Here is a 95,243-nt window from a genome sequence, read left to right as displayed (position 1 = left end):
TCAATCATAGCCAGTATGCGACTGCTGCTGCGAGCATGACAGCGGAGAGGTAGTTCCGGGCGAGTTTGTCGTATCGTGTCGCTACACGGCGGAAATCCTTGAGGCGGCAGAAGGTAGCTTCGACGCGCCAGCGGTCCTTGTAGCGCTTCTCATCGTAACGGATGATGCGCTTGCGGTTTTTGCGTCCAGGGATCACGGGGATGGTGCTCTGGCTGCGCAAAGTGGATCGCAGTCGATTGGCATCATAGCCCCGGTCAGCAATGAGCCGCTTCATGCCTGTGGTTTCCCCGATCAGCAGGTCAGTCCCCTTCATGTCCGAGGCGTTGCCGGGTGTCAGGATGAGGCGGAGCGGCCTTCCAATAACGTCGACGAGCGCATGGACCTTGGTGGTCCGGCCACCACGCGAGATGCCAATGGCGTTGGCTTTCGCCCCCCTTTTGCCCCACCTGCGCCGCGATGGGCCTTGATATAGCTGCTGTCGATCTGGGCCGTTTCCGCAATCCAGCCCTTGTCGGTCAAAGCCATCAGGATGCGGGCCCAGACCCCGCGACGGCTCCAACGGTTCCAGCGATTGTAGACGGTTGTCGCAGGGCCATATTCGACAGGGCAATCAACCCAGCGCCCACCGCACTTGAGCATATGAATGATCCCCGAAATCACCCGTCGGTCGTCGACCCGGCGTGCTCCGGGCTGGTTTTGAGGGAGGTGCGGCTCAATGGCCGCCCAAGCTTCGTCGCTCAACCAAAACAGTCTGCTCATCAACACCTCCAGCTCCATTTGACGCCAAAAAATCTGATTTGCAGCATCTATTCAATATGCTGATTGGGTTTGGACCCTAGTGTGCGAGGCAGGAGCGAGCGCCCCCCTGTTCTGGGGAACCGGACCGAAGCAAAGGGTCAGCGCTTGCTATTAGGGCCGGGAAGGCCCATATAGACGTTACGTTTTCAGCCGTCATAGGCTACCTGATCACCGGCTTTGCCGGATTGCTTGGCTATCCCTCGATTTTTGCGAACGTGCCGACCCTGCGAGCCCGCAGGGCGTATACATGCTCGTACGTATCGTTCCGAGCCAACCACCAAGGTATCTCCCATGATCAATGGCACCGTTAAGTTCTTCAATTCCACCAAAGGCTTCGGCTTCATCACGCCGGCCGATGGATCCAAGGACGCATTCGTGCACATCTCGGCTGTCGAGCAAGCGGGCCTGTCTGGCCTCGCCGAAGGCCAGAAGGTCTCCTACGACCTCGAAAAGGGCCGCGACGGCAAGGTTTCTGCAGCCAATCTGCAGCTCGCCGACTAAAGCTCAGTGGGCCGCCCTCAGGGGCGGCCCTACTCCAACAGGAAATGCCATGACCAGCACACTTCGTGCGATTGCGGAAACCCGCTTTGCCGCACTCGTGCGGCGCGAGGAAAACGTCATGAACTCGGTTCACGACGAACACTCAGAAGTTCGCGAAAAGACGGCCCGGTTGCGCGCCCTGCGCCTTGCAACAGAGGCCCAGACGATCGCCGACCGCACCAGCAAGCTCGAGCACAAGCGTCGGGCAAAGCCAGCCGGCTGAGGCCCGCTCTGCGGGCTGCTCTCTGCGGCCCGGTAGCGACCAGATTCAATGGACTGCCCCCTTATGCCGCCGGCATAGCGGAACCCGCCGACCCTTGAGGTCGGACCAATCCCGAGGAGCGAGCACCATGACTGACGTCAACGCTGCCGAATCGTCCAAGATCATCGTTCTCAGGCCCGCACGCCCGGCCAAAAGCCTGGACTTTGACCGCCTGCTCTATCCGGTCTTTGCCAAGGCCTTTGGGGAGCGCGTCGAAACCGTGCCTGTCCCAACTCCCGTTGCTCCTGCCATGGCTGCCCTTTGAGCCGGCGCTCAGGCACCGCACTCTGGCCCATGGGCGCCCAGAAGGCGCTCAACTGGAGCGTTCTGGCCGGGGCACTAAGCCTCGTTGTCTATGTCACGACCGTCGCTGGACTTTGACCAAGGCGAAGGCCGTTCCTCTCCGGTCTACCCATATCGGATGCGCCAGATGACAAACACCGTTACACGATACGCCCTCGTCGCGATCATTGCGGTGTTTGCGGCACTCGTCTGGTTTGGGGCATCGGACCGCGACAGCATCGGCCCTCCGGTTCCGGTGGATCAGTACCGCAACCTCTGAACATGCCGACCGCGCCCGCCATGGCTGGTTGGCAGTCATCTGCCGGCCCCGCCTTCAACCCCGCTGGAAATCGAACGCGATGCCGAACCGGTTCTCGGGGTGGAAGGTCTCTGTCATCAGGAATGTTTCGCCGTCATCGCCTCGATAGCGGCGCCGTATGACGAGCGCCGGGCTGCCCGGATCCGCTTCAACGTGCTCGGCCATGCGCTTGGGCATACGGCGCGCGAAGATGTCCACATGGGCGTGGGACGCGCGGTAGCCATGCCGATCCTCGATCTGCCTCAGCGTGGCGTGGTAAGCTGCGTTGGGTGCCGTCAGAACGCCCTTGAACCGTGGGGCAATCCACGCATCGATCCAGGCAATTACCATCCCGTCGGGAAGCGAGCGCAGCGCCTCGAGCGTATACCAGGTCGTGCCTTCAGCGGCATGGAGCGTTGCTGCCAGCGTATCATCGGCCACCACCTTGCCCGTCGCCAGAACCCGGCGGTGGGTTTCGGGCGGATATTGCAGCATTTCGTCAAGCGAGCCCAGCGACTGCACGAAACCTGCCTTCGGCCGGTCGGCAATGACCATGGTGCCGATACCAGGCCGCGGGGCGACAAATCCTGCCTCCTTGAGATCGGATATGGCGCGACGGATGGTAAACCGGCTGGCTCCGAACCTGTGGGTCAGTTCGTGCTCTGTGGGCAGGCAGGTGCCTATCGGACACTGGCCGGACTCGATCTCGCGGCGCAGCGTGGCCTCGATCTCGGCGTAGCGGGTCAGAATTTTCCTGTCCGGTTTGGCCATGGGGACTCTCCGATGGATTCGCGAACCGAACGCCAATCCAGATTGTGCAAGGGACCGAAACGGGCCCCCGAGTCAAGACCGGGGCACGATCGCGCCCCGGTCCATGTCCCCTTTCCGATGGAGATCACTCCACCATCATGTCGCCTGTCTGGGCTGTACCGGCAGCCCTTGCGGCCATTCTCCGCCGCATCTGGCGACGCTTGAGCGCACCCCAGATCAGCAAACCGATAGCAACGGCAACGATGGATGCAGCGATCGGACGTGTGATGAACTGGATGAAGTTGTTGTCGTTCATGTTCAGACCGATCCGCAGCGAGCGCTCGAACTCGGACCCCAGGAACACACCCAGCGCCGCAGCGGCGGTCGAATAGCCGTAACGCAGCATGAAGTAGCCCACCACACCTGCACCAAGCGCGATTCCCACGTCGAGGATACGGGTGTTGAGCGCGTAGGTGCCCATGCAGACCATTGCGAGCGCGAGGACGATCACAACCTGACGGTTCATGGTCACGGCCTTGAGCATCAGGCGAGCCATGCCCCAGCCGGTGAAGGCCAGGAGGAAGGTCGAGGCCAGAAGGCCGGCGATCGCGGCATAAAGCAGATGGGGAGCATTCACCACCATCAGCGGGCCGGGGACGAATCCCTGAACCGTCAGGGCAGCCAACAACAGCACCATCGAGCCGGACACCGGAATACCAAGGCCAAGCGTCGGGATCAGTTCACCTGAGTTCGAGGCGTTCTGCGCGGCTTCGTTGGCGCCGATGCCTTCGATCGAGCCTTTGCCGAACTCCTCGGGCGTCTTGGAGAACATCTGGGCCGTCTGGTATGAGATCATCGCCGCGGGCGTTGCACCGGCGCCGGGGATCGACCCGACAAACGTGCCTACGATCGTGCCGCTGAACATCGCCGGCACGGCAGGCTTGATCGCCTTGAACCCTGGCCATTTGGTGTTGTTGAGCCCGCCCGAGAGGTCTTTCCACTGGAAAGACTGACGCGCCGAGCGGAACAATTCGCTGACCGCCAGCAGACCGATCACCAGCGCAACCGGCTCGAGCCCGGAGCGCAACTCGCGCAGGCCGAAATCCATGCGCGTGACCATGTTGATCGGATCGAGCCCGATCAGGCCGACACCGATACCGAAGGTCGCCGCCATCATGCCCTTGATCATGTTGTCGCCAGCAAGGCTGATCAGCGCGACAAAGCCCAGGCAATAGAGTCCGAAAATCTCGGGGAAGCTGAAGTAGTAGGCCATGCCCATGAGCGGCACGACGAGCAGGATGAACATCAGGACCGAAAGGGCCTGACCACTCAGCGCGGCCACGAGCGAGACCGCCAGGGCCAGAGCACTTTTACCACGCTTGTGCAGAGTATGGCCGTCGATGACCGTCAGGATGGCAGCCGGATTGCCCGGGATACCCATGAGAATGGCAGGTATTGAGTTGCCGTAACCCACACCCACGCTGATCGAAAGCAGGAAGGCCACGCCAATGACCGGCGACATGACGAAGGTAAAGGGCAGAACGAGCCCGTAGGCGAGCGTCGTGCCGATTCCCGGCATCGCTCCCGATACCACGCCGAACAATGTACCGGCGACCACGGCAACCCATATCCAGGGATCGCCCATGAGCGCGAGACCGCCCAGAAGAGGTTGGAGAAAATCCATCGCACTTTGTCCTTTAGAGAATGATCCAACCGAGGTCGCGGAACAACCCGGTCAACGGCCCTACAGGGACCCGGACGCTCAACGCCTGCGCAAAGACCAAATAGGAGGCGGTAGAGAACACAATGGCGATGGTCACCATTACCTGCCACTTGCGCTCGCCGAGCACGAACAGTCCGGCGAGTATGAACAACGGCGTAGCGAAAAGATAACCCAGAGGCTGGAACGCTATGGCGTAGGCCAGGCATACGCCCACCAGAAGGAAGGCCTGCAGAGCCGAGGCCGGACTTTCAGGCTCATCGGGTGATCCTTCCGAGACCATCACGTGTCCCGCTCCTTGGCGCCAGGCCACGACGTGGCGAAACGCCAGGAACGCACCACCCACGGCCAGCATGCCACCGACGGCATAAAACGCCATGCGCGGACCGATGGGGTCGCGCATCATGCCCTGGGTGATGTCTGTTGCCTGGAAGATGACAAATAGGCCGAGCAGCGCGAATGCGAGCGCGACCAAGAGATCAATGCGGCGGTCCATGCCGTCCTCCGCTCGAATACAGGGAAATATGGCCGCGGCGCCCGAAGCGCCGCGGCCACAGATATTACTGGTCGCCCCAGTACATACCGAGGTCACGGAAGATCTGGATCGAGACTTCGAGACCTTCGTCAGCCAATGCGGTGGCTTCTTCAGGATCGAGGTCGATCAGCTCGAGGGCGGCAACCTGCTCGCGCTGAGCGATGTAGTCTTCGTCCTGAGCGGCAGCAGAGAAAAGCTCATAGAGCCACTGACGGTGCTCGTCGCTCACTTCCGGCGCCGTGGCGATCGTCCGCGTCTGCGAGAACGGATCGTCTTCGATGCCCATGCTTGCAGCCGAAGGAACATCTTCCCAGGGCGCACCGAAGGGCCCTTCGCCTGCCCCCATGAGCAGTTCCATGCGGCCCGCATCAAAGTGCGGACGCAGGACGTCGGGCGGAAGCGCCGTAATGTCGCCTTCACCCGAGGCAACGGCAAGCGCGCGCTCGGTCGGGTTGCCTGCGATCACGTCACGAACGGTGAAGTCCAGACCATTGGCCCAGAAGCGGATCGCCGCGTCCATGCCGCCGCCGGGGCCGCCGGTAATGTGACGCACGCTGTCGGGGTTCTCCTGTGCGTAGGCAACGAACTCCTCGACGGTATCGCCCCAGGGAGCATCTGCACGCTGGACGAGGAAGAAGGGCACGCGCTCGGTGGCAATCACGGGGTTGAGCGCATCCTGGGACTGGCCGGTCATGCTCTCGATGTCGAGCGCAGCCATGTCGACCATGGCGTCGGGCAGCGTCAGCACATAGTTGATGTAACCGTCAGTGGCGATTTCACCCTGATCGCGGATCCAGGCGATGCCTTCCCACGTGCCGAAATTAGTGAAGTCGACGCGGTGCTCGACAACCACTGGCTGCGGCGAAAGCCGGGTCGCGGCATCCGCGATCTGGTTGGCGTAGACGCTGTCGGCAGAGCCGGGCTCATCGATTACCAGCAGCACGATGGGACGATTGGGGAAACCGTCTTCGAGCGGCTCCATCTGCTGGGCCAGCGCCGGACCGGCGAGCAGAAGCCCGACTGCGGTTGCGGCCGCAAAAGACCGCCCCCGGAAGAGCCCCGAGGTGAAGTGGCTAGACATTGAGTATTCCTCCCTTGGCATGCCCCGCTCGGGGCTAACGTGCGCTCCTCCGCCGCTGCCGTCTCCTACCAACGGCACTTGCGATATGTATCGAGCGCTCATCAAGAAAATACAATGTCCGGACAAATTGCAAGATGGAAATTCAACTTTGTCCGGACATTTTATCCGGAACCCTCAGTGGCAAAGCAGAAGCGCCCCGGTTGCCCCCATAAGGCCACCTGGTCCATCCTGCGGACATGGTTGGATCGCCCTGCCCCGACCGCCTGCCGCGGTAGGGCAAAGCTGAGGCATACACGAAAAGTGGCCACCCTTCATGAGGCGGCCATAGGTCGCTGGCCTGACGCTATCCCGTTCTGATTGAATTCAGAACGGGATAACGCCAAGTCCCTGATGTGTCGCGTTTCCGAACCGGACAAGTGTGTCCGCTTTTCCTGGAAACGCTTTAGTCGATCCGGTTTGCCCTGAAGGGCGTCACGGTCCGGCAGTTCAGGCTGCCGAGCAGGGCCTGCACCTGGGCGTCCGCCTGGCTCGAGGCGATCGTGTATTCGAACACGCTGGTGCCGGTGATCTCGGTCGGGCTGACAAGTGCCATGCGCCAGATCACGCTTCCCGACGTGCTTCCCGAGCCGTCCGCCAGGCTCTCGTCGACAACCACGCCGCGCCATGACCGATCGCCGGTCCGGGACCAGCGCACCATCCCCCGGGCCTCGACCAACAGGGAATCAGGATGAAAGCCGCCGTTCCAGTCGATCTGGCGCGTCTCGCCGCTCAACTGCGCCGGGATGGCCTGCCCCTGAAGCAGCGGACAGGCCGAACTGTCGGTGGCACCCGCGCTCATGCGCCATATGCCGTCTTCAGGCAGCATCGGCCCCGCCAGATAGACCGGGCAGGACCCGGGACCGCCAAAGGAACGATCGATCTGCTCCGGCGTCTGGGAGCGCCAGCTAAACCCTGTGTCTTCCACGACCAGCGTCATCTGGTCGGCACCCGGCGGGTTGGGCTTACCCAGCATGACTTCGAGGTCCGCAAGCGTAACGTCCGAGAGCGCACACGAGCAGCCCCCGGGCCAGCATGTGGCCATCTGAACCTGTTGGGCGTGAGCGGGTGAAACCGCCAGCATGACCATCACCGCCCAGAGCAGGGCAAAAAACCTCATGGCTCAACTCTCCGGCTGAAACGGCAGAAGGACCGACAGGAGCTCCTCGGGGCTCATGTCTCCGATATCCACGGGGATGACCTCGCCGGTCATCGCGGCCTCGTCCGGCTGGACGATCGGCGCTTGCAACTCGGCGGGTGTGCCGGCCGAGGCCTCGCCCGCCACCGAGAGCGCGGCGAGCGCCCCAGAGGTGCTGACTTCGACTGGCAACGGGCACGCTTGGAGCGGCGCGGCGCTGTCGGTGCCCATGCGGCACTGGATGGGTCCGACCGTCAGCGCGATGGCGTCACAAGCGGACATCATCATTACCGGCGACAGCGCTGCGCCCCGATCGGTGAACGCGTCGATCTCCAGCACCATCGGCTCATCGGGGTTGAGAACCGAGGTCACCGGAGCGTCATTGGCCTGTGCACTGAGCCCGGCGACGAGGGTGAAAGGCTCGTGCCCGCGCTGGGCAAGATCGGCTGCGATGAAACAGCCCGATCCGAACTGGGTTTCCGGCTTCAGGCGAACGCGGATCCGATCGTCGGCACCCTCGAGCGCACTGGTCTGCGGCACGAGAACGGTGGCCAACTCCCCGATGAAGTCCGAAAGATCGACCTCCCCTCCAGATGCGGGAGCAGAAGCGTCTTCCTGCGGCTCGATCCTGAGGTTGGCGGCGATGAAGGGCGCGGCAAGACGCGCGCCGGGATCGCCTTCGGCCCAGTAGCATACAGGCCCTGCGGCACTCTCGAAACAGGGCCCGTTTTCGGGATTCCAGCTAGCAGACGGGATCAGCATCAGGATGCTCTCCCCATTGGTGAACTGCGCTAGCAATTGGCCATCGACGCGCTCGATCTGCCACATCAGCCAACCGCGCGGCAGTTGGGCGGCGAGTCCTGTTGCCTCGTCGCTGACAAAGCAGATGTCCTCTTCGCAAGCCCCCGGCACTGCGGCGGGCGTCTCCTGAAGCGGCCCGGGATCGTCAGTCTGTCCGACAGTCGGGCCATAGAGGTGATCCTGCATGTCCGGCATGGACGGCAGCGACTCGTCAGCTGGCCAGAAAACGACAGGCAGTCCGTTGGCCCCGGAATCCATCGTTCCCGAGAATCCATTGCCATAGGGCGCGAGTGAGACGACGAACGGCTCGGGAGAAAGCGCGGGTAGCGCGAAGCGCAGGAACAGGTACCCCTCCTCCTCGCTTACGCTCTCGAATGGCACCCCGGCAGCATCGCCCGCGCCGACCATGGCCCCTGTGGGCGTGAACACGCCACCATAGGCGGTCGCCTCGGCGTTGATGGTCAGCGAAACCCGGGCCATCTCGATCGGGTCGGTCGGCGCGCCGGCCGGCGCATCGCGCGGCGGGATGGCCCACATCTGCCAGCCGCCTGAGAGGCCAACGACAGAGCCTTCGTCTTCTTCGCTGGCCGATGACACCGGGACAACGAAATCGTTCGGCTGACCGGGGAAAATCTCGACCACCGCGCTGAATTCGGTTTCGCCCGGTCCGATGGCCGAAACGCGATAGCGGCCCGGCTCGAACTCGTTCTCCCACACCACGAGCTCCGAGATCGGCGCGTAGGCTTCCTGGCTCATATCGGGATCGAGCGGAATCGCGTCCCACCAGAGCGGAATCTGGGGAAAATTGTCAGGCGTGCGGAACGTCGCCTTCACCATCGGCATGGCGTCCTGGCCGGGCGCGGCCTGGGTCGCCGCCGCCGCCTGGTCCGCGAGATCGGCGGTGTTGGTCGCGTCCGTGTCCTCGAATGGCACACCCACGCCGAACTCTCGGGAAAAGAGAATCTCCTGCTGGTTGCCCGAGATGTACCGCAGCTCGTATATGCCCGGCTCGACCGGCGCCGTCAGGCCCATACGCTGGGTTTGCCGGTTGCTGTAGGGATACCCCCAGCTGGGGAAATAATCATTTGGGGCCGCGCCGGGCCGCGCGATTACGAGGCGCTGGCCCACCTGGTTGGGTCCGCGCCAGGTGAATTCAAAGCGCGCGTCCGGCTCGACCGACCCGATGGCATCAAAACCGTTGGACGGCGGCACAACTTCGATCGGCTGACGCGCGATGATCCCCTGCCCCGTAACCGCCAGGATGAGGTCGTATTCACCCGGCTCAAGCGGAGCTCGCCGCGTGAACGGGTTGTTGCCAACCTCAGCGCCGCCGAGCACTCCGTAGGACGGACCGACATCAGGTTGTCCCGCGCCGCGCCGCGTGAAGCCCGCGTAATCGACGTTGCGGGCCGTACCCTCGAACGAAATCCTGTAGTCATGCCCCGCTTCCGCTTTAGGCCCTATATCGAAGAAGGCCTCAGCAACGGGCTGAGGCTCGGGCTCTGGTGCAGGTTCGGCTTCGGCGATCTGGTTGAGCGCATCGGCCAGCTCCTGGCCCGATTGCGGGGCCAGCAACAACCCGCCGGTGGCCTCGGCCACGCAGCGCATGGCTTCGGCTTCTTCATCCGTCAGCGCGAAACCCACCACATGGGCGCGGATGGAGATTCCCTCCTCGGCCAATTGCGCGGCGAGCGCGCAGGGGTCGGCATCGCAGGTCTCGAGCCCGTCCGTGACGAGGATGATATCGGCCGATTCCGCCGTTGGCGGGATCATCGAAGCGGCCAGCGAAAGCGAATCCGTGATCGGGGTCATGCCGCGGGGGTTGAGGCGATTGAGATTCGAGGACAGCCCTGCCGGATCATTGATCCCTACATCGGCAATCACTTCGATATCGGCGCAATCACCGCGCCGGTTGTGGCCATAGGCAATCACGCCCAGCGGCTCGGCATTGTCGCGCCTGGTGAAAAAGTCGCCGATCACCTCGCGCGCCACCTCGACCTTGGTGATGCCGCCCTCGAGTTGCCCCCACATGGACCCCGACGCGTCGTAGATCAGAACAGAAGCGCCGTTTGCGTCCTGCGCGGAGGCCGGCGCGGAAAGCGTCGTCAGTGCCCCCAGCGCAAAGGCCAGTCCAAAGCGTCCCACGTGTCTTCGCATCCCGTATTGCCTCTTGTTGTGAGTATTCGTCATGGTCGTCGCGCCGCCCGGAGCGCCATCGCTGCGGCGAGGTGATCGTCGAGGATCGCAAGGTCCGAGGCGAAGGCGGCGATGAGCGTGCCGGGCTCCAGCGGTTCCCAGTAGGGCGGCGGCTCGAGCGCACCGTCGAACACCGGCACTGGCGTCATCACAACGAGGTGTCCGGGACGCATCAGCACGACGGGCCGCAGCCCGCCGCCGGCGGACACGTCCCGGGTACCGGTCTTGTCGCAGCGCGCCACCGCCTCGAGTGGCGCAAATGCAGCGCGCACCTCTTTGCTCAGCGGCGCAGGATCGCCAAAGACGCTATAGCGCGCGTCGAAACCCGCATCGCCGCTTTCCGCCTCGGCCAGCCCATAGGTCAGACGCGGCGCACCGCGCAGCATGGCGGGCGCATCAGTGCCCAGTACGATGGTGAACGTGTCCTCGTCCGCGCCACGCGCGCCCGGGTCCGTAATCTCGACAACCACGAAAACCATTCCGTCCCCCTGCGTGAGTTCCACATTGGAACTGCCGCCGAACTGGAACCCCACCCGCGAGACCGCGACGTCGAAGCCGTCGCGCTCGCCGACCAGTCGATCATCGACCGTTATGACCCGAACCGGCGGAAGCAGGCGCCAGCGTTCGACGACCTCTTTGGACAAGGCCTCTGTCCGCGCTTCGGGCGGGACCGAGATGAGGCCGAGAAGCTCATCGGCCATCTCGGCAAGCACGGCATGCTTGGTTTGCGCACGCGCCGTTTCATCGGTTTTCGTCACCGACATGAGGAACGCGAAAAACGCGCCGCCCACCATCAGTGCCAGTCCGATCATGACACTGCCCATACCGAACCAGCCGAGCACCAGTCCGGCCAGGGCGGCGGCACCCATCTTGAGCCGCAACTGGTTCTCGGTCGCCTCGAACCACGTCTGCCGCTGCTGGTTGAGCCGAATGAGTGTCGGCTTGAGGCGTTCGCGCACTGCCCGGATCTCTGCCCCCGACAGCCTCGTCCCGACGGGACGCGGATTGCCCAGCGTGCCGAACAGCATGCCGCGGGGGCGCGCACGAAACCGGGCCAAGGTCCCGAGTATGGATGGGCCCCTGCCCTTTACGCCGGTCATGAGAGAAATTGCCTCAAAGACCTAAGCCTGTCCTTAGGGCACGGCATGGCTGAGCCGATCGTCATGTCTGGTCTCGACCTCTCCTGCAGCGCGCGTTCTCGGCGCGAACCGGGCTAGCGCTAGCGAGAAGCGGACAAGTGCTTCTGCCTGAAAAGAATAGACAAACTTGGACAGCGCTGCGCAATCTATGGAAATCCATAGGTTCCGAGCTCGTGGGGACGAGAGTTTGACATTGGAAGCCGCGCTGGACCGTATGGTCCTGGCCCATTCTGCTGAAATGGTCTGGAATGAGGCCCTCGCCTATTTCGAAGGTGCGGGCTTCGACCGGGTGATCTATGCGGACATGACAGGCCAGCCGCCGCTCTTACTCACCTCGTTTCCCGAGGCGTTCGGCGCCTATTATGCCGACGTGTGCAATCCTGCCGACGATCCCTTCTTCAAATATTGCTGCGCGTCCCTGATACCAATCGCAACCGGCTCGGATTACCTCGACCAGTATCAGTACCTCACGCCCTCCGAGCGCCGAGTCATCGAGACGGCACGCGAAGCGGGCATGCGGGCGGGGTTTTCGTGCACGTTTCAGCCCTTATCTCCCGAGGGCATGGGAGGTTGGAACATCGGATCCACGCTCGGGAGGACCCAGGTGGAATCCATCCTGACCGAGAAGGCTCCCAGTCTGCGGCTGGTCGCCCTTTACGCTCATGAGCGGATGGCCCGCTTGCGTCAGCATCGGGTTGCCGAACCAGCCATCAGGCTCAGCGCCCGGGAGCACGACTGCCTCGCCTATCTCGCAGCCGGAATGAAATGCCAGCAGATCGCCGACGCGCTCGGCATAAAGCCGGTGACCGTCGAGCTGCATCTGCGCCGCGCCCGGGAACGCTTGGGCGCACGCACCCGCGAACAAGCCCTCGCGATCGCCTTGAGCGCGAACCTCCTCAGGCTTTGAGAAGAGCGCGACTAAGGCGGCGAAGCAACTCCCTTGATCCTAGAGCGTTTCCAGGAAAGGTGGAAACACCTTTCCGGTTCGGAAAGGCGACAAATCAAAGACTTAGAGTTCCTGTTCTGATTCAGTCAGAACAGGATATGCTTTAGAGAAACCCGGAATATGGAGTCTGCACACATCCATGGTGGAGAAAGTTCACCAGATGCGTGAAGTCGAACACGGGCAATCCCGTCGCTTGCTGAATGGCGTGAGCGTAGGGTGGCAGAAGCGAGCACTCGAGCAGGATGGCTCCAATATCGGGATTGTCCGCCTGCATTTGCCTGGCGATCCCCACCGCCTCGGCTTCTGCGCGTCCGAAGTCGAGCGTTTCCTCGTCGTCCCAGGCTGTTCTGCAGAACTGATCTGATTTCTCCATTCCCACAATCGCCAGCTCCGAGCGCGCCAGCCGCGCCGCGGCGAGATGGCGTTCCGAGAGGCTTTCGCCATCTGCAGTGATGACGCCTAGGCGTTTGCCGGTGGTCAGGCCTGATAGGATCAGTGGCGCGAGCAACAGCGAGGAGGCGAGCACGGGGATCGACACCGCCGCCGCAAAGTGACGCTGGAAAAGGATCGCAAAGCCGCACGAGGTCGTGAGAGCCTTGCAGCCTTGGGCCTCAAGATACCGGGCGCCGGCGAGCCAGGGCTCGATCGCTTCGGCAAATTCGCCGCCGTCCGGGTCCATTGATCCCACGTCGCGAACTGTTCGCGAGCCACTCGCTCCCTTCACCACATGATGCATCACGGGGAATGGAAATGTCGTCGCGTTCCCGATCGCGCCGGACGGGCGCGGAAACCGGCCCTCGATCATGAGAATGCCAACGGCATGGCCATAAACATTCCGGCCACCGCGAAGGATCGGACCCGAAGTCATCGGGTCCCTCCTTGGCAAGACCTATCCCTTGCTGCCCATGCGTCAGCCGGAAACGGCATGGCAAGCCCGCCGGGGATCGGCGCCTCCCATCAGGACGCCGTCCGGTCCGGTAACGATGGCGTTCACACCGCCCATCAGACGCGACCAGTCGCCGACGTCCCTCACCGCAAAGCCCGATCGCTCGATCTCCTCACGCCAATGGCCAGGCGCGCGGGCCTCGAGCATCACGTCGTCGCCGGTGTCATGCCGGATACGGGGCGCTTCGATTGCCTGCTGGATATTCATGCCTGCTTTGAACAGGTTGAGGAGAACCTGGAAGATCGACTGTGGCTGGCCGTGATCGCCAGGCGTGGCAATCGCCACGTCACAGCCATCTTCCCCGATGACCAGAGCCGGGCAAAGCGTGTGGAAGGGGCGCGTGCCGGGCCTAAGTCCGCGCGTCGGATGGTCGCTGAGTTCCTCAAGATAAAGCCTGTTGTGCATCACGATTCCGGTCGAGGGGGAAATGACGCCGCTCCCGAAATCCTCGAACAGGCTCTGGACCCAGCTTACCGCATTTCCCCACCGATCGACGACCACCAGTGTGCTGGTATCCCCACCGCCTGCCCGCGCTTCTGTGTTGCGGTCGCCCTTGCTCGCAAGAATCGATGCGAATTCGACCCCATCGAGAGGTCCGGGCGCAACCCCGGATCGGTCCGGATCGGTCGCGGCCCGATCGCGTTCACCGAACGCGAGGTGCTTGAGCCTCAGGTAGAGATCGGGGGCCAGGGCCTGCGCGCCATCGGCCTGCCAGAGCGCAGCCAAAAATGCGAGCGCGATGCCTTGAGAGTTGGGCGGCGCGACGTGCAGCCTCCGCCCCAGGAAAGGCACGGACAGGGTCTCGGAGATCAGCGTTTCATGGGCGGCAAGGTCTTCGAGCGTCAGCAAGCTGCCCGCGGCGTCCAGGTCGGCGATCAGCGCGTCGCCGATCTCTCCTCCGTAAAGGGACTCAACGCCCTGCTCGGACATCTTGCGCAATGTGCGGCCGAGCTGGGGTTGATGAAACCGTTCACCCAGTGCTCGATGCCCCGGTGGGCCGTAGACCTCTGCCAGCTGGGGGAATTTGGCGGCCAATTCGCGGTATGTCTCACCGGCAAAAAAGGTCTGGAGAACCGTATCGGTCGGCACGCCGGCTTCGGCCAACGCGATCGCTGGTGCAAGCGCGTCCGAGAGCGTGGTCGTGCCGAAGCGTTCCAGTACGGTGTGCCACGCATGGGGGGCACCGCAAACGGTCATGGCCAATGGGCCGGTCTGCGGAATCTGCGTGAGCCCGCGCGCGGCAAAGGCGTCCAGCGTCGCGGCCTGCGGCGACCGCCCGCTGCCGTTGATCGCATAGACCGAATCGTCCTCCCGCACGTAACACAGGGCGATCGCGTCTCCGCCGACCCCATTCATGTTCGGGATCGCCACGGCCAGCGTCGTGGCAGCGGCAATGGCAGCGTCGAAGGCATTGCCGCCGGCACGCAGAACAGCGGCGCCGGCTTCGGATGCCAGATGATGGCCGCTGACCACCATTCCGGCGTCGGACATCAGGATGGGGCGGGAGGTAAAGCTCATCTGTCTGTTCTCACTCGACCATGCCATTGGCGTTCATAAGCTCGCGGATACGGTCGCTGGCCTCCTGGAAGCCGGGATCACCGAGGTTGGAAAAGGAGCGCGGCCGGGGCACCTTCACGTCGAGCACATCTACGACCCGCCCGGGCCGCGAAGACATCACGACCACCCGGTCGGCCAGGAACACCGCCTCGATGATCGAGTGGGTGATGAGCACGACCGTCTTGCCCGTCTCCATCCAGATGCGCTGAACCTCGAGGTTCATCTGCTCACGCGTCATGGCATCGAGCGCCCCGAACGGCTCGTCCATCAGGAGCAGCGCGGGGTCGTGGATAAGGGCCCGGCAAAGGGATACGCGCTGCTGCATCCCGCCCGAGAGCTGATGCGGTTGCTTGTCCTCGAAGCCCTTGAGTCCGACGAGGTCGATCATGCGCCCGATCGCGTCCTCGTAACTCGCACGCCGGGCGCCCTGAATCTCGAGCGGCAGGGCGATGTTCTCGCGCACCGTCCGCCATGGGAGGAGGACCGGCGTCTGGAACGCGATGCCGACATCTTCAGTCGGGCCGTCGATGTGATGGCCATTGACCATCACCGACCCTTCGGTTGCGGGAAGCAATCCCGCGATGAGACGCAGCAAGGTACTCTTGCCGCAGCCGGAACTGCCGACCACAGCAATGAATTCGCCTTTCTCGACACTGAGCCCGACTGACTGGAGCGCAGTCAGCTCATCGAATTTCTTGGTGACGTTTTCCAGGCGGATTGCAGGTTTCATCGCGGGGTGTCTTCTTATTCTGGCAAGAAGTCGTTGGTGTAGTACTGCTCGACCGGCAGTTCACGCTCCATGCCGGCATAGGTCGCAAGCAGCGTCTGCATTTCTTCCCAATCGGCTTGGGCCATATACCCGAACGGCTCATCTTCGGTATTGGCCGTGACGAGCGAGGGGAAGGTCAGTTCGAGCTGGCGCGCCAGGGCTTCGCGGTTGCGCTCCTGCTCGGGCAAGGCCGCAATGAGTGCATCGATTGCGGCTTCGGGATCTTCTTGCGCCATTTCCCAGCCGCGGACGGTGGCGGCGAGGAAGCCTTCGACAGCCTCTGGATTATCCGCGATGAAAGCATCGGACGTGACGATGCCGTTGTTCATCAGGCTCAGCCCGTAATCGGAAAACAGAAAGTACTCTACGTCCGCGCCCTGCGCTTCAAGCTGGGCCACCTGCACGTTGTAATATCCGGGAATGGCATCGGCCCGGCGCTGCAGCAGCATCGCGTTCTTGGCGCCGACAGCAGGATTGAGCACACCCACGCTGGCGGGATCGACGCCTTCGGCTTCGAGCAGCGCATCAAAAAGCTGGGCGGAGGATTCGCCGGGAGCGAAAGCGACGACCTTGTCGGTGAGATCGCTCGGCGTTTCGACCGGAGCATCGCTGTGCGAGATGATGGTGGCCACGTCGCTGATGACGCGCATCACAGCCTTGAGCGGCAGGCCCTGCTCCACGCCGCGGACCATCGATCCGAAATCGACAAAACCGAACTGATCGTTTCCCTGGGCGACGAACTGCGCCACGGTGGGCGAGCCCTGCCCTTCACCGATCGACACATCGAGGCCCTCGGCTTCATAGAGCCCTTCCTGGACGGCCAGATAGAACGGGGCATGGCTGCCGTAGATCGTCCAGTCGAGCCGGAACGAGATGGGGGTGAGGTCCTGGGCCATGAGCGATCCGGTGCCGAGCGCAGTCGTGCCCAGTCCGATTGCGGTGACCATTGCAAGGAAATTGCGTTTTTTCATCGATATGTCCTTTCTGTTCAAGCAAGTTGCGGGTGTCAGAGAGAGGCGTCCTTGAGCCGCACCGTGGCGTGCCAGGGTATGGCCCGGGTTTCGATGATCTCGACGCCGTAGTACAGGACGACGCCGATCACGGTGAGAATGGCGAGCACCGCGAACAGCAGCGTGGTGTCGAGATTGGCGTTGGCGACAAGAAGCAGGTAGCCGAGCCCTTCTGTTGCCCCCACCCATTCGGCAATGACCGCACCGACCACGGCGAAGGCGACCGATACCTTGAGCCCGGAAAACAGGCTCGGCAGGGCCAGCGGGAACCGGAATTTCCAGAAGAGCTGGAAACGGCTGGCCCGCATCGAGGTCGCAAGCTCGAGCATCTCGCGTTCCATCGACCTCAGCCCCACCACGGTGGAGATGACGATGGGGAAGAAGGCCACAAGGAAGGTGATGAGGATCTTGGGCGTGATCCCCAGCCCGAACCAAACCACGATCAGCGGCGCGAGAGCGACCTTTGGAAAGGTCTGGGACAGGATCAGCCAGGGCATGATGGCCTTGTCGAGCACCCGGCTGGAAACGATCAGAAAGGCCAGAGGTACGCCCACCACGATGCTCAGGAAAAATCCGCCCAGCGTCTCGTAGGTCGTCACCCAGGTGTGACGCATAAGATACCCAAAATCTCCAACCAGCCGTTCGATCACCGCCTCGGGTCTCGGGAGCAGATACGGGGGGATGTCGAAAAACACCGCCGCGCCGTACCAGGCGATCACGAAAAGCACAAAGGTCGCAAATGGATAGGCAGCATCTCTCATGCGTCGATTCCTGAGATCTGGATCACGTGTTGGTCAGCAGTTCGCGGGGGTAATCGGCAAAAGTCTTGGCTCCGTCACTGGTCACCACGAAGGATTCCGAGACGACCAGCCCGTATTTCTCGAACCAGAGAGCGGGGATACAGTGGAACGTCATGTTCTCTTCCATCACCGTCTTGTCTCCAGCCCGCAGGCTGCAGGTGAGCTCACCCCAGGTGGGCGGGTATCCGATGCCGACGGGATAGCCGATGCGGCTGTCCTTCTCGATGCCGTGGCGGGCGATGACATCTTTCCAGGCTGCCGCGAGTTCCTCGCAAAGGACGCCGGGCCTGACCTTGTCGAGCACTGCCTCGAGCCCCTCGCGGATGATCGCGGTGGTCTTCACGAGTTCCTGGGGCGGCGTCCCGACATAGACGCAGCGTGAGAGCGGGGAGTGGTAGCGGTGTCGCACACCGCCCATCTCGATGTAGAAAATCTCGTCCTCGACCAGCGGCGCGTCGGTCCAGCTCAAATGCGGCGCGCTGCAATATTCGCCGACCATGGCGTTGGGCGGCTTGCAGGGGAAGGTGCCGCCGAATTCGGGCGTACCGGAGGTCGTGACCTTGTAGAGCTCGGCCATCACGTCGCACTGACGGACACCTACGGCGACCGTCTGGCGCGCGGCTTCCATCGCAGCCCCGGCAATGGCGCCAGCCTGCATCATGAACTCGATTTCCCTGGCGGACTTGGTCATGCGCACACGATTGACGAGCAGGAAAGCATCCTCGAAATGCGCGTCGGGCAAGGCATCGGTCAGAATCTGGTGCCAGCGGGCGGTGTAATAATAGTCGTCCATCTCCACGCCGATGTTCGCACCCGACCAGCCCCGCTCGGTGATGAGTTCGGCAAGATAATCCATTGGATGCAACTCGGCGGACCCGACATATTTGTCGGGGTAGGCTATGACATTTTCGGGCGCGAGAAACGCGGTGAACTGGGCACCGACTGCATCCATTTTCCGCCCGAACCAGATGGGCTCGTCATGATCGAGATGCACGGCGACCATCTGGGGCGTGTAGAACGACCAGCCGTCATAACCGGTCAGGTAGAACTGGTTGGCGGGGCTCGAGACAAGCAGCAGATCGATGCCACGACTGCGCATTTCGGCCTTGGCTCTGGCCACACGTCCCATAAATTCTTCCCGCCCGAACAGGATCATTCTCATCGCTCCGCTTCATGTGCCTAAATTGTAGGCTTGATTTCCGCTTGATGATGTTCCGAGCAGGTGCTTAAGTCTATTGAATTAATTTCCCGAACCTCATGCCCTTTTGGTTATGCGCCACCCCAACCTTCGCCACCTCGAGATTTTCCGGACACTCGTTCAGACGCTAAGCGTCACCGAGACGGCGAAGCTCCACAACATCAGCCAACCCGCTGTTAGCAAGGCGATTTCCCAGCTCCAGGACACGGTGGGGCTTACCCTGTTTCAGCGGGTCCGCGGCCGGCTTCAGCCCAGCAGCGACACGATGCGGCTCCTTGCCGAGACCGAGCGCTTACTCAATCAGGTGGCCCTGTTTGGGGACGAAATCGACGCCTTGCACGAGGCCCTACACGGCCGGCTGACTATTGCTGCAATTCCTGCGCTGGCGATCGGAGGCCTTGCAGAGGGCGTTGGACGCTTCCTTCGAGACTATCCAAAGGTCCAGGTCGAGTTTCAGGCCGAAATGTCCCAGCGCATCGTCGATGATGTCGCCAGCCACAAGATAGAACTCGGCTTCATCCACGGCGATCCGCAAAGCGCGAACGTCCGGGCAATCCATATCGAGGATTCCGAGATGGCCTGCCAGGTGTCCGTGCAACACCCCCTCGCGCGAAAGGCGATCATTACGGCCGAGGATCTGCGCGGCCAGCCGCTCGTGTTTCTCAACCCCGCCTCGCCGCCCAACCATCTGATCCGCGAGAATTTCGCTCGCGCGGGCGTGCGCCCCGAGGTGGTGGCCGAAATCAATGCTTCCCATCTCGCCGGGCCGGTCGTCCATCACGGCGCAGTGGCGTTCGTCGATCCGATCTCGGCAGATACCGGCCCGTCGGGGACGACCGTGTGCCGACCGTTCAGGCCGCGTGTTCCTCTGGCGATCTACGCCATATCCTCGGCAGTGAGGCCGGTATCCAACCTCTCGCAGCTGTTCTCGGGCATCGCCACGCATTCGATCCGCCAACATCTGGCGCGTGCCCTGCGCGAACTTGGCGCAGAAGGCAACCGCCCCGATCGCGTGCCGCCAGCCTGAGCAATCGCATGCCGACCGCTCAGGCGCACTAACCTGGGTTGCTGATACAGGCGGCGGAAAGGCCGGAAAGGCCCTGCTACCAGGGCCTTGCAGCGCTGGACCAACCACCTGCGCGGCTCGGGGAACGGGCGCGAAGGACCGGCGTTTGAGAGAACCATCAGCCAGAAACGAAAGTCGCGATCATGAACATGTCGGACGAAGACATCCGTCGCCGGGCGTATGAACTTTGGGAAAAGGAAGGCAAGCCGGAAGGCCGTGATCTGGAGCATTGGCTTCGGGCCAGCGAGGACAGCGGCTCTGCAGACGACGGCCCGCAAGAGGATGGCAGCACCGAAGGCCCGATCGGCGCCGCCGGGGACGACCCCGGAAAGACCGGTGGCGAGAATACGCTGGAGGGCGATGAGCCCGACAGCACGGGCACGGCTTCTCCAGCCGCCTCATCGCCCCAGCGCACACGCCTCGACCGCTGACGATCCGCGGTCACCCAATCGGGCACCACGGGTCTTGCCCGTGGTGCCAACCCAGGCCGAAGCCATCGGGGCGCCCACACCACAATCGCCAAGCCGGTCCCCGCGATGAGAAGCCCGGCCACCACATGCAACTGATCGTCGGTCACACGCGCAAACGGAGCCACTAGGCGTCAGCTCCGATAGAGACTCACCGCGACGTCACCATCGAACGCGATGGAGAGGATGGGGGCTGGATCGGCTGAGCGTGGGCCGTGGGAAATCTCGACAGCCAGGACAGTGCCGTCAAGTTGGCGCACCAGCCGTATCCGATCCTCGCTGCGTTTCAGGACGGCTGTCGCGGTGGAGAAAAACTCTGGCTCGGCGGCGCGCATGGCGAGCAACTCCCGCGTCCATCGGGCCTTGGTGGCATCGAACCCATCGCCCTCATGGGCGCGCTGCATCCTGCCCCAGTCCACCGGCAGCCGGTTGTCGGGGTCGGTCAGGGCAAGAAACGAAATCTCCGAGCCGCGGTAGAAATCGGGGAATCCCGGCATAACGGCTTTGAGCGCGAGTTGCGCGAGGGACAGAGCGTTTCCCCGCTCGATGAGTGCGGCAAGTGCCTCCGGCCGATCCTGGGTCCAAGACTGCAGCACCTCGCGCGCGAAGGCCCGTGCGTTGCTCTCGGCTTGTGTGTCGGGCCGCGTCCAGAAGCTTGTCAGCTTCGCCTCGCGCATCGCCTTTTCTATGTGTCCGTCGAGCCGGTCCCCGATCTCGTCGACCGCGTCGGAAAACAGCGCCAGCGCCGATTGTACGATATACCACCGCCACCGCGCCTCGACCCTTCCTGCATCCGGAAGCTCGGCTGCCGCGTCGTAGAGCGCGATGAACATTTCGGGCAGATGGCTGATCGCCACCAGCCGCATGCGGGAGTCCTCGGACCGCTTTGTGTCGTGGGTCGAGGTCAGCGTCATCTCGGTGGCGCTTCGCCGGTCGAGGAACCGCTGTGCCTCCTCGGCCGCCACATCCGCCTCTTCCGGCTCGGCCCCCACCTCATTGGCAGCGATGAATCGCGTCCAGCGGAACCCGGCCGTGTCCTCCTGCGCCTTGGCCAGCAGGGCACCTGAGACCTGCTGGAAGCGCACCACGAAGGCGTGTGCCTCGTCTGTCCCTGGGTCGACGATCATCTGGCGCAGCAATTCCAGCGTCCGGCTGGAGCGCAAGTTCGGCGCCGCGTCTTCAACGATTTGGGAGACCAGCTCACGATCGTCGGATGGTCGATCCTCGCGCGTGAAGTAGGTGCGGTAGCGCCGCATGCCGAGCAAAAGGGCGGTTACCGCCTCGCGCAAGGACTCCGGCCCCGCCTCGGCAATCGTGGAGCCTCCGGCAGCGACGGCTGCCAGCCCGACAAGCTGAAGCCGCTCGGCAGCCAGCTCGTTATCGAGAATATCGCGCTTGGCGCGAACGAGGCTCGCCGCGAAATCCTCGCTGATGCCCGTCGTCTCGCTCCAATAGTCGTCAAGCCGCTCGAGCCCCTCCTTGACTGTCAGCAGCCGCGCGATCATGCGCGCGGCCTCATAGCCGGTAGTTCCCGCCGTCGCCCAGTGCTCGGGGACTTCTTCGCTACCCACGACGATCTTTTCGATCCAGACCGGAGTGTCGGGAAGCGCCTCGGCCAATCGGCCGAGATACTGGCTGGGATCGACCAGCCCATCGATATGGTCGACCCGCAGCCCATGGACGAGGCCTTCTCTGACCAGATCGAAGATGAGCGCGTGCGTATCCTCGAACACTTTGGGGTCTTCCACCCGCATGCCCACAAGGCTCGTCACGTTGAAGAACCGCCGATGGGTGATCCCGTCGCGCTCCAGTTCCCAATGCACCAGCCGCCAGTGCTGAGCCTCATGGGCCGCACGCAGATCGCCGCCCTCGGTGCCCGGGGCCATGGGGACGCGCACGTCGTCAAAGACCCATTGGTCCCCATCGATGGCGAAGCGTCCCTCACCGATCATCTTCTCGAAAGGCTCGGGCAGGAATGGCAGCACGAGCGGCCCTGCCTTCCAGTCGATGTCGAAATGGGGCGCAAAGGCGCTCGCCTCCCCATGCATCAGGACGTCGCGCAACCAGGGGTTGTCCAGGGTGAACGCGGTGTGATTGGGCACGATATCGAGGATGATGCCGATATCGCGAGCTCTGGCTGCCCGCGCGAGAGCCTCGAATCCGGCCCGTCCGCCGATCGTCGGATCGATTTCCGTAGGATCGGTCACATCGTAACCATGGGTCGATCCCTTTGCCGCCTGGAAAATCGGCGAGAGGTAGAGATGGGATATCCCCAGGCCCTTGAAATAATCGAGATGCCCCTCGACCTCGGCGAACCCCATTCCCTCGCGAAGCTGGATCCTGTAGGTCGCCGTGGGAATACGCGGGATCATGATCTGTCTATCCTTGCATGGAGCGCGTATGCGTCCCGTTCTATGTCGCCCAGTCTGAAGCCCGGCTCGCCGAGGGGGGTGCAGAACGCCCCGACGGTTCCGAAGTTTAGCGCGATCCGCAGCACGCCGGCCCCGAATGTCCAGCTTGCGGCCAGAGCCCGCTCGCCTGCGACGGTCACTTGTCCATCCGCTTCGGCACCTGCCTTGAGCATGGGCACAAGATGGTTGGCGCGGAAGTCCAGCGCATCGCGGGTCAGGTTCTGCCAGAACCGGGCGTGATCGGTATCGCTCCAATCGATCCGCGAGCGGGCGAAGGTCTCTGGCGAAAGCGGATCGGGCACATCGGCGCCCATGGAGGCGATTTCGGCGAATTCCTGGGCGCGTCCGGTCCTCACGCTTTCGGCCAGTTGCCCCTCATAGTCTGCAAAGAACAGGAAGGGCGCCGTCTCGCCCCGCTCCTCGCCCATGAAGACCATCGGGATATAGGGCGCAACGAGGTTGAGCGCATAGGCCACGGCAACCCCGGCCGGATCGGCAAGCGAGAGCAGCCGGTCCCCATTCGCTCTGTTGCCCACCTGATCGTGGGTCTGGGTGGAATTGACGAAGCCGGTGGTCGGCAAATGCCCGCTGGCCTTGCCGCGCGGCGTATCCCTCCCCGGGCGGGGCTGGCCTTCCTCGATATGCCCCCGTTCGAGAGCCAGAGCCAGATCACCAATCGGATCGTGGGCGAAGCTCTTGTAGTAGGAATGATCCTCTCCGGTCAGAGCCGTATGGACGGCGTGATGGAAATCGTCGTTCCAGGTCGCATCGTAGCCAAACGCCTCGCGTAGCTCGGGATCGTTGCTCTCGTCCTCTACGACGAGATGAATCTGGCGTCCGGGATCGGCGGCTCTGGTGCGTTCGGCCAGTTCGGCAAAGAACGTCTCCGCCTTGGGGCCGGTTATCTGATGGACCGCATCGAGCCGCAGGCCGTCGAACCTGTAGTCAACGATCCACATCAGCGCGCACTCGATCCAGAAATCCCGCACCGGTTGCCGCGAAAAGTCGATCGCCGCGCCCCAGGGGGTATGCCGGTCCTTGTCGAAGAATTCCGGTGCCGTAGCGTGCAGATAAGCGCCATCTGGGCCGAAATGGTTCATCACCACATCGAGCATCACCATCAGCCCCAAGCTGTGGGCATGATCGACAAGGCGCTTGAGATCGTCGGGCGTGCCGTAGGCGGGATGAGGCGCGAAAGGCAGCACGCCATCATAGCCCCATCCCCGGTCGCCGGGAAATTGGCCCACCGGCATGATCTCGATGGCAGTGAACCCGAGTTCGGCCAGCATCTCAAGCTTGACCCGGGCGCTGGAGAACGTGCCCTCGGGGGTGAACGTCCCCACATGCATTTCGTAGATCACGGCCTCGGCCCAGTCCCTGCCCCGCCAGTCGCACTGCCACGCAAACGCGCCGTGGTCGACCGCAACCGATCGGCCGTGAACGTCGCCTGCCTGCAACCGGCTGGCCGGATCGGGCACCTCAAGGCCGTCGACGGAAAAGCCATAGACCATTCCGGCCTCGGCTTTTGTGTCCAGCACCCAATAGCCGTCCGGCTCGCGCTGCATGTCAATCAGGCCCTGCTGGCAGACCAGCTTGACCGATTGCGCCTCGGGCGCCCAAAGCCGCGCCGTCCAATCTGCCGAACCGGGCGTGAAACCCCAATTGTGCACCGTCATCCCTGCCCCCAAAGCTGGATACTGGCACCTTAATGCCACCGGGCCTGCGACGTTCCGGATGCGCCTATGTTAGCCTCATGGCACGGCCCGAGGCCACCACCGATGTCTCGTGGACCTGAATGCGAGGCAAATTGCCCCTGCGCTCGCTGCTCTGCATTGGTTCGCGCCGACTAGAACTTGGCCGATACCGTCAACCGCAGGGCCTCGTGCCATCCAGCGATGCGCGCGGAACGAAGCCCTTCATCCCATTGCGCCTCGAACCGCTCATCGACCTGCCAGATCCGCGCGAATCCCTCCTGGTCGGGCCATATCCCGGCCTGGTGCCCCGCCAGCCATGCCGCGCCCAGCGCCGTGGTTTCGAGAAATACGGGCCGGTCGACCGGCGCGTCGGTGATGTCGGCCAGCCGCTGCATCATCCAGTCCGATGCCACCATGCCGCCATCGGCCCTCAGGACGGTATGGTGCCCACCAGGCTGCCAGTCCCGGTGCATGGCGTCGAGCAGATCGCGGGTCTGGTAGCAGACCGCCTCGAGCGCTGCGCGCGCGAATTCCGCCCGTCCCGTGCTTCGCGTCATCCCGAAGATTGCGGCCCTCGCATTGGCCTGCCACCAAGGCGCACCCAGCCCGACGAAGGCCGGCACAAGGTAGATCGGCTGATCGGGATCTGAAGTTGCGGCCAGCGGTCCGACCTCCTCGGACGCCCCGATCATGCCGAGCTCGTCGCGTAGCCACTTCACGGTCGCCCCGGCCATGAAGATGGAGCCTTCCAGCGCATAGGTCGGGGTATTGTTGATGCGGCAGGCCACGGTCGAGAGCAGCCTGTTGGCGGAATTCACGCACTGATCTCCCGTGTTGAGCAGCACGAAGCACCCCGTGCCGAACGTGGCTTTCACCATGCCCGGAGCAAAACAGGCCTGACCGATCAGCGCTGCCTGCTGATCCCCGGCGATGCCGCGGATGGGAATGGGCGCACCGAAAAGCGCGGGGTCGCACTGGCCAAACTCGGCCGCGCAATCTTCCACAACCGGAAGCAGCGATGCCGGGATGTCGAGCGCTGCGCAGAGTTCGGGGTCCCATTTCTGTTCGTGGATGTCGAACAGCAGGGTCCGGCTGGCATTGGTCGCGTCGGTCACGTGCGCCCGGCCGCCGGTCAGACGCCAGACAAGGAAGCTGTCGATGGTGCCGAAGGCCAGCCTGCCTGCGTCCGCCTTTTGCCTTGCCCCCTCCACATGCTCCAACAGCCAGGAGATCTTGGTCCCCGCGAAATAGGGATCGAGCAGAAGCCCGGTGCGTTCGCGCACGAGCAGCTCGAGCCCGCTTTCGCGCAGTGCATCGCATTTGGCGCTGGTGCGACGGTCCTGCCACACAATGGCGTTGGCGATCGGCCGGCCCGTCTCCCGATCCCACAGCATCGTGGTTTCGCGCTGGTTGGTGATGCCGATGCCCGCGATAGCCGAGGGCGCGATGCCCGCCTTGTCTATCGCCGCCCTGACCGACCACACGACGGTGGTCCATATGTCTTCGGCGTCATGCTCGACCCAACCGGGAGCAGGAAAGTGCTGCCGGAACTCCTTCTGTGCACTCGCGACAGGCTTCATCGCCCCATCAAAGATGATGGCACGCGTGGACGTGGTGCCCTGATCGATGGCCAAGACATATCCGGTCACAGCAATGTCCTTTGAGATGAGAAAAGACGTGCCGGGGCCCTAGGCCCCGGCACGGTGCGGTCTGCCTTATTCGGCAGCCCAGCTCTGGATCAGCTCGTCATAGCCGATGGTGAGCGGTTCCTCGTCCTCGTTTTCCTTGGCGGGCTGCGGCGCAATGGTGCCATTGGCCTGGGCTTGCTCCACCCAGTACTCGAAGGACTGTTCCTCGTTGAGCAGCGGCCCGTATTCACCCTGCACGCCAGCGGCCTCGAGGCGGGCCATGACGGCCTCCTGCTCGGCACACAGCGCGTCCATGGCTTCCTGGGCGGTCCTTTCACCCGAAGACGCGTCACCGATATGCTGCCACCAGAGCTGCGCCAGACGCGGATAGTCCGGAACATTGGTGCCGGTCGGCGACCACTGGACGCGAGCAGGCGAGCGGTAGAACTCGACCAGCCCACCCAGCTCGGGCGACCGTTCGGTGAAGCTTTCGTGCTGGATGGTGGATTCACGCACGAAGGTAAGGCCCACATGGCTCTTTTTCACGTCCACGGTCTTGGAGGCGATGAACTGCCCATAGAGCCAGGCCGCCTGAGCCCGGTCGACGGGCGTGGACTGCATAAGGGTAACCGAACCCGCATCCTGATAACCCAACTTCATGCCATCGACCCAGTAGACGCCATGGGGCGAAGGGGCCATCCGCCATTTTGGCGTTCCGTCCTCGTTGAGGACCGCCTGTGCACCCTCCCCGACCATGTCGGCGGTGAAGGTTGTGTACCAGAAGATCTGCTGGGCGATGTTACCCTGAGCCGGCACGGGACCGGACTCCGAGAAGTTCATGCCCTGGGCCTCTGGAGGTGCATAGGCCGAGAGCCAATCGAGATACTTCTGAATGGCGTAGACTGATGCAGGGCCGTTGGTGTCGCCGCCGCGTGCAACGCACGAGCCGACAGGCTGACCGGCGTCGTTCACGCGGATCCCCCATTCGTCGACGGGAACACCGTTGGGCAGGCCCACGTCACCATTGCCGGCCATCGACAGCCAGGCGTCGGTGAAGCGCCATCCGAGCGAAGGATCCTTACGGCCATAGTCCATGTGACCATAGACCGCGTTTCCGTCGATCTCTCGACCGGTGAAGAACTCAGCGATGTCCTCATAGGCCGACCAGTTCACCGGCACGCCCAGCTCATAGCCGTATTCGGCTTCGAAATCGGCCATGATCTCGGGATCGGTGAACCAGTCGTAACGGAACCAGTAGAGGTTGGCGAACTGCTGGATCGGAAGCTGGTAGATCTTTCCGTCCGGAGCCGTGGTGAACGAGATGCCGACGAAATCGTCGATATCGAGGTTGGGGTTCGTGACGTCGGCCCCCTCGCCTTCCATGAAGTCGGTGAGGTTGCGCACCTGATCGTAGCGCCAGTGCGTGCCGATCAGGTCGGAGTCGTTGACGTACATGTCGTAGAGGTTCTCGCCGGTCTGCATCTGGCTCTGGAGACGCTCCACCACGTCGCCTTCGCCGATCAGGTCATGGCTGACCTGAATGCCGGTGATTGCCGAGAATGCCGGGGCCAGAACCTGGCTTTCGTATTCATGGGTTGTGATGGTTTCGGACACGACGCGGATGTCCATTCCTGCGAATGGCTGGGCCGCATCGATGAACCACTGCATCTCCTCTTCCTGCTCCTCCCTGGTCAGCGAGGAGAGCTCACCAATCTCGGCGTCCAGGAAAGCGCGCGCCGCTTCCATGTCGGCCCAGGCCGGGGCTGCCAATTGTCCCAGAAAGACAATCGCCGCCGTTGATGACATCAGTATCCTTCGCATGAAATCCTCCCTTGGATTGCGAACTGGAGTTCACGCACATGCTCCCACAGGTGCGCATGAAGTGCGGGCGATCCAGCGGTCGCCCGCACCATGGACTGGCCGGCTAGACGTAGCGGAACACGAGCACCGCGTAGACGCCACTGAGAGCCAGCGACCACCACAGGTTGGCGTCCACGAGACCCAGCCATGCGAGGTTGATAAAGGCGCTTCCCAGGAGCGAGATGAACAGCCTGTCCCCCCGCGTCGTCTCGAAGCGCAGCACGCCTATGCGCGGGTCGCCGCCGGGACGGAGGTACTCCCACACCCCCATCGCGGCGATCAGCGCAAAGATCGAAACAAAGAATATTGCCGTCGGCATCGTCCATGCCATCCACGAGAAATTCATGGCACCGCTCCCCTATACCCGGCCCAGGGCAAAGCCCTTGGCGATGTAGTTGCGTACGAAATAGATGACCAATGCGCCCGGGATGATCGTGAGCACCCCTGCGGCGGCGAGCACGCCCCAGTCGAGCCCGGAGGCCGATACCGTTCGGGTCATGACCGAAGCGATGGGCCGGGCGTCCGTCGTTGTCAGCGTCCGGGCAATAAGAAGCTCCACCCAGGAGAACATGAAGCAGAAGAACGCTGCCACGCCGATGCCCGAGGAAATGAGCGGGATGAATATCTTGATAAAGAACCTCGGGAACGAGTAGCCGTCCACATAGGCGGTCTCGTCGATCTCCTTGGGCACGCCCGACATGAAGCCCTCGAGGATCCAGACCGCCAGAGGCACGTTGAACAGGCAGTGCGCCAGCGCCACGGCGATGTGGGTATCGATCAGCCCGAAAGATGAGTAGAGCTGCAGGAACGGCAGCGCGAACACGGCAGGCGGGGCCATCCGGTTGGTCAGCAGCCAGAAAAACAGGTGCTTGTCGCCGAGGAACCGGTAGCGCGAAAACGCATAGGCTGCGGGCAGCGCCACGGCGACCGAAATGGTCGTGTTGAGCACCACATAGATGATCGAGTTGATGTAACCCGAATACCAGCTCGGGTCGGTGAAGATCACCATGTAGTTGCGCAGCGTCGGGTTCTGCGGGAACAGCGAAAAGCCCCCCAGGATCTCCGCATTGGTCTTGAAGCTCATGTTGACGAGCCAGTAGATCGGCAACAGGAGGAAAACGATGTAAAGCGTGGGCACCAGCCAGGAAAACCGCGCCTTCTGCCCGCGCCGGCGCATCTTGCGCGCCAGCGCATCGTTCTGGGCCGAGGGTGCTCTGGCCGACGCGGAGACGGAACGATGGACGACACGAGCGCCAGAGAGATTGGTTTGACTGTTCATCTCAGCGCCTCGCATCGTAGTTCGTCATCACCGTGTAAAAGATCCAGCTCAGCAGCAAAATGATCAGGAAGTAGATGATCGACATCGCTGCAGCCGGACCTAGGTCGAACTGACCGATTGCCATTTTCACCAGGTCGATCGAGAGAAACGTCGTGGTCGAGCCAGGACCGCCACCGGTCACCACGAAGGGTTCCGTGTATATCATGAAGCTGTCCATGAACCGCAGCAGTACTGCGATCAGAAGCACCCTGTGCATCTTGGGGAGCTGGATGTAGCGGAAGACGGACCAGCGCGAGGCTCCGTCGATCTTGGCGGCCTGATAATAGGCGTCCGGGATCGACACGAGACCCGCATAGCACAGCAGCACTACGAGCGATGTCCAGTGCCAGACATCCATCACCACCACGGTGACCCAGGCAGCCACTGGATTTGTGGCGTAGTTGTAGTCGATGCCCATGGCGGCGAGCGTACGGCCCAGAAGCCCGATATCGACGCGGCCGAACACCTGCCAGATGGTGCCCACGACGTTCCAGGGGATCAGCAGCGGCAGCGCCATCAAAACGAGACAGACCGGAACGCCCCACCCCTTGCGGGGCATGTTGAGGGCGATGAAGATGCCCAGCGGGATTTCGATCGCCAGAATGGTGAGAGAGAACACGAGGTTGCGCACCAGCGCATCATGGAAACGGCTGGAATTGAGCACCTGCTCGAACCAGCTCAGGCCGGCCCAGAAGAACACGTTGTTCCCGAAGGTATCCTGCACCGAGTAGTTCACCACCGTCATCAGCGGGATGACCGCCGAGAACCCGACCAGCAGCAGAACCGGCAGGACGAGAAACCATGCCTTGTTGTTCCAGGTCTTATCCATTTTGCCCTCCCAGATCGACGCGCCAGCTGTCGGCATAGAGATTGATGCCGGCGGGATCGAAACTCACATGGGCATCGGTCGGCAGCTCATCGTGTTCCCCGAGGATCGCCGCGACCTCCATGCCCCCCAGATCGGCGCGCACGATCTTGTGGCGCCCGATATCCTCGACCTTGCGGATATGAACGGGATGCCCTTGGCGTCCCAGCCGCACATATTCGGGCCGCACGCCCAGTTCCAACCGCCTTGACCGGCTGGTGTCGGCGGCGCCTGGCAGATCGATAACCGCGGACCCGAGATGGGCCTTTGCGCCCTCGACCTTCACGGGCATGACATTCATGCCCGGAGAGCCGATGAAATATCCCACGAAGGTATGGCTGGGGCGCTCGAACAGCTCCTCGGGCGTGCCGATCTGCACGATCTCGCCCTCGTACATGACCACCACCTTGTCCGCGAAAGTCAGCGCTTCGGTCTGGTCGTGGGTCACATAGACCATGGTGAACCCGAACTTGTGGTGCAGTTGCTTGAGCTGGCTGCGCAGCACCCACTTCATGTGCGGGTCGATGACCGTGAGCGGTTCGTCGAAAAGGATCGCGTTGACGTCCGCGCGCACGAGCCCCCGGCCGAGCGAAATCTTCTGCTTCTGGTCTGCGGTGAGGCCACGCGCCCGGCGCCCGGACCAGTCCGCGAGATCGATCATCTCGAGGATGTCCCTGACGGCCCGATCGACCTCTGCCTGCGGCACGCCCCGGTTCCGCAGCGGAAAGGCCAGATTGTCGTAGACCGTCATGGTGTCGTAAACGACCGGGAACTGGAACACCTGCGCGATGTTGCGCTCCTGGGTGGAAAGGTCGGTCACGTCGGTGCCATCGAAGACGATGCGCCCGTGCGAGGGCCTGATCAGGCCCGAGATGATGTTGAGCAGCGTGGTCTTGCCGCACCCGGAAGGTCCAAGCAGCGCATAAGCGCCCCCGTCGCTCCAGGAGTGATGTACTTCCTTGAGCGCCAAGTCGGCGTCCTTGACCGGGTTTGGCAGGTACGAGTGCTTGATGTGCTCGAGTTCGATTTTTGCCATTTAAAGGTCTCCTCCCTTTCCGGCTCTAGGCTGCGAGCGGCGTTCGCCGCACGGCTCGCCCATCGCTGTCGAAGACCAGCAGATGGCGCGGATCGATGAAGACGGTAATCGTGGCGCCCACGTCGAAGTGGTGGATGCCGTGGGCCAGCATGACCCACGGGAAGCCCCCATAGGCCAGGTGCACGAAGCTCTCCGAACCGGTGATCTCGGTGATCGTCACCTTGGCCTCGACACCGACGGCATCGGGATTGGCCGGAGAAAGGGACAGATGGTGGGGCTGGAACCCGATCGTATATGTTCCGTCCGGTGCGCTGCGCGCCTCGTCGGGAACCGGGATCGCAACCCCACCATCCAGGAGGAACCTCGTGTCGCGCTTTTCCACCGCCAGCGTATTGAGCGGAGGATCGGCGAAAGTCTGTGCGGTCTTGAGGTCATCAGGTCTGCGGAACACCTCGATGGTCCGCCCGAACTGGGTGATGCGCCCTTCCGAAAGCGCAACGGTATTGCCACCGAGCAGCAGCGCCTCGGAAGGCTCGGTGGTCGCATAAACGAAGATCGAGCCTGCCTCGGCAAAGATGCGCGGCAACTCGGCGCGCAACTCCTCACGGAGCTTGTAGTCGAGATTGGCCAGCGGCTCGTCGAGCAGGACCACCGCGGCGTCCTTGACGATGGCCCGCGCCAGCGCCGTGCGCTGCTGCTGTCCTCCCGACAGGTTGAGCGGCAACCGGTCCAGCATGGGGGTAAGCTTCATCAGTTCTGCGGCCTTGCGCACCCTCGTGTCGATGGTTGCCTTGTCGAGCCGGGCCAGCCGAAGCGGAGACGCAATGTTCTCGTAAACGCTCATCGCGGGATAGTTGATGAACTGCTGGTGCACCATCGCCACGTTGCGCTTTTGTGGCGAGACGCCTGTGACGTCCTTGCCATCGAAGACGACCTGGCCATGGGTCGGGCGCTCAAGCCCGGCCATGATGCGCATGAGCGTCGTCTTGCCCGACAGTGTCGGCCCCAGCAGCACGTTGAGGCTCCCGTGTTCCAGGGCCAGCGTGACGTCGGAAACGTGGGTCTCATTGCCCATGATCTTGGACACGTTCCTAAGCTCGAGCATGCCGCACCTCCTCCTCATGCACCGCAGCGTCGTTCCGCCGGACGTTATCGGCTATGAATGCTTTCAGGGCGGCAAGATCGATGGCTTCGCCATGCAGCCCGAGCTTGGTCCGCCGCCACAGAATATCCTCGCTGGTGCGTGCCCATTCATTGTCGATGAGATAGGTGACTTCCGCACCCGTGAGCCCTGCGCCGAAGGCCGGGCCCAGATCGCTCGCCTGCCGGGCCGAACCCAGGATCGTGCGCGCCAGCGTGCCATAGCTGCGCACGAGGCGCCGCGCCTGGACCGACCCGAGGAAAGGATAGTCCCGTATCAGCCAGTCCACCTGGCCTTCATAGGCATCGACCGCGAACTCGCCCCCCGGCAGCCGGGAGTTCGCCGTCCAGCTCCGCTTGCGGGCGCCCAGCATTTCCTCGACGTGTTCGAGCGCGGATTCCGCGAGCCGCCTATAGGTCGTTATCTTGCCGCCGATCACATTGAGCAGCGCCGGCTGCCCCGCCCCGCCAGAACGCTTCAGGACGTAATCGCGTGTTGCCTCCTGGGCCTTGGACGCCCCGTCGTCGTAGAGCGGGCGAACACCCGAATAGGTCCAAACCACATCCTTGCGGCCCAGCGGGGCGGAGAAATACTCTCCCGCGGCGGCAAGCAGATAGTCGATCTCGCTCTCGGCGATAACGACGTCCTTGGGGTCGCCATCGAAATCCTCGTCGGTGGTCCCGATCAGCGTGAACTCGTCCTCATAGGGAATGGCAAAGAAGATCCGGCCGTCACTGTTCTGGAAGAAAAAGCAGCGCGGATCGTCATAGAGCTTGCGCACCACGATGTGGCTGCCCTTGACCAACCGCACCTTGTGGTTCTCGTTGGCCCCGATCGACTCGGTGAGCACACGCGATACCCAGGGGCCCGAGGCGTTGATCACCATGCGTGCGCAAAGCGAAGCGACTTCACCTTCGGAATTCTCGGTCGTCACCTGCCAATGATCGCCCTCGCGCCGCGCCGTCACCAGCCGCGTGCGGGTGCGGATCCGCGCACCGAGCCGCGAGGCGTCCTGGGCATTGAGCGTAACGAGCCGCGCATCGTCTACCCAGCAATCGGAATATTCGAAGGCCTTGGCAAAGCCGGGCTTGAGCACACGCCCGATCGGGTCGTGGCGCAAGTCGCGCACCTTGGTCGCGGGAAGCCGGCGACGCCCGCCGAGATGGTCGTAGAGGAACAGGCCGAGTCTGAGCAGCCAGGCCGGGCGCAGGCCACGATGATGAGGCAGGACGAACCGCAGCGGCCAGATCACATGGGGGGCCATCGCCCAGAGCACTTCGCGCTCCTGAAGCGCCTCGCGTACCAGACGAAACTCGTAATGCTCGAGATAGCGCAGGCCGCCATGGATCAGCTTGGTCGAGCCCGAAGACGTCCCCGAGGCCAGGTCGTTCATCTCGAGAAGGCACACGGAGAATCCGCGACCGGCCGCGTCACGGGCGATACCGCACCCGTTGATGCCGCCTCCAACGACAAGAATGTCGAACTTCGCGTCGCTCACGAAACGCCTCCCCGGCTTTCAGAGGCCTTTTCGCCTCTTCTTCATTTGAAAGCTATACGAAAGGTATTCGAAATCATAAACGTGTCAACCGAATTCGGTCATATTTCAGACACGAACCATTAACCTGTTGATTTTCCGTTGAAATTCGTACCGCCGCATTCGATGGCCAGCACAAGCTGGCAGCGAAACGCAAACTGCGCCAGCCTTACGGACAAACCGAAATGCGGAATTCAGTCTCAGGCTGCGGTTTCGATCAGCTCGACGTCATGGTCCTCGCAGATGGTGCGGACTGAACCGGACGTGCAGCGATCAGTGACAAACGTCGATATCTGCCGCATGTGCGCGATGCGCACCGGAGCGGTCCGTTCGAACTTGGTCGAATCGGCAGCGCAGATGACGTGCCTTGCGTTGGCGATGATGGCCTGGGCCACCTTCACCTCACGAAAGTCGAAGTCCAGCAGCGCCCCGTCGTCATCTATAGCGGAGGCACCGATCACGGCGTAATCGACCTTGAACTGCTTGATAAAGTCGACGGCGGCCTCGCCGACGATACCGCCATCCGAACCGCGTACGACCCCGCCGGCAATCACCACCTCGCACTCCCTGTGCACCCGCAAGGTGTTGGCGACGTTGATGTTATTGGTGATCACCATCAAGCCCGCATGCCCGATCAGCGCGTTGCCCACGGCTTCGGTCGTCGTGCCGATATTGATGAACAGCGAGGCGTTGTCGGGAATGAGTTTAGCCACCGCGCGTCCGATGGCCCCCTTCTCGCTCGACGCGATCAGCCGCCGGGCCTCGTATTCCACATTCTCGATGCCGGAGGGAAATTCAGCACCGCCATGGACCCTGACGAGTTGCCCCCGGTGGCACAAATCGTTGAGATCCTTGCGGATGGTCTGCGCACTGACCCCGAACTCGCCTGCGAGGTCCTCGACCTGCACCCTGCCCTGCAATCGGGCGAGCGCCAGAATCTGTTGATGCCGATCGTCCAAGCGCGTTGTCCCGATTTCGAATTGTTTTCGAAATTACGGAGATCGCACCCGATACGCAAGCCCCGGGAGGCGATACCATTGGTCCGCAAACCCGCATTTGGTCCGACCTGGCCCGGCTACCCCATTCGGGACATGATCGCGCGGGAGACAAAGCCGGTCGGCCATTCCATGTTGAGCATCGAACCCATGAAGAAGATGAAGCCCATGGCCGCCGCTGCATAGACGATCGCCAGGATCCATCCTGCTCCTGCCACCACGCGCAGGAAGGCTACCGTGAAAACCCCTGTGGCCAGGGGGAACCCCAGCACGGGCACCAGGCCGAAATAGAGCGCGAACCAGGCAAATACCTGCAGTGGTGAATGCCCGCCCTCGGACGCGGCGTCACCGACGGGCTCGTCGGGCACCGGGGGTCTGGCCACTACAAGGTCACGGAAGATGATCACGGCCGCCAGCACCGCGCCGATCAAACCGAAGGTGAAGGGAAAGTGCCGGGAGTAGCGCAGGAAATCCTGCGCCCCCCAGGCCATGGCAAGTAAAACGATACCCACGACAGCGGTTAGGGCGATGGAGACAGCGCGCTCTGAGAACATTATGCGACGCCCTTCTTTTCTTTTCTGCTCAGCAGGAACCCCGAGACGAGCAGTGCCAGGATCAGAACGCCCACGATCACGACCCCGGGGCGCAACATCCACTCGAGGCCGTAGCGCGACATCGAGATGAAGAAGTACTGCTCGGTGATCGGCGCCAGTACGAAGCCCACGAGAATTGCCGGACGTGACCAGCCATATCGCTTCATCAGCCAGCCCAGGATACCCAGAAGGACGAGGGCCACCCAGTCACCCCAGGATCGGGTCGCCTGGTAGGCGCCGAAGACCACCACCAGCAGGATAGCCGGTGCAAGCATTGGGAACGGCACGAAGCATAACCGGGCAATAACGCCGGCCAGCGCGATGCATATGACCACACCGAGAATATTGGCAATAGCCAGGCTCCAGATGGCGGTAAGGGTAATGGGAAGATCGGTCGTGACCATGCTGGGTCCGGGCTGAATGCCGAGCAGTGTCATCCCACCGAGCAGGACCGCCATGGACCCGCTGCCCGGAATGCCGAACAACAGCGTCGGCAGCAGCGCCCCGCCCTCCTTGGCGTTGTTGGAGGATTCCGGGGCGATGACCCCTCGGATATCGCCCTCTCCGAAATGGTTGTTCGGGATGGTCGCCTTGGCCTGGCTGTAGCTGATCCAGTCAACCACGCTGCCGCCGAGGCCGGGAATGGCGCCGATGATGACCCCGATACCCGAGCAGCGCAGCACCAGCCGCCAGTGTGCGAAGCCCTCGCGGATGCCTCTCATAAGCTGACCCATGTTGGCGCCGCCCTTTTCGGGAGCGATCGCGCGGCCGCTGGCCAGCAGGTCGACAATTTCGGGGATCGCAAAAAGCCCAAGCGCCACGACGATAAGCGGCACGCCATCATAGAGATAGAGAATATCGAAGGTAAATCTGTATTCGGGATCGGATGGAGCAGCACCGATGGTGCCGATCATCAGCCCCACAATGCCGGCCAGCACGCCGCGCAAGGCATTGCCTGCGCTGAGGATGCCGACCATCGTCAGCCCCAGGATCGCCAGCATCAGGAGTTCCGGCGAGCCGAACATCAGGATCAGTGGACGGGCAATCGGAATGGCGGCCGTCAGAACCAGCGCACCAATCAGCCCGCCCATCAGCGATGCGGTGAAGGCCGCCCCCAGCGCTCTCGCGCCCTGACCTTTCCGCGCCAGCGGATAGCCGTCCATGATCGTGGCCTGGGAGCCCGACGACCCGGGGATGCCCATGAGGACGGACGGAAACGTGTCGGAGGTCGGGACCACGGCTGCCAGCCCGATCAGCATTGCAATCGCGGCGGAGGGCTCGAGATTGAAAACGAACGGCAGCAGCAGCGAAAAGCCGACCACGCCTCCGAGCCCCGGCAGAACGCCGATAACGATGCCCACCACAACGCCCAGAAGCAGCGGAAGCAAGGTTCCGAATGTTAGAATGCCGGCAAAGGCCTGCATCAGAGCATCGAGCATGGCACAGGATCCGTACGGTTGGAGCGATATCTCGTGGCAGGATCGGGGTGCACCGACCAGCAGCACACCCCGATCATTGTCTAGCGAAGCCCCAGTTCTTCGAGGAACGACATGGCGTAGGCAGCCGCCTCGGGGTCGGCGTTGACAATCGAGCGCGCAGCAGCCGCAGCGTCCTCACCGTAGAGCAGCGGATATCCACCCAGCACCTCGACCCCGCGTTCGATGGCTTCGGGATCTTCCGCGATCTGCCGGATCGCTTCTTCCAGGGCGGCGACGGCCTGCTCGGGGGTATCGTTCTTGACCCACATGATCTTCTGGACGCCGAACCCGGCCGCCAGGAAGGTCTTGTAGGCTTCCCATGCCTGCCCGGACGGCTCTTCGCCATGGATCGAGATGTAGACATCCTTGACCGTGGGCAGATCGGGGAAGGCCTCATCGGCCACGACGTCACCGTTGGCGTCGATAATGCCGAAGGTAAAGATCGGCACAGCCTGGTCTGCCGCGACGAGCGGCTCGACGCTCGTCGTGTAGGCCGGGGTCACCTGGTAGTCGGTGTTGACCTCGCCACGTTCATAGGCAACGCGGATCGGCCCCTTTCCGTCATAGCCCATGATGGATTGAACGTTCATGTCCAGCAGGTCGAAGATCAGGAGCATGACAAGATCGTTGCCAGTCGCGCTGATCCCACCATAATACAGTTCCTCGGATGCCGAGCCCAGATCGTCTGCGCTTTCGATGCCGGTGGAGGGATGCACGTAGAAGATCGCCCCCACGGGATTGGCAGCGACCGGGCGCCAGTCGGCCAGATCATAGCGCACGGCCGGATCTTCGAGCAGATAGGGCTGGATGCTCGATCCGCTGGTGATCAGCACCGTTTCGCCATCCGGCTCCACCTGCATGGCGAAATGGTTGACGCCGGTAATGCTGCCGCCGCCTGGCCGGTTCTCGACCAGAACGGTGGGTGAGCCTTCGATGGCTTCGGGCAGATACTCTGCCAGATACCGTGCCCAGACGTCCGTGCCGCCACCGGGGCCGAAAGGCACCAGAAGGTTGAGCGTCTTGCCCTCGTAATATGGAGCGTCCTGGGCATGGACAGGAGCTGCCACAGACAAGCCGGCTATGACCATCGCCGCCCCGGCCAGTGCACCCATTGGTGAATTAAAGTTTCGCATTGCTCTCCTCCTTGAAGTTATTGCGATCGTTGCTTTCAAAGCGCTGTTCCAGAGCATCCCACATGGGCTTCTGGACAGTTCTCTGGCGTTCCTCGAACGACGCCAGGAGTTCGGAGACCCCGGCGAGCGATCCATCCCGGCGTAGCCCGCCCAGCACGTCATAGCTGGCCTTGAGAGCGGCCTGCAGCGACGCATTGGCGTAAAGCACGAGCGAGAAGCCCATATCGGACAAGGCCTGCTGCCCGGGATCGGGCGTCCGCCCCCCGAAGACGATATTGGCAACCTGTGGCACCGGGATTTCCGTGCCGATCCGCGCCAGTTCGGCTTCGTCGAGCGGGGCTTCCACGAAGGTCAGGTCTGCGCCCGCTTCGGCATAGGCCTGTGCGCGGTCGATCGCTGCATCGAGGCCCTCTATGGCGCGTGCATCGGTCCGGGCGATGATCTGCAAGTCCTGGTCGCGCCGCGCGTCGGCGGCCGATTTGATCTTGTCCACCATCTCACCGGTCGAAATCACCGACTTGCCGGCGAAGTGTCCGCACCTCTTTGGGAAGATCTGGTCCTCGATCTGGAGGCCGCAGGCACCCGCCCGCTCGAGCACCCGGACCGTGTGACGCATGTTGAGCGCATTGCCGAAGCCTGTATCGGCATCAACAACGAGCGGCAGCTCGACCGAGTCCGCGATGGCGGAAACGGTGTAAGCTATATCGGCAAGCGAGGTCAGGCCGATGTCAGGCTTGCCCAGGTGCATGTTCGCGATCCCGGCGCCGGTGACATAGACGACGTCGAACCCGACTTCCTCGATGACGCGCGCAAACAACGCATTGGCTGCACCAGGTGCGAGGACCGCTTTGCGTTGGGCGATCAACTCTTTAAGTTTGGCGGTCTGGGTCATTTGTATTCCACTTGATTATTATTGGATGAGTGGTCTCGGCAACTTGGCACTCAGCTTGCCCCATGGGGGCTCGATAGAGCTCTCAGGGTCTCGCATATGCCCCGGATATCGGGCGTTTCGAAAATGGTGCGAAGCTCAGCGAGCAATGCCTCCGACCCGGCACTGCCTGCATGGCTGGTCAGCGACCGGAACTTGGCATCGCGTTCCTCGGCAGTCATAGGGTTCTCGGGCATGCCCCTCGAGTGGTCGACACGGCGGGTCAGCTCGCGCCCATCCCGCAGGGTCAGCGTGACGATCCCGGCGTAGAGATCGGGATAGACAGCGTCCATGTCCGGGTCGACGCGCACGTCGATCCGCTCGATCAGTGCATCGATCGCAGGATCCGCAATACGCTCGGGCGAGAACTGCGGAACCAGCGCTGCTCCGTCGAGGATGGCAATGGCCAGGTTGTAGCGAATGCTCATCTGGGCGTTGAGGACGCTCGACCTGCGATAGGGAAAGCCGGTCTGAAGCTCGACCACACGGCTCACGCCCACGGTCACCCGCTCGATGTCGTCGGCGCCCAGGCCATTGCTTTCGCACAGGTCCAGAACCGCATCGACAGCGGCATGGTTGCTGCCGCAGCACGCGTAGGGCTTGAGGCACGCGCCCTTGGCGCGCCACGTACGGCCCAGATCCCGGGTCAGCTCTGACGGCCTTGGATCATCCGAAGCCATCTTGAGAAATCCGCCATCGGTGGTCTCGAAAATGCTGGCCCCGCCATAAAAGCCGCGGCGCGCCAGATCGGCAGACCGGATGCCGCTCTGGGCGGCGAGGCCCGCATGCAGGCGCTTTGTCATCGCGCCCTCGGCATTGAAGGCCCAGGTTCCCGAAGAATGGCTGCCCGCTATGCCCAGCGCGCTTGCCGTCTGCTCCGCGTCCAGCCCGAAGATCACGCTCGTTGCCGCGGCTGCAGCAAATGTTCCCGTGGTGCCGGTCAGGTGCCAGCCCTTGGTGCGCGCCTGGTTCGGGCCCGCTGCAAGGCTGGCCCTGTTCATGACTTCGTAGCCGGCGGCGATCGCTGCAAGCAGGGTTCTGCCGCTGCAGCCGGTGTGCTCGCCAGCTGCAAAGGCAGCGGCGATCACCACGGCACCGGGGTGGATCTTGGCGCGGCTGTGGTCGTCGAAGTCGAAGCCGTGAATGGCCACGCCATTGCTCAGTGCGGCATTGATCATCGACACTTTCGCCGCTCCGCCCGAACTCCAGATGGAAGCTTGTGCAGGACCGGCCTGTTCGACAGCATACTGGTTCACGACGCGACACGCCTCGGTGGTCGAGCCGTAGACCGCACAGCCAATGGAATCGATCACCGCCGACGTCAGGATAGCCTCGAGAGACCCCGGAACGTCGTCGGGCACAAGCTCGGCCACGAACGCTGCAATGTCCCGGGTCGGGCTTGCCGATCCTGTCTCTGTCGCACTGCTCATGCCTGCGTTCCGGGAACCACGGCGCTCACCAGTGCGCTCACCGAGCCCGCACTCTCGAGCGCGTCGACCGCGTCGAAAAGCTGCTGGACCCCCCCGGCGCCGACCACCGGCTCGGCCAGAAGCCGGACCTTGGCGCGGTGCTCGTCACGGTTCATCGGGTTCTCGATCGAGCCCTTTGGATGATCGATCTGCGAGGAAAGCTCGCTCCCCCCCGCGGACGTCGTCACTTCCATCAGGCAGGACACCCCGCGCGGCAGGGAATCATCGACGACGATCTCGACCAGATCGGAGAGTCGCTGGATTTCCGGGTCCGAGAGCTTGTCGTTGCTGTACTGGGGAAAGAGCGCCGCGCCTTCGATGAGCGCCACGGCCACCGAGTACGGCAGGCTGACCTGGGCCTCGTGGTAGGTCTGGGGCCGCTTGTTGTCATGATAGCGCGCCCACTTGGAATGCCGGCGCATGGTGATGTGCGTGATGTTGGACAGCGGCTCGTCCAGATGCGACCGCACGTCGAGCGCGCAGTCGATGGCGTTGTGAATGGGCCGCGCGCAGGAATAGGCCTTGTACTCGAACTCATCGGGGAAATCGGTGCCGAGATTGCGCGTCAATGCTTCTGCATCGCTCTCATCGGTGAAGGCCGCGAGAAACCCTCGCTCGCCCTCGAATATCGTTGCAGCGCCGGTGAAGCCCAGCTTGGCCATCTCCGCTGCCGTCACGCCGTTGCGTGCCGCTGGACCGGGGTTGAACCGCTTCTGCATGGACGGGCCGTACATTTCCATCAGACCCGAGGCCTGTGCCCCGGCCAGCCCCAGAGCCGAAACCATCTGGTCGACGTCGAGGTCCATCAGCGTGGCTGCAGCGACGGTGGCGCCGAAGACCCCGCAGGTTGGGGTCGTGTGGAACCCGCGATCGCGCAGCGAAAAGTTCGCCGCGTGGCTTGCCCTCGACATCATCTCGCAGCCCAACGCAATGGCCTTGAGCAAGTCGGCGCCCGATGCTCCGGTTTCCTCGGCGACCGCCAAAGCGGCCGAGACGACGGGCGGGCTGAAGTGGAACAGCGCCAGAATGTCGACATCGTCGAGTTCGATGCTGTGCGAGGCGATGGCATTGGAGAACGCCGCCTGCATCGGGGGAACGCGGCGCCCGTCACCGATGATGGTTGCGCCTTGCCTGCCGCCCTGGCGGGCCGAGAACTCCGCAGCGACCTTGCCGCTCGCGGTTCCGCTGCCACCGAGCGCCACACCCAGATAGTCGAGCAGCAGAACCTTGGCGCGCTCGATCCGGGTCTCTGGCAAATCCCTGCTGCGCATTGAAACGAAATGTGCGGCAAGAGTTTCGGCACGCGTCTGGGTCATTGAGGTCCTCATGGCTTGATATTTGATGCTTTATTCGTGTGGAGCCTGACCCGACGCGGTGACCAAAACGGCACCGCCTGTGACAAGGCCGGTAGTTCAGAGATAAACCGTTCCGTCCAAGATCCGCCGTGCCGTCCGCCCCAGGGTCGCCCGGCGCACGATCAGCTCGCCGCCGCTCTCCTCAACCTCGGCCTGGGTTTCTATGACGCCGGCCGGATGGCCGATCCGGAAAATCCGCCCGTTGGTCGGACGCGCCATCTGATGCACGATCGTCCCGGAAACGCGGGCAGCAACGCCGGTGCAGGCGGTGCTGGTCCCGGCATATGTCTTGTGGGTCTGCTGCATGAACTGCAGGCGAGAGACGACGTCGACATCCGCCGCGCTTACCGCCTTGCCGTCGAGAGCGCTGATATAGTCCGCAGGGCTGGAGATGACGCCAAGGATCGGGACGGCCGGGCTCTGGTCACGGGCCTCGACCGGCGTGCCAGTGGTCATGCCCAGACGCACGGCTGCAGCGCCCCTGATCAGTTCAAGCCTGGCCAGAAGCTCGGGATCGCGGTCGATCTCCGCGGCACTTTCGGTGCCTTTCATGCCGACATCGGCGGCCCGCACGAACACATGGGCATTGCCGATATCGAGAAGAGAGACCTCAACCGCCCCCAGCCCCTCGATATCGAGCACATCCACGCGATTGCCCGTCGGAAGCAGGTCGCCGACGGCAGCGCCGGCCGTTTGGGAGAAATCGATATCGATCCGTGCGCCGGTACCCGGCACACCGGGCACCGCGTAATCGCCTTGGGAAACCACTGCGCCACCGGAAACCGGGACATCCACCAGAAGGTGGCGATGCAGATTGGTGTTGTAGACCCGAACCGTCGTCACCGGCGCGCGCGGCTCAACGAACCCCTCCTGGATCGCATAGACACCGACCGCCGCTGTGATGTTGCCGCACAGGCTGTGCCAATCGACCTCCGCATGCGCGATGCCGACTTGACCGAAGGTGTAGACGAGATCGCTTGTCTCCCGGAGCTCTTCGTCCGGACGATCGATGATCGCCAGCTTGCTCGTCAGGGGATCCGCGCCTCCAAGCCCGTCGATCTGGCGCCGGTCGGGGGAGCCGAATACGCGCAGGATCACACTTTCCCGCGCCTTGATGTCCTGCGGCAGCGCCGCGCCATCAAGAAAAACGCCGCGGCTCGTGCCACCGCGCATGATCGTGCATTTGAGCCTGTCCTGCATCACGCCTCCCTTTCTTGCCCCTGATGACTCAGATGCCCTATTTGTGTCAACACAAAACTGCCTAACAGGTCGACAACACCGATCACAGGCGCGCTTGGAGCCCAGCTACGAACAGCAGTTGGCACGCCAATTGTCGACACAAGACCCACAACGTTGTAAATTCAGGCCGTTGAAAGTTGAAAGGATTCGCAGACATGCCTCCTCCCCAATTGGGCCCGACCTTGGCCGACCAGGCCTTTGAGTGGCTGGAGGAAGCGATCATCAAGGGTGACTATCCGCCCGGCGCGCGACTCGATGAACTTGCCCTGTCCAAGGCGTTCGGGATCAGCAGGGGGCCGGTGCGCGAAGCCATACTGCGCCTTGAGGGCAAGCGGCTGGTGGAGCGAATTGCCCGAAGCGGGGTACGGGTTGCCCAGAGATCTCATGACGATCTCGTCCAGCTTCTCACTGTCCGGGAAGCGCTCGAGGGCATGGCGTGTCGACTTGCAACCGAGCGGATCACCGCAGCCGATCTGGACGAATTGGACAAGCTCCTGACCACGCACGAAAAGGACATCGGGCTGCAGGCTGGTGCGCATTATTTCCAGAAGCCGGGAGACTACGACTTCCATTTCCGCATCATTCTCGCCAGTGGCAATCGCCGTCTCATCGAGATGCTGAGCGAGGATCTCTACCACATGCTGCGTGTCTACAGATATCGCTCCAGCGAGCGCGCGGGTCGCGCCAAGGAAGCCCTCAACGAGCACAGAAAGATTCTCGCAGCCATGCGCGCGCGTGATCCGGACCAGGCCGAGCGGGAAATGCGGGCCCATCTCGCCCATGCGAGGCGGGCAGTGGAGGAAGAACACGTCAGTTCACAACCTCCCCGGCTCAAGCGTGCCTGACCCAGCGCGTTGCTTCGGCCCCTATCCCGCCCGGCCGTCCGGCATTCCGAGAAAGTCCCAGATCGCAGGCACCTGGCCGTCGAGCATGTGACGGCCTGCATGGGTCCTATGTCCGCGGCGCTCGGCCTGTTCGAGCAGAGGCGTCATTGCCGGCTTCATGATGGCCTCGGCAACCAGCGCCTCGGGGCCAATTGCGTCGAGATCGACCGGGATCGGGTCTCCAGCGGCCATGCCGAGCGGCGTGGCGTTGACGACGATCCCGTCGTTGCGAGACGGGGCTGCAATCCGGAACCGCCCCAGCCCGGACAGGCGCTGGCCCGCGGCTTCGCAGCGCGCCGGGTTGACATCAGTAATCGCAACCTCAGCGCCTGCCGCAAGCAGCGCTTCGGCGATGGCCAGTCCCGCGCCACCCGCCCCGACTATTGCGACCCTTTGGCCCGCAACCGCATGACCTTCTGCCAGCAATCCAGCAACGAAGCCAATCCCGTCGGTAAGTTCGGCCTCCCAGCCCCCGGAGATGGGCCGCAGCAGGTTGGCGGCGCCCGCCGCTCGCACGCGCGCCGACGACCGGATCGCCAGTTCCGCTGCCCGGATCTTGTGCGGCACGGTCACAACCAGACCGGCAAAATTCACCATTACGCGCAGACCTGCCACAGCCGATGCGAAATCCTCAGGCGCAACCTCCAGCGGCACCATCAGATTGTTGCTACCCGCCGCCTTGAGCCGGGTGTTGAACACCTCGGGTGACCGAACCTGCCCGATCGGGTACCCAATGATCGCAAATATCCGCTGGACCATGGCCGGCTCCTTTGAAAACCTAGACTCCGGGCACCCAGCGCCCCGCGCGCGGCCCACGGTGGAACAGCACCGATTTCTGCTCGGTGAACTCCTCGATGGCCTGAGCGCCCTGCTCCCGGCCCAGCCCGCTCTGGCGAACGCCGCCGAACGGCATCTCGGAAAATCCGTCCATCCAGCAGTTGACCCACACCGTGCCTGCGCGCAAATCGCGTGCCGCAATGAGAGCCCGATCATGATCGGAGGTCCAGATGCCGGCGGAGAGCCCGTAATGGGTGTCGTTGGCAATCCCGATCGCTTCGTCCAGCGTCTCGAAGGTCAGGATAGAGAGCACCGGGCCGAATACTTCTTCGCGCGCGATCTTCATGTCGCGCGTGACGCCCGACATCAGGGTCGGCGCGTAGTACAATCCCGCATTGGCTTTGATCCGCTCGGCTCCGCACAGCGGGTTCGCGCCCGCCTCGATCGCGCCCTTGAGATAGCCCTCGATCTTTTCCATCTGCGCGTCGTTGATGATCGCGCCGACCCTGGTCTCGGGGTCAAGCGGGTCGCCGACCGGCACCCGGGCGGTCAGTTCGGCGAGCTTTTCCTCGAACCGCTTGGCCACCGAGCGCTCGACGATCAGCCGGCTCGAAGAATTGCAGCACTGGCCGACATTGAAGAAAACGCCGAAAACGGCGGCATCTGCTGCTGCGTCGAGATCGGCGTCGGCGCAGACGATCTGGGGGTTCTTGCCGCCCAGCTCCAGCGCCACCTTCTTGAGATTGCCCGCTGCCGCGCGCACCACGCTCTTGCCCACCTGGGTCGAGCCGGTGAACGAGATCATGTCGACATCATCGTGCTCGGCGAAGGTCTGGCCCACGGTGTTTCCATAGCCCACCACGATGTTGACGACCCCATCGGGCAGGCCCGCATCCTTGAGCATCTCGCCCAGCCGCAGGGACGAGCCCGGCGTTAGCTCGCTGGGCTTGAGAGCAACTGTGCACCCCGCCGCCAGCGCGAAGGGCAGCTTCTGGCTCAGGATCACGAAGGGGAAATTCCAGGGGGTGATCATCGCCACGACACCCACCGGCTCGCGCTCGATCAGCCCCAGCATATGCTGGCCCAGCCCCGCGGGAACGCTGCCGTGCAAGGACCGGGCCTGGCCTGCGGCGTAGCGCCAGAGATCGACCGCCCCGGCCATCTCGCCGCGCGCCTGGCTAATGGGCTTGCCGCTTTCCAGCACGTCCATCATCGCCAGCTCTTCGGCATTCCCGGCAATGCGCTCGGAGATCACAAGCAGGATTTCGGACCGCTCCCTGGCTGACATGCGCGGCCAGGGCCCCGTGTCGAAAGCATTACGCGCTGCAGCGACTGCAGCGTGGGCGTCAGCCACATCGGCGAGGGGATAATTGCCAACAACCACGCCATGGGCCGGGCTTCTGCGCTCGAAGCGCTCCCCTGACATCGCCTCGCCGGACTTGCCGTCGACCAGTTGGCTGTAGCGCCGCACCTCGAGCTTGGGCAAATCGATATTAAGGGCGTTCATGGCGCGTCTCCTTGGGTTCGAGCGGCCGACCAAGGATCAGATCGGCGGCCTTTTCCGCGATCATTATGGTCGGCGCATTGGTGTTGGCGCTGATCTCGGTGGGCATCACCGAGCTGTCGCAGACGCGCAGCCCGTCGATACCGCGGACCTTGAGGTCCGGCGTGACCACCGCCATTTCGTCGGTGCCCATCTTGCAGGTCCCGACCGGGTGGTAGTCGGTCTTGGCCCATTCGCGAACATATCCCGCGAGGTCCTCGTCGCTGACCAACGCCTTGCCGGGCATGCGTTCACGGGCGATGAGGCCCGAGATTTCGGACTGGCTCATCACGTCGCGCGCCAGCTTGAGGCCTTCGACGGCCATTTTCCGGTCGTAGGGATCGGCGAGATAATTGGGATCGATCAGGGGCACATCTTCCACCCTGCTCCCGCTCAGCCGTACCGTGCCGCGCGAGCGTGGGCGCAGCAGGTTGGAGTAAAGGCTCACCCCATACCCCTTGATCCGCATCATGCCATGGTCGACCACATAGGCCGGCAGGAAGTGAAGCTGGATGTCGGGCCGGTCGCCCTCGGGGTCAACCCGGGCAAACGCGCCGGCCTCCACGATATTGGTGGTGACCGGTCCGTTCTTGAACAGCATGTACTGGAGCGCCCACCAGGCCTGCTGCAGATACTGGTCCGTGCCGTGGTATGAATGCCGACCGTTCATGTCGTAAACGGTGTAGCAATCCAGATGGTCCTGCAGGTTCTCCCCCACCCCGGGCAGGTCCGCCACCACCTTGATGCCATGCTCCCTGAGGTGCGCCGCCGGGCCGATGCCCGAGAGCATCATCAGCTTGGGCGAACCGACGGCGCCGGCGGTAACGATGATCTCCTTGTCCGCCCGGGCCACGGTGGAATCGCCTGCCTGGGTCACATACTCCACCGCGGTCGCGCGTTCGTTCTCGATCACGATGCGGTGCACCTGGGCGCGCGTGATAATCGTGAGGTTCGATCGATCGCGCGCGGGCCGCAGATAGGAGACGGCCGCGCTGCCCCGTCGGCCATTGCGCGTCGTGGTCTGGTGATAGCCCACCCCGAGTTGCTCGGCGCCGTTGAAATCATGACTGAAGGGCAGGCCCGCCTGCTGGGCCGCCCGCACGAAGCGCGCAGTGATCGGCGCCGGACTGATCGGATCGGACACGCGCAACGGGCCACCAACCCCATGATAGGCATCGACCAGCCGGACGTTGTCCTCGGCCTTGCGGAAATAGGGCAGCACGTCCGCGTAGGACCAGCCCTCGGCACCGAGGCCCGACCACTCGTCATAGTCCGCGCGATGGCCGCGGGTGTAGATCATGGCGTTGATCGAAGACCCGCCACCCAGCGTCTTGCCCTGCGGGTACCACATCTCGCGGTTGTTCAGGTGCTTTTGCGGCACCGTCCGATAGCCCCAGTTGACCCGTGGGCCCGAGAGCTTGGTGAACCCGGCCGGCACGTGGATCAACGGGTGGCTGTCGCCATACCCCGCCTCGAGCAGCAGCACCTCGGCGCCGGTTTCAGAAAGCCGCGCAGCGAGCACGCAGCCCGCCGAACCGCCGCCTGCGATCACGTAGTCATAGACCTTGGAGCCGGTCATGCCACTTTCTCCACGATATCGCGAAACAGCTCTGGCGCCATGGTGCGCGGCTCCCTGATGATCGGTCTGAACCCTATCCTGGCGAGGATATCGGCCTCGAGGTCGATGCCCGGCGCGATTTCGGTCAGTTCAACCCCCTCGCTGCCCAGCTCGAATACGGCGCGCTCGGTGACATAGGTCACCCGCTGGCCGCGCCGCACCGCCTCGGGACCGCTGAAGGTAATGCCTTCCACCCGCGGCACCAGTTTCCGGACATCGCCGTGCCGGTCGATGTTGAGCTTGCCGCCGCTGACCGAGAGCCGCGCGCCCTTGGCGTCGAACGAACCGCAGAAAACCACGCGCCGCGCGCCCTGGCTGATGTCGATGAACCCGCCCGGGCCGCTCACCTGCCCGCCGAAATGCGAGACGTTCACCGAGCCCTCACCATCCATCTCCGCCAGCCCGAGATAGGTCTGGTCCAGAAGTCCGCCTGAATAGAGGTCAAATTGCTGGGCCGAGGACATGATCGCCCCGGCGTGGGCGGCAATACCGAAGAGGTCCCCGGTGAGCAATTGCCCGCCATGGATGCCCTGCTCGATCGTGAACCAGTAGTCCTTGCGTTCCCCCTTGCGCGCCACGATCTCGGCGACGCCGGCGGACATGCCGAACCCGAAATTGATGGTTGCGCCCTTCTCGAGCTCCCGATAGGCCCGCTCGGCCACGATCCGGCGAACGAGATGGTTCTCGGGCATGGTGTCGAACCGCTCTCCATCCCGCGACAGCCCGGCCAGCGCCGCGCTATAGGGGCCATGGTAGGTCTGGGTCTGGCTGGGCGCGATGAGCGCGAAGTCGACCAGATTGCCCGGTATGGACACTTCGCGGGGACGGATAGCCCCGGCCTCCACCTCTTCTCGCACCTGGGCGATGACGATGCCGCCGCTCGCCTTGGCGGCCAGCGCGATGTCATAGCTGTCGAGATCGGCGGGTTCCTCGCGGGCCGTGATATTGCCCTGCGCGTCGATTGCCGTGCCGCGAACCACCGCCACATCGACCTTGAACGGCAGGTAGCGCAGGACATCCTTGCCATCGATTTCGATCAGCTCGACCACCGGTTCCGTCGCCGCCTCATTGCACCGTCCGCCCTGCAGGCGCGGGTCGCAGAAGGTGCCCAGCCCCACATGGGTGAAAAGGCCCGGCCGCTTCGCCCCGATCTCGCGGAAAAGTTGCGTGAGCACGCCCGAGGGCAGGCAATAGGCCTCGATCTCGTTGCGCTGGGCCATCGCCAGCATCCGCGGCGACCAAACCCAATGCCCCCCGATCACCCGCTTGACCATGCCCGGATGGGCAAAGCGGTTGATGCCCTTCTCCTTGCGGTCCCCCATGCCCAGCGCATGGACGAGCGTCAGGCTCTTGGGATGGCCCGTCGCCTTGAACGAGGCCTCGAAACTCCGGAACGCCACGTCGGGCTCGAGCAGGCCACCACCGGCCCCAGAGACGGCCACGGTCGCACCATCGGGAAGGCCGGCGAGGATTTCGCGCAGCGCGGTATCGTCAACGATCTTCATGTTGCCTCGCTCAGTGCGCGCCGACGATGTGGGCGACGACGTCCTGCATCGTGGTTTCTCCGGTCCGCTCGTCGGCGATTACCACACCCTGCCGCAGCGCCACGATGCGGTCGGCGACCTCGAACACGTCGGTCAGCCGGTGGCTGATAAGGATGACCGCGATGCCACGGCTCTTGAGTTCCTTGATCAGGTCGAGAACGTGCTGGATCTCCCTGACTGCCAACGCGGCGGTCGGCTCGTCCATGATTACGACCTTGGGCGAGAAGGTCAGCGCCCGCGCGATCGCAACCGACTGCTGCTGGCCGCCCGAGAGATTGCCGACCTGGATATCGACCGACGGCAGGCGGGCGCCGAGCTGGCGGATCATTTCCTGGGCCTGGGTGCGGGCCGATTTGAAATCGATCACGCCCGTGTCCCAGCCCATGAACCGCATAGTCGGTTCCCGGCCGAGAAAGATGTTGGCCGTCACGTCCTGCTGGCTGGCCAGTTCGAGGTTCTGGTAGATCATCTCGACCCCCAACTCCCGGATCTCGCCCGGCTCGGTGCCCGTGATTTCCTTGTCTGCGAGCATTACAGCGCCATCGCTGGCCTTGTAGACGCCGGTGATGATCTTCATCAGCGTCGACTTGCCGGCGCCATTGTCACCCACGACCGCGATGCACTCGCCGGCATCGACGCTGAAGGTGACGCCGCGCAGGACCTCGATCGGGCCGAAATTCTTCTTGATGTCGTTGATCTGCAGCATCATCTCACTCCCTGCCGCGCTTGGCGAACTGATCGAGCCAGACTGCGGCCACGAGCACGACGCCGATCGAGATCTGCTGCCAGAACGAGGGAATGGCGAGCAGGTTGAGACCGTTCTGGAGCACGCCCATGATCAGCGCGCCTATGACCGTCCCAAGGATCGTGGCCCGGCCGCCGAACAAATTCGTGCCTCCGATGATCGCGGCGGTGATCGCCGAGAGCTCGAATGTCATGCCCGCCGTCGGGTCGCCGGCATTGACGCGTGCTGTGGTCAAAAGCCCGGCAAGCCCAGCCATCATGCCCGAAAGGATATAGATCTTGATCCGCAGCGAGCGGACGGGAACGCCCATGGCGCGCGCACCACGCTCATTGTCGCCAATGATCAGCGTATGGCGACCGAACCGGGTGTAGCTGAGCACGAAATGCAGGATGATCGCCACCACGATGAAGACCAGCGCGGGCACGGGAATGCCAAACGGACGCCCCTGCCCCAGCCAAATCAGCGGCGCCGGGAGGCCGTAGATCGCCTGACCGTCGGTGATCAGCAGCGCCACGCCACGCGCAACGCCCATCATGCCCAATGTCACGACGAAGGCCGGGACATTGCCATAGGTGATCACGAGCCCATTGATCCAGCCGGCGAACGCACCTGCGAGAACGGCAGCGGGGATCGCCAACCACCACGGCAGTCCGAGTGTTGAGGCCACGAGCGCCCCGATCACGCCCGCGAAGGCCAGTATGGACCCGACCGAGAGGTCGATGCCGGCGGATCCGATAACGAAGGTGGCTCCGAGCGCGAGAATGCCGATCGTCGAGGTGGCGAGCACAACGTTGAGAATGTTGGGCACGGTGAAGAAATAGGGTGACGCGAAGGCCATCACCGCAACCAGAATGGCGAGAACGATAAGAGATTCTACTCTTAGCGCACCCTTGTTCCTGGGCACGGCGGCGCTGGCCGGCGACGCACCGGACGATGCGGCTTCTGTATTGGGCATCGGAGGCTCCGTTGGGTTGAACTGGCGGCGCGGAGCGTGGCCACCCCAAAGAGCGACCACGCCCTGATCGCGATCAGCGCAGGTACTGGATCATCTCGTCTGTCCCCGCCTCGAGGACCTCCTGGGTGATCACGGACTGCCCGGTGCCCTGGTAGGTATCGAGCTCGCCCCCGTTGCGGATCATGTCGTTGAGCAGCTCAACCGAGCGCTTGCCGACCAGATAGGGGAACTGGCCTACCGTGGCGGTCAGCCGGCCGGACCGGATCGATTCGATGGCATCGGCGCTGCCATCCACGCCCACGACGGGCACATCATCGTGCCCGGCGGCCAGCAGTGCTTCCGCCGCACCCAGGGCCATGGTGTCATTGGCCGCGAACACGGCCTGAAGGTCAGGAGTGCGCTGCAGGGTGTCGTTGGTGATGTCAGCCGACTTGCCGCGATCCCAGTCCCCGTTCAGCGTCGTGACTTCGAGCCCAGGCGCGATTTCGGCAAGGCGCGCGCGGAAGCCTTCGCCGCGTGCTGCGCCGACCGGATTGCCCGGCAGGCCTTCGATCACCAGCACCGGACCGGACGGCTCGCCGCCAAGCTGCTCGACCACGAAATCGGCGCCCACGCCGCCTGTATCGTTGCCGTCATTGCCGGCGGTGAAGGTCACCTCGACACCGGCGCTCTCGGCGATCACGCGATCGAGGTTGTAATCGAGATCGACGATCGCGATGCCTTGCTCGGTGGCGCGCTGCAGGCATGGCAGAAGGATGTTGGAGTTGATGGCCCCCACGATCAGGGCGTCAGGCTCGCGCAGGAGCATGGACTCGCAGTTGTTGAGCTGCTGTTCGGCCGCGCCTTCGCTGGCGACGGTCGAGACCACCACCTCGATTCCCCCGATTTCCTCGGCGGCGTCGGTGATGCCTTGGGACATCGCATTCCAGTGCGGATTGGCCGGCGTCTTCAGAATCGCGCCGAAAAGCAGGCTTTCCTGCGCCGCTACAGGGCTTGCGGACGCAGCAATGCCCAGAACGAGGGCAGCAAGCGCCGTCGAATTGAGAAAGGTCTTCATCGATTTTCCTCCCGACATATCGATGTTTGCTAGAACGATCTACCTATAGGCGCGGCCGCTTCTCACTGTCAATAATGATTCTGAAAGGGAGCCCATCCCTCTGTTATTGCTTGATTTCATAGAAATGAAGGACACATTGCCTGTCCAGGCACCGCATCGCGCAGGCAGAAGGGTTGCGACCGTTATGCTGTAATGGTAGCTAATGGCAGATAGAACGTTCTATCAACTCTACATTGATCCACAAGGGCTTGGCGTATGTCGCACATCGCATTCGATATCGAGGATTCTGTTGGCCTTGTGCGGCTGGCGCGGCCGGAAAAGCTCAACGCACTCACCCCCGACATGCTGCGCGACCTGATCGCGGCAATTGCACGGGCGGAAACCGAGCCCGGCCTTCGCGCGCTGGTGATTCACGCCGAGGGCCGGTTGTTCTCGGTGGGCGCCGATATCAATATCTGGTCCGCTCTTTCGCCCGAGGCCTTTCGCACCGAGTGGATAAGCATGGGCCACCGCGCATTCGATACGATCGCCGGCTGCCGGCTGCCCGTCATTGCGGCGCTGCACGGCATGGCGCTCGGTGGGGGGCTCGAACTCGCGCTGGCTGCCGATTTACGGGTTGCGGACGAGGACACCACCATGGCATTGCCCGAAGTGTCGCTTGGCACCCTGCCTGGATGGGGCGGCACGCGGCGCCTTCCCGACATCGTGGGCCGGTCGCGCGCCAAGCAGATGGTGCTAACCGCCCAGCGGATCGACGCCCCCACCGCGGAGCGCTGGGGTTTGGTGAATGCCGTGTCCCCGCAGGGCAGCGCTCTTGACGTGGCCCGCGGGCTGGCCGCACAAATCTGTGCTCAGGCACCCATCGCCGTACAACTCGGCAAGAAGATCATCGACGGCGGTGCCGGCGAGACCCTTCATCAGACTTTGGAGATGCTCGCGGGCATGGCGACCCAGACCACCACCGATCTCGAGGACGGCATTGCCGCAATGCGCGCCAAGCGCACACCCGATTTCCGGGGCAGATGATGGGGCCGGTGCGCAGCGTCACGATCAACGACATCGCCGATCATGCCGGGGTCTCCCGATCGACGGTCTCGCTGGTCCTGCGCGGCAGTTCCCGCATTTCCAAGGCGACCATCGATCGGGTCAATGCGTCCATCGATGCCCTGGGCTATACCTACAATCGTGGCGCGGCAAACCTGAGGACCCAGACCTCCCAGGCCATCGGGCTGATCATCAACGACCTGATGAACCCGTTCTTCACAGAGTTGACCGCCACCATCGAGGAGATGGCTGACCGGGAGGGCTATTTCGTCTATCTCGTGCAGTCCAACGAGGAACCGGCGCGCCAGCACAAGCTGTGCATGTCGCTTCTCGAGCACGGGGTTGCAGGGCTGATCGTCTGCCCCGCCACCGGCTCTTCCCTCGAGACCTTCGATCGCCTGCACGAGCGGCGGATTCCCGTGTGCATCGCGGTGCGCCCCTTCGCCAGTGATCGCTTCGACTTTTCCGGGCCGGACAATTTCCGGGCGGCCGAAATCGCGACCGACGCGCTTCTGAAGCGCGGCCATCGCCGCATCGCCTTTCTCGGCGGGGAACGCGGAAATCCCTCCCGCGACGACCGGGTGGCGGGCTACTTCAAGGCGCTGCAGCAGGCGGGCATCGAATACGATCCTGCACTCGTGGTGGAAAGCCGGCCTTCGCGCCAAAGCGGCATCACCGACGTCGAGACGGTGCTGAGCCTGCGCGACCGACCGACCGCGGCGCTCTGCTACAATGATTTCGTCGCCATTTCGGTCATGCACGGGCTTCGCAAGAACGGGCTCGAGCCGGGCAGTGACATGGCGTTGATCGGGTTCGACGGCATGCCCGAAGCGGAGATGTCCCATCCGACGCTCACCACCGTGTCCCTGCATCCCCGGGAGATCGGCCGCGAGGCCGCCGAACTGGTGATCAGCCGAATCCGCGAGCCCAACCGGGACGTGACGCGCCGCATCCAGACCCCGCAGCTCATCGTGCGGGATTCATGCGGAACGGCAAAGCGATAATCCGGTCCGCTCATCTTTTACCGGAAGAGCGCCGGCGCCCTTACGCGCCTTCCCGCATCCTGAGCAGCAGATGGCGCTCTGCGCCCCTTGCGTGGCGCTCCACCACTTGGGCGGCGCGGTCGGCATCGTGGGCCTCGACGGCCTCGATGATTTCCCAATGGTCCTTGAGCACGGTGGCGCGGCGAGCCGAACTGATCGGGTAGCGCCGCGCGAGTGCCCTCACCACCTCCCCGTGCCGCTGGCGGATCGCCCGGGCTTCGCCGTTGAAGTGGCGCTTGTACATGATGCCGTGGAATTCCTCGTCGAGCTTGTCCCACTCGACCTGATCGCCCTGGGTCACCTCGAGCCGCTGCTGGACCTCCCGCGCACGATCAAGATCGTCCTTGCGCGCCTGCTCGACGAACACCCGGATCAGATAGGGCTCGATCAGCGTCCTGATGTCGAAGATATTGCGCACGAACGTCTCATCCAGACTCCGGACCTGCGCGCTCCTGTTGCGCGAGAGCACGACAAATCCCTCCCCGCTGAGCTGATGCAACGCCTCGCGGATCGGATTGGTGCTCACCCCGTAGCGCTTTGAAAGTTCTATGGTCTTGAGCAGGCTCCCCGCCGGCAGGGCGCCGGAAACGATGTCGTCGCGCATGAGCTCGGCCAGTCCCATCCGGGGGCGGGGCCGAAACACTTTCCGCTCGCTCGATGCCAGAACTTCGCTCACCTGCGACTCCCCTTTTTGCAGTCTGGCGAACTCTAACCGCAAAGCCATTAGCACACAATCTATCATTGACTTTGTATAATTTGGGTGTTTGTCTCCATCAATCTTAAGAACATAGGAGGAGAAAATGTCCCTGTTTCGCGCCCTTTCCGTCAGCCTGCTGGCCGCTTCGTCGTTTGCGGTCGCTCCGATGGCGATGAGTGAAGAGATTCGCTTTGCGCTCGAGATGTACGAAGGCGACAATCCCGAATTCAACGCGGTCACCGCGTTCAAGGAATACGTCGAGAACAAGAGCGGCGGCGACCTGACCGTCCGCATCTTCCCGGGCAACCAGCTCGGCTCGGTCCGTGACACCACAGAGATGGTCCAGCAGGGCACCCTGCACATGACCCTGCCGTCCGACGGCGCGTTCGCCGGCTTCTATGCGCCGATCCAGGCCTGGTCGATGCCCTATCTCTTCCCCTCCGCTCCGGTGGCATGGGAAGTCATGAGCGGGGAATTCGGGCAGTGGATGCTCGAGGACATCCGGGAGCAGACCGGCATCCGTGCCCTGGCCTTCTCCCAGAACGGCTTCCGCTCGTTCCTCAACAACGACCGGATGATCCAGACGCCAGAAGACATGGCGGGCATGAAGATCCGCACCATGGAAAGCCCTGTCTACATGGAAATGGTGTCCGCCCTGGGCGCCGATCCCACCCCGATCGCCGGCTCGGAAGCCACCATGGCGTTCCAGCAGGGCGTTGTGGACGGGCTGGAAAGCCCCCCGTCGGTTCACCTTTCGGGCGGCGCGGCGGAAGTGGCCGAGTACATGACGCTCAACGAGCACGTTTTCGGCCTGCATATCGTGGTGGCCAATGACGAGTGGTTCACCTCGCTGTCCCCGGAACACCAGCAGATCGTGGCCGATGGCGCCCGGGTGCTGGCCGCAGTTGAGAACGTGGAAAAGACCACGGGCGACTGGGCTGCCATCGCCGCCATCCGCGAGATGGGCGTCGAGGTCCACATTTCCTCGCCAGAGGAAAAGTCGATGTTCCGCGACGCGGTCTATGAGCCGGTCCGCGAGTTCATTCTTGGCCAGGCCGGCGAAGAGGTCCTTGACCGCATCGAAGCGGCCGTCGAAGACGCCGAAGCCTCTGTCTACGGCGACCAGTAGCATGCAAGGCCGCCCCTCCTATCCGAGGGGCGGTCGCTTTGCGCCAGGGAGGACATCATGGGCATAAAGACGCTTTCCAAAGGCCTCGCGCTGGCGTGCCAGTGGAGTGCTGCCGCGATTTTCGTGTTCGTGTGCGGTCTCAACTTCTCGCAGGTGTTCGGTCGTTATGTCCTTGGCTCGTCGATCCCGTGGGGCGAGGAGATTATGCGCTATTCCATGATCTGGGTGATGATGCTGGGCGGCACCGCCGCCATCTACTACGCCGAGCACATGGCCGTCGAAAGCCTGGGCGAGCTGTTTGCCAGGCACCGTCGCCATCTGGTGCTCACGGCGACCTATGTCGTGGCCGGCCTCTTCTGCGTCCTCCTGATCTATTTCGGCTGGCCGGCCTCGGTGAGCAATATGGGCCAGAGGGCAGCGGCCTCCGGCATTTCCATGTTCTGGGTCTACCTCGCCATTCCCGTCGGCGCGGCGCTCATGCTGATCCAGATCCTGCTGTGCGCGATCTCCGGATTTGCCCACGCCAATGCCGAACCCGAGCGCCTCTAGCGCCGAGTCAATCAACCCTTCATGTGAGGTAATCCGATGGCCTGGGTTGCGTCGATATCCTTCGTGCTGCTCGTTCTCGGCGTTCCCATCGCCTTTGCGCTCGGGCTCGCCGGTACCTTCGGCATCTGGCAGTTCGGCATACCGCCGCAGGTGATCATCACCCGCTTTTTCGGCGGCGTGGATAGCTTCATCTTCCTGGCGGTTCCCTTCTATATCCTCGCCGCCGAACTCATGAACATCAGCGGCATCACCAACCGCATCGTCCGCGCCACCTCACTGCTGGTGGGGCGGGTCCCCGGCGGTACGGCCTACACAAACATCACCGCTTCGGTTCTGTTTGCCGGCGTGTCCGGTTCGGCGGTCGCCGACGCCTCGGCGCTGGGACGCTTTTTTCTCAAGGTCATGCCAGAGGAAGGCTACACGCCGGAATATGCCGCCGCAGTCACCGCATCCTCCTCGATCGTCGGCCCGATTATTCCGCCGTCCGGCCTCGCCATCATCATGGCCGCGGTCTCCGGGCTTTCGATCGTCGATCTGTTCCTCGCCGGCGTCATCCCCGGCCTGATCATGGGGCTCGCCTGCATCGCGGTGGTCTTTATCACCGCCATGACCAGGGGCCTGCCAAAATCGGCCATCAAGGTCGAACGCAGCCAGATGCCACGGCTACTGCTGGAAAGCGCCATTGTGGCCATCCTGCCCATCGTCATCGTCGGCGGCATGGTCACCGGCGCCTTCACGGCCACCGAGGGCGGCGGCATCGCCGTGTTCGTGGCTCTGGTCCTTGGGCTGGTGATCTTCCGCTCGCTTTCGATCGCCGATATCTGGCAGGCGGTCGTTGTCTCGACCCGTGTCACCGCGACGATCTACTTCCTCGTCGCAGCGGCCGCGATCCTGTCTTACGCTCTGAACCTCCTCGGAATTTCTGGCTTTGTTTCGGCCATGGTGCCGTTTTTTGGCGGCGATCCCACCCTGTTCCTGATCGGGGTCGTGGTGCTGATGCTGATCCTTGGCATGTTCCTCGATATCGGGGCGGCGCTGATCATCTTCGTGCCGCTGCTCATGCCTACGATCATGCAGCTCGGGATCGATCCTATCCAGGCCGCGATGGTCATCATGCTCACGCTCGCCATGGGGCTGATCACCCCACCCTTCGGCGTGGTGCTGTTCGTGCTCATGAAGATCGGCAATATCGGGCTTGCCCCGCTCTTTAAGGCGCTCCTGCCCTTCATCATCGCACAACTCGCGGCCATCGTCCTGCTTGTGTTGGTGCCCGAACTCTCGACCTGGCTGCCGGACCTGCTCAACTGACGCGGTCTCGAACCCGCTCCGCTACTCAAAGAAAAGTACAGAAGAACCACCAAATGAAAATCACGGCAATCAAGGCTTATCCGGTCTGGGTAGGCGTTCGGAACCAGCTTCTCGTCAAGATCGAGACCGACGAAGGTATCTATGGCTGGGGAGAATCCGGCCTCTCATTCCGTGAAAAAGCCGTCGTGGGCGCCATCGAGCACTTCTCGCAATTCCTCATCGGCCGCGACCCCATGAACGCCTCGGGAATCTGGCAGGAGCTTTATCGCAGCCAGTATTTCGAGGGCGGCCGAGTGCTCTCGGCGGCCATCTCCGCCATCGACATCGCGTGCTACGACATCAAGGGCAAAGCGCTGGGCGTGCCGGTCTACCAGCTTCTCGGCGGCCGGGCGCGCCAGAGCGTGCCGGCCTTTGCGACTGTCCCCGCCGATCCCGGCCCCGAAATGGTGGAAAAAGCCCGGATCGCTTTCGATTCAGGCTGGCACTGCATCCGCCTGCTCGGCGGCTTTCAGGAGGAAACCGAAACCTACGAGCCGCGCGATTCCATCGCTGCGACGGTGGACTGGGTCCGTGCCGTGCGCGCCGAACTGGGCCACGCGGCAATCCTGGGCGTGGAGTACCATCACCGGCTCAGCGTCGCCGAGGCCGCGTCCTTTTGCCAGAAGCTGGGGTCCGGGACGCTGGACTTCCTTGAGGAGCCGATCCGCGACGAAGCGCCGACCGCCTATGAATCACTGCGCCGCATGACCGACGTGCCCTTTGCCATCGGCGAGGAATTCTCTTCGAAATGGCAGTTCGCACCCTATATCGAACGCGACATCCTCCAGCACGCCCGCATCGACATCTGCAATGTCGGCGGCTTCACCGAAGCCATGAAGGTCGCCGGCTGGTGCGAGGCCCATTACGTCGACCTGATGCCGCACAATCCGCTCGGTCCCATCTGCACCGCCGCATCGGTTCACATGGCCGCAGCAGTGCCCAATTTCTCCTGGCTCGAGTGCCGCGCGAGCCCGGTCGAGGATCTGGGCTTTGAAAACCGGGAGATATTCCCGGTCCAGACCGAACTCAAGGGCAGCCACTACCAGGTACCCGAGGGCCCGGGCCTCGGGGTCGAGGTCAACGAGGACTACCTCAAATCCGCGCCGTTCGAGTACTCCGAACCCCCGCACCTGCGCCGCAGGGACGGCTCGTTCACCAACTGGTAGACCCACATATGCCGCGGGGCACCCGAGCGAACTGCTCGGGCGCCCCGCGGCCTGGCTGGAGCGTTTCCAGGAAAAGTGGAAACACTTTTTCGGTTCGGAAACGCGACACAGCAAAAGCTTGGAGCCCCTGCCCTGATTCACTCAGAACAGGATATGCTCTAGCCACCGGCGCCCCACCGGGCATGACGCCCGGGGAGCCCCTGCCTTCACTCAGCCTTGAGCAACGGGGTGTCGAAAGTGCCCTCGACCATCCGGCAATCATCCATGTCCGGATCGGCAAAGAAGCTGTCGCGGCGGCAGAGCATCCCCGAGACGCTGCCCTGAATAGCCTCGGCGCCATCCTCGAGGGTTAGCGTATCGATCACGATGTCTGTCGCGGTGCCGCTGCCTTCCGAATAGTAGAATGGCTCGCCCATCCCTCCGGGCCACCATGACACGGACGCCTCCATGATTGACGCGGAGGCATCGCTGCCCATCAGGGAAAGTTCCACCGCCATCACATTACGCATGATGCTGTCGGACTGCGGATCGTGCGCCTGAATGGTCAGCGTCGTGACCGGTCCGAAGGACTGGACCGTCGCCGTGGACGTGCCCTCCGAGGGCACGTCGAGCGTCTCGCCTTCATAGGCCTCTCCGTCGATCGTGACGCTGAGCGTGCCCACCGCCGTGCCGAGCTGGGCCAATGCCGGCACCATGAGGCACACCAGCACCCCCAGCGCCCCTGCGATCGATGCCCCTGTTCTGTGCTTCATCGTTTCTCTCCTTGTTCGCCGTGTCCTAAGGAAAGGACCAGCCCTCGTGCTCGATACGGAAAATGCGAAGAGGCGCGCCCGGTCGGCTCGGATCGGCGCGCAGCCGAAACACCGCCGTGTGAGGCCTGCCGAAATTGACGATCTCGACGTTGATGGTGATCATCCCGCGCAGCATCGGCTGGTCAGGATCGGGCATCGGCTCGCCGACCGAGCCGTCGAAGTCCTGCGCCCCGTAGAGCGGATCGGCTCCGAGCGGGCCCGAACGCAGGACAGCCACGACATCGGAGGAGAAATAATTGCCGGCATTGGCCGGATCGAGCGGATGCGGTCCGCCCTGGGTGGCCAGAAACTCCGCCTCGTAAAGCGCCCGCACGAGGTCCTGGGCATGGGCGATCACCTGATCCCCCGGCACGGCTCCGGGACCGGTGGTGGGGGAATCGATCGGCTGATAGCCGTCCTCCACCAGATAGCGCTGCGCCACCCAGCCCGCTTTTCTCAGGTCCGACGAGCGCATCAGGCACCAGCGCGCCGGCAGGCTGTCGAGCTGGGCCTCGCTCATCGCCGAATAGTGCTCCATGGTGATGAACGGCACGCAGGTGATCTGCTCGAGGCCGCGTTCATCGTGCCGGAACGTCTCGATCACCGGAAAGCTGGTGCCCGGCCCCATGCGTGCGTTGAGCACGTCGTTGGGCGCCACACCATGAACCTGCCAGGCATCGGGCCCGTGCCCATCGATCTCGGCCTGCGCCGCCATCGGCAGCAAGACCAGCGCGGCCATGACGACTCCGGCGCCAAGCCGTTTGACGATCCCATTCATCATTGAACCTCCACGATTGCGCGCCCGAGCACGTCCTGCCCGGCGATATCAAGAAAGCGGATTTCGTAGGTTCCGGCCTCCTCGGGCATGGTGATATCCAGCGCCTGCAGACCGTCGGTCGAATGGGCCTCCACCCAGCTGAAATCGGGCTGATCGGCACGGGCAAGCGCGATCCGGGCGCCGGCGACCTCGGCAGTCCATTCGATGGTGACTGGCGCTCCCGGCGCGGCGCTGGCGGGTACGTTCAGCCCGGCGCCATCGTCGAGCGGGGCTTCAGCAGCAACGACTTCGAGAGTGAGGCTCGCCAGCGTGCGGCGGCCTTCATTGAGGATGTAGCGCACCTCATAAAGCCCCGTGCCCGTCGGAGCCGTCAGCGTGCCTTCGCTGGCTTCCCGAACGACCAGATAGTCATCGATCTGCCCCTCGTCGGCCCCCATCGGCACGATGCTGACATAGTCGGAAGCGTTGACCGTGGCGGACCACGACACGTCAACCGGAGCTTCGGCACGCACCACGTCCGGGCCCATGACAATCACCTCGGGCGCCGTGACCTCGATTGCGGCGCTACCCAGCGTCTTGCGCCCTTCGTTGAGCACGTAGCGCACCTCGTAAACACCAGGTTCCGATGGCGCTGTCAGAAGCCCTTGGCTGTCCTCGCGCACCACGAGATAGTTCTCCAGTTTTCCTTCATCGGACCCCATGGGCACGATGCTCACATAGTCCGTGACGTTGAGCGTATCGGACCAGGCGACATCGAACTCCGCGCCGGTCACAACCGCCTCGGGCGCCGTCAGTGTCACTGCGGCATCCGTAACCTCCACGGTCGCGCTACCCAGTGTCTTGCGACCCTCGTTGAGCACGTAGCGCACCTCGTAAACACCAGGTGCGGATGGCGCTGTCAGGACCCCTTCGCTGTCCTCACGCACCACGAGATAGTTCTCCATCTCCCCTTCATCGGAGCCCATCGGTACGATGCTGACATAGTCCGACGTGTCGATCGTCTCGGACCAGGCCACATCGAACTCGGCCCCGATCGACACTTGCCCCGGTGCTGTTAACGTGATCGGGCCGCCCAAGGCGTCCGGTTCAGGAGCCGGCTCCGCAGCAGGCCGGGTCGCCGGCTCGAGGTCGATCACGCTCTGCACCTGGGATAGTGCGTCACCGAGCTCATCCGCATTCTGGGCCGGGAGGAAAACGCCCCCGGTATTGTCGGCGATGCAGGCGAGTTGCTCATGTTCCTCGCGCGTCAGGTCGAACCCGATGACATGAGTGGTGAACCCCACGCCCTGCTCGGCGAGCTGAGCCGACAGGGCACAGGGATCGGCCTCGCAGTTTTCCAGCCCATCGGAAATCAGCACTACGGTAGCCGGGTTTTCGCGCCAGGCCAGCAGCTCGGCGGCGTGCTCGACTGCAGCGGACAAGGGCGTACGGCCATTTGGCACGATCTGGTTCACCGTCTGCTTGAAGCCGGCCCGGTCCACCGGACCGGGTGCGATGACGGTTTCAATGTCGCCGCAATCGGCCTCGCGCCTGTGCCCATAGGCAACCAGGCCCAGGTCCGTGTCCGCGGACCAGCCATCCACCAACCCGGCCATGACGTCGCGGGCAATCTCAATCTTGCTGACGCCATCTATCTGCCCCCACATCGAACCCGATGCGTCATAGACGACGACAACGTCCCCGGAGGCGGAAACCGGCACCGAAAGTGCCGCAGCAATCAACCCTGCCAGACCTATAATTCGCATTATGTCTCCCCCTGTGCCAGAGTGTTCAGGCAGGCTGAGCGCCGGCTGCAGGCCGGGACCGGCCGCCCATGGCGCGCTCCTTGAGCTTGCGGAACTTGCCCGACATCTGCTCGAGCCTTGCGTCCCATTCCGGGTCGGGCTCCTGGCCCTCTATGGTTTTGAAATAGACCTGCATCAGGCAGGTGATCGCGAACGGTTCGAGCAGCGCCGCCTTGACGCTCCAGGCGAACAGCAGCGCGAAGACGAACCCGCCCGCAGCCCACGCGCCCGGCATCAGGTAGACGACCAGCGCCGCCGGGGCGAGCATGACGAGAAACACCAGCAGGCTCAGCCCATAGACGATGATGGCCAGCCAAGCGGCGTTCTTGAGCATCACCTTGTAGTTCTGCCCGTAAAGCACCAGCGAGGTGCGCGCCGACGCCCAGGGGTTGGTCGAGCCCGTGCGGATGGCATAGGCCAGGATCACCTCGTCGATGAACCCCACCGCAATCCGGAGGAAGGCGTGCAGGATGCCCGTCAACTGGCTGGCGCCGGGAATGGGCAGGACCGAGAGGATGCCCCGCACCAGCCCGGTGATCGCCGCCAGCACGCCCTTGATGAGCTGATCGACCGCAAAGAGCACGCTCGCCTGCGCGAAGCGCTCCTTGACGACCGCGCGGCCATGCTCAATCTGGGAGCGGCCCTCGGGCATCGGCTTGCCGTCGATCATCTGGACCAGCACCGCGATATGCCCGGCCTTGACGATATAAAGGATATATTCGCGCGCCCAGTACATCACCGCTGCGACGACGCCGAACCCGATGGCGCCGCCCCAGAAAGCCGACGAGGCCTGAAAGCCCGGGTCACCCAGCGCGCCAACACCGAACCCGATCCCGGCGCCCGCGCCGGTGACGAGGATATAGGCCAGCGTGATGCCGAAATAGACCGCCATGCGCAGCACGATGAATGGCAGCGTGCGCATCATCATGCCCATCGCGCTGCCTACGCTAAAATCCCACATAGATCCCCCGATCGTGTTCTGAACGTCCCGTCGTCGCGCCGATCGTATACTTTGGCTTCTCACCGGGCCCCGTTCGTTTGAACGGGGCCGCTGCCGTTAGGCCGGCCTATGATGGTCAGGGATGGTTTTTGTGCCTGCCGCAAGCCATGCTACCCATGGGCAGGGGTGAACGCATGGGGGACACGGACATGGCATCATCGCACGATACATTCAGCTTATCGGACGCGGCGCCTCGGCTGGCCGCGGCAGTACTGCTCACGCTCTCCGGCGCGATGCACGTCCTCCCGCTCTCCGCCCAGACGACGGACGCCCTGTCTGCGCCAGCTGGCGATGTCATCCTCGAGGTCCGCGGAACGATCGCCGCAATCAACGCCGATGACGCCGCGCTCTTTGACATGGAGATGTTGGAAGCCCTGCCCCCTGCAGCCATCGAGACGTCCACGTCGGTGACCGACGGCGTGCATCTTTTCGAGGGGGTTCTCATGCGAGATCTGCTCGCGCGGGTCGGGGCCGAGGGCGAGACCGTCTCGGCCATCGCGCTCAACGACTACGCCATCGATATCCCCATCGAGGATTTCGAGCGCTTCGACGTCGTGCTCGCCCACAGCATGGACGGCGAGCGCCTCTTGCCGAGCGACAAGGGCCCGCTCTGGATCGTCTACCCGCGCGATCAGCACGACCAACTCCAGGACATCCGCTACGACTACCGATGGGTGTGGCAGCTCTACCAGCTCGAGATCCGATGATCCGGGGCGCCCAAAACCGCATCGGCGTTGTCCTGTCGACCCTGGGGGTCGGGGTCTTCGCCCTGCTTCTGGCCTTCGCGCTCATCCGCCTGTCGGAGATCGAGCGCGACATGCGGGTGGAAGCGACCCAGAACATGCTGTGGGTCATCTCCCAGGCCCAGGTCGCCAGCCTGCGCCTGAGCGACACGATCGCCAATTACGCCCTCGATCCCACCGACACGCCCGAACTGCAGCGGCGCTACGATGTCTTTCTCAGCCGCATTGCCCTGCTCGATTCCGGGCCCCAGCGCCGGCAGATGGAGCGGTTGGGCTTTTCCGCCGAGCTCGAAGCCCTCACCCGCTCGGCCGAAACCCTCGCTCCGCTGCTCGACCGGCTTGGCCAGGGCGATACCGCCGCGGCCCGCGCCGCCCACGATGTGCTCGCGCCCCACAATGGCTCTCTGGGGCGCGCGGCCAACGCCGCAATGGTCGCCGAATGGGAAGGGCTGGGCGCGCGGCTCGATACCTATCGCAGCCAGCTCTGGCATATCATCGCCTCGCTTGCCGGCATTTCGCTGATCGGTGGCTTTCTCTCGCTGCGGCTCCTTCTCGCGCTCCGGGAGACGCAGAAGCGCTCGCTGCTGCTGGAGAACGAAAAGGCCTTTTCCGAACTCGTCATCGGGTCGAGCGGCGAAGGCGTGCTTGTGGTCGACCTCGATCTGCGCTGCACCGTCTGGAACGCGGCCATGGAGCAGCTCTTTTCTGTCCCGCCCGATCGGTCCGTCGGTCAGTCGCTCGGCGATATTTCGGGCTTTTTCAACATCGAACCGGTGCGCGAGGCACTGGTTGAGGGCCTTGCGGGCCGCTCCACCACCCTTTTCGACCAGGTCTTCTTCCAGCCTGCCGAAGCCGAACCGCTCTATCTCTATCTGCGCTGCTTTCCGCTGCGCAGCGGCAGCGACATCATCGGCGCCATCGTGTTCGTCAGCGACGTCACCGAACGGCGCACCGCCCAGATCGAGCTCTCGCGCCACCGCGATCACCTCGAGGAACTGGTCAGGGCCAGAACCCGCGAGCTCGACGAAGCGCTGGCCCGCGAACGGGCCGCGGCCGATCTTTATCGCAACTTCGCGGCCATGGTGTCCCACCAGTTCCGCACGCCGCTCGCCATCATCGATTCCGCCCTGCAGCGCATGATGCGGCGCCGCCAGTCGATCACCCCATCCGAGCTTGAGGAACGCGCCGGACGCGCCCGGCAGGCGATCACGCGCCTCACCGGGCTCGTGGAAAGCACGCTCGACGCCGCACGGCTCGACGCGGGCCAGGTCGATGTACGCGCCCAGCCCTGCGATCTGGTTCAACTGGCCGCGTCTGTCTGCGAGCGCCAGACAGAGACCGCGCCAGACAGAGACATCCTCGTGCACCACGATGGGACAAGTCCGATCACCGTCCTGTGCGATTCGGCGCATGCCGAGCACATCCTGATCAACCTCCTCGCCAACGCGGCGAAATATTCGCCGCCCGGCACTCCCGTTCACGTGGCGTTCGGTTTAGAAGGCCCTTTCGCCCAATGCCTTGTGACCAATTCCGGCTGCCCCATCGATCCGTGTGAAAGCCAGAGGCTGTTCGAGCGCTATTTCCGTGGGGAGAACGCAAATGGGGTACCGGGCACCGGAATCGGGCTCTACATGGCACGCACGCTCGCCCGCATGCAGGGCGGCGATGTCAGCCTTCTTGCCTCCTCCGATGACCGCACGACGTTCGCACTGTCCCTGCCTCTGGCCCCCGCCTCGTCGCCGGGGTATCCCGCGAGCAGGCGCACTTCGGAGGTCACCGCATGACCGGCGATCCGACAGCTGGCGCCCCTGTTCGGTCAACTGTTCTATGCGTGGAAGACGAGGCGCAACTCCGGCGCGATATGGTCGAGGAGTTGCAGGAGGCCGGATACACCGCCATCGAAGCAGCCAACGGCACCGAGGCACTCGCCCAGATCGATGCGATCAGACCGGATCTCATCCTGTGCGACATCAACATGCCCGGCACCAACGGCTATGAGGTGCTGCGAACGCTGCGCGACCGGCATCCCGAATACGCGGACATTCCCTTCATCTTCCTCACGGCCCTCGCCGATCCGCGCGAGATCGTGGAAGGCAAGCGATCGGGAGCCGACGACTACCTCATCAAGCCGGTGGATTTCGATCTGATGCTGGCCACGGTCCAGGCCCGCCTGCGCCAGATCGAGCGAATCAGGATCCAGCGCGACGCCGAACTCGACCGCCTGCGAGCCACCCTGAGCGGCACCCAGCCCGACCCGGGCGCCGGGATCGAACAGGTGCTGGACCTCGTCGCCACGGGCATTGTCCTGCTCGACCGCCGCGGTCATGTCCGCCACGCCAATTGCGGCGCCCGCGAGGTGGGCACCGGCACCCTCGAGATCAAGACCGGGGCGCCCCTGCGCGCCCTCGAACCCGCACAGCGGGACCACCTCAAGGATCTGCTCGCACGCGTGATTGCCGACAGTCCGCAAAGCGGCGATCACGTCCTGTCCTGCGCCCTCGCGCGGGCGCCCGACCAAAGAGATCTGCTCGTCGTCGCCTGCCCCATACCCGCACAGAGCACCGCCCCGCATGACGCTCCCGTCGCAGCTCTCTTCATCACCGACCCCGATCGGCGTCCCCGCCCCTCCGCCTCGGTCCTGGCGCCGCTTTTCGGCCTCACCCGGACCGAGGCGGAGATTGCTCTGGAACTCGCCGACGGGCACAAGCCCGCGGCGATCGCCGCCGCGCTCGGCATCGCGCAGACAACGGTCGCCTTCCATATGCGCAACCTGTTCCAGAAGACGGGCACCGGCCGGCAGGCCGAACTGGTCGCGCTGATCCTCGCCGGTCCTCTCACGCTCGCACGCCCGGATCCCCAGATGTAAGCGTCAAAGCTGCCCCCAGCCTGATGGCCCCTGCCCGGCCAACGCGCTATTTGTGATTGAACTCGTCAGCTTAACTTATTATGAGTGCGCCCATCATCTTATGGTGGCCGTCATGACGTGTGCGCGGTCGCCAGGTCCGGATACCTCCAGACGCCCCTGCGGAAGACTGGCCGGCCGGAGCCATCGCGAGCGATCCAATGGACGACCACAAGAGCCAATCGCGCCTGCGCTCGGAGCATCTGGCGAGCGGATATGGGGAGACCCCGGTTCTCTCCGATGTCTCGCTCGCGGTCGCCGATGGCAAGATGACCATCCTTGTGGGCCCCAATGGGTCGGGCAAGTCCACCCTTCTCAAGACCATGGCCCGCATCCTCACCCCGTCCTCGGGGTCCGTGATCCTCGATGGCAAGGCCATCCACCAGTCCAAAAGCCGTGAGGTGGCGAAAAAGCTCGGATTGCTGCCCCAGGGTCCCATCCCGCCCGAGGGACTCACCGTACGCGAACTGGTCGCCCAGGGGCGCTTTCCCCATCAGGGCCTCATGCGCCAATGGACCAGAGAGGACGAGGAAGCGGTCCGGGACGCCATGGACACCGCACAGGTGTCCAATTTCGCCGACCGCCCCATCGATACGCTCTCTGGCGGACAGCGCCAGCGTTGCTGGATCGCCATGGTCCTTGCCCAGCAGACCGACCTCCTGCTGCTCGACGAACCCACGACTTTTCTCGACCTCAAGGTTCAGGTCGACCTCATGGAGCTTCTTGCCGATCTCGCCCACAGCAGCGGCCGAACGCTCGTCGTCGTGCTTCACGAGCTCAGCCTTGCCGCAGCCTATGCCGATCATCTGGTGATGATGAAGGAGGGCCGCGTGGTCTGTGCCGGCCCCTCCCATTGCGTCTTCACCGAGGCCCGCCTCAGGGAAGTCTTCGATCTCGATGCCCAGGTGATCCGCGATCCGGTCACCGGGCATCTGGTATGCATCCCGCTTGGCGCCCATGCGCGCCGCAAGGCCGCGGTGCGCGTCGCATGAGCGCCACCACGGACCATCACGGCACCCGTCACCTCGCCGCCGCTTCGGGCATCCCGATAACGCTTGGGGTTGCAGCGCTGCTCTTTGCGCTTCACATCGCGGTCGGCGCCAAGCCGCTGCCTCTCGCGACCGTGTTCGAGGCGATCTTTGCGCGCAACACCGAGGTGTTCGACCACATGATCATCTGGGAGCTGCGCCTCCCGCGCGCGCTGATCGCCGTCACCGTGGGAGCCGCGCTCGCCGTCTCGGGCGCGCTCATGCAGGGCGTCACGCGCAACCCCCTTGCCGATCCGGGCCTTCTGGGCCTGCTCGCCGGCGCCTCGTTCGCCGTGGTTGCCACCTCGTTTTTCATCGACCTGCCCTCCATGCAATTCCTGCCCTGGATCGCTGCGGCGGGCGCCCTCGCCACCGCACTCGTGGTCTATGTGATTTCCTCGCTGGCGCCCGGCGGCGCGACCCCGCTCACCCTCACCCTGGCCGGCGCCGCAATCACCGCCTTCCTTGCCGCGCTCACATCGGTGATGCACCTGCTCAACGAGGACACCTTCGAGAACCTCCGGGTCTGGCTCACCGGATCGCTGGCCGGGCGCGATATCGCCATGCTCTGGATCACCGGCCCATGGATCGCCATCGCACTCCTTGCCGCGCTGGCGCTCGGGCGGCAGGTGACCGCGCTCGCCATGGGCGACGAGGTCGCAAAGGGCCTCGGCGTGCGCACTGGCCCGCTCAAGGTGCAATTGCTCGTCACCGTCGTCGTGCTCACCGCATGTTCGGTCGCCCTGGCCGGACCGATGGGCTTCGTGGGCCTCGTCATCCCGCATGTGGTGCGGCTCTTTGTGGGCTCCGATTACCGCTGGATCGTCCCCTATTCGGCGATTGTCGGCGCCGCCTATCTCCTTGGCATCGACATCATCGCCCGCGTTGCCATCGCTCCGCGCGAGATTTCCACCGGCATCATCACCGCGATGGTGGGCGCGCCGGTCTTCATCCAGCTCGTGCGCATGAGGGCAAAATGAGCGCCGGCGCCGGCCATCTGCGCGACCACATAGTGGTGCGCACCCCCGGCGAACGCCTCGCGCTGCGCCTGCCCATCCGCGCGCTCGCCGCCGTCCTGGTCCTCGCGGGCCTCCTCGTCGCGGTCTTTGCCCTCAGCCTGGTCACCGGCAGCTACGATATCGACCTTGCGACCGTAGTTCTCACCCTCACCGGCAACGCACCCTCGGACGCCATCGACAATGTCGTCTGGCAGTTCCGCTTCCCGCGAGCCCTCGCTGCAGCGCTGGTGGGCGCGATGATGGCGCTTTCGGGCAGCGCCTTGCAGAACGTCACCCGCAACGGGCTGGCCGACCCCTCGCTCATCGGTATCAGCCAGGGCGCCGCGCTCGCCGTGGTGTTCGGCATCGTTCTCGCCCCCGGCCTCGATTATTCCTGGCGCCCGATTCTCGCCTTCGGCGGCGCGCTGACCATCGCCGCGCTCGTTCAGGCGCTCAGCCACCAGAAGCGCGGCAACGGCGCCATCCGCTTCATCCTCGTGGGCATCGGGGTGGCCGCCTTCGTCACCTCGCTCACTTCCGCCATGCTGACCTATGGCGATATCGACCGCGCGGTCTCGGCTCTGGCCTGGCTGGCGGGCTCGATCAATGCCGCCACATGGAACGACGTCGTCCTGCTTTCGCTCTGGTGCGCCGCGCTCTGCCCTCTGATCCTGGGCCTGAGCCGCATCATGTCGGTGCTGCGCATGGGCGAAGAGACCGCCACCGGTCTGGGGGCGCCGGTCAGATGGGCCCGCTATGGCCTGATCTGCATTGGGGTGGGCTTTGCCGCGGCGGCCACCGCCATCGTCGGGCCGCTGGGGTTCGTGGGCCTCATCGCCCCGCACGCCGCCCGGCGCATCGCCCGCGCCAGCCTTGGGCTCCACACGATCCTCACCGCGCTGTGCGGTGCCCTGCTGGTCGCCGCCGCCGATCTGGCCGGCCGCGCCCTGTTCGCACCCGTCCAGATCCCCGCAGGCCTCGTCACCGCCATCATCGGCGTCCCGGTTTTCGTCTATCTCCTGCAGCGCAACGCCGCCAGGTCTCAACTTTAAGGGCAGTTTCCATGACACATCCGCTGCCCCATGGCGTTGCTGCCATTTTCCTCGCCGCCACTGCGACCACGGCATTTGCGCAGGACTTCCCGCTCACCATCGAGCACACATACGGAACCACCGTGATCGAAGAGCAGCCCGAACGCGTGGCGACCATAGATTTCGCCGGGGTGGACAATGTGCTGGCGCTCGGCTTCCAGCCCCTTACCGCCCGGGCCTGGTTCGGCCCCTATGACAACGCCCTCTGGCCATGGGCCCAGGAGCTGGCTACCGCCGATCCCGCCGCTCTGGCCGGTGAGCTCGACTTCGAGCAGATCGCGGCCACCGATCCAGACGTCATCCTCGCCATGCGCTCGGGCATCAGCCCCGATGATTACGAAAGGCTCTCTCTGATCGCCCCCGTCGTCGCCGTTCCACCGGGGCGTGGGGACTATGATCTGGACTGGGTGGAACAGGCCGAACGGGCCGGCCTCGCGCTGGGTCGGTCCGAGCTCGCCGCCGAACGGATCGAAGCGGTGCGCTCCGCCGTTGCCGACGCCGCCGAGGCCCATCCCGAATGGCAGGGCAAGACCTTCGCCACCGAAGTGCCCCTCGATTGAGCGCGGGAGCGATCGCCCCATGGAGCAGACACCCCACGAGATCATGACCAGGCATCAGGCGCTTGCGGACCATCAGGGGCCCTACAGCCCGCGCTTTGTCCTGGCTCCGCCTCCTGCCGATGCCGTTCCGATCGACCGGGGCATGGAACAGGCCCTCTCGGTGTGGCTCGATGAGGAAATCGAGAGAACCCCGGGCGCGGACCGCAAGCTGGCCGCCGCCTACACCATGGGCCGCATAAGCTGGTCGCTCGCGCTGCCCCTGGCTGGCCTCGCCCTCTCCGGAGCATGGCTGATCGAGGCGCGAGAAGGCAGTGCTTCGGCCAGCGTGCGGCTGGTCACCTGGCAGCACGAGGGCGAAAGCGGCGTGGCGCCGGTGTTCGATGCCGCGCTCTCCCCACGCGGTGCACGCTTTTCCGCCCTGCCCGATGCGGCGGGCGCAGACCGGTTCCGGCAAGCCTACGAGATCCTCCTCGCCCCGCTCGTTGATAGTCTCCACGCCGCTTCTGGTCTGCCGCGCGCCGCGCTCTGGCGCCTGGCCGGCGACAGTCTCTCGGCGGGGTTTCTCGAAGCCGGTACCGAGGCCGGCGACCCCGAGCGCGCCATGACGCTGGTCCTGCCCATGCTGCGCGAGAAGGGCTCGCCGCTCTATGCGCGCCAGACCGGCTTTGTCAGGGCCCGGCTCCCCGAGCGGCCCGACGTCTGCGGCTGGTTCCGCGCCCGCGGCGGGTGCTGCCGCTACTACACCGCCGAGGGCGGCGAATACTGCACCACCTGCGTCCTGCGCGACCCAAAAAGCCGCAAGGACCGCCTGATCGATCACTTGCGCCGCACACATCCCGAACTGGCCGCCTGACCTCGCGGCACATCCCTGCCCGGCCAACCGGCGCTCCCCACACCCCTTGACCCTCTCGAAAAGGTCCACCCGATGAAACTGCTACCTTCCATCCTGATCCTTGCCGGCCTCGCGGCCTCGACGGGTCTCGCCCATGCCCAGGAATTCCCCCTCACAATCGAGCACAAGTTCGGCGCGACCACGATCCCCGAACGCCCGCTCCGCGTGGCCACGGTCGATTACAACGGCGCGGACAATCTTCTCGCGCTCGGCGTCCAGCCGCTGACCGTGCGCTACTGGTTCGGCGAATACGACGTCTGGCCCTGGGCCAAAGAAATGCTGACCGGAACGCCCGAAATCCTGCGCGGCGAGCTCAATTTCGAACAGATCGCGGCCTCCGAACCAGACGTGATCCTCGCGCTCTATTCGGGCATCACCGACCGGGACTACCAGCAGCTCTCGGCCATCGCTCCCGTGGTCGCCGTGCCCGAAGGGGTGGGCGATTATGAGCTGGCTTGGGATCAGCAGGCCCTGGTCGCTGGCCGCGCTATCGGCGAAGAGGACGAGGCGCAGGCCCAGGTCGACGCGATCAACGCCGAACTCGCCGCGATCGCCGGGCGCAACCCGGAGTGGGCGGGGCAGACGGTGTCGCTCGGCACCATCTGGGAAGGCGCCAACCACGTCTATACGACGTCGGACCCGCGCGTTCAGCTTCTCAACCAGATGGGCCTCGACAATCACCCCGAGGTCGTCGCGCTGTCCGACCCCGGCACCTTCTCGGTCGAACTCTCCGAAGAGCGTCCCGAGGCGTTCGATTCCGACGTGCTGATCTGGTTCGCCGACGAGGGCATGGAGCCCATCGAAAACGCCATCTTCCGGCCCACGCTCACGGCGGTCCAGGAAGGCCGCGAGGTCTTTCTCGGCCCCATCGTCACCAGCGCGTTGAGCCACACCTCCCTGCTTAGCCTGCCCTATGCGCTCGAGGTCCTCGAACCCTCCATCGCCCTCGCCATAGACGGCGACCCCACGACCGAAGTCCCCCTCGCTCCGTGATCAGGCGCTGAGCCTGAGCACGTCCGCCTGGAGCGTTCTCAGGAAAAGTGGAACCGCTTTTCCGGTTCGGGAACGCGACACATCAAAGACCTGGAGCCCCTGTTCTGATGCAATCAGAACAGGGGCTCCGGGCTCATTGGGCCAACCCCTAAGACCGCCGCAGCACGTCCTGCCATTCGGGGTGGCGTTCGATCTGGGCCTTGGCGAAGGGGCACAGGGGAATGATCGTGATCCCGTCGCGCCGGGCGTCTTGGACCGCCCGCTCCACCAGGCGCTCGCCGACCTTGCGCCCGCGCAGCGCGGTGGGCACCTCCGTATGATCGATGATCAGCAGCTTCTCGCCCGCCCGGCTATAAGTCATCTCCGCCTCGACGCCCTCGACGACCAGCCGGTAGCGGCCTTTGGCGCCGTTCTCTTCCCGCTCGATTTCCCCGTCCGTGGCCGGGGCCGCCTGCCTGGGGATTTCCGCGTCCGGCCTGCGCACCTGGCGCGGTCTCCCGCGGCTGCATTCGAGCAGGTCGCGGTCCCATCCCCCGCGCTCGGCGGCCGCCTCATAGGTCGAGACGAGAAACGCCATCAGCGCCTCGTCCGGATCGCTCGCCGATCGCACCGCGTCATAGGGCAGGATGAATTCCGCCAGCTCACCGTGCCAGAAGGCAGCCTCGGGCTCGACCTGCGCCTCCTCGTATGCCCTCGGCGCCGGATGGGCGTAGGCGTAAAACGCCGGATAATCGATGCCGTTTCCGCCCGGCCAGAACCCCGCAGAGGACACCTCCCGGTCGTAGGCCTCCTGGGCCACGTCGTCTGGCAGTGCAGGGATGCCGGCAGGGTGAAGCGGCGCGCGACGACCGGAAAAGCGGGTCACAGCCAGATCGAGCGCACCCCAGAACAGATGCACGGGGCTCGATTTGCCCAGAAACGAGGTCCTGAAAGTCTTGAACACCGCGTCGGCGGAGCGCAGCGCCCCGTGGAACCGCTCCACCGCGTCCCTGTCATAGGGACGGTCGCGATGATCCTCCCTGAACGGCACCGGATCGGGTACCTCATTGGGCTTGCCGTGGAATGTTGGAGTGCCCCCCAGTTCGGAGATGAGGTCGACGAACCGGGCGTGGAACCGGGCCACCGTCATCGGCTCGAGGGCGAAGGAGGCCTCGGTGCCATTGCCGCAACTGCCCTCGACCCTGTGGGTCTTGAGATTGAAGAGGATCTCGATCCCCGGGCCATCCGGAATCGGAGATGAGGCAAGGCCTTGCGGCGTCACATAGAAGGTTGCGTTCCAGGAATGGTTGAGCCAGGGGCTGTGGGCAAGCCGGTATTTTCCGGCGATCTGGAGATAGAGATGAAGCGCCGAGCAGGTGTCCCGCCAGCCGAGATAGTCGAGTTGGGGCCAAGTCTGGCTCATGGATACCTCCTGTGGTGCCTGTCTGTCAGTCCGGTTCGCGGGCCGCGGGTGTGCGGATCGCCCGCCTGAAGGGTCAATCGGGGAGCGGGATATGCTCTTCGCTGTCGTTTATCGGCAGGTCGAAGCGCCCCTGCCCCCAGTTCTGCGCCCGCCACTCCGCCTTGGCCGCCTCGATGCGCTCTTTTGACGAGGCCACGAAGTTCCACCAGATGTAGCGCGGGCCCGGCAGCGTGGCGCCTCCAAGGATCATGAGGCGCGCGCCTCTCGGTCCCGCCGCGACGGTGATCGGGTCGCCGGGACGGAAGACCATCATCTGAGTGGCGTCGTAGTCCTGGCCGGCAACCGAGATGGAGCCCTCGAGAATGTAGATGCCCCGGTCTTCATGGTTGTCCGGCAGCGGCAGCCGCGCGCCCGGATCGAGCGCCACGTCCGCATAGAAGGTCTCCGAGTACATTCTTGCCGGAGCCACCGCGCCATAGGCACTGCCCAGGATGAGGCGCACCGAGACACCCTTGTCCTCGATAACCGGCAGTGCCGCCTTGCCGTGATGCTCGAAGGAGGGCTCGATATCCTCGTGTTCATCGGGCAAGGCCAGCCAGGTCTGAATCCCGAACAGGCTGTTGGGCCCGCTGCGCGCCACCGACGTGGTGCGCTCGGAATGGGAAACGCCGCGCCCGGCAACCATCCAGTTCAGCGCGCCGGGGCGGATGATCTGGTCTGCGCCCGTGCTGTCGCGATGATGGAAGTCACCGCGAAACAGGTAGGTGACGGTGCCAAGCCCGATATGAGGATGCGGCCGCACGTCGATTCCCTGGCCGGTCAGCAGATCTGCGGGTCCGGCCTGGTCGAAAAAGATGAACGGCCCGACCATCTGCCGCTTGGCTGCCGGCAGAGCGCGCCGCACCTCGAAGCCGCCGATGTCCCGGGCGCGCGGGACGATCAGCGTTTCGATAGCGTCCGCGCCCACTTCATCGGGGCAGCCGGGGGCAATCGCCGGATTCCAACTCATGGGCCTCGTCCTTTCCCTGCTGCCGCGTGGTCAGTGCGCGCGTCCCTCGGGTCTATCGTTCGCGAATGGCGCACACTAGGCCCGCTCGGAGGGAAGCAGTGTTCCTCAAAACGGAACGCGCTCGACTGCTCGGCATCCCGCCTCAGACCGTCGGCGCATTCGGCATCGTACCCCATAGGTGCGGATTCTGCTCGAAATAGGCAATCAGCAGATCGGTGAGCACCCTGATCTTGCGTGCGGGATGCTGGCCGGGCGGGCGCACCACATAGGCGGCCGCCGCAAGCGGCGGATAGCGCGTCATGACCGGCACCAGAGCGCCTTTTGCCAGATGGTCGTGGGTCAGGCAGTCGGGGAGATAGGCGATGCCGAGCCCGGAGACCGCCGCCATGGTCAACGCCGGCCCATTGTCCGCCTTGAACCGCCCCTGCGGCCGAACCGAAATGATCGTCTCGCCGTCCATCAACTGCCAGGTCTCGGTCCCCTGCATCAGGGCCTGATGCGCAACCAGTTCCTCGGGTGTCTCTGGCGTACCATTCTCCGCGACATAGTCCGGGCTCGCCACCAGCTTGCCCTGGACTGGCCCGATCCGCCGGGCGATCAGGTTGGAATCCGGAAGGTGCCCGACCCGGATCGCGCAATCAAAGCCCTCGGCGATCAGGTCGACGAAACGGTCGCTATAGGAAGCGTGGATATGCAGTGCCGGGTGCTGCCGCGCCATGTCGGCGAGCACGGGGGCAAAATGGGTCGGGCCGAACGAGAGCGGCATGGCCACCCGCAGCCGCCCCCGCAGCCCTCCGGCGGGCAGAACCGCTTCCCGCGCCTCATCGATCTCGGCCCCGATCCTCGCCGCATGGTCCCGAAAGCCGGCCCCGGCCTCAGTCAGCGCCGCGCCGCGCGTGGTGCGCGCCAGAAGCTGCACTCCAAGCTCCGCCTCGAGCCGGATCAACCGCCGGCTGACGATCGACTTGGAAATCCCCAGCCGCCGGGCAGCCGCCGAAACCCCGCCGGCGTCGGCCACTTCCACGAATGTCGCCAGATCCTCCACATCCATCACCCGTTTCTCCTTCAGCAACGCCAGAAGCCCTAGCCTAGCGAAGGACTACGGAATGCAGAACGGAAAACAGAGCCGATGGACTGTGGGTCAACTCGAAGACCTACCCGAGCACAAGGACTGACAGTAGAGTCAAGACAGGCGAGACGTCGGACCCCGACTTCTCGCCTGCTGGAGCGTGGCCATCACCGGTCGATCCCAGTCTGATCTCCCCATCAGAACCGGGCAGCCAGGCCCATGGACGCGCCCATCGATGCGTGACCGCTGGTGGCCGCATCGAATTTCAGGTTGGCGTCGAGAATCCAGCTCTGCCCATGGGACAGCGCCAGCCCGATATCGACGGCTCCAAACCCCTTGTCGAGTTCAAGCCCGGCTATCCCGCCGCTGAGCTCGATGCGCGGGACCAGTGCCCAGCCACCGCCAAGAACCATGGTGTGCTCAAGTTGCCCGACGAGGGAAAGCCGGAACTCCTCGTGATGGTCTCCTGGCATGGCCAACGTGTCCCCTGAACCATTGGTCAGCTCATAGGGCGCGACCGTTTCGCTGAGATACTGGCCACTCAGGCGCGGCGCCAGCCGGGTTTCCTCGCCCAACTGCCATTCGCCTGAAAGGCTCGCCTGCCAGACAAGGCGCTCGGTGACGAAGCTGCCATCGAAAAAGGCGGTATCGATGCGATTGTGAGACTGGCCGTATAGGAGATGGGTTTCGAGGAAGACGCCCTTGCCAATCTCGATCGACCCATAGGGACCGACCAGCCAACCATCGCCGGTGATAGTCGTGTCGGTGGCCGCAGGATCTTCGATGACATCATAGTGGACCGAAATGCCCAACAGAGCGTCCTCCCCGAGCAGATAATCCATGCCAGCCGAGACGAGACCAAAGGCGCCCCAGCGGTCGTCCATATCGGGCCGGTTATAGACCTGTACCTCTGCGCCGACCCAGGCATTGAACGGCTGGACCGCTGCAGGCTCACCGCCCAATGTATCGAATGCCCGCAACGCTTCGACCTCATGGAGGCTCGAGGCAAAGCTGAGCACCATTCCGTCAGCTCTGGGGCTCAGACTGCTGGCTAGCGGCGTTCGCACGGAAAGGGGCACGGCGGCGATCCGCAAGCGTGGGCAGGTCGATACCCGAAAGGATCATGCCAGCGCGGCTGCGAGTGAAGCTGTCGATGTGCTCGTGAACCTGCCGTGCGAGGTCGGCAGGATGGTATGAGAGGCCGAAAAGGACCGAACCGGTATTGGACGTTCCAAGCGCGCTGGTCAGGGTGAACCGCACGATAGCCTGCCCGGAATAGCCTGGATTCGGCACGAATCTGAGACGATATGTTTGTGTCCCCGTGATCCCGAAGCTGTCTTGCTGTGCCTGGACAATGGTGGCCGTACCGGCATTGGCGGGCATCACCGACACGATATCAGCACGCTCGAATGGGCCGCCCGTGGCGCCGTCGGTGAGATCGACGTCGTCGGGTGCAGTTCCCTGCACAACCTCGACCTGTTTGTCGGTGACCGAAATGATCCGCTCTTCCACGTTGAGCGTGTAGCTGGCAGAGCCGGGGTCGCCATTGCCGTCCTGCACGCCAATCGTGAAGACGTATTGGCCGTCCGTCTCCTGATCGAGCTGCCCGGTCAGGTGACCAGTGGAAGGGTCGAGAACCAGACCCGGGGGAAGTTCGCCGCTCGCGATGGCGAATCTGTAGGGTTCGATGCCGCCATCGACTTCGATTGAGGCCGCATACGCTTCGCCAGCCATGGCATCGGCCAGCGTACCGGCAGCGGGCGAGAAGACGAGCGTCGCAGGCTTGCGAGCAATGACGAGATCATAGGCTGCGGTGCCGGTAGCGCCATGGCGGTCGGTTGCGGTTATCGTGAAACTGGATGTCCCGAAGCCGTCGGGGGTGCCGGAAAACTCCCCAGCCTCCGAAAGGGTCAGCCCTTGGGGCAGCTCCCCAGCCGTCACCTCGAAACTGTAGGGCTTGGTGCCGAGCAAGGCAGTCAGCGTGCGGGGGCCGTAGACAAGGGTGTCCATACCCTCGGGCAATGTCCCGGGTGTGATGGTAAGGATGGGAGCGGTGACCTCTATGGAGACGGTGGCGGGTTCAGAGGGCCCGGAGTCGTTGCTTGCCGTGTAGGTGAAACTGTCTGCCCCTGAATAGCCGGCGTCGGGAGCGTAGGTGATGGTCAAGCCATCGACTGCTGCCGTTCCATGGCCTGGCTGGTCGGTAATCTGAATGCCGGTTACCGGCCCACCCGACAAGGAAAGCGGGATGGTGCTTGCGCCCGAGTTCGCCGCTACGGTGGCTGTTGAACCTGCTGCTGTTGGAGCCTGAACCGCAATGGTGATTGAATACTCGGCACTGCCCGTAGCACCCCATTGATCCTGCGCAGTGAGTGTTACGCTGAAAGTGCCGCTCTGTCTGGGGGTTCCTGCAATAGCGCCCGTGTTCTGATCAAGCGTAAGACCCTGCGGCAAAGCGCTGGAGGTAAAGGTGTAACTGCCGCCGCCCTCGGTAACGGTGACCGGCTGGCCCGCATATGCGGTGCCCACGGTGCCCGGATCCAGCGCAGCACCGGATGCAGGAACAAACGCCAGAATCGGAGCTGATACCGTGACTGTGACCGTGGCGGGCTCGGACACCCCTGCATCATTGCGCGCTGTGTAGGTGAAGCTGTCCTGGCCTGAATAGCCGGCGTCAGGTTCATAGCTGAGCGTTAGGCCTTCCTCCGCAACCGAGCCATGGGCGGGATGTGACGCTACGGCGACGGAGGTAGCTTCGCCGCCGCTCAGTTCGGGCAATACCGGGGCGGGAGAGTCATTCGCCGGCACGGTGAGCGACACCGGCCCGGCAATCGGTGGAAGTGCGACAATTGAGAAATTGCGGGTAGCGGCGGATGACCTGTTGCCTGCTGGATCCTCTGCTACGATAGATAACGCATACTCGCCCGAGGAAAGCCCCACCGCGGGAACGAATGTCCATTCTCCAGACGCATCGGCGTCTGCCGATCCGGTGTATTCCCCGTCTATGCTTAGATGGACGCGGGAGCGGGCTTCTGCCTGGCCCGAAAACGTGGGCCGGGCGCTTTCGATCTCAGCGCCTTGGGCCGGGCTGACGATGGTCGGCGCGTCCGGCGGGATTGTGTCGGGAGAGCACGTAACCTGATACTGCGCTGTCATATCGGAACCAACGGGAAACATGATCTGAAACCTTCCCGCATTGGCTGCAGGGAATACGTAGTCGATGTTCAGCGTCTCCGAGTTCCCCTCCGTCACATAAATCGAAGCTTTAGTTTCCTGACCATCAGATAGCGTAACGACGCCAGCTCCGCTCTCCACGGTCAGTGTCACAGCCCCCGAGACCCGATCCCCGGCCTGGAATTGCCCATTGGTCGCGTAGAATGCGGGGCTGGAGGAAAAATCTGCGGATGTCCGCTGCCCCCCTTCACCGCCGAACACCTGGTTGATGGCGCTGCAGCCCTCCGACATTTGGGCCTGAGCCGGGGCCAGGGTGGTTCCCCACAAGGCGAACGCCAGAGCGATGCTCGTGCCGAGCCGCCACAGACCGCCCGGCAGCTTTGCAGCATGGTTTGATCTGGCTGCGTGGACATCGGCAAGTGCCGTCCCAGCAGCGGAGCCGTGCGCTCGGGCGTGGGAAGAAGGCAGAAATCTCGAAAACATGCAGGGCCCCGGTCTCGCAAGAACGTGCCTGACCGGTAGGGGGCGTTGAGGGGCAACACAAATAGGTTCGGCTATGAAGCGCCCGAATGTGCGCTCTGTCCGGGTTCAGTTTGCAATCCGTCCGGAGACAGGAACAAGTTCGACAATTGCCTGATCCAGCGCTCATAAGTCCGGTCCAGCGAATCGGCCTGCGGATCGAATCCGTTGTCATCGGCAAGCCCGTAATGCCGGGCGGTTCTTGGGCTGACCCCGTATCGGGCGCGGAACGCACGGCTCAGCTCGGTGGGGGAAAACAGGCAACGATCGGCGATCTGCCTGACCGAAAGGTGCTGGGTCGCCGGGTCGGTCAGCAGCGTGAGCGCGGCCGCCAGCCGCCTGTCACGGATAACGCCCTTGACGCCGCCCAGAGGCGAGAAGATCTCGTAGAGCCTGCTGCGGGAGACGCCCAGTTGTCCAGCGAGCCGGGTGGGACCCAAGTCCTTGTCCCAAAGGCCGGCTTCGATCAGGCGTCGCGCCCGCATGAGCTGGGAAGAAGCGATCTGCTCGGGCGGGATCGCACGCTCTTCAGTTTCCGCATTGAGACACGCAGCCACCAGGTGAACGACCGACGTCGCCAGATCGCGAACCTGCGGCAGGTCGATGCTGTTCTGGCTCGCATCAAACAGTATGAGGTGCTCTCGCAGCAGCCCCACCAAGGGCGCCTGCGCGGGAAGGGCACGCATGTGATGGGCGTCGGGAAACTGAAGCAGGGGCCCCAGCAGAGCTCTTGGAATAACCAGCGACAGGTTATCGAACGCACTGCTCGTTGCGCGCATCGCGCAGGCTAGGTCATAGACCAGAGGCCCGCCTTTCGGCATCTCCAGGGACCCTCCGCCCCAATCACAGGTCTGGGTCCCGCCCAGGTAAAGCTGGATCATGTAGTGATCGAGCCCGTCGCGAGCGATCTTCCAGGGGGAGCGCCGCCAATACTGGCCTGTGCTGCGTGTGCGCGCCAGCATCAATGGCCCAAGCGTTAATGCCCCCACGCTGGCATGGAAGGGCTCCTGCATGCTTCTGGAACGCGATACTTCGAATATGCATCCAATACTGTCTGCCCATGCATCGTAGCGCTGGTGGATCGGCAATCGATCCACCGAAAATTGGGTTCGCGCCACGCCTTTGGACTTGGCCAGATCGAAAATGGTTGCCTCCCCGGCGCACTGGCAATCTTCGCTCCGGACAATACTCATATCCCCCACCCTGAAAGGCAAGTCCGTTGTCACCCCGCTCGGGTGGAGTGGCCTGAAGGGAGCGAGGCAACACGAAGTCGGACGACCAGGCTCAATGGGTGCGGAGCATGGTCATTCTGACCATTTGCATCCTGACCGCCCTGCTCGGCGCTCCTGTCAGCTGGCGCACCGACTGGAACAGAACCGGATTCAACACGCTTGTCCAGTTGCTATCCCGTTGCACGATCAGCGCGATGGTTTTGGCTTTGTGGTATGCAATCCCGTCGGCTCTTTCACGTGGTCTACAAAAGCACGCAGCGCTGGGGGCATCAGGCGCCGTTCGGAGAAGTAGAGTGAGGGACCGGGAAACGGCGGCGTCCATTCCGGCATCACCTCGACGAGACGGCCCGTTGCGAGGTCCTCGACCACATAATCTTCGAATGTGTAGACAAGTCCAACAGACGCCCGCGCCCCGATCAGGCTATTCTCGATGGAATTGACAATCAGATTGCTTTGAGGCGTGAACTCGACGTCTTCGCCCTGACGCTCCAACGACCATGGCAAGACGTTGCCGGTTGCAAACACGGTTCCAATACAATTGTGCCCGAGCAAATCCCTTGGGTGCCGTGGCGTGCCGTTCTGCTTGAGATAGTCGGGCGATGCGGCAATGACCATGCGCTGCTCGGCACCCAGACCGATGGCAATCATGTCCTGAGCCAGCATTTCGGTGTAGCGCACCCCGGCATCAAAGCCGCCTGCCACCACGTCGACAAGTTCGTCCTGTGTGACCACCTCCACCCGAACGCCCGGATTTTTTGCAAGAAATGACACAACGAGCGGCATCAGGCACAGCTCCAGCGCTGGCCTGGGGCCATTTATCCGTATCTTGCCGACCAACTGCCCCTGTGTGGCTCCCGTCGCGATGCCATTGGCTGCGTCCTCAAGAACGGCGAGTGCATCCGCTGTTTGGGCAAGGAGTGTGACGCCGAGATCGGTCAGTGATGCGCTACGTGTGGTGCGATTGAACAGTCGCCCACCCATCTGGTCTTCCAGTTCTCGGATGCGATCACTCAGTGTCGACGGAGAGATCGCCAGCTCCTTTGCTGCGCGCCGAAAATTGAGGTGACGAGCCACCACCACAAACTGGGCGAGAATATTGAGGTCTGGTCGTCTCATTGTCCGATTGTCCGGATAGGGTATTCACGATACTTCGCCTTATCGGATTGTCTTTCAAGGCCTAACTTTCGAATGCCCGTCAGGCAGAGCCATGGCGGCAGACTCGAAAGGAACACGACATGACCGACCAGATCGCCTTGATCACAGGCGCAAGCCGCGGCCTCGGAAAATCCAGCGCGCTGCATCTTGCAAAAGCCGGCACTCATATCATCGGCACTTACAAGTCCTCGAGGGACGAAGCCGAGTCCGTTGCACGCGAAATCGAGACGCATGGCGTCAAGGCCGCCATGGTGCGCTTTGACGCTGAAAGCGAGGATCCCGGCCAGTTTGCAGATACGCTGGCGCAGACGCTGCAATCGACATTTGGCGCCGACAAGCTAGACCATCTCGTCAACAATGCCGGTGTCGGCGTCCATGCCGCCTTCGCTGAAACTGCCGCGGATCAGCTCGACACGCTCTACAAGATCCATGTCCGGACGCCGTTCCTCCTGACTCAGGCCCTGCTGCCGCACATGCGCGACGGCGGCAACGTGCTTTTCGTTTCGTCAGGCCTCGCCCGCTTCACACTGCCGGGATACTCGGCCTATGCGTCGATGAAAGGCGCCGTGGAGGTGCTGACGCGCTATGTGGCGAAGGAATTGGGCGAGCGCGCCATTCGCGTCAATTGCATCGCTCCCGGGGCCATTGCCACCGACTTTACGGGTGGCGCGGTGCGCGACAATTCCGAAATCAACGCCTTTGTCTCCTCGATGATCGCGCTCGGCCGTGTCGGGGAAGCCGATGATATTGGTGGCGCCGTGGCGTCTCTGCTCTCCGACGGAATGGGTTGGGCCAACGGCACGCGTATCGAGGTCTCCGGCGGGCAAGGCCTGTGAACCGACGCCAATCGGGGTGCGGACACCGTCCGTACCCTTCGTGTCAACCGATGCTCTTCCAATAGGAGATTTGCCATGCGTATGCGTAAATTAGGGAAAAGCGGCCTGTTTGTCTCCGAGCTTTCTTTCGGCGCCATGACCTTTGGTGGCACCGATGGAATCTGGGGCCAGGTCGGCAAACTCGGCCAGGACGAAGCCGATGCTCTGGTCAAGGCCGCGCTCGATGCGGGCATCAATCTGTTCGACACCGCCAATATTTATGCCAATGGCCTCAGCGAGGAAATCCACGGCCAATCGCTGAGAAACCTGGGCGTTGACCGCGACGACGTGGTGATCGCGACCAAGGTCAACGGCGCCATGGGCGACGGACCCAATCGCCGGGGCAATTCCCGTGGCCATATCCTGACTGAAAGCAGGGCGAGCCTGCGCCGGCTCGGCATCGATCATATCGATCTCTATCAGCTGCATGCCTTCGATCCTGCAGTGCCGATGGAAGAAACGCTTGAAGCGCTCGACACGCTCGTTCGTGCCGGGGACGTGCGCTATATCGGTTTGTCGAACTGGGCGGCCTGGCAAGTGATGAAGGCAATCGGGATCACCGCGCTCCGGCAATTGGCCCCGATCACCTCGCTGCAAGCCTATTACACCCTGGTCGGCCGCGATCTGGAGCGCGAGATTGCGCCTATGCTTGCCTCCGAGCAGGTTGGACTGATGGTCTGGAGCCCCCTCGCTGGCGGGTATTTGACCGGCAAATATTCCAGCGGCGGCGACAGCACCGGCGGCCGGCAGACCGAACTCGACTTTCCTCCGATTAATCGCGAACGCGGCGAGCCACTCATCGAGGTGCTCAAGGCCATTGCCGACAAGCACGAGACCCGCCCCGCGCAGATCGCTCTTGCGTGGCTGCTGAAGCAGGACGTGGTCTCCACCCTGCTGATCGGCGCAAAGCGTGTCGAACAGCTCAACCAGAATGTCGAAGCAACCCAAATTGCGCTCGACGAAGACGATATGGAAAAGCTCGATCGCGTCAGCCAACTCCCCATCGAATATCCCGGATGGTCGCTGGCAGGCTCGGACCGCGCATGATCACGACGACTGAGGCCCGAGCCGTCTGTCCTTGAGGCAAGCGACGACCTCGGCCTCCTGCAGAACCATAGATATCAGAGGCAAGGTTATTCTGATTACCGGTGCATCCAGCGGCATCGGAGAGGGCATCGCGCGCGAACTGGCCCCGACCGGCGCAAAACTGTTTCTCGGTGCCCGCCGCTTCGACAAGCTCGAAGCACTGGCGCGCGAGATAAACGATAAGGGCGGCACCGCCGTCGCTATGGAACTCGACGTTACCGACCATCAAAGCGTCAAGGCTTTCACTGAAGCGGCCCGCGCGCGCATTGGACGGATCGACGTGCTCATCAACAATGCAGGCGTCATGCTGCTCTCGCCGCTTGGCGCTCTCAAGACCGACGAGTGGGATCGCATGATCGACGCCAACATCAAAGGCGTGCTGTGGGGAATCGCCGCTGTGCTGCCGGCCATGACCGAGCGGGTGCGGGCCAGATCATCACCATCGGTTCGGAAGGCGCTTATTTCACTGCGCCGACGGCCGCCATTTACTGCGCCACCAAATATGCGGTCCGCTGGCTCAGGCTTAGAGCGTTTTCCAGAAAATGTGGAAACACTTTTCTGGCTCGGAAACGCGACAAATCAAAGACTTGATGGATGGTCCATAACGGTCCGGTTTTACGCTTCAGCGTGAAACCCTTCGGCAGCATGGAATCTGCAATGCCAACTGCGTGAGAACCTTTATGCCTTCCTGCGTGACGAATGCGACGGCGCTTGGCTCCCGCGCGAGCGTCATCAGTCCGTTGAGCCCACCGACGAGGTTTGATGTACTCCCCAATCGCTGGACAGGTTTCGGCGTAAATTAGGCTACTTGCTGCATTTGCTGGTCGGGTTGGGTTTGGTCAATGTGCTGCCGATAGACCATGGCAGGCGGTTTGCCGCCAGGGCCGGAATGAGGGCGTCGATGATTGTAGAATTCCATCCAGTCGCAGACACCGGCGCGGCCTGTGATCCGGTCTTCCAAGCGTGCAGATTTGAGGGTGTGCCAGTGCCGTTCGACAAAGATATTGTCGAGGACCCGGCCTTTGCCATCAAGCGCGTTCGAGACGCGCCACACCAAGACCTTGCGGGTGTGTCAGTCCATGATGGCCACCAGATAGAGAAAGTCCCGGCGCATCGGTGAATACGTGATGTCCGCGGCCCAGGCCTGGTTCGGGCGCTCCACCCTCAACCCCTTCAGAAGATAGGGCCAGATCTTGTGTCCCCTGGCCGGTCTCGAAGCGTTTGGCTTCTGGTAAATCGGCATCAGGCCCGTGAGCGCATCAGCCGACGCACGCGCTTCTCGTTCGAGCGAAGCATCGTTGGCGACAGCCAGCTCTCCGATCTTGGCGTGCAGATCCTTGACCTGTTCATCGTCAATCTCAGGCTTTTGCGCCCGCCACATTCGAACACGCCCGATGCCCCTTCGAGCAGCGCCCGTTTCCATCGGTGGATCATCGTGGGGTCGATTCCGAACCGGCTCGCCAATTCCGATACCGTCTCTTCGCGTCTAGCGTCCGCCTTTGGGGGCGACCATGAACGCATTGCAACGGCGGTTAAGCGCTGCGGCGGAAAAGCGTGCTCCATGGATTCTTTGGCTTTTCGGGATCGACCAGGTCGGATTCGGCGATGGCCTCCTCTTCGGGGCTGAGCGCCTCGGCTTCGACCTTGCGCAGTCGTCCCTGTGTATTCAGAACTTCGATAGCGGCAACGAGAGATTGGCACTCGGCGATTGCTGCATCGACACGCTTGGTCGTCGCACCGAGATGCTCGGCCAGCAAGTGCGCACGGCACGCCAGGATCTTGGTTTCAACGTCCTCAGGGTTTTCTGCCTGCAATGAGTCCAGCACGACGTCACACTCGGTATCGAACCCCATGGAGCGGTTGTTAAAGTTTGCCGAGCCAACCTTCAGATACCGCGCGTCGGCAATGAGCACCTTGGCATGCACGTAAATGGGCGTGCCATGCTCATTCACGGGGTAGTAGGCACGGAACCTGTTGTGGTGATCGGCTTTCTCGAGCAGCGACAATAAACGCGAGCGCGCAGAATCCATCGCCTTGGCCTCCAGCCAGCCATCCGCTGTATCGGGCATGACAATAACGATCTCGGGTCCGTCGGGCTCCTTGAGGCGTTCTGCAATCGCTTCGGCAATCTTGCGCGACGCAAGATACTGATTTTCGATGTAGAGAGACGCTTTGGCGTTGGCGATCAAGCTCAGGGTGAGTCGCTCGATTTCAGACACCTGAGGATAGTCCTTGTACGCTCCGATGGTGCGCGCGATGCCAATATCGACGTTTCTAAACTGGACTGGCACCGATGATGGCCAGACGGGCTCGGCATAGCCGTTGCCATCGAGGTTCTCGCCAGTGGCTCGCAGCCATCGCTGCCGTGCAACATCAGCCAGATCGCGGACGACCGGGCCGCTAATGCACGTAGTGACGTCATGCCAAGGTGGAAGATGGCGCCCCCATGGAGACTTGCGGCGCTCATCTTTCTCCTTGTGCTCGCTGGTATCCCATCGCCCCGCAGTCATGTCGATGCCGCCACAAAAAGCCGTGACGTCATCGATGACCACGAGCTTCATGTGATGCGCGGCCATGGTGGGATGAGCCCCATCAAGCCTGAGGCAGACGTTGCTTGGGCCCATGCGATCGAGAAAGAACAACGGGATCTCGCCCTGGCCGAGCGACTTGATCGTGCCTATGTCCCATTTCAGAAGTCTGATCTGCAGATCGGGTCGCTCGGAGGCGAGCCAGTTCAGAAACTTGCCGATTTTCTCAGGTCCGGGCACGGTCGGACCAGCCGGTTCAAGGGCGATGCGCGCGTCGAAGTCCCATCCGATGAGATAGATCGAATGTCGCGCCAGAAGCATCGATTCTTTTGCAGCACGGAAATAGTCACTCCCATTCACCAGAAGAGACAAACGATCGGCCCGGCTGCGCCGCCAGCACGCGTCGAGGAGGGAATTATCGCGCATCAGGCCATCGCTCAAAAGATGAGCATCAATATGCCGACAACGACGACCAGACCGATCAAGAAGATTATGCCAACGGTACCGCCTAGAAATTTCAACATTGAATTTTCCTTGTTTTCTGAAAGCCAGATTGCAGGTTAGTCATTTCGTTGCTGATACAACAAAACGGGGTACGATTGACGAAATTACGCCCCGAGGGCCATGCCCCCATTGCCCCAAAGGCCATTAACCTGATCACGGGCATCCTGGGTCTTCAACGATACTGTGCAAAAGCCCAACGGGGCCACCGCGCCCAAGTGTATGAATTTAGCTTAAGCCTTTGTTGTCTCCGCGATTTCCATATTTTCTCGGCGTTTGGGACCCACCACGACACGCAGGATCGGTGCGGTAACCAGCGCCGACAAGAATACGATGGACACGAGCAGCGGCGCCATCACGCCCGGAAGTGAGCCCTGAGGCACCAATCCAAGCATGATAAGGGCCAAGCCTGCCCGTGGAATCATCCCTGCCCCCACAATGGCACTATCGCGCCATGAATATCCAAACAGCTTGGCACCCAGACCACAGCCAAGCATCTTGCCTGCGATCGCGGCGATCAAAACTACGATCAGAAGCGGAACAGCACTGCCGAGAAGCGCCAAATCCGTCTGCAAACCGATCATTGCAAAAAACACCGGAACGAGAAAGCCGTCCGAGACGGCCTCCACCCGGTCAACCATCGCCGGTTCGGCCTCCTCGGTATAGTGAAGAAAGGCGCCAGCGACGAAGGCTCCGAGCACGTCGGCCAGCCCGAAAAATTCAGCGCCCCAGCCAAAGAGCAGGACCAGGGACACTGCTACGGTGAAGTGAAGTTCGCGCGACTTCAGGCGATAGACCCATGTCATGACGGGCTTGAGTGCAAACAGCCCGATCGCTGTGGCGATTGCCAGAAACGCGGCGACCTTGAGCAAAACGAGCCAAACCGGCACGCCGGCATCCTGTCCGCCGAAAAGCGAGACCACAAAGATGATCACCAGCATCGCCAGAACGTCGTCGATAGCGTGCGCTGCCATCGACAGGAGCCCGACGCGGGTCCGCATGATGGAAAAATCGGCAAACACGCGCGCCGTGACGGCAATCGAACTCGTAGCCAATGCAGCCCCGAGAAAAAGGCTGACCTCCGGAGCAAATCCGAACATGACCCCAACGAGATAACCTAGCCCCATTGAGGCCGCTATCCCCAATGCGGAGACCACAACGGACGGCCCGGCAACCTTGCGCAGCATGCGCAGATCGACCTCCATCCCGGCCAGAAAGGTCATGAACAAAATCCCCAGATGGCCGAGAAATTCGAGCGTCGGGGTGGGCGCAACGAGATTGAGCAGACTGGGACCGAGCACCAGGCCCGCCACGATTTCGCCAAGCATGGGAGACTGACGCAGCCGAATTGCAATTTCGCCGCCCGCGCGCGCGAACACAATGATGACGGCGAGCGCCAGAAGTTCATTCATCGCCCTGGTCCTCGAACAAGGCAAGGAAAACGTCGCGGCCGCGGAGCAGACCCTTGAGGCGCTTGTCTTTATCGACCACGATCAACTGGGGAAGCCGCATCGTTTCCATCTTCTTGGCGGCAGCGTGCAGGGGTTCATCGATGGAAATTGTCGTTGGCCTGCGGGTCATGATGTCTTCGACATCGGAAACCAGACCGGCGCGAATGAGTTTTCCCGGGCCGAATGACAACGTCGGTTCGCTAGGGTCCAGCAGCCTGACCAGATCGAGTTCGGATACCGTGCCGACAACGCGTTCCTTGTCATCAAGGACCGGAAAGACAGTCTGTGGCGAGGTGCGCAGGGCTTCCATGAGGCTCCGCAGCGTGTCATCGGACCGAAGAGACCGCGCCTCGCCCACAATGTCGGTAATTTGCGTCATCGTTCCCTCGTTGCGCCATGGGAATGGCGTATATACTCGATCGTTCCATTCCCAACCCGATTGAGCCTGAAGGTCGAGATTGTGCGCGAGGTCTCTCCCTTGCCTCACTATCCAGACACCGCGGTAATGAGCGAGGAGAGAGCAAAGGGTATCAGGCCAAGGACAGTCAGCCCGATTGCCACAAGAAGACCATCCTCGGTTATCAAGGCGAGCTGTAGCAGCACAACAACGGACGCGATCAGCGAAGATGAGGTGGGGATCAGTTCCATTATTGGCATGCAGATGCCCAAGATCGCGCAGACCGCGTTGAGAATGGCGCGCATCGGCGGCCGAACGAGAAAGGCCAGACGCGGCCGACAGAGGCGATCGAGCCTACGGGCAATCGTGCTCGCCACCTTGAATGACCGTTCGAGTTTTGAACGGTCCAACTGGCGTTCCGTCATGGTGTGGGGTAGCCAAAGCCGATCTCGGCCAAACAGGTGTTGCCCACAGATGAGGAAGATGACAATTCCGCCCGCCGCGCTGAGACCGGGAATGGCGCTCAAGGGCGTCACAACCATCAGCGCGGGTGCAAGCGCCAGTGCGTGAAACGATACATGGCGCGCCTCATCCAAAAGATCACCGACCGTCGCACGGTCGCCTTCGGCTACGACTTTCAACCTCTGAACAAGCTTTTGGAGCGCGCCGTGATATTGTCTTTCATCGGCCATGCCCTCCTCTCTTGCTTTCTGATCAGGAGCCAAGGCGTTCTCCACATCGTTGGGCCGAGTGCGGATGACCAACGCAATGGGCGGGGTTCAGTTCAACGTGTTTCTTGTCTCGGCTCAACCCGGCGGTAGACGGTCCTCAGCGTAGCCCCACGAACGCTACTGTATTGATTTGCCAGTACGCGCGAAACTCATGTGCATTGCCGGAACCACAGGAGCGGGGGCAGATGAACGGGATCAACTCAGGCTGCCAATGTGACCGCGATAGATCACGCACTCCCTGTCACCGCCCCGTAGCCATTCATCAGCGCTGAAAGCTCGGCAGCGGACTGGGCGGTCGCTGAGGAAAACCGGACGTGGATCGGCCTCACACTCCTCGTTCCTCAACTGTTTCGCGGCGCTGGCAGCACTGTAGGGTTGCCTGCGAGTCGCCAACTACACCGGCAATCCATTCATGAGCCGCCAGACCAGTAGCTGCCAAGCCGCTTGAAGGCGGGGAGGCGTGGTATCTGCATGCCGTGGGGCAGAGGTTGAACGTGGTGTCGATATTGGCCGGGGCGTTGAACGATACCATCCGGCATGGACACAAAGTACGACATTGATGGTCTTGCCGTCCTCAGCATCGGTCCTAACCGACACTGCCCCGTCAATCTATCGGGCCGTTATGGGCCCGACGTGCTGCCAGAAAGCCCATCGATGATGGGGCATTCAGGCCGTGCGTCACCACGGCAATTGTCCATCAGATGACCCAGCATATCGTGCAACTCGGTCAATTCTACGATCTTGCGTTCGATTTGACCGAGCTTTTCTGCAGCGATCGCTTTCACGTCCGCGCTTGCGCGTTCGCGATCAGAATAGAGCGAGAGCAGTTGCCGGCACTCCCCGACTGAAAAGCCAAGGCTTCTGGCCCGTTGCACAAAACGGAGGCGGTGCACATCGTGTTTGGAGTAGTCGCGATATCCGTTCGCGGCGCGATCGGCCTTCAACAGCCCGATGTCCTCATAATAGCGGATAGTCTTGGCCGGAAGACCTGACTGGCGGGCGGCAGTTCCAATGTTCATGGCAATGTCTCCAATGCTAACCCGGCCTTCATAAGGGTTCCTGCGACTGGAAGCGCAAGGGTCAATTGCGAAAGACGACCGCGCGGCACGGACCGCGCGGCCGGGTATTTTTAGTTGGCGTTTGCAACCAGCCAGGTCGTCATCTGCTCTATCTCGGCGACCTGTGCTTCGATGATCTCTTCGGCGAGGGCTCGCATCTGCGGATCGTCACCATGATCGAGCAGTACCTGGGCCATGTCGATGGCGCCCTGATGATGAGCGATCATCCCGCATGCGAAAGCCACATCGGCGTCTTCGTTCATCATGCCTTCGTGCATGGCGGGCATGGTGACCATCATCTTGGCCATGTTTTCCTGGACATGCTCGGGCATGGCCTCGAGGTCCATGTCCATTCCCATCATGTCCATCATCGCTGCGCCCATGTCGTCATCTTGATCGCCGTGCATGGTGCCGTGCCCCATGGACGAATGATCCATATCCCCCATCCCGGTAGTGGTCGTGCACTGGTCGGGCAGCTGGAAGTCGGCCCCCTGCGCGAGAGCGGGGACGGAAAGCGCAGCGGCTGCAAGGGCCGCCATAAAGACTATACTTGCGAAGTTCATCGAAATTCTCCTGTCAAAACTGGTTCATATTCAATCAGATCAGCAGGATGCGCGGAGGAGGAACGGCAACATCGGGCGAACCGCTGAGCGCGCCCGCCCCAATGGCGCTGATTACCTTGTCGCCTGGTTCCGAAAACAAGGAGCCATGGGGCTCGGTCGCCAAACCGGGATGGCACTGGGTCATCATGCAGCAATCGGCGCCGCAGGGTTTACAGGGGTGCTGGGCGCCCGCCATCTCGCCAGGGTCGGTATCGTGATATGCCGGATCGTGCGCCTCCTCGATCCCACTACCATGCATTTGGGCATGACGCTCGAAAGCGCCCGCGCCAGCCGGCAGCCAGACCAGGGAAACGGCCAGTGCGAGCAACGCGGCAATCATCAGCGGTAGTGTCCGGTCGGCAAGCTTCAACGAACGGCGCCTTTCGCATGCATCGGGATTGGAACTCGCGTTGAACCGAACAATTCCCCAAAATATGGCGGTTTCGAGAACGAGGGCACACCTGTCGGGATCAACTGATCTGACCGAGCTTGCCCGAAGAAAGGATCGACGATGAGCAAATACCTGCGCTTTGCTGCAATGATTGCAACGTCCACGGTGATCATGTTTGGGCTCATGTATCTCAACACTTATGCCCTCGAGCACGTCTATTGGAGCGAGACTCGGGCCTATATGGCGCTGGTCATGGGCGCGGCGATGGCCATCGTGATGATGGCCTTCATGTTGGGCATGTACGACCGTAAGGGGATCAATGCAGCGATCTTTGCTGTTGCCGCACTCATATTTGCGGGATCTCTGTATCTGGTGCGCTCGCAGGCTACGATCGATCAGGTCGACTGGTTGAAGGCCATGGTCCCACATCATTCCATTGCCATTCTGACGAGCGAGAGGGCGGAGTTGACCGACCCACGGGTTCGCGAACTTGCCGACGAAATCATCCAGGCCCAGCGCCGGGAGATCGATGAGATGGAAACCCTCATTGCCGAACTCGAACGGTGAGACTCCGGGCGCTGGCTATGCCGCACGCCGCGGTGGATAGCCCACATCGTCGAGTTCAGCCGCAATGGTGGCCTGTTCAGCGCTCGAGGTGACACGCACCACCTTGGCACCAAGATCGATATCGACTTTGGCTTCAGGATCGATCGTTTGGATCGCTTTGGTGACGCTCCTGGCGCAGCCGCCGCACGTCATGTTGTCGATCTGAAATTCCATGTGGCTCTCCTACGATTTGTTTTCTTGGACGATGGGGGTTCCAGCAGGAGGAAGGTCAAGGGAATTCGGCACGGGAGAAATTGTTGCCTGTCAGCATTGACCTTCCATCGACTGGAAGGCGCAGAGAAGGTTTCTCAGAGCTTGCCAACGGGAGCGACCAATGACCGCCCATACGAACCTCGAAACCGAAGATGGTCCGGCTGCGGGGCCAACCAAGATCACGCTTCCTGTGGTTGGAATGACCTGCGCGTCCTGCGTTGGTCGCGTTGAACGGGCTTTGGTGGGCGTGCGAGGCGTCTCTGGAGCCAACGTCAATCCTGCGACCGAGCGCGCCGAGATTACAATCGATGAGGCTGCAGACCGTGATGCTCTGGTCAAGGCAATCGAGGATGCAGGCTATGAGGTTCCTGGCCAGAAGCTGCAGCTCGCAGTCGAAGGGATGACCTGCGCTTCTTGTGTCGGTCGAGTGGAAAAGGCGTTGCTTTCGGTTCCCGGGGTGACCAGCGCTTCGGTGAACCTTGCGTCCGAACGAGCTTCTATCTGGGGAAGCGCATATCTCACTCAGGCCGCACTGATCGCTGCCATTGCTTCGACCGGTTATCAGGCGCACGCAATAAGCGCCGGCGCGGATGGGCAGGCGCAAGCCGCTCGCAAGCAGCTCGATCAGTCGGCGCTGGCCCGGGACGTATCCATTGCTGCGTTGCTCACCTTGCCGGTTTTCGTTCTGGAGATGGGCTCGCACCTTATCCCTGCGATCCACGATCTGGTAATGAACAGCATCGGGATGCAAGAGAGCTGGTATGTCCAGTTTGCTCTTACCACACTGGTGCTGTTCTGGCCCGGACTGCGCTTTTACAGGACCGGGTTGCCGGCACTCGCCAAGGGCGCGCCAGACATGAACTCGCTGGTGGCCGTGGGCACGCTCGCTGCCTGGTCGTATTCGGTGGTGGCAACCTTCACGCCGCAGGTTTTGCCCGCGGGGACCGTGAACGTCTACTTCGAGGCGGCCGCCGTGATCGTGACGCTGATCCTGATTGGCCGGCATCTGGAGGCCCGCGCCAAGGGGCGAACATCGGATGCGATCAAGCACCTTGTCGGCCTCCAGCCCAGGACAGCACGTGTTCAACGCGACGGCAAAAGTGTGGAGCTCTCGCTCGCCGAAATCGTCACTGGCGATCTGGTGGACGTCCGGCCCGGCGAACGCGTTGCGGTAGACGGCGAAGTCGTGGAGGGGTCCTCCTTTGTTGACCAATCCATGATCACAGGTGAGCCGGTGCCCGTCGAAAAGACAACGGGCGACACGATTGTCGGTGGTACGGTCAATCAGACTGGTGCCCTAACTTTCCGTGCGACCGCAGTAGGCGCCGACACCGCGCTTTCCCGGATCATCCGCATGGTCGAGGAAGCGCAGGGCTCCAAGCTCCCCATTCAGGCGCTGGTCGATAGGGTGACGCTGTGGTTCGTTCCCGCCGTCATGGGAATTGCCGCATTGACCTTTGTTGTCTGGGCGATCTTTGGTCCTGATCCGGCGATCACCTTTGCCCTTGTCAATGCCGTAGCCGTGCTCATCATCGCCTGTCCATGTGCCATGGGGCTGGCAACACCCACATCCATCATGGTTGGAACCGGTCGTGGCGCCGAGATGGGCGTTTTGTTCCGCAAGGGCGAGGCGCTCCAGTCCTTGATGGGCGCCCGCGTTGTCGCGTTCGACAAGACCGGTACGCTGACCGCGGGCCGACCCGTGCTGACAGACTTTGAAACCGTTGACGGGGTTGCCAGCAACGATGTGTTGGCTCTCCTTGCCGCAGTTGAATCCCGATCCGAACATCCCATCGCGCGGGCCATTGTCCAGGCAGCTCAAGAACAGCGTCTGGCGCTCCCAGATGTCACCGATTTCGAGGGCATTACCGGTTTCGGCATCCGCGCCCTGGCAGACGGGCGTCGCGTCGAGATCGGTGCTGACCGGTACATGGAACGTCTCGGGCTCGACGTCTCGCCATTCGCCACCACTGCAGCGCATTTGGCCCAAGACGGCAAGTCCCCGCTCTATGCCGCCATCGACGGCCGGCTCACGGCAATCATTGCTGTTGCCGATCCGATCAAACAAACGACACCGGATGCCATCAAGGCCCTTCATGATCTTGGTCTCAAGGTCGCGATGATCACCGGTGACAATCGCCACACAGCCGAGGCGATTGCCCGGCGTCTGAACATCGACCACGTAGTGTCCGAGGTGCTGCCTGATGGCAAGGTCGCTGCGGTAAGAGAGATGAAACTGGCGCACGGTCGGCTCGCCTTCGTCGGAGACGGGATCAACGACGCGCCCGCACTGGCCGAAGCCGATGTCGGCATCGCCATTGGAACAGGCACCGACATCGCCATCGAGGCCGCCGACGTGGTGCTGATGTCGGGCAGTCTCATGGGCGTCCCCACTGCGATCGCGCTCTCGAAGGCAACGATCGGCAATATCCGGCAAAACCTGTTCTGGGCCTTTGCGTACAATACCGCTCTCATTCCGGTCGCTGCCGGCGTGCTCTATCCCACATTTGGGCTGCTTTTGTCGCCGGTCTTGGCTGCAGGGGCGATGGCGATGTCGAGCGTCTTCGTGCTTGG

88 protein-coding genes and 2 pseudogenes are annotated in these 95,243 nt (G+C 63.1%); 28 read left to right on the top strand and 62 right to left on the bottom strand.

Annotation, left to right across the window (positions count from 1 at the left end; all coding sequences use genetic code 11):
* Window positions 1-4: 4 nt before the first annotated feature.
* A protein-coding gene (locus tag EO136_RS08495) for an IS5 family transposase (protein WP_425466595.1) occupies window positions 5-759 on the bottom strand; the annotation gives its coding sequence in 2 pieces (ribosomal slippage) (window positions 5-424 and window positions 427-759; 753 coding nt in all).
* Window positions 760-1,089: 330 nt separating this feature from the next.
* On the opposite strand from EO136_RS08495, the gene EO136_RS08490 reads away from it, so the two are divergent.
* The 4 genes from EO136_RS08490 (at window position 1,090) to EO136_RS18955 (ending at window position 2,162) form a co-directional block, all read left to right on the top strand.
* Window positions 1,090-1,299 (top strand): cold-shock protein, encoded by a 210-nt coding sequence (locus tag EO136_RS08490; RefSeq protein WP_127144020.1) that lies wholly within the window; start codon window positions 1,090-1,092, stop codon window positions 1,297-1,299.
* 49 nt (window positions 1,300-1,348) lie between these two features.
* Window positions 1,349-1,561, top strand: coding sequence for a hypothetical protein (locus tag EO136_RS08485; RefSeq protein WP_127144019.1), 213 nt, complete (start codon window positions 1,349-1,351; stop codon window positions 1,559-1,561).
* 127 nt (window positions 1,562-1,688) lie between these two features.
* The gene (locus EO136_RS18565; protein WP_164730501.1) at window positions 1,689-1,865 is read left to right on the top strand and encodes a hypothetical protein; all 177 of its coding nucleotides are present in this window, start codon (window positions 1,689-1,691) and stop codon (window positions 1,863-1,865) included.
* Window positions 1,866-2,030: 165 nt separating this feature from the next.
* The gene (locus EO136_RS18955) at window positions 2,031-2,162 is read left to right on the top strand and encodes a hypothetical protein (RefSeq protein WP_281280372.1); all 132 of its coding nucleotides are present in this window, start codon (window positions 2,031-2,033) and stop codon (window positions 2,160-2,162) included.
* 54 nt (window positions 2,163-2,216) lie between these two features.
* Here the strand turns inward: EO136_RS18955 and EO136_RS08480 are convergent, their stop codons facing one another.
* The 7 genes from EO136_RS08480 to EO136_RS08450 all read right to left on the bottom strand — a co-directional run bounded on the left by EO136_RS08480 (window position 2,217) and on the right by EO136_RS08450 (window position 11,537).
* On the bottom strand, window positions 2,217-2,951 hold the full coding sequence (locus EO136_RS08480) for a GntR family transcriptional regulator (protein WP_127144018.1): 735 nt from the start codon (window positions 2,949-2,951) through the stop codon (window positions 2,217-2,219).
* Window positions 2,952-3,075: 124 nt separating this feature from the next.
* The gene (locus EO136_RS08475; protein WP_127144017.1) at window positions 3,076-4,614 is read right to left on the bottom strand and encodes a tripartite tricarboxylate transporter permease; all 1,539 of its coding nucleotides are present in this window, start codon (window positions 4,612-4,614) and stop codon (window positions 3,076-3,078) included.
* Between the two features lie 13 nt (window positions 4,615-4,627).
* The gene (locus EO136_RS08470; protein ID WP_127144016.1) at window positions 4,628-5,146 is read right to left on the bottom strand and encodes a tripartite tricarboxylate transporter TctB family protein; all 519 of its coding nucleotides are present in this window, start codon (window positions 5,144-5,146) and stop codon (window positions 4,628-4,630) included.
* A 64-nt stretch (window positions 5,147-5,210) separates the two neighbouring features.
* Window positions 5,211-6,266: a Bug family tripartite tricarboxylate transporter substrate binding protein gene (locus tag EO136_RS08465; RefSeq protein WP_164730500.1), complete on the bottom strand. Its 1,056-nt coding sequence runs from the start codon at window positions 6,264-6,266 to the stop codon at window positions 5,211-5,213.
* Window positions 6,267-6,708: 442 nt separating this feature from the next.
* Window positions 6,709-7,422, bottom strand: coding sequence for a hypothetical protein (locus EO136_RS08460; RefSeq protein ID WP_127144014.1), 714 nt, complete (start codon window positions 7,420-7,422; stop codon window positions 6,709-6,711).
* 3 nt (window positions 7,423-7,425) lie between these two features.
* Complete coding sequence (locus EO136_RS08455; RefSeq protein WP_127144013.1) at window positions 7,426-10,398, bottom strand: vWA domain-containing protein; 2,973 nt, start codon at window positions 10,396-10,398, stop codon at window positions 7,426-7,428.
* Window positions 10,399-10,427: 29 nt separating this feature from the next.
* Complete coding sequence (locus EO136_RS08450; protein WP_127144012.1) at window positions 10,428-11,537, bottom strand: hypothetical protein; 1,110 nt, start codon at window positions 11,535-11,537, stop codon at window positions 10,428-10,430.
* A 166-nt stretch (window positions 11,538-11,703) separates the two neighbouring features.
* On the opposite strand from EO136_RS08450, the gene EO136_RS08445 reads away from it, so the two are divergent.
* The gene (locus tag EO136_RS08445) at window positions 11,704-12,483 is read left to right on the top strand and encodes a helix-turn-helix transcriptional regulator (protein WP_127144011.1); all 780 of its coding nucleotides are present in this window, start codon (window positions 11,704-11,706) and stop codon (window positions 12,481-12,483) included.
* A 142-nt stretch (window positions 12,484-12,625) separates the two neighbouring features.
* Here the strand turns inward: EO136_RS08445 and EO136_RS08440 are convergent, their stop codons facing one another.
* From EO136_RS08440 to EO136_RS08415, 6 genes are read right to left on the bottom strand one after another with little or no spacing between them, the layout of a single operon-like run.
* Window positions 12,626-13,390 (bottom strand): aspartate/glutamate racemase family protein, encoded by a 765-nt coding sequence (locus EO136_RS08440; protein WP_127144010.1) that lies wholly within the window; start codon window positions 13,388-13,390, stop codon window positions 12,626-12,628.
* A 42-nt stretch (window positions 13,391-13,432) separates the two neighbouring features.
* Window positions 13,433-14,986, bottom strand: coding sequence for a gamma-glutamyltransferase family protein (locus EO136_RS08435; RefSeq protein WP_164730499.1), 1,554 nt, complete (start codon window positions 14,984-14,986; stop codon window positions 13,433-13,435).
* Window positions 14,987-14,996: 10 nt separating this feature from the next.
* Window positions 14,997-15,755 (bottom strand): ABC transporter ATP-binding protein, encoded by a 759-nt coding sequence (locus tag EO136_RS08430; RefSeq protein ID WP_127144008.1) that lies wholly within the window; start codon window positions 15,753-15,755, stop codon window positions 14,997-14,999.
* 14 nt (window positions 15,756-15,769) lie between these two features.
* On the bottom strand, window positions 15,770-16,765 hold the full coding sequence (locus EO136_RS08425) for an ABC transporter substrate-binding protein (RefSeq protein WP_127144007.1): 996 nt from the start codon (window positions 16,763-16,765) through the stop codon (window positions 15,770-15,772).
* Between the two features lie 35 nt (window positions 16,766-16,800).
* Complete coding sequence (locus tag EO136_RS08420) at window positions 16,801-17,565, bottom strand: ABC transporter permease (protein ID WP_127144006.1); 765 nt, start codon at window positions 17,563-17,565, stop codon at window positions 16,801-16,803.
* Window positions 17,566-17,587: 22 nt separating this feature from the next.
* Window positions 17,588-18,733: a M24 family metallopeptidase gene (locus tag EO136_RS08415; RefSeq protein ID WP_246018303.1), complete on the bottom strand. Its 1,146-nt coding sequence runs from the start codon at window positions 18,731-18,733 to the stop codon at window positions 17,588-17,590.
* 142 nt (window positions 18,734-18,875) lie between these two features.
* Here EO136_RS08415 and EO136_RS08410 point away from each other — a divergent pair, with 142 nt between their 5' ends.
* Both EO136_RS08410 and EO136_RS08405 read left to right on the top strand, forming a co-directional pair.
* Window positions 18,876-19,829 (top strand): LysR family transcriptional regulator, encoded by a 954-nt coding sequence (locus EO136_RS08410; RefSeq protein WP_127144004.1) that lies wholly within the window; start codon window positions 18,876-18,878, stop codon window positions 19,827-19,829.
* Between the two features lie 182 nt (window positions 19,830-20,011).
* A complete protein-coding gene (locus EO136_RS08405) occupies window positions 20,012-20,299 on the top strand; it encodes a DUF2934 domain-containing protein (RefSeq protein ID WP_206513297.1) in 288 nt (95 codons plus the stop codon).
* 170 nt (window positions 20,300-20,469) lie between these two features.
* Here the strand turns inward: EO136_RS08405 and treY are convergent, their stop codons facing one another.
* From treY to EO136_RS08315, 18 genes are all read right to left on the bottom strand, one after another.
* Complete coding sequence (gene treY, locus EO136_RS08400) at window positions 20,470-22,707, bottom strand: malto-oligosyltrehalose synthase (RefSeq protein WP_127144003.1); 2,238 nt, start codon at window positions 22,705-22,707, stop codon at window positions 20,470-20,472.
* Window positions 22,704-24,422 (bottom strand): malto-oligosyltrehalose trehalohydrolase, encoded by a 1,719-nt coding sequence (gene treZ / locus EO136_RS08395; RefSeq protein WP_127144002.1) that lies wholly within the window; start codon window positions 24,420-24,422, stop codon window positions 22,704-22,706. Before treZ ends, treY begins: the two co-directional genes overlap by 4 nt.
* Window positions 24,423-24,592: 170 nt before the next feature.
* Entirely contained in the window at window positions 24,593-26,089 is a 1,497-nt protein-coding gene (gene glpK / locus EO136_RS08390; RefSeq protein ID WP_127144001.1) for a glycerol kinase GlpK, read from the bottom strand.
* A gap of 66 nt (window positions 26,090-26,155) precedes the next feature.
* On the bottom strand, window positions 26,156-27,889 hold the full coding sequence (locus EO136_RS08385) for an ABC transporter substrate-binding protein (protein WP_127144000.1): 1,734 nt from the start codon (window positions 27,887-27,889) through the stop codon (window positions 26,156-26,158).
* 103 nt (window positions 27,890-27,992) lie between these two features.
* On the bottom strand, window positions 27,993-28,274 hold the full coding sequence (locus EO136_RS08380) for a DUF2160 domain-containing protein (protein WP_127143999.1): 282 nt from the start codon (window positions 28,272-28,274) through the stop codon (window positions 27,993-27,995).
* Between the two features lie 12 nt (window positions 28,275-28,286).
* Window positions 28,287-29,105 carry a carbohydrate ABC transporter permease gene (locus EO136_RS08375; protein WP_127144025.1) on the bottom strand — a complete coding sequence of 273 codons (819 nt, stop codon included), beginning with the start codon at window positions 29,103-29,105 and terminating at the stop codon, window positions 28,287-28,289.
* Window positions 29,106-29,208: 103 nt separating this feature from the next.
* Window positions 29,209-30,075 (bottom strand): carbohydrate ABC transporter permease, encoded by an 867-nt coding sequence (locus EO136_RS08370; protein WP_127143998.1) that lies wholly within the window; start codon window positions 30,073-30,075, stop codon window positions 29,209-29,211.
* The gene (locus EO136_RS08365; protein WP_127143997.1) at window positions 30,068-31,147 is read right to left on the bottom strand and encodes an ABC transporter ATP-binding protein; all 1,080 of its coding nucleotides are present in this window, start codon (window positions 31,145-31,147) and stop codon (window positions 30,068-30,070) included. Before EO136_RS08365 ends, EO136_RS08370 begins: the two co-directional genes overlap by 8 nt.
* 25 nt (window positions 31,148-31,172) lie before the next feature.
* Window positions 31,173-32,252 (bottom strand): ABC transporter ATP-binding protein, encoded by a 1,080-nt coding sequence (locus EO136_RS08360; protein WP_127143996.1) that lies wholly within the window; start codon window positions 32,250-32,252, stop codon window positions 31,173-31,175.
* Complete coding sequence (glpD, locus tag EO136_RS08355) at window positions 32,239-33,786, bottom strand: glycerol-3-phosphate dehydrogenase (protein WP_127143995.1); 1,548 nt, start codon at window positions 33,784-33,786, stop codon at window positions 32,239-32,241. The genes EO136_RS08360 and glpD overlap by 14 nt, the downstream gene beginning before the upstream one ends.
* A gap of 236 nt (window positions 33,787-34,022) precedes the next feature.
* The gene (locus EO136_RS08350) at window positions 34,023-34,781 is read right to left on the bottom strand and encodes a DeoR/GlpR family DNA-binding transcription regulator (protein ID WP_127143994.1); all 759 of its coding nucleotides are present in this window, start codon (window positions 34,779-34,781) and stop codon (window positions 34,023-34,025) included.
* A gap of 116 nt (window positions 34,782-34,897) precedes the next feature.
* On the bottom strand, window positions 34,898-35,371 hold the full coding sequence (locus tag EO136_RS08345) for a tripartite tricarboxylate transporter TctB family protein (protein ID WP_127143993.1): 474 nt from the start codon (window positions 35,369-35,371) through the stop codon (window positions 34,898-34,900).
* Window positions 35,371-36,849 carry a tripartite tricarboxylate transporter permease gene (locus tag EO136_RS08340; RefSeq protein ID WP_127143992.1) on the bottom strand — a complete coding sequence of 493 codons (1,479 nt, stop codon included), beginning with the start codon at window positions 36,847-36,849 and terminating at the stop codon, window positions 35,371-35,373. The genes EO136_RS08345 and EO136_RS08340 overlap by 1 nt, the downstream gene beginning before the upstream one ends.
* Window positions 36,850-36,929: 80 nt before the next feature.
* Window positions 36,930-38,021 carry a Bug family tripartite tricarboxylate transporter substrate binding protein gene (locus tag EO136_RS08335; RefSeq protein ID WP_164730498.1) on the bottom strand — a complete coding sequence of 364 codons (1,092 nt, stop codon included), beginning with the start codon at window positions 38,019-38,021 and terminating at the stop codon, window positions 36,930-36,932.
* Entirely contained in the window at window positions 38,008-38,913 is a 906-nt protein-coding gene (locus tag EO136_RS08330) for an isocitrate lyase/PEP mutase family protein (protein ID WP_127143990.1), read from the bottom strand. The genes EO136_RS08335 and EO136_RS08330 overlap by 14 nt, the downstream gene beginning before the upstream one ends.
* Before the next feature lie 50 nt (window positions 38,914-38,963).
* The gene (locus tag EO136_RS08325) at window positions 38,964-40,379 is read right to left on the bottom strand and encodes an MmgE/PrpD family protein (protein ID WP_127143989.1); all 1,416 of its coding nucleotides are present in this window, start codon (window positions 40,377-40,379) and stop codon (window positions 38,964-38,966) included.
* Entirely contained in the window at window positions 40,376-41,734 is a 1,359-nt protein-coding gene (locus tag EO136_RS08320) for an MmgE/PrpD family protein (protein WP_164730497.1), read from the bottom strand. The genes EO136_RS08325 and EO136_RS08320 overlap by 4 nt, the downstream gene beginning before the upstream one ends.
* 96 nt (window positions 41,735-41,830) lie before the next feature.
* Window positions 41,831-42,973 carry a 2-methylaconitate cis-trans isomerase PrpF family protein gene (locus EO136_RS08315; RefSeq protein WP_127143987.1) on the bottom strand — a complete coding sequence of 381 codons (1,143 nt, stop codon included), beginning with the start codon at window positions 42,971-42,973 and terminating at the stop codon, window positions 41,831-41,833.
* 194 nt (window positions 42,974-43,167) lie between these two features.
* Here EO136_RS08315 and EO136_RS08310 point away from each other — a divergent pair, with 194 nt between their 5' ends.
* The gene (locus EO136_RS08310) at window positions 43,168-43,857 is read left to right on the top strand and encodes a GntR family transcriptional regulator (RefSeq protein ID WP_127143986.1); all 690 of its coding nucleotides are present in this window, start codon (window positions 43,168-43,170) and stop codon (window positions 43,855-43,857) included.
* 21 nt (window positions 43,858-43,878) lie between these two features.
* Here EO136_RS08310 and EO136_RS08305 read toward each other — a convergent pair whose 3' ends face one another.
* From EO136_RS08305 to EO136_RS08275, 7 genes are all read right to left on the bottom strand, one after another.
* A complete protein-coding gene (locus tag EO136_RS08305; RefSeq protein ID WP_127143985.1) occupies window positions 43,879-44,655 on the bottom strand; it encodes a shikimate dehydrogenase family protein in 777 nt (258 codons plus the stop codon).
* A gap of 19 nt (window positions 44,656-44,674) precedes the next feature.
* On the bottom strand, window positions 44,675-46,180 hold the full coding sequence (locus EO136_RS08300; RefSeq protein WP_127143984.1) for an aldehyde dehydrogenase family protein: 1,506 nt from the start codon (window positions 46,178-46,180) through the stop codon (window positions 44,675-44,677).
* Window positions 46,167-47,795, bottom strand: a complete 1,629-nt coding sequence (locus EO136_RS08295) for a GMC family oxidoreductase (RefSeq protein WP_127143983.1) — start codon at window positions 47,793-47,795, stop codon at window positions 46,167-46,169. The genes EO136_RS08300 and EO136_RS08295 overlap by 14 nt, the downstream gene beginning before the upstream one ends.
* Window positions 47,792-49,339, bottom strand: a complete 1,548-nt coding sequence (locus EO136_RS08290) for an acyl CoA:acetate/3-ketoacid CoA transferase (RefSeq protein ID WP_127143982.1) — start codon at window positions 49,337-49,339, stop codon at window positions 47,792-47,794. The genes EO136_RS08295 and EO136_RS08290 overlap by 4 nt, the downstream gene beginning before the upstream one ends.
* Before the next feature lie 10 nt (window positions 49,340-49,349).
* On the bottom strand, window positions 49,350-50,084 hold the full coding sequence (locus tag EO136_RS08285) for an ATP-binding cassette domain-containing protein (RefSeq protein ID WP_246018302.1): 735 nt from the start codon (window positions 50,082-50,084) through the stop codon (window positions 49,350-49,352).
* Window positions 50,085-50,088: 4 nt separating this feature from the next.
* The gene (locus EO136_RS08280; protein WP_127143980.1) at window positions 50,089-51,078 is read right to left on the bottom strand and encodes an ABC transporter permease; all 990 of its coding nucleotides are present in this window, start codon (window positions 51,076-51,078) and stop codon (window positions 50,089-50,091) included.
* 73 nt (window positions 51,079-51,151) lie between these two features.
* Window positions 51,152-52,135, bottom strand: coding sequence for a substrate-binding domain-containing protein (locus EO136_RS08275; RefSeq protein WP_127143979.1), 984 nt, complete (start codon window positions 52,133-52,135; stop codon window positions 51,152-51,154).
* Between the two features lie 255 nt (window positions 52,136-52,390).
* Between EO136_RS08275 and EO136_RS08270 the strand changes: the two genes are divergently transcribed.
* Together EO136_RS08270 and EO136_RS08265 are read left to right on the top strand one after the other, a co-directional pair.
* The gene (locus tag EO136_RS08270) at window positions 52,391-53,161 is read left to right on the top strand and encodes an enoyl-CoA hydratase/isomerase family protein (RefSeq protein ID WP_127143978.1); all 771 of its coding nucleotides are present in this window, start codon (window positions 52,391-52,393) and stop codon (window positions 53,159-53,161) included.
* Window positions 53,161-54,183: a LacI family DNA-binding transcriptional regulator gene (locus EO136_RS08265; protein ID WP_246018304.1), complete on the top strand. Its 1,023-nt coding sequence runs from the start codon at window positions 53,161-53,163 to the stop codon at window positions 54,181-54,183. The genes EO136_RS08270 and EO136_RS08265 overlap by 1 nt, the downstream gene beginning before the upstream one ends.
* A gap of 40 nt (window positions 54,184-54,223) precedes the next feature.
* On the opposite strand, the gene EO136_RS08260 is transcribed toward EO136_RS08265, so the two are convergent.
* Window positions 54,224-54,898 carry a GntR family transcriptional regulator gene (locus EO136_RS08260; RefSeq protein ID WP_206513296.1) on the bottom strand — a complete coding sequence of 225 codons (675 nt, stop codon included), beginning with the start codon at window positions 54,896-54,898 and terminating at the stop codon, window positions 54,224-54,226.
* Between the two features lie 124 nt (window positions 54,899-55,022).
* Here EO136_RS08260 and EO136_RS08255 point away from each other — a divergent pair, with 124 nt between their 5' ends.
* The 4 genes from EO136_RS08255 to EO136_RS08240 are packed head-to-tail and all read left to right on the top strand — an operon-like array spanning window position 55,023 to window position 59,110.
* Entirely contained in the window at window positions 55,023-56,048 is a 1,026-nt protein-coding gene (locus EO136_RS08255) for a TRAP transporter substrate-binding protein (RefSeq protein ID WP_127143976.1), read from the top strand.
* Window positions 56,049-56,105: 57 nt separating this feature from the next.
* Entirely contained in the window at window positions 56,106-56,597 is a 492-nt protein-coding gene (locus EO136_RS08250; RefSeq protein WP_127143975.1) for a TRAP transporter small permease, read from the top strand.
* 36 nt (window positions 56,598-56,633) lie between these two features.
* Window positions 56,634-57,905 carry a TRAP transporter large permease gene (locus tag EO136_RS08245; RefSeq protein WP_127143974.1) on the top strand — a complete coding sequence of 424 codons (1,272 nt, stop codon included), beginning with the start codon at window positions 56,634-56,636 and terminating at the stop codon, window positions 57,903-57,905.
* A 53-nt stretch (window positions 57,906-57,958) separates the two neighbouring features.
* Window positions 57,959-59,110: a mandelate racemase/muconate lactonizing enzyme family protein gene (locus EO136_RS08240; protein WP_127143973.1), complete on the top strand. Its 1,152-nt coding sequence runs from the start codon at window positions 57,959-57,961 to the stop codon at window positions 59,108-59,110.
* Between the two features lie 206 nt (window positions 59,111-59,316).
* On the opposite strand, the gene EO136_RS08235 is transcribed toward EO136_RS08240, so the two are convergent.
* Genes EO136_RS08235 through EO136_RS08220 form a run of 4 tightly spaced genes read right to left on the bottom strand, consistent with a single transcriptional unit; the run spans window position 59,317 to window position 63,424 of the window.
* Window positions 59,317-59,862 carry a hypothetical protein gene (locus EO136_RS08235; protein ID WP_127143972.1) on the bottom strand — a complete coding sequence of 182 codons (546 nt, stop codon included), beginning with the start codon at window positions 59,860-59,862 and terminating at the stop codon, window positions 59,317-59,319.
* Window positions 59,863-59,887: 25 nt separating this feature from the next.
* Entirely contained in the window at window positions 59,888-60,682 is a 795-nt protein-coding gene (locus EO136_RS08230; protein ID WP_127143971.1) for an SH3 domain-containing protein, read from the bottom strand.
* Window positions 60,679-62,424, bottom strand: a complete 1,746-nt coding sequence (locus EO136_RS08225) for a vWA domain-containing protein (RefSeq protein ID WP_127143970.1) — start codon at window positions 62,422-62,424, stop codon at window positions 60,679-60,681. The genes EO136_RS08230 and EO136_RS08225 overlap by 4 nt, the downstream gene beginning before the upstream one ends.
* A 25-nt stretch (window positions 62,425-62,449) precedes the next feature.
* Entirely contained in the window at window positions 62,450-63,424 is a 975-nt protein-coding gene (locus EO136_RS08220) for a hypothetical protein (protein ID WP_127143969.1), read from the bottom strand.
* A gap of 188 nt (window positions 63,425-63,612) precedes the next feature.
* Between EO136_RS08220 and EO136_RS08215 the strand changes: the two genes are divergently transcribed.
* The 9 genes from EO136_RS08215 (at window position 63,613) to EO136_RS08175 (ending at window position 72,670) form a co-directional block, all read left to right on the top strand.
* Window positions 63,613-64,170: a putative pterin-binding protein gene (locus tag EO136_RS08215; protein ID WP_127143968.1), complete on the top strand. Its 558-nt coding sequence runs from the start codon at window positions 63,613-63,615 to the stop codon at window positions 64,168-64,170.
* Entirely contained in the window at window positions 64,167-65,990 is a 1,824-nt protein-coding gene (locus EO136_RS08210; RefSeq protein WP_164730496.1) for a sensor histidine kinase, read from the top strand. Before EO136_RS08215 ends, EO136_RS08210 begins: the two co-directional genes overlap by 4 nt.
* Entirely contained in the window at window positions 65,987-67,072 is a 1,086-nt protein-coding gene (locus EO136_RS08205) for a response regulator (protein WP_127143966.1), read from the top strand. The genes EO136_RS08210 and EO136_RS08205 overlap by 4 nt, the downstream gene beginning before the upstream one ends.
* A 197-nt stretch (window positions 67,073-67,269) precedes the next feature.
* A complete protein-coding gene (locus tag EO136_RS08200) occupies window positions 67,270-68,100 on the top strand; it encodes an ABC transporter ATP-binding protein (protein WP_127143965.1) in 831 nt (276 codons plus the stop codon).
* Window positions 68,097-69,116, top strand: a complete 1,020-nt coding sequence (locus EO136_RS08195; RefSeq protein ID WP_127143964.1) for a FecCD family ABC transporter permease — start codon at window positions 68,097-68,099, stop codon at window positions 69,114-69,116. Before EO136_RS08200 ends, EO136_RS08195 begins: the two co-directional genes overlap by 4 nt.
* Window positions 69,113-70,186, top strand: coding sequence for a FecCD family ABC transporter permease (locus EO136_RS08190; RefSeq protein ID WP_127143963.1), 1,074 nt, complete (start codon window positions 69,113-69,115; stop codon window positions 70,184-70,186). Before EO136_RS08195 ends, EO136_RS08190 begins: the two co-directional genes overlap by 4 nt.
* A gap of 11 nt (window positions 70,187-70,197) precedes the next feature.
* Window positions 70,198-70,785: an ABC transporter substrate-binding protein gene (locus EO136_RS08185; protein ID WP_127143962.1), complete on the top strand. Its 588-nt coding sequence runs from the start codon at window positions 70,198-70,200 to the stop codon at window positions 70,783-70,785.
* Window positions 70,786-70,804: 19 nt separating this feature from the next.
* On the top strand, window positions 70,805-71,638 hold the full coding sequence (locus tag EO136_RS08180) for a ferric iron reductase (RefSeq protein ID WP_127143961.1): 834 nt from the start codon (window positions 70,805-70,807) through the stop codon (window positions 71,636-71,638).
* Between the two features lie 72 nt (window positions 71,639-71,710).
* Window positions 71,711-72,670 carry an ABC transporter substrate-binding protein gene (locus tag EO136_RS08175; protein WP_127143960.1) on the top strand — a complete coding sequence of 320 codons (960 nt, stop codon included), beginning with the start codon at window positions 71,711-71,713 and terminating at the stop codon, window positions 72,668-72,670.
* 148 nt (window positions 72,671-72,818) lie between these two features.
* Here the strand turns inward: EO136_RS08175 and EO136_RS08170 are convergent, their stop codons facing one another.
* The 7 genes from EO136_RS08170 to EO136_RS08140 all read right to left on the bottom strand — a co-directional run bounded on the left by EO136_RS08170 (window position 72,819) and on the right by EO136_RS08140 (window position 82,191).
* Window positions 72,819-74,072, bottom strand: coding sequence for a DUF5996 family protein (locus EO136_RS08170; RefSeq protein ID WP_127143959.1), 1,254 nt, complete (start codon window positions 74,070-74,072; stop codon window positions 72,819-72,821).
* A 73-nt stretch (window positions 74,073-74,145) separates the two neighbouring features.
* Complete coding sequence (locus EO136_RS08165; RefSeq protein ID WP_127143958.1) at window positions 74,146-75,081, bottom strand: pirin family protein; 936 nt, start codon at window positions 75,079-75,081, stop codon at window positions 74,146-74,148.
* A gap of 142 nt (window positions 75,082-75,223) precedes the next feature.
* The gene (locus tag EO136_RS08160) at window positions 75,224-76,132 is read right to left on the bottom strand and encodes a LysR family transcriptional regulator (protein ID WP_127144023.1); all 909 of its coding nucleotides are present in this window, start codon (window positions 76,130-76,132) and stop codon (window positions 75,224-75,226) included.
* 215 nt (window positions 76,133-76,347) lie between these two features.
* Window positions 76,348-77,172 (bottom strand): autotransporter outer membrane beta-barrel domain-containing protein, encoded by an 825-nt coding sequence (locus EO136_RS08155; RefSeq protein WP_127143957.1) that lies wholly within the window; start codon window positions 77,170-77,172, stop codon window positions 76,348-76,350.
* 4 nt (window positions 77,173-77,176) lie between these two features.
* Window positions 77,177-79,807 (bottom strand): Ig-like domain-containing protein, encoded by a 2,631-nt coding sequence (locus EO136_RS08150; RefSeq protein WP_127143956.1) that lies wholly within the window; start codon window positions 79,805-79,807, stop codon window positions 77,177-77,179.
* Window positions 79,808-79,878: 71 nt separating this feature from the next.
* Window positions 79,879-80,856, bottom strand: a complete 978-nt coding sequence (locus tag EO136_RS08145; protein WP_281280373.1) for a helix-turn-helix domain-containing protein — start codon at window positions 80,854-80,856, stop codon at window positions 79,879-79,881.
* A 405-nt stretch (window positions 80,857-81,261) separates the two neighbouring features.
* Window positions 81,262-82,191 (bottom strand): LysR family transcriptional regulator, encoded by a 930-nt coding sequence (locus EO136_RS08140; protein ID WP_127143954.1) that lies wholly within the window; start codon window positions 82,189-82,191, stop codon window positions 81,262-81,264.
* A 119-nt stretch (window positions 82,192-82,310) separates the two neighbouring features.
* Here EO136_RS08140 and EO136_RS08135 point away from each other — a divergent pair, with 119 nt between their 5' ends.
* The 3 genes and pseudogenes from EO136_RS08135 to EO136_RS08125 all read left to right on the top strand — a co-directional run.
* Window positions 82,311-83,066, top strand: coding sequence for an SDR family NAD(P)-dependent oxidoreductase (locus tag EO136_RS08135; RefSeq protein ID WP_127143953.1), 756 nt, complete (start codon window positions 82,311-82,313; stop codon window positions 83,064-83,066).
* Window positions 83,067-83,141: 75 nt separating this feature from the next.
* A complete protein-coding gene (locus EO136_RS08130; RefSeq protein WP_127143952.1) occupies window positions 83,142-84,152 on the top strand; it encodes an aldo/keto reductase in 1,011 nt (336 codons plus the stop codon).
* 73 nt (window positions 84,153-84,225) lie between these two features.
* A pseudogene (locus EO136_RS08125) lies at window positions 84,226-84,704 on the top strand (SDR family oxidoreductase); the annotation flags it as partial.
* A gap of 286 nt (window positions 84,705-84,990) precedes the next feature.
* Here EO136_RS08125 and EO136_RS19100 read toward each other — a convergent pair.
* From EO136_RS19100 to EO136_RS08075, 10 genes and pseudogenes are all read right to left on the bottom strand, one after another.
* On the bottom strand, window positions 84,991-85,245 hold the full coding sequence (locus EO136_RS19100) for an integrase core domain-containing protein (RefSeq protein WP_206513295.1): 255 nt from the start codon (window positions 85,243-85,245) through the stop codon (window positions 84,991-84,993).
* A gap of 21 nt (window positions 85,246-85,266) precedes the next feature.
* Window positions 85,267-85,469 (bottom strand): annotated as a pseudogene (locus EO136_RS19095) (IS3 family transposase); the annotation flags it as partial.
* A 254-nt stretch (window positions 85,470-85,723) separates the two neighbouring features.
* On the bottom strand, window positions 85,724-87,145 hold the full coding sequence (locus EO136_RS08110) for a phospholipase D-like domain-containing protein (protein WP_127143949.1): 1,422 nt from the start codon (window positions 87,143-87,145) through the stop codon (window positions 85,724-85,726).
* Between the two features lie 11 nt (window positions 87,146-87,156).
* Window positions 87,157-87,243, bottom strand: coding sequence for a small membrane protein YohP (locus EO136_RS19170; protein WP_127144022.1), 87 nt, complete (start codon window positions 87,241-87,243; stop codon window positions 87,157-87,159).
* A gap of 210 nt (window positions 87,244-87,453) precedes the next feature.
* Window positions 87,454-88,599 (bottom strand): cation:proton antiporter, encoded by a 1,146-nt coding sequence (locus tag EO136_RS08100; protein ID WP_206513293.1) that lies wholly within the window; start codon window positions 88,597-88,599, stop codon window positions 87,454-87,456.
* A 25-nt stretch (window positions 88,600-88,624) separates the two neighbouring features.
* A complete protein-coding gene (locus tag EO136_RS08095; protein WP_127143947.1) occupies window positions 88,625-89,050 on the bottom strand; it encodes a CBS domain-containing protein in 426 nt (141 codons plus the stop codon).
* A 107-nt stretch (window positions 89,051-89,157) separates the two neighbouring features.
* Window positions 89,158-89,760, bottom strand: coding sequence for an exopolysaccharide biosynthesis protein (locus tag EO136_RS08090; protein ID WP_127143946.1), 603 nt, complete (start codon window positions 89,758-89,760; stop codon window positions 89,158-89,160).
* A 659-nt stretch (window positions 89,761-90,419) separates the two neighbouring features.
* A complete protein-coding gene (gene cueR / locus EO136_RS08085) occupies window positions 90,420-90,818 on the bottom strand; it encodes a Cu(I)-responsive transcriptional regulator (RefSeq protein ID WP_127143945.1) in 399 nt (132 codons plus the stop codon).
* A 110-nt stretch (window positions 90,819-90,928) separates the two neighbouring features.
* The gene (gene copM / locus EO136_RS08080) at window positions 90,929-91,420 is read right to left on the bottom strand and encodes a CopM family metallochaperone (RefSeq protein WP_127142819.1); all 492 of its coding nucleotides are present in this window, start codon (window positions 91,418-91,420) and stop codon (window positions 90,929-90,931) included.
* A 34-nt stretch (window positions 91,421-91,454) separates the two neighbouring features.
* A complete protein-coding gene (locus EO136_RS08075; protein ID WP_127142818.1) occupies window positions 91,455-91,829 on the bottom strand; it encodes a hypothetical protein in 375 nt (124 codons plus the stop codon).
* A gap of 141 nt (window positions 91,830-91,970) precedes the next feature.
* Between EO136_RS08075 and EO136_RS08070 the strand changes: the two genes are divergently transcribed.
* A complete protein-coding gene (locus tag EO136_RS08070; RefSeq protein WP_127142817.1) occupies window positions 91,971-92,417 on the top strand; it encodes a DUF305 domain-containing protein in 447 nt (148 codons plus the stop codon).
* Between the two features lie 15 nt (window positions 92,418-92,432).
* Here the strand turns inward: EO136_RS08070 and EO136_RS08065 are convergent, their stop codons facing one another.
* The gene (locus EO136_RS08065; protein WP_127142816.1) at window positions 92,433-92,630 is read right to left on the bottom strand and encodes a heavy-metal-associated domain-containing protein; all 198 of its coding nucleotides are present in this window, start codon (window positions 92,628-92,630) and stop codon (window positions 92,433-92,435) included.
* Window positions 92,631-92,790: 160 nt separating this feature from the next.
* Between EO136_RS08065 and EO136_RS08060 the strand changes: the two genes are divergently transcribed.
* Window positions 92,791-95,243: heavy metal translocating P-type ATPase (locus EO136_RS08060; protein WP_127143869.1), on the top strand; the 2,453-nt coding region annotated here is incomplete at its 3' end.

This window comes from Pelagibacterium montanilacus, from assembly GCF_003992665.1.
Taxonomy (GTDB): domain Bacteria; phylum Pseudomonadota; class Alphaproteobacteria; order Rhizobiales; family Devosiaceae; genus Pelagibacterium; species Pelagibacterium montanilacus.
This window is presented reverse-complemented; position numbering and strand designations above follow the sequence as displayed.

Coding starts and splice junctions, on each gene's coding strand:
- EO136_RS08215 (WP_127143968.1), top strand. CDS start 63,613: ATGGCATCATCGCACGATACATTCAGCTTATCGGACGCGGCGCCTCGG.
- EO136_RS08305 (WP_127143985.1), bottom strand. CDS start 44,655: ATGGTCCAGCGGATATTTGCGATCATTGGGTACCCGATCGGGCAGGTT.
- EO136_RS08140 (WP_127143954.1), bottom strand. CDS start 82,191: ATGAGACGACCAGACCTCAATATTCTCGCCCAGTTTGTGGTGGTGGCT.
- EO136_RS08065 (WP_127142816.1), bottom strand. CDS start 92,630: ATGGAATTTCAGATCGACAACATGACGTGCGGCGGCTGCGCCAGGAGC.
- EO136_RS08255 (WP_127143976.1), top strand. CDS start 55,023: ATGTCCCTGTTTCGCGCCCTTTCCGTCAGCCTGCTGGCCGCTTCGTCG.
- EO136_RS08200 (WP_127143965.1), top strand. CDS start 67,270: ATGGACGACCACAAGAGCCAATCGCGCCTGCGCTCGGAGCATCTGGCG.
- EO136_RS08425 (WP_127144007.1), bottom strand. CDS start 16,765: ATGAAAAAACGCAATTTCCTTGCAATGGTCACCGCAATCGGACTGGGC.
- EO136_RS08335 (WP_164730498.1), bottom strand. CDS start 38,021: ATGCGAAACTTTAATTCACCAATGGGTGCACTGGCCGGGGCGGCGATG.
- EO136_RS08145 (WP_281280373.1), bottom strand. CDS start 80,856: ATGCAGGAGCCCTTCCATGCCAGCGTGGGGGCATTAACGCTTGGGCCA.
- EO136_RS08090 (WP_127143946.1), bottom strand. CDS start 89,760: ATGGCCGATGAAAGACAATATCACGGCGCGCTCCAAAAGCTTGTTCAG.
- EO136_RS08275 (WP_127143979.1), bottom strand. CDS start 52,135: ATGAAGACCTTTCTCAATTCGACGGCGCTTGCTGCCCTCGTTCTGGGC.
- EO136_RS08465 (WP_164730500.1), bottom strand. CDS start 6,266: ATGTCTAGCCACTTCACCTCGGGGCTCTTCCGGGGGCGGTCTTTTGCG.
- EO136_RS08475 (WP_127144017.1), bottom strand. CDS start 4,614: ATGGATTTTCTCCAACCTCTTCTGGGCGGTCTCGCGCTCATGGGCGAT.
- EO136_RS08160 (WP_127144023.1), bottom strand. CDS start 76,132: ATGGATGTGGAGGATCTGGCGACATTCGTGGAAGTGGCCGACGCCGGC.
- EO136_RS08180 (WP_127143961.1), top strand. CDS start 70,805: ATGGAGCAGACACCCCACGAGATCATGACCAGGCATCAGGCGCTTGCG.
- EO136_RS08235 (WP_127143972.1), bottom strand. CDS start 59,862: ATGAAGCACAGAACAGGGGCATCGATCGCAGGGGCGCTGGGGGTGCTG.
- EO136_RS08410 (WP_127144004.1), top strand. CDS start 18,876: ATGCGCCACCCCAACCTTCGCCACCTCGAGATTTTCCGGACACTCGTT.
- EO136_RS08485 (WP_127144019.1), top strand. CDS start 1,349: ATGACCAGCACACTTCGTGCGATTGCGGAAACCCGCTTTGCCGCACTC.
- EO136_RS08480 (WP_127144018.1), bottom strand. CDS start 2,951: ATGGCCAAACCGGACAGGAAAATTCTGACCCGCTACGCCGAGATCGAG.
- EO136_RS08270 (WP_127143978.1), top strand. CDS start 52,391: ATGTCGCACATCGCATTCGATATCGAGGATTCTGTTGGCCTTGTGCGG.
- EO136_RS08225 (WP_127143970.1), bottom strand. CDS start 62,424: ATGCGAATTATAGGTCTGGCAGGGTTGATTGCTGCGGCACTTTCGGTG.
- EO136_RS08415 (WP_246018303.1), bottom strand. CDS start 18,733: ATGGGACGTGTGGCCAGAGCCAAGGCCGAAATGCGCAGTCGTGGCATC.
- EO136_RS08330 (WP_127143990.1), bottom strand. CDS start 38,913: ATGACCCAGACCGCCAAACTTAAAGAGTTGATCGCCCAACGCAAAGCG.
- EO136_RS08460 (WP_127144014.1), bottom strand. CDS start 7,422: ATGAGGTTTTTTGCCCTGCTCTGGGCGGTGATGGTCATGCTGGCGGTT.
- EO136_RS08345 (WP_127143993.1), bottom strand. CDS start 35,371: ATGTTCTCAGAGCGCGCTGTCTCCATCGCCCTAACCGCTGTCGTGGGT.
- EO136_RS08175 (WP_127143960.1), top strand. CDS start 71,711: ATGAAACTGCTACCTTCCATCCTGATCCTTGCCGGCCTCGCGGCCTCG.
- EO136_RS08375 (WP_127144025.1), bottom strand. CDS start 29,105: ATGCGCCGGCGCGGGCAGAAGGCGCGGTTTTCCTGGCTGGTGCCCACG.
- treZ (WP_127144002.1), bottom strand. CDS start 24,422: ATGACGGTGCACAATTGGGGTTTCACGCCCGGTTCGGCAGATTGGACG.
- EO136_RS18955 (WP_281280372.1), top strand. CDS start 2,031: ATGACAAACACCGTTACACGATACGCCCTCGTCGCGATCATTGCGGTG.
- EO136_RS08450 (WP_127144012.1), bottom strand. CDS start 11,537: ATGACCGGCGTAAAGGGCAGGGGCCCATCCATACTCGGGACCTTGGCC.
- EO136_RS08325 (WP_127143989.1), bottom strand. CDS start 40,379: ATGAGCAGTGCGACAGAGACAGGATCGGCAAGCCCGACCCGGGACATT.
- EO136_RS08130 (WP_127143952.1), top strand. CDS start 83,142: ATGCGTATGCGTAAATTAGGGAAAAGCGGCCTGTTTGTCTCCGAGCTT.
- EO136_RS08440 (WP_127144010.1), bottom strand. CDS start 13,390: ATGACTTCGGGTCCGATCCTTCGCGGTGGCCGGAATGTTTATGGCCAT.
- EO136_RS08195 (WP_127143964.1), top strand. CDS start 68,097: ATGAGCGCCACCACGGACCATCACGGCACCCGTCACCTCGCCGCCGCT.
- EO136_RS08385 (WP_127144000.1), bottom strand. CDS start 27,889: ATGCGAAGGATACTGATGTCATCAACGGCGGCGATTGTCTTTCTGGGA.
- EO136_RS08250 (WP_127143975.1), top strand. CDS start 56,106: ATGGGCATAAAGACGCTTTCCAAAGGCCTCGCGCTGGCGTGCCAGTGG.
- EO136_RS18565 (WP_164730501.1), top strand. CDS start 1,689: ATGACTGACGTCAACGCTGCCGAATCGTCCAAGATCATCGTTCTCAGG.
- EO136_RS08435 (WP_164730499.1), bottom strand. CDS start 14,986: ATGAGCTTTACCTCCCGCCCCATCCTGATGTCCGACGCCGGAATGGTG.
- EO136_RS08315 (WP_127143987.1), bottom strand. CDS start 42,973: ATGCAGGACAGGCTCAAATGCACGATCATGCGCGGTGGCACGAGCCGC.
- EO136_RS08210 (WP_164730496.1), top strand. CDS start 64,167: ATGATCCGGGGCGCCCAAAACCGCATCGGCGTTGTCCTGTCGACCCTG.
- EO136_RS08155 (WP_127143957.1), bottom strand. CDS start 77,172: ATGGTGCTCAGCTTTGCCTCGAGCCTCCATGAGGTCGAAGCGTTGCGG.
- EO136_RS08240 (WP_127143973.1), top strand. CDS start 57,959: ATGAAAATCACGGCAATCAAGGCTTATCCGGTCTGGGTAGGCGTTCGG.
- EO136_RS08470 (WP_127144016.1), bottom strand. CDS start 5,146: ATGGACCGCCGCATTGATCTCTTGGTCGCGCTCGCATTCGCGCTGCTC.
- EO136_RS08265 (WP_246018304.1), top strand. CDS start 53,161: ATGGGGCCGGTGCGCAGCGTCACGATCAACGACATCGCCGATCATGCC.
- EO136_RS08205 (WP_127143966.1), top strand. CDS start 65,987: ATGACCGGCGATCCGACAGCTGGCGCCCCTGTTCGGTCAACTGTTCTA.
- EO136_RS08365 (WP_127143997.1), bottom strand. CDS start 31,147: ATGGCAAAAATCGAACTCGAGCACATCAAGCACTCGTACCTGCCAAAC.
- EO136_RS08320 (WP_164730497.1), bottom strand. CDS start 41,734: ATGACCCAGACGCGTGCCGAAACTCTTGCCGCACATTTCGTTTCAATG.
- EO136_RS08135 (WP_127143953.1), top strand. CDS start 82,311: ATGACCGACCAGATCGCCTTGATCACAGGCGCAAGCCGCGGCCTCGGA.
- EO136_RS08220 (WP_127143969.1), bottom strand. CDS start 63,424: ATGTGGGATTTTAGCGTAGGCAGCGCGATGGGCATGATGATGCGCACG.
- EO136_RS08095 (WP_127143947.1), bottom strand. CDS start 89,050: ATGACGCAAATTACCGACATTGTGGGCGAGGCGCGGTCTCTTCGGTCC.
- EO136_RS08185 (WP_127143962.1), top strand. CDS start 70,198: ATGACACATCCGCTGCCCCATGGCGTTGCTGCCATTTTCCTCGCCGCC.
- cueR (WP_127143945.1), bottom strand. CDS start 90,818: ATGAACATTGGAACTGCCGCCCGCCAGTCAGGTCTTCCGGCCAAGACT.
- copM (WP_127142819.1), bottom strand. CDS start 91,420: ATGAACTTCGCAAGTATAGTCTTTATGGCGGCCCTTGCAGCCGCTGCG.
- EO136_RS08110 (WP_127143949.1), bottom strand. CDS start 87,145: ATGCGCGATAATTCCCTCCTCGACGCGTGCTGGCGGCGCAGCCGGGCC.
- EO136_RS08295 (WP_127143983.1), bottom strand. CDS start 47,795: ATGACCGGCTCCAAGGTCTATGACTACGTGATCGCAGGCGGCGGTTCG.
- EO136_RS08380 (WP_127143999.1), bottom strand. CDS start 28,274: ATGAATTTCTCGTGGATGGCATGGACGATGCCGACGGCAATATTCTTT.
- EO136_RS08070 (WP_127142817.1), top strand. CDS start 91,971: ATGAGCAAATACCTGCGCTTTGCTGCAATGATTGCAACGTCCACGGTG.
- EO136_RS08405 (WP_206513297.1), top strand. CDS start 20,012: ATGAACATGTCGGACGAAGACATCCGTCGCCGGGCGTATGAACTTTGG.
- EO136_RS08285 (WP_246018302.1), bottom strand. CDS start 50,084: ATGCTGCAGATCAACGACATCAAGAAGAATTTCGGCCCGATCGAGGTC.
- EO136_RS08420 (WP_127144006.1), bottom strand. CDS start 17,565: ATGAGAGATGCTGCCTATCCATTTGCGACCTTTGTGCTTTTCGTGATC.
- EO136_RS08340 (WP_127143992.1), bottom strand. CDS start 36,849: ATGCTCGATGCTCTGATGCAGGCCTTTGCCGGCATTCTAACATTCGGA.
- EO136_RS08360 (WP_127143996.1), bottom strand. CDS start 32,252: ATGCTCGAGCTTAGGAACGTGTCCAAGATCATGGGCAATGAGACCCAC.
- EO136_RS08170 (WP_127143959.1), bottom strand. CDS start 74,072: ATGAGCCAGACTTGGCCCCAACTCGACTATCTCGGCTGGCGGGACACC.
- EO136_RS08490 (WP_127144020.1), top strand. CDS start 1,090: ATGATCAATGGCACCGTTAAGTTCTTCAATTCCACCAAAGGCTTCGGC.
- EO136_RS08310 (WP_127143986.1), top strand. CDS start 43,168: ATGCCTCCTCCCCAATTGGGCCCGACCTTGGCCGACCAGGCCTTTGAG.
- EO136_RS08280 (WP_127143980.1), bottom strand. CDS start 51,078: ATGCCCAATACAGAAGCCGCATCGTCCGGTGCGTCGCCGGCCAGCGCC.
- EO136_RS08370 (WP_127143998.1), bottom strand. CDS start 30,075: ATGGATAAGACCTGGAACAACAAGGCATGGTTTCTCGTCCTGCCGGTT.
- EO136_RS08150 (WP_127143956.1), bottom strand. CDS start 79,807: ATGTTTTCGAGATTTCTGCCTTCTTCCCACGCCCGAGCGCACGGCTCC.
- EO136_RS08455 (WP_127144013.1), bottom strand. CDS start 10,398: ATGCGAAGACACGTGGGACGCTTTGGACTGGCCTTTGCGCTGGGGGCA.
- EO136_RS08190 (WP_127143963.1), top strand. CDS start 69,113: ATGAGCGCCGGCGCCGGCCATCTGCGCGACCACATAGTGGTGCGCACC.
- EO136_RS08300 (WP_127143984.1), bottom strand. CDS start 46,180: ATGAACGCCCTTAATATCGATTTGCCCAAGCTCGAGGTGCGGCGCTAC.
- EO136_RS08245 (WP_127143974.1), top strand. CDS start 56,634: ATGGCCTGGGTTGCGTCGATATCCTTCGTGCTGCTCGTTCTCGGCGTT.
- EO136_RS08290 (WP_127143982.1), bottom strand. CDS start 49,339: ATGAAGATCGTTGACGATACCGCGCTGCGCGAAATCCTCGCCGGCCTT.
- EO136_RS08165 (WP_127143958.1), bottom strand. CDS start 75,081: ATGAGTTGGAATCCGGCGATTGCCCCCGGCTGCCCCGATGAAGTGGGC.
- EO136_RS08430 (WP_127144008.1), bottom strand. CDS start 15,755: ATGAAACCTGCAATCCGCCTGGAAAACGTCACCAAGAAATTCGATGAG.
- treY (WP_127144003.1), bottom strand. CDS start 22,707: ATGATCCCGCGTATTCCCACGGCGACCTACAGGATCCAGCTTCGCGAG.
- EO136_RS08230 (WP_127143971.1), bottom strand. CDS start 60,682: ATGATGAATGGGATCGTCAAACGGCTTGGCGCCGGAGTCGTCATGGCC.
- EO136_RS19170 (WP_127144022.1), bottom strand. CDS start 87,243: ATGTTGAAATTTCTAGGCGGTACCGTTGGCATAATCTTCTTGATCGGT.